We start from the raw sequence: 115,343 nt of genomic DNA, 5'->3' as shown, positions 1-115,343 counted from the left end.
GGAATCGCTAGGAATTGGAAAACCTTCAGACCATGATGTAGTCGCAACTGGAGGGAATTGTTTTGAAGCTGGCTTTATTGACACAACTGACAATTTAAAACTAAAGAAAAATCAATATGCTCTAAATATACCTGAAAAAAATTATTCAATATGGGTAGAGTCAGCAGAATGTAATTAAAGCATTTAAGCAAGGCTACACCTCCATACGGCCATTTTATTTAAAATAAAAGAAGCATTTTTAAAACAAGTAACACCTAAACTATCGGGCCATTGTGAATAGGTTACACTTAGTTGGACAATTAAATTAAGGGCATGTAGAATCATTCAAAAGAAGTGAGGAGATCTACTATGTCCACAAAAAGAAGAACGTTTTCAACAGATTTTAAAAAACAAGTCGTTGCACTCTACGAAAATGGGAAAAGCCGACAAGCAATTACTGAAGAATACGAATTAACGCCGTCTGCATTGGATAGATGGATTAAACAATTTAGAGCGTCTGGTTCTTTCAAAGAGAAAGACAACAGATCTCTAGAAGAACAAGAAGTAATTGAACTCCGCAAGCGAAACAAGCAACTTGAAATGGAAGTTGATATTTTAAAGCAAGCCGCGCTGATCATGGGACGAAAATAGAGGTTATTCAAAAGAATCGCCACAAATATTCGGTATCAGCAATGTGTAAAGTCCTTCAAATTGCACGTAGTACTTTCTATTATGAAACTGAAATAGCTGCTCAAAAAGAACAAGAAAAATTAGCAGAAGAATGCGTATTAAAAGAAAAAATCACAAATGTTTTTAATGACAATCGCAAAGTCTACGGAACTCGAAAAATAAAGATTGAATTAGATAAAGAGGAAGCATTATTTCCGGTCTCCAGACGTCGAATTGGCCGTTTAATGAGCGCGCTAGGCCTCGAATCGAAGTATGCTAAACCATCGTATAAGCCAATGGCGACAAGCCCTAATGAAGAATCTATTCGAAATGTGTTAAACCGAGAATTTGAAGTGGATAAAGAAATGTCCGTGTTAGTTAGCGACTTAACGTATGTAAAAGTTGGACGTCGTTGGAATTATGTTTGTTTTTTAATTGATTTATATAATCGTGAAATTGTCGGGTGGAGCGTCGGCGCACAAAAAGACGCAGCCCTAGTTCAACGTGCGTTCGATTCAGTTAAATACCCACTAGGAACTGTAAACTTGTTTCATACAGACCGTGGTTCAGAATTTAAAAACGTTGGCATCGATGAGCTATTAAGTGATTATAAAATTACGAGATCTCTTAGCCAAAAGGGAAACCCTTATGATAATGCGGTGGCAGAAGCTACATTTAAGATTTTAAAAACAGAATTGATTAACGGCGCGCACTATCAAACGCTTGATCAACTGTCGCTTGAACTTTTTGATTACGTCAATTGGTACAACAATATCCGTTCACACGGTACATTAGGCTACTTAAGTCCAGTTGCTTATAAAGCAATATCCCTTAATAGTTTTGTTTGAATTAGTGTTGACTATCCATTTTGTGAGTAGTTTTTATTGAGATTGAATAACTATATTCAAAATAATTCATGGAGAGGGCAGAGAACATGAGAAAAATAGATATATAAGAATTTAAAGGAAGTTATTATGAAGTTGGTTTAGCAGATGGACGCAGGCTAAACAACTCAGATCATTATCAAAGTATACTTTCAAGTATTAAAGAAAATTTAAATTTAGAACAAAACACGGAAGAAATTAGAAGTACGTTAAATTATTTTTGTCCGAAACTCTTAGATGAATTAAAAGGTCTTCAAGAAGGTATGAATTATCCGGAAAGTGATGTTTTAAGATTGATTGGTGGATATGACATGCCAATTTTAGAAATGGGTTGTACAAGTTTTATAACTGGCGATTATTACGTACGTAATTATGATTTCAGCCCGTTAATATACGACGGAAGCTTCGTTATTCAAAGACATAATGAAAGCCAGTGGACTTGTGGAAATTCGGAGCTTATGGTTGGAAGGTTAGACGGGATGAACCATAATGGCTTAACTTGTGGGATGCATTTTGTAAACAATGATCTACACAAAAAAGGGTTTATCGGAAGTACTATTGTGAGAATTGTATTAGAAATGTGCAAAAACGTGGAAGAAGCTATTGATTTATTAAAAGAATTACCGCATGCAGCTAGCTATAACTATTCATTAGTTGACCGTAATGGTAATTTGGCTGTCTTTGAAGCATCCCCCGAAATGACAAATATTCACCGTGAAAAAGATTCACTTTCTTGTGTTAATATGTTTCAAACAGGCAAGATGAAAACCTATAATCGAGCAAATGTTGACTCTTCTTTAGAAAGGGTGAAAGCATTATCTCATTTATCCAAATCTCTAAAGCCTGTTAGTGAGGTTCATAAATGGTTTAGTGATCAATCATCTCCTGTCTTTTATACGGATTATGAACATTTCTTTGGTACGTTACATACAGTTTCTTATGTCCCTAAGATCAATAAGGTGATATTAACCACTCCCGGAGATGAGCCTCAGGAAATTACATTCTAAATTTTTCATGTAGTCTGTGTATTGTAGTTCTTGTGGACATAGAATAACTATCACAATCCGGTGCTTTAGTTGAACAATGTTCTTAGATTCAAATTCCATTTAAAATTTTACCACCCGTATTCACGAAAAGGTTAAATAAAAGCATATCCATTATAAAAGAATTCGAAAAAACTGTTCTCTAATGTAACAACCTAAAATCATTATATAATTTTTTACATGAAATAACGACTATTCCATTACTGGCTAATATATCTTTATTATAAAGGGGTAATGCATGAATAAAAATTTTGTCATTTTATTGATAATAGCTTTATCTTTGTTTTTTACAGAAAGAAGTTATGCTAATGAACTTACAACACCATCTGGAATTTCATTATCCGATGTAGAGCGTTTCGTAGACGATTATGTAAATGAATATATTGGTGAAACAACTGCGGGTGCAAGCATTGTTATTTTGAAAGATAATGAAATTGTTTTATCAAAAGGATATGGTTATGGAGATATTGAAAACCAAATTAAAATAAATACGAATACTGCTGTTTTTGAATGGGGTTCAGTTAGTAAATTGTTTGTCTGGGTGTCGGTCATGCAATTAGTAGAACAAGGAAAAATCGATTTAGCTGAAGATATAAACAGCTATTTACCGCAAGGATTTTTAACAAAACTAACATATGATGTTCCTATCACTATGTTGGATTTAATGAATCACACTGGTGGATTTGAGGAAAATATCTTTGATTTGGGCTATGCTAACGAAAACCGTGTAAAATCTTTAGAAGAAGGATTGAAAATTGCTGAGCCAAGCCAAGTATATCGTCCAGGTGAAGTCGTTGCTTATTCTAATTACTCAACTTCTCTAGCTGCATATATAGTTCAATTAATTACAGAAAAAGACTTTAATGAATATGTTGATGAACATATATTTCAAAAATTAGGTATTCTAGATTCAACTGCATATCTGTCTTTAGGGAGAAATAAGCAGATAGAAAAAAACAAAGTAAATGGATATGAACTTTTTGAAGAAGGAAATTTCAAACTATCGACACCGTACTATATGTCCATGTATCCTAGCGGTGGAATAAATGGAACAGCACCAGATTTAACTAAGTTTGCAATGGCACTTATGCCACAATCCGATAATGAAAACGTTTTGTTTGAGGATGAGGATACGCTAATTACAATGCTTTCGCAAAGTTATGCCGCTAATGAAAATGTCCCTGGTATCGCACATGGTTTTTGGGAGTATGAAGGGAAGTATAAAGGATTAACACATGGTGGAAATACAGTTTCCTTTTCAAGTAATTTTCATATCGTCCCTGACGAAAACTTTGCAGTAATAATTTTAACGAATCAAGCTGCAGAGCTTGATATTTCCTATGGACTGATGAAGGAATTGGTTGGAGAAAAAGAGATACAAAAAGTAAAATTGGCGGAATTACCAAATTCACAAATACTAGCAGGAAAGTATATTACTACTCGCAGAATGAAAAGTGGCTTCTTAAATTTGTATTACTATTTACTACCACTTACAGTCAAATCACTAAATACGAATGAAATTGAAGTAAGCATGGCAGGTATGAAAGCTAATTATGTCCAAACTTATCCAAATGTTTATATTATGAAAAATGGTAGTAATATGTTTATTCTTACAAATGTTCTTTATTTTTCTATAAAGGATGGTAAGGTTAAACAAATTTCTACTTCGATTTCAGATTATCTACCTTTAGATAAAAGTCCATCTTGGCTAACAATAAGTGCTGTATTATTCATTTATTGTTTAGTATATTTTATTGCTTCCCCATTCGTTTTAATCGTGATCAGTATTTTGAATCGGAGAAGAAAAAAGATTTCTATAAAAATCAGGAAATGGGTTTACCTATTAAATGTTGTTGGTACAGCATTTATCGTAAATATTATATTATTAGTAATAAGGATGTTGAGTAATAGTGATCGAGGATATTTTGAAGTATTCCCACAAATAGTTGCTAATTATGTTTTAACTATTTTAAGTGTTGTTTTTATTATTTTCATTTTAGTTCATTGGAAAAAGGAAACTTTAATGAAATTACAGAAGGCTTTTTATCTTCTATCAATCGTTACTATTGTTATATTAATTTTTTTGCTTATAACATGGCAGTTTTATTCTTAATGAAAAGGCACTGTTAAATTATACTGTTGATATTAGATTATTTAGATCAATAGGGACCCAATAAGGTTTTCGGGGATATCTATATATTGAGTATCTAAAATGAAAGAAAAAAAGTTACCCTAGTCAAAAAACTTTTATTTTAATATCGCTTTTAATTACTTTTTTTCAAAGGAAGAGAAATATAATGCGGGAATTTATCAGACAAGAAAAATTTTAAGCTATAAGACTGATTAGCTATCAGTAGTGATGTTTTTGATTATTGATATAGACGGAAATATAGTAGAGGTTATTTTTGATAATGTTTCACAAACAATGGGAGATTTTATTTGGACTTCCCGATATATAAATGAAATTAAAAGATGTGACTTAAATAAATTAATTGATGTAGCAGATAGTACCCATTTAATAAATTCGTCAGCACATTATATTTATGAAATAGAGAACTCAGACTTTATTGAATGGTACGATCAACTATCTTGGTTAGGTAGTGAAGATGGCCCTTCAGTAGAACATCATATATATAACGATGGTATTTTTGAAGTTGTAAGTGACTATGAACTAAGGTTTGTAGAAAAAATAATCGGTAGGTAATGTTGGGGAAATCATATAATTCATTTAGGAATTTTAAATGCATTGCTCCCTATATTGAAGTAAAGGGGGAAATTGGGGAGTAAGTATTGTGTCACATTCCTTAAAAGTGTTGACAATCCAAGAAAGGGAAAATTAATTTGATAAAAACCTTTATAAGGTACTTTCTAATTATTGTCTTATTTATTATATTTTTTTCCGTGTTTAATTTCTTGTGGAATCTCTTAGGAATAGGAGGAATAGGAGGAATTGCAGGAGGTGTTGAAGTTTTTATTGGAAGTGTAATTGTTTTAATTAGTTGCGGAGTACTTTCGATAATAACAAGTGACAAATTAATTGCTGTTATTAGAAGTTAATCAGATCTATATTTGCTTGGCAATTGGGGGCTAATTGTTAAAATAGTACACTTTAGTTGATTGGAGTGTAAGCCGGTGACTCCGAGAGGAATAGCATGAGCCGAAGACCCCGCAGGAACGCAGTGACGAGGAAGCTGAAGCCATGCCCGCGGAAAGCGTCCGATTGAAACGGAAATCAACGGGTTTAACACTATTCCAGATTCGGGCCATTTAACGGACAGTTTTTTGATTAAACAAAGTCATTTTGGCGGTAGTCTTTGATGAAATTTGTACTAATATGTGGGCCGCAAGCAGTTTGCTAAAATAAAGGAGTGTTATTTATTGTCAAAGGGAATACTTCACCACGTTGAGATATATGTTTCTGATTTAAAAAGGACAATTGACTTTTGGGGTTGGTTTCTTGAAGAATTAGGATACAGTCCTTTTCAAGAATGGGAAAGTGGACGAAGTTGGAAAATAGATGATACTTATCTCGTTTTTGTTCAAACAGAAGAACGTTTTCTTGACGTCCCCTATCATAGATGTCGAGTGGGATTAAATCATTTAGCATTTCACGCTGGTTCACGTCAACACGTCAATGACATAACTAAAAAATTAAAAAGTAAGGGGATTTCTATACTTTATACAAATCAGCATCCATTCGCTGGTGGAAATGACTATTACGCTGTTTATTTTGAAGACCCAGATAGAATAAAAGTGGAACTTGTAGCACCTTAACAGTTCTATAAACGGATGCAGTTAATAAATAAAAGTTGTTCTTTATTAGGATCAATTGAAAAGTATTATGATATCTGTGTGAGATGCAATTCTTATAAGGGGTAGGGAATTGTATGGATTTGTTAGCACTTTATTATTAAAAGTATACAGGAACTGTAGTAGCTTGTGATTACGTCGAGTGGGCGTAGCGTAAGTTGCCTATATTATTGTCAAGAAGTCTTCAAGCTTGTCAGTATGACGGAGCCGTTGAATCTATTTAAAATGACGTGTATGTTCAAACGTCTGAAACATTGTATTTACAGTATAATAAATTAAAGAAATCCAAGCTTCTATGTTATACTTTCATAATGAATTAAATAATTTGGAGAGTGAAAACACATGATACGGTTTGAAAATGATTATACAGAAGGTGCACATAAGCGTATTCTAGAACGATTGATAGAGACTAATGAAGAACAAACACCCGGATATGGTATGGACGAACATTGTCAAAATGCTAGAGGTTATATCCGAAAAGAGTGTGATGCTGAGCATGCAGACATACACTTTTTAGTAGGGGGAACTCAAACGAATACTACTATTATTGCTTCAATTTTACGCCCACATCAAGGTGTAGTATCTGCAATTACTGGTCATATTGCATCTCATGAAACTGGAGCAATTGAAGCTACGGGTCATAAAGTGCTCACTGTGGCGAGTGATGATGGTAAAATTCAAGCAGAGCAAGTGAAGGAACTATTTGATGCGCATTGGAATGATGCTAATCCTGAGCATACGGTACAGCCAGGCTTGGTTTACATTACTAATCCAACAGAACATGGAACGACTTATAGTAAAGCCGAATTGGAAGCTTTGAGTAAAGTTTGTCAGGAATGTGAAGTGCCATTAATATTAGATGGCGCTAGATTAGGGTATGGTTTGGCTTCAATCGATAGCGATTTAACATTGGCTGATATTGCAAGGCTTTGTGATGTATTTTACATAGGCGGAACGAAAATTGGTGCGATGTTTGGAGAAGCAGTTGTTATTACAAATGAAGCGCTTAAAACGGATTTTCGTTACTTTATCAAACAAAGAGGAGGTCTACTAGCTAAAGGTAGACTATTAGGGATTCAGTTTGAAACCTTATTTGAAGACGGCTTATACTATGAGATTTCCGAACACGCTGTAGAAATGGCGACCATAATTCGAGAAGCGTTTGTTAAAAATGGATTTATGTTACGTTATGATTCCAAATCAAATCAGCAGTTCCCGATTTTACCGGAAAAAGTAATTTTAGAACTAGGAGAGAAGTATTCGTTTTCTTTCTGGGAGAAATTTGATGCTACACAAAGTACTGTGAGAATCTGTACAAGTTGGGCTACGAAAAGAGAACATGTAGAAATGTTTGTCAACGATTTGAAACGTATATGCGGTTAGATTATAAAATCACTACAAACTTAATTCTTCGATTTAGTTGAAGATACTTTAGTTCAATTTCTTATAATACAGAGATGATCCTGGTAGCTGTAGCATTAATAATCGTATTAATAAATTTATTGGATAATTGTGCGCCAATAATGAAGAAATCCTTGCCCCTTAAATTTACATAAGGGACGTCTCATTGGCAACATACACACATAACTATCTGCTTTCTAGGACGATTTATTTTTTAGATTTGACATTAAAGCTATTTAAATTTATAGTAAAGCTACAAAATAATATATTCAACTTCCGTTAAGGGGAGTAGCTTATACAGTAAAAGTCGTCAACACAGGATTTAAATCCTCGGCCTTATTGGCAACAATCGTTGTTTGCGAGACCTTACCAATTATTTGGTGAGGTCTTTTTTAATTTGAGACACTATGACCAAGAATTGGTTATAGTGTCTCTTTTTTATTTTTTGAAATTTATTGGAGGTTAAGCTTTGAATAATTATCTAGAACTTGTAAATTCAGTCATCATTAACAAGAAGAATCGACTTATTAGCTCCGATAAATCTTTAAAACTTGTTGGAACAGGGAGAAGTGCATTTGTTTTCAGAATTAAGTCATCAAATAAAGCAATTAAAGTTTTCTTTCCAGATTTTACGTACATTGCTAAAGAGGAAGCTGAAATTTATAAATCACTTCAACATATTAATTATTTTCCATCTATTTATGAAACCGGATTGAATTATGTTGTTATGGATTACATCGATGGTTATACACTTTTTGATTGTATGACGCATGGGAAAGTCATTACATTGGATCATATTAAAGAAATTGATCACGCATTATCATTGGCTTCAGATTTGGGATTAAATCCTTCTGACATTCACTTGCGTAATATTTTCATCACTTCTACTAATGAGATAAAGCTCATTGATGTTGCTCGTTATCGACAAATAAAAGACTGCAGGCAATGGAGCAATCTTAAAAAAGCCCATCGGCAATTATACAACAAACGATTCTTTTTGAAGAAAGTTCCTACTCCTTTCTTAAATATCGTGGCTTCCCTTTATAAAAAGGGACTTATGCCATATTATCGATTATGAAGAATTAATCGTGCACTAACACAATTAATATACAGTCCTTAAATACATTACACTCTATAATTTAGAGAGTAAAATATATTTAACTGGGTTTTGATGACAAGTATCCAATGACACCAGCCTATATTAAACGTACTTATAGAGGCTTCCATGCCCCCCGTAAAAGGACCATTTTGTGGAAAGATAATAAGTTTAATTTCTCACTAAAAAAATGAGGGATTAGGCTTTTTTATCTTTTGTTATTTTTCACATTACCCTACTAGTAAATGCGGTTCATTCTTTTGTATTCATTACAATAATTATTTAAAAAACTGATTGCATATGTCGGAATATTGTAATACATTAAGAGGAGCTTTAATAAACAATAATTGAAATATTTTGTTAGATAACAGAGAAATAGGGGGAGAAAAAATGAAAAAAAAGAAATGGGCAATGTTAAGTGCGCTTGGTATTTCGGCAATGTTGTTACTCGCTGCTTGTGGTTCAGATAGCAAACCTGAAAGTACAACAGACGATAAAAAAGGTGATAGTGAGGACAAGTCTTATAAATTAAAAATGTCGGTTACGACGAGTGAATCTTCTACATGGTTTTTAGCAGCAGAAAAGTTTGCTGAAGATGTAAAAGAAGAGACGGATGGCCGAATTAATATTGATGTTTTTGCAAATGAACAATTATCAAGTGGTGACCAAGGAAAAGGCGTAGAACTTGTATCTAAAGGATCAACAGACCTAAGTTTTCACTCAACAATTATTTATTCTATACTTGACCCGAGATTTGGCGTAGCAAGTGCACCGTTCCTTTTTAAAGATTTTGAAGGTGTCGACAAAGTGTTCTCTGGAAAAGGTGGAGAAATGCTTGCAGAAGTACTAGAAGAAAAAGGAGTTAAAGCTTTAGGATTTGGTGAAAATGGTTTCCGTCAAATTACGAATAGTAAAAAGGAAATTAAAACACCAGAAGATATGAAGGGATTGAAAGTACGTATTCCTGGAATTACAATGTATACGGATCTATACCGTGAATTAGGAGCTGATCCAACAACAATGGCATTTTCTGAAGTGTTTACTTCTCTTCAACAAGGAACTATTGAAGGACAGGAAAATCCTATTGATGTAATTCATTCTTCTAAACTTCAAGAAGTTCAAGATTATATTACAATGTGGAATTATTCCTACGATCCACTCGTACTAGGTATTAATAAGAAGTTGTTCGATTCTATGAGTAATGAAGATCAAGAAATGTTTGAAAAGCTTGGAAAAGAAGCTGGAGAATATCAAGTGAAAATCGGACGTGAAAATGAAGTTGCTCAAATTGAAGAACTAAAAGAACTAGGTTTGCAATTTTATGAACCGACAGATGCTGATCTAGAGAAATTCAGTGAAGCGGTTGAACCTGTCTATGAAAAGTATGCAAGTATTTGGGGACAAGATCTTTTAGACGCATTTAGAGATCAGTAATAAAAGGGGGCAATGTGAATGGAAAAAGCAATTAGCAGATTAGAAGAATGGATTGTTATAATTGTTTTCTCTACTATGTCTATCATTGCTTTCTTGAATGTTATATTCAGAGAAGTCGGAAGTTTTTCCCTTTCATTTACGGAGGAAATAACGATTAATTTATTCGTCTTATTAACATTTGTAGGTACTGCCATAGGTGTGCGAGAGCATGCACACCTTGGCTTTACATTAGTATATGATTATGCAAATGGCCTATTTAAAAAACTAATTATATTATTCGTAGGTTTAATTATGGCGCTGTTATTTTTAGTACTTGTTTATTTTGGTATAAAAATGGTTCTTTATCAAATTGACACCGGGCAGAAGACGCCTTCGCTGGGTTGGTCACAGTGGATTTTTACATTAGCTATGCCGATTGGCGCGCTATTGTGTTTAAACCGATCGTTACAGGCCACATTTAAAGAATACAAAGCCTACGGCGCTGGGAAGGAAGAAGCGTTATGATGGCACTTACTTTATTTGGTTTATTTATTGTGCTTGTTATGCTTCGGTTGCCGATTGCTGTTGCACTAGCAGTTTCTTCGATTGTTGTTATCTTTATGGGAAGTGGTCTATTTGGACTTGAACTTGTTGCGGATATTATGTATTCAAGCGTTGCTAAGTTCACATTGCTTGCGATACCTTTTTTTATTTTAGCAGGCGTAATTATGGAACAGGCGGGTATTTCAAAACGACTTATCGACTTTGCTCAAGCACTCGTTGGACATCGTAAAAGTGGTATTATTTTTGTAACGGTAATGACGGCAATTTTCTTTGCGGCAATTTCAGGTTCAGGGCCTGCTACAGTAGCGGCTATTGGTGGAATTCTTATTCCTGCAATGGTGAAAAATGGCTATAAAAAAGAGACAGCTGCTGCACTTGTTGCAAGTTCTGGTGCAATCGGTATTATTATTCCGCCAAGTATTGCTTTTATCGTGTTTGCAGTAGTAGCTGGTGATCAATTACCTGTATCCATTGCGCGGTTATTCATGGCGGGCGTTGTTCCAGGATTATTAATAGGGCTAGGATTAATTATTGCAGCGATTTATATTCGGAGTAAACAAGATAAGAAAGACGGCATGTTGGCTCATATCGTACCACTTGAAAAAGCAACACCGAAAGAACGTTGGAAGGCTTTTGCAGACGCAATTTGGGGAATACTTATTCCCGTTATTATTCTAGGTGGAATTTACGGCGGTATATTTACGCCGACAGAAGCAGCTGTTGTTGCTGTGTTTTACGGGTTATTTGTAGGGTTCTTTATTTATAAAGAATTAACACTAAAAAAAATGTACAGTATTTTGGTAACATCATCTATTCAAACGGCTGTCGTAATGTTTATCGTTAGTGCTGCTTCGGTTTACGCGTATATTATTACAACTGAGCAAGTTGCAAAGCAAATTTCAGTAATTATGTTTGCATTAACGGATAACAAGATAATTATATTACTAATAGTGAATGTTATGCTTCTTATCGCCGGTATGTTTATTGATGCTATTTCAGCTTATTACATATTTATTCCGATTTTACTACCAATAATGATATTTTTGGAAATTGATCCGACTGTCTTTGGGGTATTCATGACAGTAAACTTAGCGATTGGACTTTTTACACCGCCAGTCGGCCTCAACTTATACGTAGCAAGTGGAATTTCAAAATCTTCGCTAGGTGAAATATCAAAGGCCATTATACCTTTTGTTTTTGCTTCAATTATTGTGTTGTTGCTATTAACTTTCATTCCCCAAATTTCAACATTCTTACCGGATTTATTAGGAATTAAATAGTAATGGTGAAAATTATTTCTATTTAATTAATAATAATAGAAGTGTTTAAAAGTTGAGAATGCGCCCTGTCGTTCAAATGTGAACGATAGGGCGCATTTTACAGTTATAGAGGTGAATTCTGATGAAAAATAATCGTTATGAAAATGAAGATAAAAGTATACAACCTTCTACATTCAAGGATTTACTAAGGTGGCGAAAAGAAAGAAGGGGGAAACGAAAAGATTTATCCTATCAAGTTCCTATAATTAAGAAAGCTGAAACAGTCTTCTTAAGATCAAATAGTACAATCCCGACAATCACTTGGATTGGCCATTCAACCTTTTTAATCCAACTAAATGGACTAAATATCATAGTGGATCCAGTGTGGGCAAATTATCTTGGTATGGATAAACGACTCTCGCCACCAGGCCTTCCAATTAATGAGTTGCCGCCAATTGACATCGTCTTAATTTCTCATAGCCATTACGATCATCTGCATTTTTCTTCAATAAAAAGACTGACTGGAGATCCTACTTTTGTCGTTCCTATAGGGCTAGTCAATGCATTTCAGAAAAGGGGCTATCAAAAAGTAGTTGAATGTTCATGGTGGGATGTCTATGAAGTAAACGGGTTATCAATTACTTTTGTACCGGCACAGCACTGGTCAAAAAGAACGCCAATGGATACAAACCGCTCACATTGGGGTGGATATATAATTAAAGATTCGTATCAGACGATTTATTTTGCAGGTGACAGTGGCTACTTTGAAGGGTTTCGTACGATTGGTGAGAAGTTTGAAATTGATTATTGTCTAATGCCGATTGGTGCATATGAGCCGGAGTGGTTCATGGCAGCCCAACATGTTAATCCGGAAGATGCTGTTAGAGCCTTCATTGATACGCAGTCAAAAGTAATGATTCCGATGCATTATGGTGCTTACCGTTTAGCGGATGACACACCGAAAGAAGCGATTGATCGATTATTAACAGAATGGGAAAAGAGAGAATTAGAAGATAAGAATTTAAGGTTTTTGATGATTGGAGAGACCATAAGAATTGATACGATATGTAAGAAATAGATTTAAAAATAAAACACGTTCAGCCGTGAATGTCAGCATTTTTTTCTCGGTCAATATTCAATTAATATGTAGTTGGAACTTTTTTAAAACAACAAAATTCAATCAGCGTGAAATACAGCTGATTGAATTTTAGCTTCAAAAAATATTTAAATGGTTTTTATTAGTTGAATAACTGTGACTGCTATTTTTATTAATTAGTAGCAGGGTCCACCGTGACCTTGATTATTATCATTTCCCATAAAAGAAGCTCCAACGATGATAAGCAAGATAAACAATACAACGATTAACGTAAAACCAGAATTATTACCTGTATTCCCACATTTTTCAGAAGACATTTATTTTCCCCCTTTCCCATTGCTACTTATAGAATATGTCAAAAATTCAAAGTTAATAGGGCTTGTTTAACTTTTAAATTCATAATTACCTTAACTTGCTACAACGAACAACATATTGTTCGAGAACGTTCTAACTCAACTATATGTTGTGGTGGAGTAGCAATAAAACACTATTATGAAATTGATTGATATAGTTGAAAGTTTAATATTCCGTAGTAATTCATAAGGGTTTTACTAATTGAGAAAAGCCACAACTAATTCAATTAGTTGTGGCTTTTTTTGATGAAGGCTTAATTATTCTCGTTGTCTTTGATTTGTACTCAAATGAACAAAATATGATTATTTTTCCAAACCGGTTTTCTGTTCGTAAAGCTTAAGTTTCGTATAAATTGTTTCTAGAATAGGTACTTGAACTTTATGTTCATATGCATACTTCAATAAAAATCCTTGTAAGTGATCCGCTTCTAATGGATAAGATTTTTCAATATCGCGTTGCATAGAAGATTTCATCTTATAAGGCATTTTATTTATTTTTGTTATAAGGTCTTGCGTCATTGTGTCATGTACAGGCATGTTGATTTTCCTCATTATAGCTTCTAGTTCTGAGAAAAGTGCACAAACGGTATTTTGACCAGTTTCTAATTCTAAAATCGTGCCAATTGGGGATTCCATAAGTGAGGTAATACCTGAGAAGACTGTGATGAATAAATATTTAGACCACATTTCTTCATTAATTTGACTACTTAATGTAAACCTCGCATTAGTCCCTTCAAAGACTTTTTGTAATTCATTCATCCGAGACGTAATTTCACCAGATCTCTCGCCGTATATAATTTGGTGGGCAGGGCTTTTTTGTAAAACGGTACCTTGTTCATCCAATGTTGTCTCTATGTAACAAAGTCCACCAATAACCGCATTTTCACCGAAAACTTCTACTAATTTTGCAATATGAGCTACGCCATTCAACAAAGGGAGGATTATTGTGTTCTCTTTCATAAATGGACGAATATCCTCTATTGCTTGAGCAAGATGGTAGGATTTTGTTGAGATAAGTATGACATCGAATTGTTCACCAGTATTTTTTGTTGTAATTAGACGTGGAATAACCTTTGAGTCACCGTTAATACTTTGTATGACCAATCCCGTTTTCTCTAGCTGTTCTTTGCGCTTTTCTCTAACAAGGAATGTAACATTCTCCCCTTTTTCTGCCAACCTACCTCCGAAATAGCCACCAATCGCACCTGCGCCAACTACCAATAGATTCATCACATATTCCCCCTAATTATTGTGTATTTAAATTCAGTATACAATAGACTGCAAACTAATTCTCATTCATTTTCGATAAGTTTAATATGAAGTTTACAATTTCTTAAGTAAAAGAGTGAAGCACTTTTTTGTGCAATAAAATAGATTTGCAAGAATATAATTAGATGCGTTAAATCATAGGATTAAATTGTATTGTTGTGTGGGGAGGCATTTTTTATGAAATGAACTAAATAAATCTTTTTGTGTACTATGTATTAAAATAGCATCCAAATAAATTTTCGAATTTTGAAACTATTATGCGTGTTAAACCGTCTAATAGGTATGTAATTACTTGATTTCAAAAGAATTGATAAAAGGAGGCTAGGTTATGTGGGGAAAGAAGAAAAAAAGATCTGTTATTTCTGTAGTATTTGTACTTGGGCTGGCTATGTCAATGTCAATGCCAACGTATTCATTTGCAGAGGTAGTATCCGCTGAGACAACGGCCCAAATCGGACAAAAATTAAAGGGCACAGTTGTAGATCACTATGGTGAAGAAATTATCGTTAAAACGGAAGATGGTAATCGCTATCATATAGGGTTATATTTATTTAATACAGAAAAAATTGAGTCAATGAATATTTTACCTGGTGATACAGTTGAGGTTGAAGGTGAAGCGCTTGAAAGTTTTGATGATTTATACGACTTTAATTATTTTAAGAGGTCGCTTCCCGAAGGAGTAACGGAAGAGGAAATGGAAAAGTTAGAGATTTTATATAATGAAGTAAAAGTCTTGGAGAAAAGTGAGACCTGGGAAGAAACAGATGAATTATGGCAAAGTATTTACGGGATTATTAACCATTACTACGAGTCAGATTGGGAACCAGAGCCTTTTGAAGATTACATCGGTATGTTCGATTATGACTTTACTAGCGAGGATCTAATTCAATTGGAAGCACTTTATAATGAATGGTCTGTAAATACAGATTACAGTGATGAAGCATCTTATGAAAAAATGGATCTGTTTTATGAGATTATTAACAGCTATTATGTGACGCCAACTTTTGATGAATATATTGAAGATATGGAGTTAACTATTTCTGAGTCGGATTATGCTGTATTAAAGCAGTCCTATGATGCATTTCATCAGTCTTTTGAAGATGAAGATGAAAGTGTTGCTATAGAAAAAATGGCGGCATTTGATAAGCTAATATATCCATATTTCCGTGCTACTTATCAACTACCGACATTTGAAGAATATATAGCTGATTATGATTTTGATATAGTTGAAGATGACATGAATGAGTTGCAAAAAATATATGCGAATATACTAGATGTAGAGAAGAATGGTAATTATGAAGAAGAAGATGGTCTATGGCAATCGTTCTATGAATTGTTAGATACTTATTATGAAATGGAAGAAAGCACTCCGTTTCGTGCTTTTAAAGTAATTGTAAAAGGTGAAACTTTTCAATAAAATGAACACTTAAAAAAATCCCCATTCCTAATTAAATAGGAATGGGGATTTTTTTTTTTGGTTCAAAAGTAGTTTATATTTGGATTATAATGACTAGCACTTAGATTAGAGTACGTTGCAAAAGTCCTTGTAAATTAAAAAATCTGAGTATAAGATAGAGTTATGTATGGATACAATTGGAAGTTGTACTAGAAAACTTTGAACGGGTGTGGAATGTGAAAAAGCGTCAATTTCTTATCTATATATTGTTATTTTTGGTTGTACTAGGAACTACTTATTTTGCAATTAAAAATTATAATGACACGAAAAAGTTTGTATTGGATTCGATTGAAAGGGAAACAGATGAATTATTAAATAGTTTTATAATAGAAGTCAATCGTTTTTCGCTGGAGCGAATCGCTGAAATCCAATTAATGGCTGAACATCTTCCTTATATTATGGAGAATGAAGAGAATGTCGTTTCATTTTTAAGAGGACAAAATGAGGCAATGCCTTATTTTACAGGCCTTGGGTTTATCACTCCAGAAGGTGAAGTTAGGGCAGCGGATGGTACGAGGTTTCCAGTGAAGCAAAAAGAATCCTTTGAACGGGCGATTACGGGTGAAATAATGTTTAGTGATGTTTTTACACTCAATCAAGATTCTACTCAAAAAGTAACATCGATTTCTGTACCAGTAGTTAATAATGACGGCACAATTATTGGTGTGTTATCAGGCGTCATCAATTTGGGTAATATCATTGGTAATTTAGCTGAACAATCGAATCTTCCTGGAGTTATTTATTTATTGAGGGATAGAGAAGTAATTTTTGTATCGAATATGGAAAAGAAGTTTGAAGAGATTATACCTAACAGTTATAATCTTTTAAATGTAATTGATGAAAATGATAATGGTAGTTTAGCCAATAAAGATGATGAAAAGCATTTTATTAAATATGGACATACTTGGAATGACTGGGTTGTCGTCGTAGATTCAAGTTCAAACCCAGATACCGAAGAAATTACTACTACGTTTTGGAATAGTATTATTTTGGTTTTAAGTGCTTTAATTGTAACGGCTAATTGTACAATCAAGTTAGCCACCTAAATTTAGACAAAAAAATGGCCATTATAAAATTTCGTGTATCATTGAAGTTGCGAGACTAACAATGAGAGGAAGTTTTATAATGGCACACACCGAGAATACCATACAAAACCGTAAAAACAAACACCTATCCGCTTTTGAGCGTGGTCAAATTGCTGCTTTACACCAGGCGAAGCACTCCAATCGTGACATCGCTAGACGCTTAGGGCGCGTTCACCAAACGATTGCCAATGAGCTGAAGCGTGGAACAACGACTCAACTTAAGACTGGACGTACGCCATACACGGCTTACTTCCCTGAAACAGGACAAGCTGTATACGAACAGAACAGAATCAATTGTGGTGCTAAAAGTAAGCTGCTTACCGCTGTCGATTTTATTGATTTTGCTTGCGACAGAATCACCAACCATGGTTGGTCTCCAGATGCGGTTGTTGGATTTGCGGACAAACAAAACGACTGGAAAGGCAAGCCAATGGTGTCCACTAAAACCCTTTATAACTACATTGACCTAGGTTTATTAACCGTTCGAAATATTGATTTGCCAATGAAAACTAGGCGTAACACAAAGACCAAGCGCGTCCGAAAACATCGTCGGATTTTGGGTACAAGTATTGCCGAACGTCCTGTCGAAATCGAAAGTAGAGAAGAATTCGGACACTGGGAAATTGATACGGTTGAAGGACAAAAGTCCGATGATAACGCATTACTGACACTCATTGAACGTAAAACAAGAAACTATCACGCCATCAAAATTGATGATCAAGACCATGACTCAGTTGACTACGCGATGACTCAATTACAACAGGATTTCGGTGACCTTTTCCCACAAGTATTCAAGACAATTACTTCTGATAACGGCAGTGAATTTTCCAACCTGTCGTTAGGTTTAAAAGATATCACGGATGTCTATTTCGCTCGGCCTTATGCCTCTTACGAAAGAGGTTCCAACGAGCGCCACAACGGTCTTCTTAGACGCTACATACCGAAAGGTAAAGCGATATCAGATTACTCAAGGCAAGCGATCAAACGCATTTATCAGACGCTCAACAATTTACCAAGAAAAATTCTCGACTACCAACAACCAGCAGTCCTTTTCGAACAAGAATTAGCTAAACTAGCTTAATATTGTATAAACGCAATCGAGATCAAGACTAGTCTTCTAAGCTAGAAGAAAAACCTACACCTTCATAAATACACGGAACTATATTTGAGTGGCTAACTTAATATTGCAATTTAGGCTTTAATTGTAACTATAATAATTTGTATATACCTCTTTCAAATGGATCGACGCGAGAAAATGCAGTCGCGGCGTGATTTGTTGACGGGGCTAGACAATCGTTTAGCTTTAGAGGAAAACTTTGCAAACAATTTACAACAAGAACCAAGTAAAGTAGTTACTTTATATTTTATTAAATTGGATAGGTTTTCTGAGATAAATGAACGAGTTGGTTATCTTATCGGTGATGAAATTTTATTTGCTATCGGTAAGAAATTAAAACAGCTTCCAGGTAAACTGAATTTACATAGAGTAGGGAATGAAGAATTTGTTGTGACAACTAATGCGGACGCAATTCCAGAGCGGTTTGATTATGCAGCTAATATTGTAAAAGTGTTAGAGCAACCAATTCGAGTGGAACAAGAAGGGCAAATTTGGATGACGACAAGTGTTGGTATTCGGGCATCAGTTGATGAGGACGATTTAAATCTTATGATGCAAGATGCGATGTTTGCATGCCATAAAGCAAGTAAATATGGCGGCAATCAATTTGTCTATTTTACGGAGAAACTAGCAAAGGAAAGCGAACAAAATCGACTTGTTGCGAACAATTTGGATCAGGCGCTTGAAAATGGTGAATTTTATTTAGTGTTTCAACCAATTTATAGTATTGCGATGGATCGAATCGTTAGTTTTGAAACGTTACTACGATGGAAATCTCCTGTATTAGGGGAAGTTGGCCCTGTAGATTTAATTCCCTTGTTAGAAGAGAATGATTCAATTGTTGAAGTAGGTAGTTGGCTTATTCAAGAAGTTGCTTTACAAGTAATTCGTTGGGAGCATGAGGGTTATAAGGACTTTACAGTTACTTTAAATATTTCAATTAAACAACTTCAACATGATGGTTTCTTAGAAGATGTTAAAGATATATTAAAAGGTACTGGTGTAAATCCGAAGAAACTCGTTTTTGAAGTAACTGAATCAATTGTTGCTCAAAATATTGAAGCGGCTACAAAAATATTAGCAACCCTTAATTCAATGGGGGTTAAAACGGCAATAGATGATTTTGGTACTGGCTATTCTTCTTTGTCTATATTAAAATTGTTACCTTTTCAATATATGAAAGTCGATCGTGCATTTATAATGGAGGTATTGAGCGATCAAGGAGAGTCCGAATCAATTTTAAATGGTGTCCTTGAAATTGCAAGGGGTTTAAAATTAACGACAATTATGGAAGGCGCAGAAACACTGGAGCAGGTGTTATTATTAAAAAAGATGGGGGCTCACCGTATTCAAGGATACTATTTTAGTAAACCGGTGTTACCTGAAATCGCAGTTGAATTTTTGAAAAAGGAAAAGCTATTGGATTTAATGACAAAAGTATAAAATAAGTCCAGACACTTCTGTAAACAAGTGTCTGGACTTATTTTTATATATTTATAGTTACGCTAATGAATTACTCTTATTGATATGGTATTTAGCAATTAAAATGTGTTTTACCACTTATTGTAGAGAACTTTCATAAATAAACCTTCTATTATAATGCGCTTCATCAAAGAAATAAGTTACTTAAAGTTCCTGCATATATGACAACAAAAGTCCTCTTTCGTGAAGACTAAGTTATTCTAAAATTTTGATGGTCACTGTTTTACGTCCCCAGTTAAGTGCGTCTTGTCGATGCTCCATAAAGACGTCAATAATATTACCTTTAATAGCTCCGCCGATATCTCCAGCGATTGCTTCACCATAGCCTTCAACCCATACACGTGAGCCAAGTGGGATTACATTGGGATCTACTGCAATGACTTTTTGATTTGGATTTGATCTTAAGTCGATGCCGGTGTAAGTTGTTCCAGAACAACCCGTGCAATATGCTGTATAAGCGGTCGCAGTCATAGTCATTTCTTTTGATGATGTACTAGGTGGTGCTGAATTCACAACAGGCGGTGACTTTGTGACGGGTGGTGATTTCACAGTAGGTGGATCGGGTTCATATGATGCAGTGCTGGTTTGCGTTGTTTTACTTATCGACCCTATAGATAATTCGTCCCCAGGATGTATTAAATTACTTGATATTGTATTTTCTTTCATCAAATCCTTCACAGGAATGCTAAAAGTTTCAGCGATTTCTACTAGGGTATCTCCTTTTTCGACTACGTAAGTTTCATCGTCCGATTTAATTACTAGTTGTTGTGAAGGAAAAATCAATGTCGAGTCTAATTTATTCAAAGCTTGTAAGTCTTCAACACTTACATTATTATTATGTGAAATACTCCATAATGTGTCTCCGGCTTTCACCGTATGAACAGATGATGCTGAAGCTTGTCCATTGAATAGACCGATACTTATTATGGTAATAGCTAATAATATCGCAATCTGTTTTTTCATATTATGAACTCCTCCTTTATTATGAAAATAGTGGTTGACCAGATGAAGCCTTGTAATTGTAATTATTCAGATGACTTACTGAACAAATAAACCCCGGCCAGGGTAAATGGCATCATCGGAATTAGTAGTATCCATTTCAGGTAGATTACATACATAGGAGTAGAAAGTTTAACAATTAAATAGCATGATTTTAGTTGAAGTTATTCTTGAGAAATTCTATTAAGTAAATGATAATGTCTAATTGCATGGAAACTTTACTTCAATATATTTAATTCAATCTTGATAAAATGACAAAAAACAGCCAACCCAGATTAATTGAGCGGCTGTTTAATTACTATCTTTTTTAGACATTTAAATAACTAACAAGCTTTAATGTTTAGCAGTTTTTATTGCAGATTTCAAAGTGAATCCAACATATCCATTACTTGCTACTTCTGTACATTTTTCACGATATGGGCCGACACCTCCTAGGTACAATGGGAAACCACGAGGCTTATCCTCAATATTTGCGCCTGTGTACCATGATTCGGTCTTCGTGAAGAGTGTGGCTTCAGCAATTTCACTACAATGCTCGCTCCAGGCATTCTCAGCCTCGACAGAAGCTTCAATCGTATCCATATGTTGTTCGCGAAGATATGCAATACAGTCGGCTGTCCATTCAACATGTTGTTCAATTGAAACAGGCATATTGCTTAGAACAGATGGACTTTCAGGACCAGTAAGCATAAACATGTTCGGGAATCCTGCTGTTGCAATTCCAAGATAAGTCTTAGTTTGTGCACCATCGTCCCATTTATCTTTTAATGTCACGCCGTTTTTTCCGCGAATATCCATTTTAAGAAGTGGACCCGTTACACCATCATATCCAGTAGCAAATACGAGTATATCCAACTGGTGCTCTTCTTCAGAAGTTCGTAAACCATTCATTGTAATTTCTTTAATAGGCGTATTTTTCAAGTCGACTAGAGATACATTATTCCGGTTAAATGTTTCATAATAATTAGAGTCTGAGATAGGGCGCTTTGTACCAAAATAGTAGTTCCCCATAAGTTTCTGTGCGACTTCAGGATCCTCAATAATCTCACGAATTTTAGAACGGATAAATTGAGTAACTGTTTCATTTGCCTCTGCATTAGTAGACAAATCATTGTAAGTCACGCCGAGCGCCCAAATCCCCCCATGTTCCCATGCTTCTTCAAAGATTTTTTGGCGCTCTTCTGGCGTGTCATCCAATGCGGATATATCGCGGGGTTCTTCTGAAACACCTCGCATAGATTCGCGTACTTTTTGTTTTATTTCACTATACTTTTCCTTCGTGTTTTTAATGAACTCTGGGTCATATGAATGGTTATTTGCTGGAACACTATATTGTGGCGTACGTTGAAAAATAGTTAGATGTCCAGCTTCTTTTGCAATAACGGGTATTGACTGGACCCCACTTGAGCCAGTTCCGATAACACCTACACGTTTTCCTTTAAAATCAACCTTGTCATGTGGCCAGTGCCCTGTATGAAACCAATCTCCTTGAAAGTTATCCAAGCCTAAAAACTCTGGAATATTAGCTGCAGAAAGACAACCAACACCTGTAATGAAGTATTTCGCTGATATTAGTGAATCATCATCTAATTGAATTAGCCATCTGCTATTTTCTTCATCGAATCGGGCAGATATGACACGTGTCTTAAACTGTATATCCCGACGGAGGTCAAATTTATCCGCCACAAAGTTGAGGTATTTTAATATTTCGGGTTGCTCAGGGTATTTAGAAGACCATGTCCATTCTTTAAACAGATCTTCAGAGAAAGTATAATTATAATAGATACTTTCTGAATCACAACGAGCGCCAGGGTAGCGATTCCAATACCAAGTGCCACCTACACCATCAGCGGCTTCATAAACACTTGTGGAAAAACCAGCCTTACGTAAACGATGAAGCATATATAGACCAGAAAAACCTGCGCCGACAACCACAGCATCAAGTAAAATTAATTCATTTATTGGTTTCATAGATGTCATATCATTTTATCTCCTTTTTAATTGTAAATATTATGATTTATCTTTTCGAGAAAACTTTCGATTTGACTTATAGAACTTTTAATACGATCAGAGAAAATAGCCATATTGGTAAAATAACCATGAACTAAGCCGGGCTCGCATTTATATTCAACGTAGACATCATTATTCTTGAGCCGTTCTGCATAGGCGAACCCTTCATCACGAAGCACATCATGCTCGGCAGTAATGACAAGCGCGGGTGGTAAATCACTTAAATAGTGTGCCATTAAAGGTGATACGTAGACATTCATCTGATCTTCTTCCTCGTTTAAATAATGATTTCGGAACCATTTCATAAGGACTTTATCTAATCCATAGCCTTTTTCGTACTTTTCATAAGACATTGTATCAAAGGTTAAATTCGTTACAGGGCAAATTAATACTTGGGCCGCTATATCTGGTCCATTATTATTCCTGGCTAAAAGTGTCATAACCGCAGCTAAATTTCCGCCAGCACTATCACCACCAACGACAAGTTTTGATGGGGTTCCATTAATTTTTAATGCATTTTTACTTATCCATTGAAGTGCGGCATACGAATCTTCTACAGGTACGGGAAACTTGTGTTCAGGTGAAAGCCTGTAATCAACAGATACGACCAGGTGATTAGTTTGATTTGCTAACATGCGACACGTTGCATCTGCTGTTTCTAAGTCACCAAGTACCCATCCACCTCCGTGATAATAAACGAATATTGGGAAGGGGCCTTGTCCTTCAGGTGTGTATACTCTAATCTTAATTTCATCATCTTTATTAACTGAAATTGTCCAATCCTCAACTTTTTTGATAAGTTCTAAAGCGATATCTTCCGAATCGACTTGTGCAAATATTTCTCGAACAGAGTGAGGATTCAGCGAGTGAATTTCAGGCAGATTTTTAAACATATCTAAATATACTTCTGATTGTTTGTCCAAATTAGTCAATAACGACCCCTCCAATTTTAATCCAAAATTTTGAAGTGTTACATATTGCTATTCGTTTTACTATATGTAGTGAACCTTAGTTAATATGCAAAACAAATCTATTGAGTTAAACATAAAAAACATTTACTTAACTAACTTCAACTTAGTAATTTACAGTAAATAAACTTTCTAGAAGATTCGACAAGAGTAGTGATTGACCTCAGTGAACTATTAGTTTATTCTGAATAGGTAGGAAGTTTAGGTGTTTAAATAGTTTGTTACAGTATTCTAAAATGGAAGGGTGGAAATTATTGATGCTTAAGAATGATTTTTATTCACAGGAAAATCATGGGCCTTACCAAATTTACGAACTAGGAGACTTTGAATTAGAAAGTGGCGAAATAATTCCTGATTGCAAATTAGCCTACAGTACCTTTGGAGAATTAAACAGTTCAAAGAATAATGTCATAGTAATTCCGACATGGTTTTCTGGGACAAGTAAAAACTATGAACCTTATATTGGTGAAGATAGAGCACTAAATCCAAATGAATATTTCATCATTGCTGTGAATCAAATCGGTAATGGTCTTTCAAGTTCACCGCATAATAGTCCTGCACCAATCGCGATGCGAAATTTCCCTAATGTGAGAATTAGTGATGATGTGCGTGCACAGCATCAACTGATTACCGAATTATTTGAAGTGGAAGAAATTGCACTCGTTGTGGGTGGATCTATGGGTGCTCAGCAAACATATGAATGGGCAGTTAGATATCCAGATATGGTTAAGAGGGCGGCACCAATAGCAGGAACAGCCAAAAATACAGCCCATGATTTCTATTTTACAGAAACCTTAATGGAAGCTATTACTTCAGATCCAGGTTGGAATGATGGACATTACCGTTCCCATACTGATGTGGCTGACGGATTAAAAAGACATGCAAATATTTGGGCAGTTTTAGGATTAAGTACAGAGTTTTATCAACAAGAAAAATGGCGTCTATTTGGGGTAAGTTCCGTTGAAGAATTCACGACTGGCTTTCTCCAACCTTTATTCCAAAGTATGGATCCCAATGCACTTCTAACGATGGGTTGGAAATGGCAACGAGGCGATGTTAGTGGAAATACAAAGGGCAATCTTGAAGAAGCGCTAGGTAGAATCAAAGCAAAAGTTTTTGTTATGCCAATAGATGAAGACATGTTTTTCCCGGTTAGAGATTGTGAGGCAGAACAAAAGCTAATTCCTAATAGTGAACTTAAAGTGATTAATAGTATTTGCGGACACTTCGGATTATTTGGTGCCGAGGGTGACGATTATTATAAGCAAATTGATATGTATTTGAATGAGCTGCTTGCGATTCCTGTATTGGAGACTGTTGGAGAGTAATCGCGTAATAAGTAATTATTTAAATAGTGTTACGTCAACCTCATTTTTAAGGTTGACGTTTTTTAATTTGATAAAAAATCAAACAAATTTTAAGAGAAGATATTGATTGCATTCCATACTATTCCAAAGGCTGTGTATCAAAATATCTAGGTCAGGTATTATTTTTTTATATTTGTTTCAAGTAGGGACTTTATGACTACTGAAATTGTTGTTTTAATTGAATATTATTACCTCTTATTTGATGATTAATCACAAATATTAGTAGCAATAGATTAGTTTTTAAGTTATGATTATAGTTCGATAGTTTAGAATGTTTTATTATCTGTTAGAATAATAGAAGAAGGTGTGTTTGTTGAAGATGAAATCATTATTTACTTTTAAATCATCAATCAAGATGAAGTTAATCGCTATCTCATTTTTACTTTTATCAATTCCATTAATTATTACAGGAACGCTTGCTTATAAGAAAAGTGCAGCCAGTCTTGATGAACTTGGCGCAACGAATCTGAAAAGCGGAGTAGAAATGACGTTAGAATTTATTAATGTTTTAAACGAAGAAGTAGAAAAAGGGAATCTTTCTTTAGAGGATGCCCAAGAAAAAATGAAGGTTATCCTGTTAGATAAAAAAGATAAAGATGGTGTTCGTTCATTAAATCCGAATATTGATTTAGGTGAAAATGGATACATATTTGTGCTAGATGATACTGGCACTTTACTTTTACATCCTAGTGCAGAAGGGAAAAATAATTGGGAATCATTAGATCCGAATGGTTTTCTTTCTACACAAGCAATCATCAAAACAGCGCAAAATGGTGGAGGTTTAACTCATTTTGCGTGGACATTACCAATGGATGATAGTAAAATCGGCTCCAAAGTGGCTTATTCAAACAGAGATCCGCATTGGGGATGGAATGTTGCTGCTGGAACTTATATGATGGATTTTAATAAACCAGCTCAACAAATTTTGAATTTAGTTTTGATTGTAACTGGAATTGCTTTACTCATCGGAACAATCGTTATCTGGTTTTTTGCAAATTATATTTCTAAACCAATTAATTTAGTTACAAAACATATGGATTATTTAGCAAATGGGGACTTAACACAAAGCTCGATTCATTTAAATACAAAAGACGAAGTTGGACAACTTGCAAATGCTATGAATAAAATGCAAGATGCTCTGAAGAATATAATAGAAAACGTTTCTACTGCATCTAACACACTAACAAGCCAAAGCAGTATTTTTAAGCAGACTGCATGGGAAGTTAATGAGGGCGGTGAACAAATTGCGTTAACGATGCAAGAGATGGCATCCGGATCTGAATCACAAGCTTATAATGCGACAGCTTTAACTGGAATGATGAGTAACTTTAATTCGAAGATAATTGAAGCGAATCGAAATGGTGATGAAATTTCTAGCTCATCGAATGAAGTATTATCCATGACGGATGAAGGAAAGTCCTTAATGGATAATTCAGTTATTCAAATGGAGAATATTCATCAAAAAGTAAGTCTCGCAGTTGAAAGTGTGAAAGTGTTAAATGAAGATACAAGAGATATTCCTCAGCTCGTAAAAGTTATTCAAGGCATTGCAGAGCAAACAAATCTGTTATCTTTAAATGCTGCAATTGAGGCTGCAAGAGCAGGGGAACATGGAAAAGGGTTTGCGGTTGTAGCAGCTGAGGTCCGTAAGTTAGCGGAGCAAGTTTCAAGTTCTATAGGAGAAATCACGACAATTGTTGACCGCATATTAAAAGGTTCTGACCAGGCAGTAACTGCACTTCAGTCAAGCTTTGAAGAAGTTGAAGAAGGAACAAACCAGATTCGCGTGACTGGACAAACATTTGAAAGTATTAATCAATCAGTTACTAAGATGGTAGATAAAGTACAAAATATATCATTGAATTTACAAAATCTTACTGAAAACAGTGATGAGATGATTAAGTCATTTGAAGAGATTGCTTCTGTCGCTGAAGAATCCGCTGCAGGTGTAGAAGAAGTAGCCGCTTCGGCACAGCAATCTAGTAGTTCAATGATTGAAATAACACATAGTTCAGAAAAACTTGTAGAACTGGCTGAAAACTTAAATGAACAAGTGAAGAAGTTTAAACTTTAAACATTACTTTTAATGATAGAATTTGAAAATATAATTAGAATTAGAGGAGTGGAGCATATTTTGCTTCACTTCTTTTTTGTTTTGAAATGTTCTAGTAGATGAAGGCATTTGACGGGTTTGAAGAATAGACTGATAAAGAATATGTGTAATTTGAATGAAAGGAGGATGAGGTGTTGAATAGGGTATTTACAAAATCTACGATAGCTTTAATGTTCCTAGTACTAATCTGGGGTATTAGCTGGCCAATCTATAAGTTATCTGTAGTCTATGCACCTCCACTTTTATTTTCAGGTATGCGTGCCTTGTTGGGAGGAGTCTTGGTTACACTTATCATTTTTAAAATGCGTTGCAAATTAAAATGGCGGAAGAATTGGCAGAAATACTGTATTTCAGCATTGTTAAATACAATTCTCTTTTTCGGTTTGCATACTGTTGGATTAAATCATTTACCAGGTGGTCTTTTTTCGGTTTTAGTCTATTTCCAGCCAGTTCTTTTAGGATTATTTGCCTGGATTTGGTTAGACGAAAACATGAACTTTATAAAAGTAGTCGGTCTTATAACTGGATTTATTGGAATTATAGTCGTTAGTTTAGACGGTTTAACTACCCATATATCAATAGTAGGAGTGGTTTTAGGATTATTAACTGCATTTTTCTGGGCTTTAGGCGTAATATACGTCAAGAAAGTTAGTCATGATGTAGATGCATATTGGATGGTTGCAATGCAGTTTACAATTGGTGGTATTGTGCTGCTTATTATGGGCTCAATTACAGAAAGTTGGGCGGCAATTGAATGGCATAGTATGTATTTATTTGGACTAGGCTTTGGCGCAACATTGGGTATTCCAGTTGCATATGTCATTTATTATAGACTGGTTAACGCTGGAGAGGCTGGTAAGGTCGGTGCTTTTACCTTCTTCGTTCCGATCATTTCGGTATTTTTAAGTACTGTTTTTTTGGGTGAGCCTCTTACTTACAAGCTTATCGTAGGGCTATTGTTAGTTGTTGTAAGTATTTGTTTTGTGAACTATAGCAAAAGAATTACAAGTGTTATTGATCATGATAAAGACTTCGACTAGTGTGCTGTAGATTTGGGTGTTATAATATCAAAACGTAATAATAAAAGGAGTGAGCCATATGAAAGCGCAAGAATTGATTAGTCATCTAGAATTAGAACAGCATCCTGAAGGGGGATTCTACAAGTCAACATATCATTCAGATCTTACAACTGAGTGCGCACAAGGAGAGCGACCACTTTATACAAGTATTTACTTTTTACTACGTTCAGAAGATGTGTCGCATTTTCACCGTCTTCAATCAGATGAAATATGGTATTTCCACGGCGGTAGTTCTTTAACCGTACATATGATTACACCAGATGGAAAATATGAAGAAGTAGCATTAGGGCTAGATATCAATAACGGTGAAGTGCCACAATTTATTGTACCAAAGCATACGATTTTTGGGTCGTCAGTAAAAGAAGAGAATACATTTTCATTGGTTGGTTGTATGGTATCACCAGGCTTTGATTTTGCGGACTTTGAATTATTTGAACAGGATGATTTGTTGACACAGTATCCGGAACACCATGAAATTATTAAGAAATTAACTTAACTTATGTGTTTGTTATAGAAGATATTAATACCAAGAGGATTTTATTATCTCTTGGTATTTTTGTCATATTTTTAACTTAAATACTTATCTTGAAACTATTGAACACTTATAGTGAGTCTTGTAATAAGTTATCAATTATTTTTACAGTTAAATATACCTTCGGAAGTATATTGATTGAAGTAATACGTTTTATCATATTAATAGAGATATTTAAAATCTATAGAAGTACCAATGGATTGGAAGTATCATTTGGTACTTTTTTTATTTTATTAAAAAAACTATCGAGAAAGGTATTAAGGCCTATAGTTATTAAACAATAAATACTTAAGGGAATGAGTTCTAAAGTTTGTTATTATATTAACTTATGGATTAGTTTTGTTTGTGCGTATTTTAATAGAAAGACCCATTTAATGATCTTTATTACTTTCAAGGAGGGATTGTATGATTAAGTTTCTAAGAATAGTTTTTATTCTTTAAATCATTTGTTTGTTGCCTTTAATTGATAGGATTGCATTTGCAAAAGAAACGTCTTTTGTAGACGTAACTGCAGATTTTTTGGGTTTTAAATCTAACCAGTGGGCAGTTCAGCAAGGACTAGTGAAAGGATATCCTAATAATACATATAAACCTGTCAATTAGTTAACTAAATCACAATTTTTAGTTGTTTTGACACGCTATTTAAACAGTAAGTTGACATAAAGTGTGGCATTTAAAAGCCAATCTGCTGTTCAATATGATTATTTGAAAAGCGAGGGATAATCCTACCAGGACATAAAAATTCGAAAATAAAAAACCTGCCAATCTCACAAATGGGATGGCAAAAGCCTTATATGCTATGCAAAGTAAAGTTAGAGATGAACGTGATGTAATTGATTGGATGTATTCCAATCAACTAACAACCGGTAAGGGAGTTAGTGAGGATAAGTATGTGGATTTTGGTCCTAAAGATATTTTACGTAAATTTTTTATCAGCCATGATCTTTCGATATAAAATATAACAGCACTAAAAAAAGCGTCTTCACCTACAAAAGATAAGTGTAGTGGAATACGCTTTTTAGTTTTGAAACTTATTACTTAAAAAGAGTTTAACGAACAATAATTTACTATGTTAAATCTTGACAATATTCGCGAATAAGTCTCGATGCCTTTGATTGACTAATGTCAAGATCCTTAGCTACTGCACGAGTAGCTTTATTTTTTTCGTAAGAACCTCTAACTAATGTTCGTGTAAGTTCTTCCAATGCGTTGTCTAAAGAGTTTTGGTGAATAAATTGTGGTGCATCTTCTATCGTTTCAAGGATAACTTGGGGTAAATCATTTACTTGAATGAAGGAACCACTAATAATTACCAAGCGTTCTACTAGATTTTCAAGTTGTCGAATATTACCAGGCCATGAATAGAAAGAAAGTACATTTAAGCACTCTGGAGTATAAAATTTATTCGACTCATATTTTTCGTTGAATTTATTTAAAAAACTGTAGGCAAGTGGAATGATGTCTTCTTGACGGTCCCGTAGAGCTGGCATATTAATATCGATTACGTTTAATCGATAAAATAAATCCTCACGAAAGCTCTTATTTTCAACCATCTTTAGTAGGTTTTGATTCGTGGCGGAAATAATCCTTATATCCACATGTTTACTTTCATTACTTCCGATAGGGATAAACTGCTTATCTTGAATAACTTGCAACACTTTGGCTTGTAGAGGTAATGCTAATTCGCCGATCTCATCTAAAAAAACTGTCCCCCCATCAGCTGTTTCAAATAATCCAACTTTACCAATTTTGTTGGCACCTGTAAAAGCCCCTCCAGTGTATCCGAATAATTCGGACTCCATTAACTCTGCAGGAATAGCAGCACAATTAATTGTTAAGAAAGGCTTGTCTTTTCTATTGCTAATTTGGTGTAAATAATATGCGATTAGACCTTTACCAGTTCCAGATTCACCTTGTATTAATATTGTTGAATTAGTTGGTGCAACTTTTTTACAGAAATTAATGATTTCCTTCACGCTCTGACTATTTGTAACAATATTGCTATGGGCTTCGTCTAGAAAATTGTCATTTTCCTGTGGTTCTTTGTTCTCGATTATTCTCTTAAAGCTTTGGATTTCCGTGGCTGTAATAACGATAAATTCAATTTCCTGATCATCGTTTAAGATGGGGATTGCTGTAGTCAATAATTCAGTTCCAATATATGTTTGTTGTTTCAAATAAACAATTTCTTTTTTCGAAAAAACTTCTGGAACAATGGAAGGTTTCCAATATCCTTTTTCGAATAGTTCATAATTATACTTTCCGACTATTTCATTTTGTTTTAGACCGTAATGCTTTTCACATTTCCGGTTTACATAAACAATACGTTTCTGACCATCCATAACGTAAATTTCGTCGGAAGAGTAATCTAAAATTCTTAAAATCGATTCCAAGGTAATTTCAGTATCTAACTTAATTATATCGTTTTCCAATTGGCAACCTTCCTTTCTTTTAAATAAAAAAATGAGTTTATTTTGAATAAACACTAAAAATAGCGAGTTAATTGTGACTCGAATGTGACGAATTAATGATGCAACCACTTAGAGTATGTATTAAATCCTCAATGTCAGAAAGTTGGCACGGGAATTGCATTAGATAAATTAGACATAAAAATAGTAGAACATGTCTCACTAGCATTTATTCTATCATCAAATAGCTTTCCAGGAAACCTAGTTATTGAGTAATCAATTAGGGGGAATGAATGTCGTTAATAAAATGAAATTGAAGGTTTTAAAAAAGAGTATTAAAAAAAGTGGGACAAATAATGTTCAGGAGGAAAAGTTATGGATAAGAAAATTGAAATATTCGACATAACGGTCATTGGTGGTGGACCGGTTGGATTATTTACTGCATTTTATGCTGGTATGCGGCAAGCCTCAGTAAAGGTTATTGAAAGTCTACCACAATTAGGTGGACAGTTGTCCGCGTTGTATCCTGAGAAACATATTTATGATATCGCTGGATTCCCTAAAATAGGAGCCCAGGAGCTAGTTAATAATTTACTGGAACAAATGAATCAATTTGAAACATCAATCTGTCTTGGGCAATCAGTTGAAACCGTTGAAAAAGATGGGGATGGCGTTTTTAAATTAACGACAAATAAAGAAATGCATTATACGAAAACAATCATAATTACGGCGGGTAATGGTGCATTTCAAGCCCGTAAGATGAATGTCGAAGGTGAGGAACGTTTTGCAGATAAAAACCTTCATTATTTTGTTACTGATTTAAATAAATTTGCAGGTAAGAAAGTTGCTCTATTTGGAGGTGGGGATTCAGCAGTAGATTGGGCATTAATGCTTGAACCGATTGCAGAAAAAGTATCGTTAATTCATAGGCGAGATAAATTCCGTGCACATGAACATAGTGTGGAATTATTAAAAGCATCAAAAGTTGAAGTTTTGACGCCGCATATTCCAATTGAGTTGGTGGGAACGGAAAATATCGAAAAAGTTATTATACAAGAAGCAAAAACGAATGAAATGATTGAAATTGAAGTTGATGATGTTCTTGTGAATTTTGGTTTCGTCTCAACTTTAGGACCAATAAAAGATTGGGAGCTTGCAATAGAGAAAAACTCAATTGTCGTAAATTCCAGAATGGAGACGAATATTGAAGGCATTTATGCTGCTGGTGATATTTGTACGTATGAAGGCAAAGTGAAATTAATTGCCAGTGGATTTGGTGAAGCGCCTGTCGCGGTTAGTAACGCGAAAATGCATGTAGACCCGACTGCAAAATTACAACCGCTTCATAGCACTAGTGTTATGGGTGACAAGTAGGCCAAGCTCATTAACAAAATAAAAATTTGAAGGAGGGTCAGATATGGCTCATTTTACAATGGTGGATCAAAGCACATGTATCGCTTGTGGTGCATGCGGAGCTACAGCGCCAGAAGTATTTGATTATCTTGATGATGGCGTTGCTTATTCGATTCTTGATGACAATAAAGGGATGACAGAAGTTCCTGAAGATTTACTTGAAGATTTTGAAGACGCATTTGACGGTTGTCCAACCGACTCAATTAAGATGGCAGAAGTGCCTTTCTCTTGTAATGAAGAAAAAGTTAGTTAAGTAAAAATAAAGCAATTACCAAAAAACAGTATAGAGGAGAATAAAAAAATGGCTTATAATCAAGTGAAGAATGCAACGAATAGGACTTTTGAAAGAACAATGACTTATGATAAATATACGGATCCGAAAGTATTAGAGAAAGAAATGGACTTAGTATTTTCAAAGTCATGGCAATTAGTAGGGCATACGAGTCAAGTAGAAAAAGCAGGTTCTTTCTTTACAACTGATGTTGCGAACGAGCCAATTATTGTAATCAAAGGAACCGATGATATACTTCGTGCATTTTATAATGTTTGTCCTCACCGTGCGACAAAACTTGAAAAAAATGAAAATGGTAAGAAGAAAATTTTGCAATGTATGTATCATGGTTGGACGTTTAAAACAGATGGTAAATTAAACAAAGCGGCAAATTTCCGTGGTGAAGATGCAGAATGTGTGAAAGATGCTTGTTTGAGACCTGTTAGAATGGAAGTAATGCAATCTTTAATCTTTGTTAATTTAGATGATGATGCAAAACCACTTAGTGAATCATATGGTGATTTCTTTGATAAGTTAGGTGAGTTTCCATTTATTAAAGATTTACAGAGAACGCATAGAAAAACACGTATTATTAAAGCAAACTGGAAAGCATTTATTGATAACTATTTGGAATGTGATCACTGTCATGTAGCGCATCCAAGTTTTGTTGCAACACTTGACATGGAGGATTATCAAATTACTACTTGTGATAATTATTCTGTTCAGGGGTCAGTTGTAAAACCCGATAAGCAATATGGTGAAGTAGATTTAAATGATGCTGAAATGCAAGGCGGTTCATTTTACTGGCTATGGCCGAACTTAATGTTGACAATCTATCCTGGTCCAGGGAATTTGGCTTCTATTGAAATGATTCCAATTGATCACGAAACAACATTAGCTGTTTATACTTATTACTTCCGTGAAGATAGCTTAGATAAACTATCTCAAGAAGAGAAAGACTTAATGACATTTGCTGAGGAAGTTCGTCAAGAAGATGTGGAACTAGTTGAATTAGAACAGATTGGATTCCGCTCACGTGCATTTAAGAAAGGTCATTATTCTATATCAGAACAAGCAATTGTACAATTTCATGAAATGGTATTGGAGGCCCTAAATGAATAATTTAGCAAAAGATAAATTAACAGTTACAAAGCATTTAATGATTAATGGGGAAAATGTAGAGACTGAGAGTTACTCTCCTCTCTACTCTCCATATTCTGACGAATTAATTGCGGAAATTGCCATTGGCGGTAAAGCTGAAACAAAACTAGCAATCACTGCAGCCTTTGAAGCAAAAGCAATCATGGCTAATATGCCTGCTTATCAACGCTCCGAAATTTTAGAAAATGTTGCACGCATTTTAAAAGAGAGAACTGAAGAAGTAGCTAAAGTTATTTCAACTGAATCGGCTAAACCAATTATGTTTGCCAAGGCTGAAGTTGCAAGAACGATAGAAACTTATAAATTTGCTGCTGAAGAAGCTAAAAGAATTCACGGTGAAACGATTCCTTTTGACGCGGCAGTTGGGGGCGTTGGAAGAATTGGCTATACATTGAGAGAACCTCTTGGTGTTATTGGCGCGATTACGCCATTTAATTTTCCGCTGAATTTAGTTGCGCATAAAGTAGGACCTGCGATTGCTGCGGGAAATACAATTGTTTTAAAACCGGCTTCTCAAACACCTCTATCTGCATTATTAATTGCAGAAATTTTTGCAGATGCAGGACTTCCAGCTGGCGTATTAAATGTCATTACAGGTCCCGGTAGCGTAGTAGGGGAAGCAATTATAGAAGATGACCGCGTGAACATGATTACATTTACCGGAAGCCCAAGTGTTGGTATCGGTATTAGTAATAAATCCGGTCTTAAAAAGACAACATTGGAATTAGGATCGAATTCAGCACTAATTATTGATAAAGACGTTGAGATTGATGAGATTATCGATCGTTGTACAATGGGCGCCTTTTCGAATCAAGGACAAGTTTGTATTTCTCTTCAACGTGTATTCATTCACGAAGAAAAGTATGAGGAATTTATTATTAAGTTTGTAGAAGCTACGAATAAGCTGAAATTAGGCAATCCGCTTGATCCGGAAACATATATCTCTTCATTAATTTCAAAAAGAGAACTAGAACGTACATTGAGTTGGATTGAGGAAACGAAGCAAAGCAATGCGGAAATCGTTGCTGGAGGTAAAGCACAAGACAATATTCTTCAGCCGACGATTATTGTGAATGCAAATGAAAGTTTAAAAGTTTCTTGCCAAGAAGTATTTGCACCAATTGTTATTGTAAATAAAGTAAAATCAGTGGAAGAAGCAGTCGATTTAGTAAATGATTCTCGTTTTGGACTTCAAGCTGGTATTTATACAAATAACGTAAAAAATGCTTTTTATGCAACAAAAAATCTTCATGTTGGTGGCGTTATCGTTAATGATGTTCCGACATTTAGGGTTGATCAAATGCCGTATGGTGGTGTAAAGGAAAGTGGAACAGGTCGGGAAGGCATTAAATATGCAATAGAGGAAATGACGGAAATGAAACTCATCATATGGAATCAGGGGTAAAGGAGATTTGTTATGATAAAATATAAAATAGCGGTTATTGCTGGTGACGGAATTGGTCCAGAGGTTATTGACGAAGGAATTAAAGTTTTAAATAGAATTGCTGAAATCGATACGAGCTTTGCTTTTGAATTTACGCATTTTCCATGGGGCTGTGAATATTACTCCATACATGGTCAAATGATGGCAACTGATGGGATGGAACAACTAAAACAGTTTGATGCAATTTATCTAGGTGCTGTTGGTTTCCCTGGTGTACCTGACCATATTTCTCTATGGGATTTGCTGTTAATTATTCGTAAAGAATTTGATCAATATGTAAATATTAGACCAATTAAATTACTTAAAGGTGCGCATTGTCCTTTAACAGACATCAAGCGTGAAGACCTTGATATGCTGTTTATACGTGAAAATACGGAAGGCGAGTATTCAGGTGCGGGAGATTGGTTATTTAAAGGGAAAGAAAATGAAGTTGTCTTGCAAAATGGTGTCTTTTCTCGAAAAGGGACGGAAAGAATCATTCGTTATGCGTTTGAAACAGCGAGAAAGCAAGGACGTAGTTTGACGAGTATTAGTAAAGGTAATGCCTTGAATTATTCAATGGTTTTCTGGGATCAAGTATTTGAAGAAATTAGCGTAGAGTATCCTGATGTGGAAACAGCATCTTATCTTGTTGATGCCGCAGCGATGTTAATGATTACTGATCCAAAACGATTTGAAGTGGTCGTTACTTCAAACTTATTTGGAGATATACTAACAGATGTAGGTGCGGCACTTGCTGGAGGCATAGGTCTTGCAGCAGGCGCGAACGTAAATCCAGAAAAAGAATTCCCATCTATGTTTGAGCCTGTACATGGTTCAGCACCAGATATCGCGGGCAAGGGTATAGGGAATCCATTGGCATCCATCTGGTCAGCTAGTCAAATGCTCGATTATTTTGGATATGAGCAGTATGGTAAGTTAGTAATTGATTCCATTGAACAACTATTAGTAGAAAATGAAATATTGACTCCTGACATGAAAGGGACAGCCTCAACCTCACAAGTAGGTGATCGCATAACAGCTATTATTACTAATACAACAACATTGAAAGCGTAAAAAAATTAATCGGTGTTATTTAAAATAGCACCGATTAAATTTTCACAAAACCTACTCGGCTTTAAATGGCGAAATAGAAATGAGTTTTGCCAACAGTAGAATCGTTAATTGGGAGTGATTAAATGAAGAGCAACAAGACTGTGTTTTATTCCTCATTGGCTGTTAGTTTAGCTTTAATAAGTGTTGGCGTATTTGCTCCAAAACAATTAGAGAATTTTTCTAATTCCTCACTTAGTTTTATCTATAATAATTTGGGTTGGTTTATTCTAGGTAGTGTTTTTATATTCTTTGCTTTTTGCATGTATATCGGAATATCTAAGTTCGGTCATATACGGTTAGGTGATGACGATGATCGTCCGGAATATAAAACTGCTACTTGGATTGGTATGCTATTCAGCGCTTCCATCGGTATTAGTCTAGTGTTTTGGGGTGTAGCTGAACCAGTTTCCTACTATGTTAACCCTCCGTTTGGGAGTGGATCTTCAGAAGAATCAGCGAAATTAGCCATGCAGTTTGTATTTTTACACTGGGGTGTGTCTGCATGGGCATGTTACGCAGTTGTAGGTGTTTCACTTGCATTTTTCCAGTTCCGTAAAAAGTTACCAGCATCATTGAGTTCTGTTTTTTATCCGTTAATTGGCGATAAAATTAGAGGACCTTTTGGAAAATTTATTGATGTTGTTGTAATACTTTCTATTGTAATCGGCATTGCTACTTCACTCGGTTTTGGTACATTGCAAGTGAATAGTGGTTTAAATTACATATGGGGTATACCAGTTGGTATTTCTACACAAGCGATTATTATAATAATCGTCAGTATTATATATGTGGTATCAACTATTTCAGGTTTACAGGGAGCTATCAAACATTTATCTAATTTAAATATGTTATTAGCATTTGCATTATTGGGCTTCGTGTTATTTCTTGGGCCAACACAGGATATTCTGAAAATATTTTTTCAAGGTATTGGTGATTATGCGCAAAACTTTTTAAGTATGTCTTTTAGAACAGAACCATATAATGATGGGTCATGGATTTCAAGTTGGACATTGTTCTACTTTGGATGGTGGATTGCTTGGGCGCCTCTTGTAGGGAGTTTTGTTGCAAGGATTTCAAAGGGTAGAACTATAAAAGAATTTATGATGGGTGCGGTATTTATCCCAGCGTTAGGGTCTTTCTTATGGTTTTCCGTAATGGGAGGTTCAGCATTATCACTTATTCAAAATGCAGGTGAAACAGCAATTGCAACAGCTGTAACAACCGACGTTACTTCAGCGTTGTTTAAGTTTTTTGAGTACTTTCCAATGAGTGTGTTTTTATCTATTTTGGCAATGGTACTCGTACTAGTATTCTTTATAACGTCTGCCAATTCAGCAGTATTTGTTTTGGGAATGATTAGTGAAAATGGTAACCAAAATCCAAGGCATTTTACAAAAATTGTTTGGGGGGGCGTAATAGCTGTTATCTCTATTGTTTTAATAATGACAGGAGGTTTAAGCGGTCTACAATCTATCCTCGTAGCAACTGCAATTCCAATTGCCATATTAATGCTTGTAATGTGTTATTCCACTTTAAAAGGATTGAAACAGGAGCTAGAAATTAATCCAGTGAAGAAGGAAAAGGTGAAGGAAGTACTTTCTCCGTTGAAGAAAGTAAAAGAGGGTTCGGTCCTTTCTCCGTTGAAGAAATTAAAAGAGGATCCAGTTCTATCTGTAATTAAGGATCCAAAAGATGAAATAATTATTGATAAATAAACTTAATCAATTAACGATTTTACGTTTATAAATATCAGAAAAATCTATAAAGTGTAAACGTTATCATTTATGGTGAATCTGTATAGAATATGTAAAGACTAGCTTAAAAAATAAGTTAAATAAATTAAAACTGCCCTCAAAGTTTGTAATTAACTTTGGGGGCGGTTCATTTTTTGTTTTTATAACGGTAAACAAGGTTCCACAATATCGAGTAAAGAGATAAGTTTTTTAGTTTAGTCTATTTTATTAATTATTCTCCCATCCATTGTTCCACTTTTTTGTCCATTTGATTTTGTAAATCTTCTATATTCCCACCATCTAAGTAAACCAGTTTCAAGTACTTTTCTGGGAACATCTTTTTAATAGAAGAATGATATAAATTGCCATCTTTTGGTTCAGTATATTTAATGACTGAGTAGTGATTTGCCTTTTTCTTCAGTTGAATTACAGCAGGAAGAGAATGGCCCGTGACATTTTCTGTTCCTGTGGATTTATTAAATCCTCCAAAATAAGACCAAAAATAGACTGTTAGTAAATCATTTTTCTCGCTTGTACCATATACTTTATGGACTTCAAATTGTTTTTCTGTCGGATAGGCTGAAGATGTATAATGTTGGATGATATAATTTGAAATCTCATCATCAATTTCTTTTGTAATCTGTTTATCAGCATCATGATATATTGTGGCATTCCCATTACAACTTGATGATAGTAAAATCAGGCAGAATAAAATAGTGGCGTTAATTTTTGACATAATTGTGAAGTTCCTCATGTTTAACCTTCCTCTCTTCTTTATAAAGACTATTATCGGTTAGAAAAGTTTTCGTTGCTAACTAATGATTAATCAGTTTTTAGAGAATTCAATACTAGATGAGGTTACATCGTTATAATTTTATTATAAATCTATTAAGTTAATAAAGTTGAGTAATATTTTATGTAATTGAATCAATTTCATAATGTGTACTTTTAAAAAATCATATAGAAACAGAATTAAAAATGATTTCTTAAAAAAACGAATGAAGTAGCTGATTATGCTGTTTCAGATAATTGAAGTTGAAGGAGTCGATCAACAGCAAGTTTACTAGCGTTGTACGCGATTTGAACTAAATCAAAATGAACCTTGGCTTTTTCACCAGTACAATGATAAATCTGATCTAATAGAAAATATCCTTTGAGGTATGCATTTACACGTTCAACGGAACTTCGTTCCTTATAAATTTCATCCCATTTTACTGAGCCACGTGCTGGCGCAGTGTAACGTCTCAGGTCATCAGTGATTTTCTTTTTATAAACCTTCTGACATAAAGTATCAGTAGCGAGTGGACAATTCTTACATTCCAATGGACGTGTGTATTTCAGTGTTTGATACTTACTGTCGAAGCTATCATAACGATACGAATGTTCTCGAACACATGTCGGTGTGAAATATTTATCAAAGCCTATAGGCTCAGGTTCATTCTTCTTATTATAAGCAATGATAGATTGCGATCCGTTACGATAAATTTGTTCGTAAATTGGGTTGTAATCGTAACCTGCATCCATTGTTACGTAGTTTATTTTTAATAAAGGTAGACGTTCTTTAGTACCTTTTAATAATGAGATTGCAGCTTTTCCATCATTAAGACTGCCTGAAGAAAATAGAGATTGAAGAATATATTGACTTTTCGTCCCAACCGCTAGATGACATTTAAATCCATACCAAAAGATGTTCTTCCCTTCACTGTTTTTCTTTATTCCCCATTTGGGTTCAATAGGCACAGAGGAACGAAGTTCCAATAGGGATGCATCAAGTTGATTTTCAATTTTCTTTTCATAGAGCGGAAGGTTCGCTTCCTTTTCAGCTTTTTCAACTAGCCATTGTTCATGTTCTTCTTTCTTTTTTCGGCCACGCTTTTTGGGTTCTTTTTTAACTTTATCCGATTTAAATGGAGCACGATCACGCGCTTCAACATGTGTTGCATCAATAGCTATCGTTTCATCTGATACGAAACCTTCTGTTATCGCTTGGAGAAGAAGACGTTCTTGAACGATTTCTAAAGTATCAGATTCGCTAATGGATGCAATCATACGGGAATAGGAAGCTTCCGATGGAATCTCATCAGATACTAAGAATCCACAATCAACCTTAAACCGTAAATCTGTAGTGAGACGCTTTACAAGGTCCTTAATAAATGGAATGCGTTCGGTGATTCGAATAACCAACGAATAGATCATAGCAGAATAATTAAGTGATTGTTTAGGTCCAAAACGAGACTTTTTCATCATCACGTCAAGGATGGGATGTATGTCAATAACCGACAAAATCGAATTAAATCGATGGGTAGGTTCCAAGTCGAATAAAACTTGCATGTCAAACAGGCTTTCTTGTCGTATAATAGGCATAGAGCATTTCTCCAGTCTGTTAATGTGTGTGTGGTAACTCTCATTATACAGGATTTGGGGAGGTGCTCTATTTTTTTGTGATTTAACACCTAGAGCCCCAAGGGCTCAGAAATATGAAATTGATTCAATTATAAAAAATAGATTTAATTAATCCACTAGCCTTGAACTGTGTGAAACTGTTATGATTAGTCAGTCTGAGATACATTTTGAATTAATGTTATAAAAACTATTATGGTAAAGGTTAATACTCTTTGTCCATATAAAAAAGTAAAGAGGGCATACTAATTGAATCCCTCAAAACAGTTTCAATATGGAAAATAGCAAGAGATGCCTTTGATAACCGAAGGGGAATACTATGAAAGCAACACTTACTATTTTAGGGGATACAGCTTCTCTAAAAGTTCAACAATTACATACGAGTAAAAGAAGATATCTAATTCTAACTATGATGGGGGGATTTTTCGTAGGTCTGGGTATTATCCTAATTTTTTCAATAGGTGGTTTACTTGGACCTACTGGCTTTGCTGGAACAAAAGTTATTATGGGAGCAGCATTTGGTATTGCATTAAGTTTGGTTTTGATGGCTGGGGCTGATCTTTTTACTAGCAATAATATGATTATGACAATCGGTACTTTATCCAAGAAAACAACCTGGTATGAGACAATACAAATTTGGGTATTTAGCTATATCGGCAACTTCATCGGGTCTGTTCTCGTTTCGGTACTCTTTTTCTATTCTGGGCTAGGTTTTGGAGAATTTGCTGACTATATTAGTACTGTGGCAAGTGATAAAATGACGACGCCGTTCGTAGAATTAATTTTTCGGGGGATTCTTTGTAATATTCTTGTTTGCCTAGCAGTTTGGTGTGCTTATAAACTTAAAGATGAGACTGCAAAATTAATCATAATTTTTTGGTGTTTATTTGCCTTTATTACATCAGGTTTTGAACATAGTGTTGCGAATATGACTTTGTTATCAATCTCGTTAATGGTTCCACATCCTGAAACAGTATCCTTGGTAGGAATGGCGGCAAATTTAGTACCAGTTACAATCGGCAATATCATTGGTGGAGCTATCTTCGTTGGTGCAGTTTACTGGTTCGCTAATTCCGGAAAACAAACTTGACGTCTGTAGGGGGAGTATAAGTTTATAATTTGGTTAACGGTAATGGGTCTTGCTTTCTACTCAAATAAATTACAGTCCTTATTTGTAGCGCAAGATCCATTACGTTATCCATTTCCTAATAAATGGAGCTATTATTATTTAAATTTAATTCATTACCAATCCGCCGTCAACGACTAAGTTTTGACCGGTTACTGAACGGCTCCAAGGAGAAGCAAAGAATAAAATAGCATCTGCTACATCTTCTGGTGTCGTGATTCGACCAAGTGGCGTACTTTCTTTAATTATATCAAACACGAAATCAGGAGTTGCAGCACTGGCGTCTGTTTTTAATAGCAGTCCACCTGAAACCATATTCGTCGTAATCCCGTTAGCCCCAAGTTCCTTTGCCATATTACGTGTCATCCCAAGTAGTGCGGCTTTACTCGTATTATAGTCATGGTAGGGTACTACAGGGTTTTGAAATAGGTTTGTTCCGATATTGATAATTCGGCCGAAGTTAGCGTTTGCCATATCCTCACGTCCAGCTTGCAATGTGTTTAATGTAGCTTTAACACTGCCTTCAAATTGACTATTGAAATCTTCCCAGCCAATTTTATCTAATTGTTTACGTGCATCGCCATTAAATGAAAAATTTATTAGCGCATTATTTATGATTGTCGTAATAGATTGTCCAAAATGGTTTTTAGCTTCCTCGAACATCGCCTTAACTTCATCTGTATTCCTGACATCTGCTCGAATTGCCAAAGCCTGATTTCCGCCAATTTCATCTACAACTCCATTGGCTTTATCCTCACTATTAAAATAGTTTACAATAACCTTTGCACCTTGTTTCCCGAATGCCTTCGCTACTGCGGCGCCAAGTCCTCTACTTCCACCTGTTACTAATACAACTTGATCATTAATTTCCAATTATTCCAGCTCCCTTTTTTTAGACACAAAAAAAGACCACTAGAAAGTGATCAGCATATACAAATTACGTATCTGCCACTTTCCTCCGCCGGTATCACCCGGATCAGGTTCAAAGGGTCAGAGTTTCCTCTTCTCAGCCATATGGCTCCCCTAGTGATCTAACATATTTTGTTTCATTATAAGTATATCATAATCTTTTGAAAGTCATGAATGAATAATATATTTACCTAATCTATGATATTCAATACAAATTAAGTAAATTCAATTGTATAATAGATATGTAAAGGCTATTAATAAAAAGATTACTAAATAATTGTGTGAATAATCGTAATTAACTCGTCTTTATAAATATATTTATTTTACTTTCTAATAAATGGTCGAAGGAGATATTCATAATAATGAAGTTGTCACTTAAACATCTAATATTGATGGTCGCATTGCTTTCGGTAATATTAACACTTTTTAGTAGCATTACCGCCGGATATCGTGTGAACCAAGAAAATTTAATTGAAAATACTTTAGAGAAAAACCGTGTTTATTCTCAGAAATTAGCAAAAACAACAGATGATTACTTGGGAACTACACTGCAAACATTGGGTTTCAGTTCAAAAGAGATTGCAAGATATTTAGAAAAAGAGGATAGCGATATCCTATTGGAAAATGAGGCTGAGCGTTTATTAAATCAAACAAATTCATTTAATTCCGTTGTCATTACTTCAAATGAAGGAGAAGTTATTGCGGCATCTCCTGAGTCCCTTGGTATAGTTGGTAAGCAATTAAGTTCAGTTGGTGGACTACAGGCATTAGCTGAAAGGAAGCCTTTAATTTCAAAACCCTATATTTCAATTACAAATCGTTTAATTGTATTTATATCACAACCAATTTATGATAATGAAGGGAATTACTTTGGTTTCGTAGGTGGTACGATCTATTTATTAGAAGATAATATTTTAAATATCTTGTTGGGAGAACATTTCTATCAAGATGGATCCTATGTGTATGTGGTCGATATAAATGGGCGTATATTATATCATCCGAAAAAGGAGCGCATAAATGATATAGTGAAAGAAAACCCTGTTATTGATGATTTAGCAAATGGAATTAGTGGTTCCAAAAGAGTCGTTAATTCTGAGAATACAGATATGTTAGCTGGCTATACTTATATGCCTCATGCAAAATGGGGTGTCGTTTCCCAAACACCTACAGTAGTCGCTTTACTTCCATCAAATGATATGAGAAACGAAATGATTATAAAAACATTACCTTTTTTACTGATTTCTTTTATTATCATTATCTTTATTTCAAATAAAATCGCTTTTCCATTGAATAAACTGGCGCATTACGCCAGGGGAAGCATGAAAAAAGATAGACTTGAAGAAGTTAAAAATGTGAATGCGTGGTATTACGAAGCTATTCAATTAGAGCATGCGCTCGTCAATAGTCTTATGTTCTTTAGAGATAAGGTTAATTACTTTATTCATGAGTCAACTACAGATCCTTTAACTGGTTTAGTGAATAGGCGAATGATAGATGAACTAACGAAAAAGTGGTTGTTAGAAGAAACACCTTTTGCGGTCATATTATTTGATATTGATAGATTTAAGCGGGTTAATGATACGTATGGGCATAATGTTGGCGACGAAGTATTGAAATACCTTGCTGAAGAAATGCAGAAAGTAGCTAGTGAGAAAGATGTGTGCTGTCGTTACGGTGGAGAAGAGTTTATTCTTTTGTTGCCAAATAAGACAAATAAAGAAGCGTATGAAACTGCTGAAAGACTCCGCAAAAAGCTTGAGAATACGATTAGTCCTTGCGGAGAAATTATAACGATATCCTCAGGAATTGCAGGGTTTCCGGTTAACGCAGCCCATATCATAGATTTAATTGAGCAAGCGGATAAGTGTTTGTATGAAGCTAAAGAGAGTGGTCGAAATAAAAGTATAGTGTTTGAGAACTAGGAATTACCGATGTAACATAATTTTATAAGCAGTCGTAAATAACCCATCTTTGAGCTACACTCCACGATGGGTTATTTAAATTTAAGGTATTCAAAGATAAGGATTTAAATTGCTAGATAAATAGTTGTAATCCAATTACTTTGAGACTTAATTGATTAAGAACACTTGTATGGTATAATTACGTTTCTACGGAATGGGTAATCTCCGTATAGTAAACTCAAGCTATGTGAATACTTAATATTGTATAGCGGCCCAATAATTAATTAAAACTAATAACTTTTTACGTTACGATAACATAGTAGCGAAAGGAAGACATTTTATGAATAGTAAATCAAAACCAATACCATGCAGATTAGAAATTACAAATAATGCAAGCAACGGTATAAAGAAATGGTCAAAGGACGAGAAAGCCTTTTTTTCATTACAAGATGCCTTTGATGTATACATAGAAAAACGTTCGCCAAATAGACAAGGTAATATGACGTTTTTAATATATTTTGATAATAAAAAGAACAATGCTTTAGCTAAAAAGTTAAACAATCGTGTAGCGGTGATGGAATGTATCTATAAAAATGAAGGGTTTTTAGCAACTGGTTTTCAAGTCAAAGGCAGAAATGAGCCGGTAATGACAAATAGACGCTTTGCTACAAAACTTAAATTTAATGTAGGCAGAAGTACAGGTATTGCAACGCCGATTGAATTGTATACAAGTCTTCGGGAGTTACCGATTGCAGATGAGCGTTCTGAATATGTTAAGAAAAGAATCTCGAGTTGGGAAGGTTATTTACGTATTCAAGAAAGAAATGCAGATGTAGCTGATTTAAGCGTATCCTATTCCAAAGCTAGTTTTAATAAAGACTTTAGTAAATTAAGTCTTGTTTGCAACGGCTTGAATAGTAAAGACTGCCAGACGATTGCTGGTTTCAGTGTGAAAATGAAAGGTCAATCTGATGATGTTGGTACTGTAACTCAAGTATTACGATCAAAAAAAATTGTTGAAATTGAACTTAATCGTAAGTATCAAGAAAGAGCTAGACAAAATGGCTGGTTTCCAACACCTAATAAAGAAGTTGTCTTCAGCAATTTTGCAGAGCTTAGTCAAGTTAGAAGATTAAGAAAAGGATTTAAAGATCTTCAAGATGGACTTGCGGCTAATGCGAATTTAGAAAGAATACTATTTGAAGAACGACCGACTGTTCAAATTTCAAAGAAAAAGCTAGAGTTGGACTTCCATAACGAGTTAAATGAGTTTCAAAAAGAAGCGGTAATAGGGGCTATGACATGTAATGATCTATATGTGATTCAAGGGCCACCGGGAACTGGGAAAACAACTGTTATCTCTGAAATATGCCATCAGAATGTCAAAGCGGGCTTAAAAACTTTAGTTGCTTCACAGGCAAATTTAGCTGTAGACAATGCACTTAGCCGATTATTATCACATCAGGATATTCGAATTTTACGTTATGGACGGACAGATAGTATTGAAGAAGAAGGGAAAAGATTTATCGAGGAAAATGTAGCTTCTCATTGGAAAAATCAAACTTATAATACTGTTAATGAACAAATTCAGCAACATCCAGTTCGCTTGGAGCAGATTGTTAAAGAATCCGATGATGTTCGATTAAGCATTCAAAAATTACAAGAAGAATTGGATTTATTAGATGAAAAAATACGTTTAAAAGAAATAGCTCAGTTAGAGCATCTTAAGCATGAAGAAGAGATTTCCACACTTAGAAATAAATTGAATCTATTAAAACAACAACAAGCAAAATCCTTAAATGATGAAATGATTTCAAAAAAGGTAACAGTAGAATTAAAGGAAGAAATAGTGCGAATTGAAGAAAAAGTTAACAATTTGCATATAAATATTGAAACTGAATTGCAGATGCAAGAGCTAGAAAAAACATTAGAGAAAAAACGTCAATACATAAATCACCGTGAAGCCTTGCAATTGATGCAACAGATTGAAGGTTCACATGAATTAATGCAAAAGGAAATTGAAAGAATAACATTTGAGACGAATCATTTAAATGATTTTATTACAGAAATCAAATCATTAATGAAGATAGAATTATTAATTTCCCGAATGAAGCAAATTGGAATAGTCCCGACTTTTAAAACGAATAAAAAAATGGGAGAGTTATTACAGCTTATTACATTAATTAAATCAAGTCGCTCTTCAAACACATATAGTGAGTGGAAGAAAGTAGAAGAAAGACTTGGTATTGCAATAAAAACTGTAGAGAAAATCTTAAATAACAATGGTTTTTTAAAACAATTAGTTACAGAAGAAAGAATACAAAAATCTAATACAGTTAAGGAAATAGATGAATTCATTACTCGTGTTGGTCGTTACCTAATTAATCCATCAAATAAAATGGCTCTTGAATCTAGGCATTACTCTGCGCAAAAATATGAAAATCTAGAAAAGTTGTCTGAAGTTTTGCATACGCTTATCAGTCAAAAAAAATATATTGAACGCCAATGTAGAAATATGGATAATTCCAAACTATTATATACAGAGATAAGGACAGAAGTTACACAACAATTGACCAATACTATATCTGAATTAGAACAAAAAAAGACCGAGATACATCTAGAATTCGAAAATAGCCAAATTGAATTGGCTTCTTTAAGTGAAAAAACAGATAATATTTCAGGTCACATTGGTTATGTTGATGAGGATCTTACAATGAATCAATTGCATGAAGATCTTGAGACTATTGAGACTAAATATAACGCGCTTATAAATAAGAAGGCACTACACATGCAAAACTTACAAGACTTAGAAAATAAAAGGGATGCTCTTGAAGTTTCTACCAAAGAGTTAATGGAACTATCATTAACAAGTGAGCATTTATTAACGGAATTAGATTTGTTAACTTTAGGGGTCCTTAATCAAGAAGAAAAGTTACTTGTTTTATCGGAGGCTCTTAAAGAAAATCCTGAAGAAAAACGTCAACAAACACTCGATACTTTTTATGCTATGTCGAAAAAAATGGAAGATCTAAATATTGAAAAAGAAAGGTTACCAGTTACACACTCGCTTCAGAAAAAATGGTTAACAATGCTTTCAGAGGCAAATGAGTATGACTTAGATGAAATTAGGAAAATGTATGTAAGCCATGCAAATGTCATTGGGACGACTTGCGTTGCTTCAGCAAGTCGAAATTTTATAGAGGAATATCCAACTTTTGATGTAGTTATTATAGATGAGGTATCAAAAGCAACACCCCCGGAATTACTTTTACCGATGCTGAAAGGGAAAAAAGTCATTTTAGTTGGTGATCATCATCAGTTGCCGCCACTTATGGGGCAAGAAACACTCGAAGAATTACTGGAAGAAAACGATAGCAGTGAAGTAAAAGAAGAGTTGAAAAAACTGTTGCAAGAATCACTATTTGAACGCCTTTTCAGAACATTACCTAAAGAAAATAAGACAATGCTCGGAATTCAGTACCGCATGCATGAAAGTATTATGGAGACGATTGCACCTTTTTATAAAGAAGGAAATTACAGCCTCCAGTGTGGTTTAAAGGATTCTGACAAAATGCGGGATCACTTGATTAGTTCGAAATATGTGAAAAGAAATGACCATCTTCTTTGGTTTGACATGCCAAATGAGCATAATTATTTTGAGGAACAAGTTAAAGGTGGTACAAGTCGTTTCAATCAATCAGAATTAACTATGATTCGTAAAATACTTATTGATTTGGATTCAGCTACTGGTGAATTAAAACAAAGCGGTAAGATGAATGAAGAAGATAAAAAAAGTGTTGGTATTATTAGTTTTTACGGGGAGCAAGTGAAAAAAGTAAATCGATTAATTGACCAAGAAATAATACCTAAGCATTTGAATTGTAGAACAGGATCTGTTGATAAGTTTCAAGGAATGGAAATGGATATCATTATATTAAGTTTCGTTCGGAATCATAATCATAAAGGTGGAGACATTGGATTTGCCAAAGATTATAGACGTTTAAATGTTGCTTTATCACGTGCACGTGAGCTGTTAATTATTGTTGGAAGTTCTGATATGTTTACAAAACGTCCCAAAAATAAAAGTACGAAAGAAATGTATAGTCGGCTTTTAGATAATGTTCGCTTGAAAAATGGGTTAAGGAATTATGACGAGATTAATAATTGATTATTTAGAAGGAGTATATGCATGGATGAGTTAAAAGAAAAATTAAGTAAAGAATTACTTGGTGATCTTGATGTGAAAATAATGGATTCATCCGTGTGGCGTTTACCTGTTCATGTTGCTGAAATAACCTATCAAACAGTTCTTAGAACAAAAATGGACATTTTAATGAAGATGATATTAATCTCTATCCAAGAAACGGTGGTTAGAACCGTAGAAGAACTGAGCGATATATTGTTAGTTGAACAGCTATTTATTAATGATTTATTTAGGGAGCTGGAAAAAGGTGGTTTAATTAAACAAATAGGAAATACTTTTAAATTAACAAATGCAGGGGATGAACAATTAAGTACTGGAATTTTTGTGCATGAACCAGAGAAAAGTAAAAAAAAATTACTCTTTAGTCCGTGTCATCAGAACTTTTTGCTGAATGAAATTAGTAATCAGGCTGATGAAACAGTAGAAATTTATCGTTATCTAAAAGATTTTAGTAGTTGGAAAGTTACGTCGCTTGAAAATGAGAAAATAATAAATGCGTTAAAAAAAGCAGGGGCTGAATCAATTACAGAAAAAGTTCAAACTGTCCTTACTAATATTTTGACCACTGAAGCACTTCAAATTCACTGGATAGCTTGTATAGAATATCATCTCTATAATAAAAAGGAGGACATATACTATGTGCATGTCTGGAATACATTGACTGCAGGCTGGGATAAATTGATGGAATTACAATTAACTGAATACGAAACAAAAACATGGAGAGAAACTTATGGACACAAAGTCGATTAAATTTGTTGGCTTTAATTTTTATCATCATATGTACTGATTGTATTTTATATAGAACATCTTTCTTAACATAAGGCGGCTATTCGAAATTCTAATTGAAAATGAATTGATTTAAGTTAATTGTATTAAAGAAATGCGGAAGGGGCTAACATTACCTTTCCACATTTTTGTTTGGAGTAAGATTACTTTAATTCAATATCGAATAAAAATTTTAATTTTAATAGAAGTAATTTTGATGGTATTAAAGGAAATAAAAAATTCCTCGCTGCTGCCAGTGGACGGTTTGAAAGTTGTGCTGCCCAGCCGATTTGACGTGAGAGTGAAATGACTTTGCTTGTACGCGCTACCCTTTTTAGTTCGTAGTAATGCATTGCCTCATCAAACAAAGTATATTTAACTAGCATATTACCTAGTACAAGTGCATCCTCAATAGCTTGTCCGGCTCCCTGACCCATATTCGGGGTTGTGGCGTGTGCAGCATCGCCAAGTAAAACTACTCGACCGAAAACAAATTTTTTCAGTGGCTTGATGTCATAAATATCATGATGAAGAACTTTTTCTTGTGCTGTTTCACGAATAAGTGCAGGAATAATATCAGGAAATTGATTGAATAGGTTAGCAACTTCGTTCGTTCCTATGTGTTTGTAAAAAGCATCCCGTTCCTTTGCATTAATACAAGCAAACCAGTAAATACTTCCTTCTTTTAACGGTGCGTACCCAAAACGACCCGATGTTGACCAAATTTCAACAGAAGTATGCGGGGAAACACGCCCTTTATTTTTAACAATACCACGCCAACATGTATACCCTGAAAATCTAGGTAATGAATTCGGAATATATTGTTGTCGAATGGGTGATTGAATTCCATCAGCCGCAATTAATAAGTCTCCTTCGATACAAGTTGAATCTTCAAAGTAAGCAGTGACTTTGTTATTTTTATTTACAGAGTGAATGCAGCTTTTATTATAATTAATAGTACCTGGTTTTAAAGCATCTAATAATGTCTGGTGTAATTCAGCACGCTGTATTGTTATGTTTTCCTGTCCATATAACTTTTTTATTGAAATAAAATCAATCTTATTTAATGTTTTACCCTGTTCATTTTGAAAAAGTTGTAAGTTTAATGTATTTCCATTATCATAAATCTTTCTTCCTACACCCATATCTACTAAAGCTTGCATCGCATTTGATCCTATGCCGATACCGGCACCTATAGGTTTAAATGTTGCTGCTGCTTCGTAAACTAGTACGTCATAACCTTGTCTTTGTAAGGTGACGGCGGCAAAAAGCCCACCAATACCTCCTCCAATAATGATTATTTTCATTAATATCAAATCCCTCAGTAGTTGTACTAGTATTGTACACAACAAAATCGATTATGATAAATGATGAACCTATAATATTATTAATAATTAATAGATTAATAAGGGAATTGAAAAGATGGAATTAAAACCAATGCATTCCTTAACAACATTCAAATTTATTTTTAGATGGTTTATCTAAATCACATAGAGAACTGTTAGTTAGACAAAGCACACAAAAAAATGGATTTAAAAGCAGTCCTTTTTGTATTGATTGAATAAAGATATATATAAATATTAGAACTATAATTAAGGATATAAGGTACTGTAAGCGCTCACATTTAAGGAGGAGAATACAATTAAAATTATAATAGCGCCAGATTCATTTAAAGGCAGTGTAACAGCGATAGAAGCGGCAAGCTCAATTGAAAAAGGAGTAAAAAAAGCATTTCCAAATGCTGAGACGGTATTAATCCCATTAGGTGATGGTGGGGAAGGAACGATGGAGAATTTAGTCACGGCAACGAACGGTATAAAAGTAGAGCATATTGTAGCTGATCCTTTGGGGCGACCAATTGAGGCTGAATACGGCATTCTTGGCAATAGTAAGACGTGTATTATTGAAATGGCTTGTGCATCGGGACTGAACTTAATTAGTAGAGAAGAACATAATCCATTAAAGACCACAACATATGGAACGGGTGAATTAATTAAATTAGCTCTTGATGACGGTTATCGAAACTTTATTCTTGCGATCGGGGGATCAGCCACTAACGATGGTGGTGCAGGAATGTTGCAAGCATTGGGTATGAAGCTTTTAGATTGCAACGGCAATGAACTCGGATTTGGCGGCGGCGAATTAGAACGTTTATCGTCTATTATAGTAGAAGATTTTGATTCGAGAATAAATGAAAGTCAATTTCTCATTGCTTCAGATGTAGATAACCCATTAATAGGAATTAACGGGGCAACACATATCTTTGGACCACAAAAAGGTGCTACAGTGGAGATGGTGAAGCAGTTGGATATGAACCTACTACACTGGGCCAATCAGGTGGAAAAGGTAACGAGTGTAAGACTGCATGATTTACCTGGGGCTGGAGCAGCAGGTGGAATCGGTGGCGCGTTCCAAGCATTCTTTCCTTCAAGTACTAGAAGAGGAATCGATGTAGCTGTAAAATATTCTAAACTAGAGGAAGTAATGGATAATGCTGATTTGGTCATAACAGGTGAAGGTCAAGTTGATCACCAGACCGCATTTGGGAAAACGCCGATGGGGGTTGCTCAAATAGCTTTGAAATATAATGTACCCACAATCATTCTAGCGGGGTCTGTTGGCGATAATATTGAAACGCTGTATGATTATGGGGTTATAGGTGCTTACAGTATTATCAATCGGCCAATGGATCTTGAATCAGCAATGGAAGAAGCTGAAAGTTTATTGACAAATGCAGCTGAACAAGTTTGCAGAACTTACTTTTCTAAGTGTTAGTCATACAACAAACAAGTATTTTACGATAGAATTAAAGAATATACATTATTTAAGGTAATTTGTACTGAAAGGAGAACATCATGAAAACGACTTTACTATATGGACAAGATAATTTAACGATAGAAGTACAAGATGATGCTTTAGTTTTAGAACCAAAAAACATTCCAGGTGTTCCTGATGAATTAATGGCACTTAAAGAAGCACTGCAAAATCCAATCGGCTCTCCGCCTTTAAAAGACATGGTTAAAAAAACGGACAAAGTTGCAATTGTCATTAGTGATATTACGCGTCCTACACCCAATGAGTTACTTGTTCCTGCTTTAATCGAACAAATGAAGCACGTGCCTTTAGAAAACATTGTCATTATTAATGGTACAGGAACACATCGTGACCAAACGAGAGAAGAATTTGTAGGAATGCTTGGTGAATGGATTGTAGATAACGTAAGAATTATTAATAACAGTTGTCACGATAAAGATACACTCGTTAATTTAGGTCGTAGTGAATTCGGCTGTGACGTTTATTTAAATAAAGAGTATGTTGAAGCTGATTTTAGAATTGTAACAGGCTTTATTGAACCACATTTCTTTGCTGGTTTTTCCGGTGGACCAAAAGGAATTATGCCGGGAATTGCAGGAATTGAAACGATTATGACATTCCATAATGCGCGTATGATTGGCGATCCATTGTCTACTTGGGGGAATATGGTTAATAATCCGCTACAAGATATGACCCGTGAAATTAATATGATGTGTAAACCTCATTTCATGCTGAACGTGACATTGAACGGTGAAAAGAAAATTACAAATGTATTTGCAGGCGAATTAATTGCAGCACATGATTTAGGATGTGCTTATGTAAAGGAACACGCAATGATTAAATGCGACAAGTTTTTTGATGTTGTCATTACATCAAATTCTGGTTATCCACTTGATCAAAACTTGTACCAAGCAGTTAAAGGTATGAGTGCAGCTCAAAAGATTGTGAAAAAGGGCGGTACAATTATTGTTGCTTCCGAATGCTCTGACGGATTACCAAGTCATGGGAATTACGCAGACTTATTTAAGCTCGCTAATTCACCACAAGAAATTCTCGATTTAATCAGTGATCCTTCGTTTAAGAAATTCGATCAATGGCAAGTACAAAAGCAAGCCGTTATTCAAGTTTGGTCTGATGTTTATGTTTATTCAACGTTAACTGAAGAACAAGTTACACAAGCAATGTTGAAATCGACAAGAAATATTGAAAAGACGTTAGAGGAATTAAGAGGCAAATACGGAGAGAATATGTCGATTGCTGTTTTACCATTAGGGCCCTTGACGATACCGTATGTCGATACAGAAAAGTAAATTAAGTTCGGCCCGTCCACGTGCTAAATACTGATTTAAATAGAATAGATGTTGGGGGTGTACGAGATGAATGAGCAATTAAAAATAAAGAAAGACCGACTCATAGCTATTTTACGCGAAATGGATAATGTCCTAGTTGCATTTTCAGGCGGAGTTGACAGTACATTTCTGCTCGCAATCGCAAAAGAAGCACTTGGTGATAAATTACTTTCTGTGACAGCCGCATCAGATACTTTTCCAGATCGAGAGTTTCAGTTGGCTAAAAGTCTTGCAAAAGAACTAGACGTCAAACATATTGAAACAAGGGTTAGTGAATTTTCAAATCCAGATTTAGTTAAAAATGATTCAAATCGTTGTTTTCATTGTAAAAATGGCTTATATAATCATTTACTAGAACTAATAACAAAGTACGGTGGAGACTATACAATTGTGGATGGATCGATTATGGATGATCTTGGTGAACATAGGCCTGGTATGAAAGCGGCGCGTGCACTTGGTGTTCGTAGTCCTCTACAAGAAGCTGAATTTTATAAAGATGAGATAAGAGAATTATCTAAGGAGATGGGCCTGCGAACTTGGGATAAAGCTTCGTTTGCATGTTTATCATCACGCGTACCTTATGGGACACTCATTACTAAAGAGAATATAACTCAACTCGATTTATCTGAAGACTTCCTAATTGGTCTCGGTCTATATCAAGTAAGGGTACGTCATCACGGTGATGTCGCGAGAATCGAAGTTGATCAGAATGAAATGATGAAAGTAGTCGAACAACATGAAGTCATTACACATGCACTTAAAGCATTTGGTTATGCGTATGTGTCACTCGATTTACAAGGATATCGTTCAGGTAGTATGAATGAAGTGTTAAAAGAAGGAATGACAGTATGAAAATAGATTTAAAAGAAGTATTGAATTCAGTAGGAAATGGTTTAATGTCCGTGGATGAAGCGATGATAAAGTTGAATTCTGAAGTAGTGCTCGATTATGCGACACTTGATTTGCAGAGAGAAAAGCGGACAGGATTTTCTGAAGTCATTTATGGTGAAGGTAAAACCCAGGAACAAATTCTTGGTATTTTCTCTTCTTTAATGAATCACCATGAGAAAGTGCTTGCGACTAGAGTTGAAGAAGGCAAAGCATTTTATGTCCTTAAGCAACTTCAAATTTTACATCCAAGTCAAGTCTTTCATTATCAGAAGGATGCTAAAACTTTACATTGGATTGCTTCAGATTATGAAGAGAATTGGAAAGACGGTTATATTGCAGTAGTCTGTGCAGGTACATCTGATTTACCGGTAGCTGAAGAGGCGGCGATTACTGCTGAGCTAATGGGAAACAAAGTGGAAAGAATATGCGATGTAGGAGTCGCGGGATTGCATAGATTATTGACTAGAGTTGAGCTCATTGAAGCAGCTAATGTTGTTATCGTTGTTGCGGGGATGGAAGGTGCACTCGTGAGTGTAATTGGGGGACTCGTTTCAAAACCAGTCGTCGCTGTTCCAACAAGTGTAGGATACGGTGTAAGTAGTAATGGCATTACAGCTCTTCACGGCATGCTTGCTAGCTGTGCAAGTGGGGTTTCTGTTGTAAATATCGATAACGGTTTTGGCGCGGGCTATTTTGCAGCAACCTTAACTCATACGATTGATAAAGCCGTGAAAACCGCACTTAGTAGGAAGGAGCAAAACGAGTGAAAGTATTATACATAGATTGCTTTTCAGGTATTAGTGGGGATATGATGGTCGGGGCTTTAATAGATACTGGTGCATCTCCAGAACATATTGAATCAGAATTAAAAAAACTAGATGTATCTGGCTATAGACTTGAATGGTTAACAGTAATGAAAGAAGGCATAAGTGCAACAAAATTTAATGTGATTATCACGGATGACTTAACACCGAATCACCATCATCATCGGCACTACTCAGATATTGTTAAATTGATCGATCGTTCCAATTTGGCAGACGGCGTCAAAGAGCGTAGTAAGCAAATCTTTGCACCTATTGCAAAATCTGAAGCTAAAATTCATAATAAGTCAATTGAAGATGTCCATTTCCACGAAGTAGGTGCCGTGGATTCTATTGTAGATATTGTAGCTACAGCGATTGCGCTGGAAGAGCTTGGAATTGAAAAAGTCATTACATCGCCTGTTCCATTAGGTTCAGGGTCGGTTTGGTGTGCACATGGTATTTATCCAGTTCCAGCCCCTGCAACATTAGACATTATGAAAAATGTGCCGATTGCTCAAAGTGATTTAGCTTATGAACTGACAACACCAACAGGCGCGGGTATTGTTGTAAGCCAGTCTGATGCTTATGGAACGATACCAGCGATGAAAATATCGTCTATAGGCTACGGGGCGGGGACACGTGATATTCCTAAAAGGCCAAATGTTTTACGTGTAATAATTGGCGAAGAATTAGCAGCAGGAAATCATAGTAAAGAGAAGCAAGAAATGATTAGTGTGTTGGAATGCCAACTCGACGATATGACGGGAGAAGCTTTTGGTTTTGTCATGAGTAAGTTATTAAATGAAGGTGCACTGGATGTGTATTATACGCCTATTTATATGAAAAAAAATCGTCCTGGGATTTTAATTACTGTACTTTCATCTGAAAATCATGAAGAGAGATTGACAAATGTTTTGCTACAGGACACTACTACACTTGGTGTTAGAAAAAGTACATGGTCTAGAAAGATATTGGACCGTAAGATTGTAACAGTGGAAACGCCTTATGGTGAGATTAGGCTAAAGCAGGCCTTTAAGAATGGACTTTTAATTAGAGAAATACCTGAATATGAAGATGTGATAGATGCAGCACTTAAACACAATAAGTCTTTTCATGATGTTTATCATGCTGCATTGCAAACTAGTTCAAAACTTAACAGAGAATAATTGAAGTGCATATTTCAAACAAGTAAAGGGAGTTTTCATTTCTCTTTACTTGTTTTTTATTTTGTTTGAGTTCATTTATAAAACATCCAAAATCTTTACTACAAAGATTAATGTATACTTAAGATAATCTAATGGAGCACCATAAAGGGGTTTTACGCAATGATTATCACTGAAGAACTTGCACAACCGATTGTCGATAAAATGATGGCCGTTATTGATTATAATATTAATATTATGAACCATGAAGGCATTATAATTGGAAGTGGAGATAAGGACAGACTATATAAAGAACATCACGGAGGTCTCGATGCAATTTTATTAAAACAAGAAAATATTATTCATGCTTCACATAATCTTGGAGAAAATAAAATTAAACCGGGTGTGAATCTTCCAATTGAATTTAATGAAGTTGTGATTGGTGCAGTAGGAATTACAGGGGATCCAGCCGTTGTTTATAAACTATCTCAACTTGTAAAAATTTCTGTCGAAGCTTTAATAAAACAACAATATTTAAATGAAAAACTACTATATAAAAAGAAAAGTATCGAAAAATGGGTATTTGATCTGATAAGCAATGAACTTAAACAACAGGAACTAGAAGAACGTGCATTGCAATTAAATATAAATATAAATAAAACAGCATTTCTTATGTTAATTCGAGTTAAAGAGTTAGTTCATCCTAAAGAACAAAGTATGGAAACATATGAAGAATTTAAATTGCAAGAAACCCGCTTCCTACAAACAATTAATTACCATCAATCAGATTTAATATTAAAAGCAAATGTAAGTGATGGCGATTATCTACTTATTGTACAGTCTAAATCCAATACCGAAGAAAATAGTAACGATCTTTTAAAAACGTTAGTGCAATCGTTGACACAAAAGAATTGGACAGTTAAAATCGGCGCTAGTAAGTTACAAACTGGTATCTTAGGATTTAGAAATGGTTATCATGAAGCATTACAAAGCCTTGAACTAATGACGGCTCTTGAACCTTCACGCTCTACTTCTACGATTCTGGATTGGGGAGTAATTCAATATATTGATAGAATACCCGAACAAGTTAGATCAGAATTTCAAAAAAACGTAATAAAAGATAAAAAGCCAATCGATTCGGAACTGCTCCGAACAGTGGAAGTCTTTTTAGAAAATAACTTAAAGATTGGTTTAACAGCAGATAAATTATTTATCCATAGAAATACGTTACTCTATCGATTGGAAAAACTAGATAAGATATGGAATTTGGATGCAAGAAAATTTAATGATGCCTTTATTTTACAATTACTTTGTTTTTGTATTAAGCTTGAAAAGCATGATTGATTTAAAATGTTAAAACAAAAATAGATACAATCTTTATTGTATAACCCGTACAGTTGAATGTTACAAAAGCTGAAATACCAAGCGAATTAACATCGATTGAGAAAATCAAATGGCATTGGAATTAACGGTGCCATTTGATTTTTAAAACAGACTTTTGGAATAACGCTACTATATAAATGGTAAAGTAAGCTGAGGCTCACAGTTCAACAATCGGGTCACTATGCTACATAAAACAGTTGCTTTCCGTTCCGGCACACGCTTTCCGGAGGGCGTGGCTTGAGCCAAGTGAACAGCGAAGGGTTCGCTTTGCCGTATTTCTGTGGTTTTGCAGAAATTAAGGCAGCTCTAACCTTCCTACGCTACGCTCCGTCCAGGGTCTCAAGGCTCACGCTGATCCTCCTGGAGTCGGCGCCTGCACTACTAGCACCGGAGCGTATAATATTAGCTATCTACTTCCTCAATAGGGCCAATTTATATTTGAACAAGGAGATTTTAAATCGCTAAGAGAAATAGATAGAATAGAAGGGGATGAAATCATAAAAAGAAAGTTTAGTAAGTTTTCCATTTTATTAATTGTTGTTGGAATGTTTGTTGCATATATGGGATTTATACCGAAGAATATTTTGGGTTGGTGGGTAATATCCATTGGGATTGGAATTTATCTAACAGGCATAGTACTTGGTATCTGTGCTTTCTTTAAGAAAGAGAAAGGGCTTATGAAGTATATCTCGTTACTTTCCATTTTATACATTATTTATTTTATTGCATTTATTTATGGAATTATCGGCGGGGTTTAACGGAATTTTAGTGATCTTCTTCAATCATCGGGTGCAATTCTTTAACAAGGAATTGCACCCTTTTTTAGTAATGGGCCACATTGTGAAGGTGGGGGAAATCTGAGCCTCTTTCTTTTGTGCAGTTTCCGTATTCAGAGGATCAGTACTTCTGATAGTGGGATTGGTCTTTGATTTAAATAAAAATACTTTCCATAATTTCATTTATTCGAATAGGATAGACTTGAATCTTCGGTGGAGTAGTTTTCTAGATATCTATTTAGCAGTACATCCAATTCTTGACTGTACGAGACAACAAGAGGATGCGTATACCCAAAAACTTTTGCTCTTCTATACATGACTTTTCTTTTAATTCCAATCTGAAACAATAACTTTTTTTCATCAAATAGCCTTTTCACAGATCTTCCTCCATATAATATATTCAGCTTCAAATTATGCGGTATATATCTAGTAGATTCAGAAGCAATGAGTACATCGTACAAGATACTGTTTAAAAAGAATGTCGTATTATGTTGAAAATATAATAAGTCATAAATTTGTCAAAATTTGAAGGAATACACACCGAGATATTTGACTTTCAAAGTTTCCGATGGAAAAACTTTTTCAACTAGTTTAAGAAAATTAAAGCATTCGTTAGTAAAGTTATCTATTGTACAAGTTCGATAGTTATTGCTATTCCCTCTAGTTTTTCCCATAAATTGCACAAGGGGTTGCCTGTCAGAATCAACAGCCGAGAATTGTTGTTATGTCAACCTGTGTTGCATATTGGATGAATAGGAAGGTACAGTCAAACTAGTTTGTATTAAGTATCAATTTTTGAGGTGTTGTTGTGCCACATTCGGGGGGCATTAACAGTAGAAGGTTAGTGCCTTAATCGGGCCACTTTGTTGAAAAATTGCCCTGAGTTTATTTCCCATTTCCAGTATTCAGGCTACAAGTAATGAAAAGGAGGTAAATCATGTTCGATATAAAAAGTTACACAACATTTGAAAAAATAAAACCGGTAAATAAAGGCTGGTCTAGCGACAAAAAACACTACATTGAAACCATTACGAATGAAAAAATGCTTCTTCGGATAGCCGATATTTCAGAGTATGATAAAAAGAACAATGAATTTGAAATGATGAAACTAGTAGCTGAATCCGGTGTTCCTATGTCGCAGCCTCTTGATTTTGGTATTTGTGACAATGGCAAAAGTGTATATTCGCTTTTTACATGGTGTGACGGAGAAGATGCAGATATTGTGTTACCAAAGATGACTAAAACGGAGCAATATGAACTCGGCGTGAAATCGGGACAATTATTAAGAAAGATCCACACTATTCCTGCACCAGATGAACAAGAACCTTGGGAAACACGTTTTAATCGCAAAACAGACAACAAAATAAAGAAATACAATGAGTGTAGCTTGAAAATAGATGGTGGAAATAAAATCATCAAATATATTCAGGCAAACAGACATCTCCTTGAAGAAAGAACACAATGTTTTCAACACGGTGATTATCATGTTGGAAATATGATTATTTCACCAGAAGGAGAACTAAGTATTATCGACTTCAACCGTAATGATTACGGTGACCCATGGGAAGAATTTAATCGTATTGTGTGGAGTGCTTCGGTCAGCCCACACTTTGCGACAGGACAACTTAATGGATATTTCAATGGAAGACCGCCGGTACAGTTTTTTAATCTTTTAGCTTTTTATATTAGTAGCAATACACTGTCCTCAATATATTGGGCAATTCCTTTCGGTGAAGATCAAATTACTATAATGAAAAATCAAGCAAACGATGTTCTAACTTGGTTTGACGGTATGAAAAACCCTACACCTACTTGGTATCTGGCTGATTTTTAATATTCAACATTCGAATGCATTAACAGCAGAAGGTTAGTGCCTTAATCGGGCCATTTTGTTAAATAGTAAGGGGAGATAGTAATGTATACAATTTACGATTTAGCTTTTATCTGTCTATTGATTTTTATTGTGTTTTTGTATATTACCATTGACTTTAAACGGAACGGAAAAAGTAATCTTGTAAGAAGATTATTCTTTTATAGCTTTATCATTTATTCACTGATTGTTGTCAAACTTATAATTGGGGGACTTACAATCCCTCTGTGGAAAGATAATGAACTAGACGTTCAGCTTGTTCCATTCTATTTCTTGGATGAGTTAATTTTAATGCATCGCTATGTTGGAATTGATTGGTCTTTCTGGAACTCACTAAAATTAACTTTTTTTAATTTTATTATGTTAATGCCTTTAGGGGTTTATCTGTCCTTTTTGTTTAAGCTGGAAAGTAAAATTAAAGCCTTTCTAATTATATTTCTCGTTAGCTTTATGATTGAAACTGTTCAATTTTCCTTTACCTACATTGGACTGATAAGACCCCGTTCCTTTAATGTAGATGACCTAATAATGAATTCAATTGGTGGATTTACAGCATTTTTATTATGCGTGTTACTGAAGAAAATTGTCTACAGACAAACGTTTAGGAAACAAGAAGCAATTTAACTCAATTCACCAATCGGGTGCGATTGTTGCACAAATTTTATGCCATTAACGGGCCAGATAACTTATTAAGGCTTATTAAATCGGAATAGATAAAAAATTAAGGAAGTAATTGTAACTTCCGTTAAGTAATCACGTCTGTATAAAAAGGGGCGATGTAGACTGCCATAGCGATATGAGACACACATAAAACACCTTCATTAGGCTGCCTCCACACCATATTCCTTGGGTGTAAGGTAGCCTAATTTTGCTTGGATACGTTCATCATTATAATAATTTAAATAGGTAGTGACTTGCTCAATTACGTCTTGATTACGTAATGAATTAAATTTAACATATTGAAATTCCTCGGACTTCAAGTTCGAATGAAAAGATTCAATCACCGCATTGTCCCAACAGTTTCCTCTACGTGACATACTGCTGACAAGGTCGTTATCTTTAATGCAAGCTTGATACGCATACGATGTGTAAACACTTCCTTGATCTGAATGCACAATTACACCCTCCGGGTGATTTCGTACGGCCAGTGCCTCCTTTAGCGTGTCAATTACAAGAGGTGTCTCCTGGTGGTCGTATAACTTGTAAGCCACAATTTCATTGTTAAATAAATCCATAATGGTCGAAAGATATTTTGTAGTACTGCCATACTGAATATATGTAATATCCGTTACCCATTTCTTGTTCGGTTCACTAGCCGTAAAATTACGTTTCAGGATATTAGGAGCAATGACAATGCTTTCACCTTGGGATTTCCACTTCCGTTTCGGCTTGATCCGACACTGCAAGTGATGCTTTTGCATGATGTCCTGAACTGTATTCCGGTTTAATTCTATTTTATACTTTTTCTTTAGCAAAGCCTTTATTTTCCTGTGACCATTCCGATACTTAGTAATTTTACACAGCTCTATAACGGATTCTTCTTCTACTGAAAGTGGCTGATTGACACCTTGAATACGCCATCTATAATAGTTCGCCCGCGGTACTTCTAATGCAGACAAGATAGCTGTAATCGTATACTTTTTTTTAAGTTTTTCAACAATTTGTAGAACTACTTCTTTTTCAACCCTCTTTCTATCTCCATGTACTTTTTTAGAATTTCATTCTCCATCTTTAAGTGAGATAATTGACGTTCTTTTTTGTCTTCATCACTTTTAAAATCAGGACCGTGACCGTACGTGTATTGTTTACCGATTGGTTGATCAAATCTATATATTTCATTATTGCGATACCATGTCATCCAAGTCTGAATCTGTGAATCATTTTTAATTCCGTGTTTCTCCATAATCTCCTTGTTTGTCAACTCACCACTTAATTTATCTTTTACAACAGCCCATTTAACTTCACTTGAATATACGTTTTTGCCCATGCAAAAACACCTCCGATGTAAGTACTTTTTACAAGTGTACCACGCCGAAGGTGTTTTATATTGTCTCATTAATTTAGGTTAGCCCAATGTTATGAAAAGATTAATTATGTTATTTATTGTTATTGCACTTGTATTAGTTGGGTGTAGTAAAAATTCAACAACACAAAAACATTTACCTTCAAACGAAACTGATTCTACGATTCAAGCTATGTCAGACGATATGCCGAATGACCTTGGATTTTCTGTTTCATTTGGTGTTGGAAAGAAAAACGAAATCAACACATTCAATGATACAGTGACCAAGGATTTAATAGAAGATGGAACAGCAACAGCAGATGTAGCCTTAACAGATGAGGAAATGAATGAGATTTATGCAAGAATGAAAGAAATTAATATAAAAGAAACAAAAAAACTTGTACCTGAATCTATAAACGGAAGCACTTGCGAACAAGAACCATACGAAGAGGATGAATGGAAAATCACGTTCAATGGTGAAACCGTAACCCATTCTGTTTCAGGGACATACTGTGAACCTACCGATGATGCAAAACAATTACTTGAGTTGCGAAACTTCGTATATAGTAAAATTAAAAGTAAGGAAGAATTTATTGGACTTCCAGATTCTAAAGGTGGGTATGAATAAGTATTAAGCAATCGGGTGCGTTAACTGAACAACTATTGCGCACTAAACGGGTCAGATTATTAAGTTATGGGAGGGTGTTTTTTGAATACAATAGTGTTATTTACAGTGCTTGTTTCTCTGCTAGTCTCCACCATAACTTGCATATGGGTATTTAAACTAAAAAGTAATAAATGGCTGAGTGTTCTAACAGCATTGGTTGTAAATGCTGTAATATTAATAATAGCGACCGTCCTTTTTTATAAATTAGATGTTCAAGCATTTCATAAACAAACAAATGGAGTCTTTAGTAGTTTGGGAATACTAGTATTTGCGTTTTCTATTCCAGTGCTAACACTATTAAATTTCTACACTCTAGAATTTATAAGATACCAACGTAAAAAAATATCTTACTAATGATTTATTTAATTTCATTAACGGGGGCAATTGCTTTATAAGCGATTTTGTCTATATCGCAATCAGGCATTTACTTGAATAAGCATTGTTGTAATTTAACTGGATATACTAAACCCAATTATAATTAGGGGTGATGAAATTGAACAAAAGTCGTCTTCTTCTTCTGGTTTTATTAGGTATATTAATTTGTGGGTTGAATTATGGAACAGTAATTGCAAATCCAAAAGATACTTCTCCTTCTATTAGGAAAAGCTTCACTGAAGTTGGATATAAATCCGCAATTGAAGTAATGGAGGGCTATTTTAATGATATAAATGAAGGTCGATGGACAAACGTAGATAAGTGGTTTGTTAAGGATGAATCAAAGGTAATAAAAGGTTTTTTGGATGATAAAGAAAACCAGGAAAAGAAGTTAGGCTTACTCAATATTAGAAAAGCTCGATTAGTAGATTCGAAAGAGTTACCGTATGATTATGCTAGGAATTATGTGCCAAGTCATAATATTGAACAATATCGTGATAAAAAAGTATTTTATGTTGCGGTTGATTATAAGGTTTACAACGAAAATGAGTATAACATAAATGGGATTAACTATTTCCTTGTGGTTCTTGTATTAGAAGATAATAAGTGGAAAATAGCATCAATTCCACTCGTTCCAGTAAAATCAATTATTTTTGATGGTTACGGATTTGGAACTGAGGATGAAAAAACCTTCGATGTAAGAAGACTGAAATTTCATATTAAGTAATTGAAACGAGTAACCCTTATGCCACATTCGGGTGCGATTGTGGCATAAGAAATTTGAAAGGACCTTAATAGGTCCTGTTATTTATGAGATGAAAATATATTAATGTGTTTTCAACCTACAAATTAGCAGTGGATTTAACACATATAACAGCAGAGCTACAATAGTTATTGTAAGCCTGTTGATTGGTCTGCCAATAACGTGTCTAAAGCTGTTTCTTTTCAATCTTAAAGGTTGGTACTTAGGCAAAAAGAAGATACCTAATTCATATTCGAATTAGGTATCTTCTTTGCGGTTAATTTCGCTTTTATACCAGTGAACTGAACGGTTTACAGGAACGTAATTGCTTTTTTTAAAATTGTATTATTTATGGGATAGCAACATTTTTTTATTCTTATCTTGCAGTATTAAACTAATTTCAGATGCAGGCAAAGGTTTACTATAAAAATATCCTTGTCCGAATTCACATCCATATTTTGTTAAAGCAATAGCTTGTTCTTCGGATTCTATTCCTTCAGCTTTGATTTCTAAACGTAAATTATGACCCATATCTATAATGGTCTTTACAATAGAAGCAACACTGCAGTGATTCATCATATCTTTTGTGAAAGACTGATCAATTTTCAAATAATTAATTGATAAAAATGCTAAAACACTTAAAGAAGAAAAGCCTGTTCCAAAATCATCAATTGCAATTTTAACGCCTAATCCTTTTAATTTCTCAAAAATAATAATAGATTGGTCATTGTCTTGCATCATACTCTCAGTAATTTCAATTTCCAGATGTTCTGGTTTTAATTGTGTGCTTTGTAATATTGATGAGACTATTTCAAGAAAGTTATCTTCCATTAATTGTCGAATTGATACATTTACTGCTACGGTTAAGTCAGGCGATTGAGTTGTTTGCCATTCTTTTAATTGATGGCAGGCTGTATCCATTACCCATTTACCAATTGGAATAATCATTCCTGTACTTTCCGCTATTGGAATGAATTCCATAGGAGGAATATAACCTAATTCTGGATGATCCCATCTTAAGAGTGCTTCAAACCCAGTTATTTGATTTGTTTCTAAGTGAATTATCGGTTGATAGTGAAGACTGAGTTGATTACATTCAACAGCTGTTTTTAATCCCTTTTCTAACTTTGTTTTTCGGGCTTTTTTCGAATCCATCTCAAAAGTAAAGAAATTAAATTTATTTCCACCTAGCTTCTTTATGCCATAAATTGCTTTATTTGCATTATTAATAAGCGTTTCAGAGTTGTTTCCATGATTCGGATACACAGAAATACCTATACTTGCTGTTATAGATATCTTTTCATTTCCGACGTTAAATGGATTTGAAAAGACGTTAATAAATTTTGAAGCAATATCAGAACCGCATTTTTCATCTGTATCATCGAGTAAAATTACGAATTCATCTCCACCATGTCTAAACAGTAAACTTCCTTCAGGAATAGTTTCTTTTAGTTTTTTAGCTATTTCGATAATGAAATTGTCACCTGAGAGATGACCCATTGTATCGTTAATTAATTTAAAACGATCTAAATCAATATACAAAACAGCAACTCGTTTATTTTTTTGAATGAGTGAATTGAGTATTTTATAAAGAGAGAGCCTATTTGGTAACTTTGTCAAGTAATCATTATATGCACTTTGTTCAAGTTCCATATTTTTTAATCTAAGTGTTTTGGTTATTTTTTTATTTTCATGTAACTGAGAATGCAGAAGTACTGAATACTCATCTGTTTTCTTTGTAATATAATAAAAAAAGGGAGTAGCAAATATTAAAAATAAAGTAGTATCAACTACTTCATACCAAATAACATTCTCGAATTTTAAATTAAATATTCTACTAATAATCTCTTCGAATATATTAGGTAATAGAACGACGAAGAAAATAAAAATCCATAAACGCCTACTCTTGTTTTCATTTTCGTTAAAACTCATACTCCTATTAACACCTTTCGAAATGGTTTATATTTGCACGTATGGAAGTATTCCAGATAGAAAAAAATTGGAATTTCAATGGCATTGCATGCAACTATATTAGTACTATTATTATCGGCAAAGTAATCCATAACTTAATGACTACAACAAAAATAAAGTAATGGAAAAAATACCCAGAGTAAACAAAAACATTGATTTAGTTAATTTTAGAGTTTCATACTACTTCATTTAATTTATTTTTTCATTTCAAGAATAAAATATATGAGGCTAATTGTACAATCAAGTTAGCCACCTAAATTTAGACAAAAAAATGGCCATTATAAAATTTCGTGTATCATTGAAGTTGCGAGACTAACAATGAGAGGAAGTTTTATAATGGCACACACCGAGAATACCATACAAAACCGTAAAAACAAACACCTATCCGCTTTTGAGCGTGGTCAAATTGCTGCTTTACACCAGGCGAAGCACTCCAATCGTGACATCGCTAGACGCTTAGGGCGCGTTCACCAAACGATTGCCAATGAGCTGAAGCGTGGAACAACGACTCAACTTAAGACTGGACGTACGCCATACACGGCTTACTTCCCTGAAACAGGACAAGCTGTATACGAACAGAACAGAATCAATTGTGGTGCTAAAAGTAAGCTGCTTACCGCTGTCGATTTTATTGATTTTGCTTGCGACAGAATCACCAACCATGGTTGGTCTCCAGATGCGGTTGTTGGATTTGCGGACAAACAAAACGACTGGAAAGGCAAGCCAATGGTGTCCACTAAAACCCTTTATAACTACATTGACCTAGGTTTATTAACCGTTCGAAATATTGATTTGCCAATGAAAACTAGGCGTAACACAAAGACCAAGCGCGTCCGAAAACATCGTCGGATTTTGGGTACAAGTATTGCCGAACGTCCTGTCGAAATCGAAAGTAGAGAAGAATTCGGACACTGGGAAATTGATACGGTTGAAGGACAAAAGTCCGATGATAACGCATTACTGACACTCATTGAACGTAAAACAAGAAACTATCACGCCATCAAAATTGATGATCAAGACCATGACTCAGTTGACTACGCGATGACTCAATTACAACAGGATTTCGGTGACCTTTTCCCACAAGTATTCAAGACAATTACTTCTGATAACGGCAGTGAATTTTCCAACCTGTCGTTAGGTTTAAAAGATATCACGGATGTCTATTTCGCTCGGCCTTATGCCTCTTACGAAAGAGGTTCCAACGAGCGCCACAACGGTCTTCTTAGACGCTACATACCGAAAGGTAAAGCGATATCAGATTACTCAAGGCAAGCGATCAAACGCATTTATCAGACGCTCAACAATTTACCAAGAAAAATTCTCGACTACCAACAACCAGCAGTCCTTTTCGAACAAGAATTAGCTAAACTAGCTTAATATTGTATAAACGCAATCGAGATCAAGACTAGTCTTCTAAGCTAGAAGAAAAACCTACACCTTCATAAATACACGGAACTATATTTGAGTGGCTAACTTAATATTGCAATTTAGGATAAAATATATGATTGTTAATTTATTGTAGAAAGTTAGATGGATCCGTTAAACTAATGATATGATAAATAGAGTTGCAAAATATAATTCAAAGGGTGATATTTGATGAGTAATTGTAAGATTGATCATTCATTAGAAGATGTGAATAATAAGTTGATGGATCAAAAATTATTTTTGCCAGAAGACTTGTTTGAGGGCAGCAGTAAAAAGTTAGAAGAAAACCCGAATCAAGAGACATTAAATGAATTATTTCATCTGTTAAAAAAGTATGATTTGGCAACAGAAGAAGTTAAAATAGAACGTAATGAAAGTTTGAAGCAGTTAGTCTTTAATTAATCACAGAGATAGACCTAATTACTTATTCATCATTTGACTGGGTGTACTGCACTCAGTCTTTTAATTTCCTAATTTTAAAAATTAATTTGAAAAAGGTGCATATATGAAGCAAATTATAATCATAGGCGCAGGAATTTTAGGCGCATCAACTGCTTATCATCTTTCGAAAACAGGCGCACAAATAATTGTTGTGGATCGTCATGATGCAGGGCAAGCCACTGACGCTGCAGCGGGTATAATATGTCCTTGGCTATCTCAACGACGAAACAAGGCATGGTATGAACTTGCCAAAAGTGGTGCTAAGTATTATACAACTCTTATCGAGGACCTTAAAGCAGATGGAGAAACTGAGACTGGATACAAACGTGTAGGCGCAATTAGTTTAAATACTGACGAGGAAAAATTGAATAAAATGGCTGAACGTGCGATTAAAAGACGTGAAGACGCTCCCGAAATAGGCGATATATCAAGAGTTACCTCAGTTGAGACATCAGCACTTTTCCCTCCAATAGATAAAGACTTTGAAGCCATTCATATTAGCGGGGCAGCACGGGTAAATGGTCGCGCGTTGCGTAATGCTTTGGTGAATGCTTCTAAGAAGAATGGAGTTCTATTTATTGAAGGTTCGGCTGAACTAGTTCAAGTAGAAAATACTATTTCAGGGGTTCTTGTTGATGGAGAATTATATACAGCGGATTGTGTGCTTGTTACAGCAGGGGCTTGGGCTTCTGAATTATTAGTACCACTTAATGTGAACTTCCAAGTAAGAGGACAGAAAGCGCAAATTATTCATCTTCAGTTGGAAGAAACCATAACGGATGATTGGCCAGTTGTCATACCTGCAAATGATCAATATATCTTGGCTTTTGATGATGGAAAAATAGTTATTGGGGCAACTCATGAGGATGATGAGGAGTATAATTGTCACATTACAGCAGGTGGGTTGCATGAAGTACTCGACAAAGCGATTGCAGTAGCACCGGGTTTATCTGAATCAAACTTTGTTGAAGCACGCGTTGGTTTTAGACCCGTAACGCCAAACTTTTTGCCGGTTATTGGAGAAGTACCGGGTGTTAAGGGACTTTTTCTTGCGAATGGTTTAGGCGCATCTGGATTAACAGTTGGACCCTATTTGGGTAAACAATTAGCCCAACTTGCCTTATATCAGCAAACAGATATTGATCTTGACTTATATGAAGTTTCTAATGCAATTTTAAGTTAATTATTGGTAGCTTTTTAATACATGTTAAGCACATGCGGAACTGTTCGTTCTGCATGTGCTTACTTATTTATTTATGGGATTAAAAACTCAATACCACTTGTCTCGTTCTTTTATTTCCCTACGGTCACGTGTCATTTTTTCAGCCATGGCTTTCATATTTCCTAATTCAGCTAACTCCATAGAAATTTCTTCTTTCATTTGACTCGATTTTATTTTCTGGTTTTTCGGTGTTTGTGGTAAGGAAGCTGAATTATTACTGGAACCTTTATGATCATCCCTGCCCAATTAAAAACCTCCCTTCTAATAAGTTACTGGATCTTTCTTAATATGTCCTAGACCAGCCAATTCATGTAAGGTTTTAATTGGGCTTATTTGTTCAATTCTCATTTTGTTTTTCAATAATTCTTTTTTCACTCATAATATCAGATACAGTTCCAATATGAAGACCTTTACTTTCAGCATCTACAATTAATCTTTCCAAACCTTCAGCTGTAGGCTTAGTTGGGTGCATCAAAATCATGGAGCCGCTTTCGACCTTTGAAATTACACGATTTATCATTTCATCAGTAGCAGGTTTTTTCCAATCAACAGTATCGACAGTCCATAGTATGGTTAACATATCTAGGCTGCGCGCAATATCTATGGTTTCTTGTTTGAAACTTCCACTAGGCGGTGCAAACCATTTTGGCGTGACGTCAATTGTTGATTCAATGATTTCGTTTGTCTTTTTTAATTCATCCAACGTTTCAGCACTTGATTTAAGTTTTAAGTCGGGATGACTATATGCATGGTTGCCTATCTCATGTCCTTCTTTATAAATCATGACTGCAAGTGCTGGATTCTTTTTTACCCAACTACCATCGAAGAAAAAGGTTGCTTTTACTTGTTTATCATTTAATGTATCAAGTATTTTAGGAATGAATTCATCACCCCAAGCGACATTAATTAGCAAAGCGACCATCGGTTTTTCTGAATTACCTTTATAAATAGGGGAAGGTGGTAAATCTTCTAAGCTGACCTCAGGAGAAGTTTCTTTAACGATAAGTAATTCTTTTTCAAATACATTTTTTTTCATCATCTTTTGAATACTTGCCTCAACATCAACAGATATTCCGTTATAACCAGGTATTGCCTTCCATACCTGATCAACTTTTGCATCAATCGGTTTAATGTCATATTCATCTGCATAAGCTTGAACCTCTTTTTGCATGTCTTTAGGGTTATTGTTTGCCATTGTTTGTACCGTTTTTTGTGGTGAATCAGTGGCTGGTTTTATGAGACTAGAAATAGATAATAAAACAACGCAAATTAATATTGCGTAGGGCATATGAGCAATTTTTTTCACGTTAACCTCCTGCATTAAATTTTTATCCTTATATGTAATTTTCCCCAATTTTTGTTTTCAATACATATTAAAATTGGAATCTTTAAAAATAAATTGAATTATAGAACAGTTTATACTTTTTAAGCATACATATATAAGAGAAAAGGAGCGGATTAAATGGTTGCTTTAGAACCTATTTTGATTAATGGTCACCCATTTACTGCGGTAACTGTACGTTTGCCTAAAACTACGTTATTAACAATTTCTAATGGCTTTGGTTATATAATGTGTGGTGCACTTGATGTTGGACTTTTGAATAATGTGTTAAGTGATCGGAAAATTATTGCGGGCAGGGCTGTTGGTGTGAAGACAATTGAACAGTTGTTAAATGCACCTTTAGAATCTATTACAATTGAAGCTGAAGAAATGGGCATTCGAAAAGGGATGATTGGAAAAGATGCATTATTAAAAATGGTTGTGTAAACAAAAAATATCTATAAACAAAGTTGTTAATCGTGTGAAGATTAAATTTATCCTGCATTAACGAGCGGTAAAACCTCCATTGACGAAGATTACCTATATCATAACCTTAGCGAATAACTGGGAAATCCCAATGAAAAATGGGGTTTCTTTTTTAATTTTAAAAAACTATTCTCAATTAGGTTAGAAAAGATTGAAAGTTGCATATGAAAGGTAGTAATCTAAGGTATGATGAAGTGAGAAGAGAAAGGGAATACATAATGACTAAAATGTTATATTTTATAATCATGGTTTCATTTTTAGATACATTTATACAATTGCCAATTATTACACCTTATGCACTTGAATTAGGTGCGTCAAATTTATTAGCGGGTGGAATTGTTGCGATATATTCTTTGACGAATATGATTGGGAATATTATAGGTGGGCATTGGATTGACAGGTTTGGGCGTAAAAGGATGTTGTTTACCGGCATGCTATCTGTATCGGTCATTTTATTATTCTATCCTTATGCACAGTCAGGAGAACAACTATTTGTCATTAGGTTCATTCACGGGTTGGCGGGTGGTGTTTTAATACCTGCAGCTTTTGCATATGTAGGTGACCAAACGAGTAAGCGTACTCGAGGTAAAGCGATGGCATTGACGGGCGCATGTATTGGAACAGCAGCTATAATTGGACCTGCGATTGGTGGGATTATGGCCGCAAGATCAAAGGTAGATTATGTTTTCATCTTCATTGCGATTTTATTTTTTATGACTAATTTATTATTATTAAAATTTGTAAAAGAATCATTTTCGAAAGCAGACAGAAATAGTGTATCAATCAAACACTTTTTGCCATTATTGAAAGATTCATTACTATTACAAGCTTCATTAGCAGCATTTGCGCTTATGATTAGTAATGGAACGCTGGCATTTGCTTTGCCTTTGAAAGTAGCTGAAATGGGCTTGACGTCCGAAACAACGGGACTTTTACTAAGTACATTTGGTATTGTGGCATTGATCGTTTTTCTAACACCATTAAATAGGATGTACGATCACTTTGAACCAATTTCTTTGGTAGTTATTGGACTATGTCTGATCGCATCCGTGCACCTTATGTTAAACTTTACAACTAATATTACAATTGGCTATTTATTAATGACGGTCTACGGAATTGGTTTCGCACTTGTCTTTCCTTCAATGAATAAAATTGTTGCGGATGCTTCATCAAAAATTGATCGTGGAAAAGCTTATGGGATATTTTATGCATTCTTTTCTTTAGGCGCTGTCGTAGGGTCGTTTCTTTCAGGGCTTGCGGCTGAAGTTATTGGTCTTCCTTTTTCTTCAAGTGCGACGATTATGTTTTCTATAGGAATCTTTTTACTGTACAAGTCTAAGAAAAATCAAAAAATTACTAATTAAATCTTCCTGCATCTATTTTTCTCTGTCCAATAACATAGTATCTACTAGTTACTGAATATCAGAGAGGTGGAGGGACATGTACTACTATTATCCCCAACAGATGAGTAATCAACAAAAGCCAAGGATAATGACTATCACAGGTGTCGGGGAGCTAAGTCTAGAACCAGATATCGTAGAGATTCAGTTTGAGGTCGTATCTGAGAACGAACAACTGAGTCTTGCGCAGCGCGAGAATAACGAGTTTATGAATAATGTTATTAATGCATTAGGGCAATTAGGAATTGATCGACCTAATATTAAAACGATTTCATATCGTATTTTCCCACAATATGATTATATTGATGGGAAACAAATTTTTAAAGATTATAAAGTTACAAATGCAATTTCTGTTAAAATTAAGGATATAGCAAATGCTGGAAATGTAATTGATGTGGCTGTCGAAAATGGCGTGACCGACGTTTCAAATATTCAGTTCAAAGTTGAGAATGAACGAAAGTTTTATCTAGATGCATTGAGTTTGTCTTTAGAAAATTCTTTAGTTAAAGCTGAAAGACTCGCAAAGACAATGGGGTTACGGCTGGATCCTCATCCTATTAAAATTAATGAAGAGTATAGGGGAACAGGGCCGGTTGCTATCGCAAGATTATCTTCAGAATACACTTCCACACCAATTGAACAAGGACAATTTATTATTCGAGCGAATGTTGAAGTACAATATCGATATTAAGCAATAAAAAGACCGCAAATTCGTAATTGAATTTGCGGTTTTTTAAATACAAATTTGTAAATGCTTACAAATAAATCGCAGTTAGTTTTAACATATTAATAATAACTTTAAAGTTATCATATAAGATACTGCTTTTATAAGTAGTCGTATTATAGTAGAGTTAAATTGTGAGTTTATTTAAGATTGGCTTTAATATTCATTTGATTTTACATACATAATAATCGTATTTACTAGAATGGAGTGCAGATGAAGCTATCGAAACTAATTTAGAACATCTAATCGTTTTTAATAATGGATTACATTATCGTGAACATGGAAAATCAAATGATAGGATGATTCTCTTTATACACGGCGGGGGTGTTGGCGGATGGATGTGGGACAGGCAAATTAAATATTTTAATGATTATTATTGTCTAGTTCCTGAACTCTTTGGACGACAGCTCGATGGGAATGACGAATTATTTTCTATTACTTCCTGTGCCGCAAAGATGCTTGAACTTATACAAGATAAAGCGAAGAATAGGGAAGTCATAGTTGTTGGATTTTCAATAGGTGCACAAATAGCGATTGAAATGGTAAGTCAAAGACCTGACCTGATTAGCTATACGATGATCAATAGTGCATTAGTGCGCCCAATACCGTTTATGGCAAAAATGATTCGACCGATTATTGCTATGACCTTTCCGTTAGTTCAAATTCGGGCGTTTGCTAAACTACAAGCAAAATCTCTAGCAATTGGACCAGATTATTTTGAACAATACTATGAAGAAAGTTGTCGTGTAGAAAAAGAGGAGCTTACTTATATTTTAGTGGAGAATTTGTCATTTCGTATTCCTGCTTCTTTTCCGTCTGTTCAAAGTAAAATTCTTGTTACAGTTGGTGCTAATGAAAACCGTGCCATGCGTGAATCCGCTAAAGACTTGAAACGTATCAATCAAAATTCTAAGGGTATTGAGATTCCGAACATTGGCCACGGGTTACCTTTCACTGATCCAGATTTGTTTAATCGCTTACTTGAAGCATTTATAGTGGAAAATGATTTAATACTTATATTGAATAGGGCTGTAGGTATAGATTGAAAGTAAAATTGAATTCACAAAGTAGAGGCTTGACTTATAAAGTTAAACTTCAAATAAAAAAACATTCGATATGCATTAGAGGCCACTGAAAAACTTACGTTTTTAAATTTGTAGTAAATCTCATAGAAAAAAGAGCCGATTCGTTCGATTTTGAACGAATTAGCTCTTTTTTCTTTGCTGTTTCTTACTCTGTATCTTTCATTAACGTTATAATCCGTTTAAGATTGACCGCAAAAATGGTCATGGCACCTTGCATTCGCATGCCAAATAGACCCGCTGATTTGGCTACATCATACCCGTGTCTATGTTTTAATTCACTATTCTTCGCTTCGATTTTATAACGAGATTTGGCTTTGACTTTAAATTCATCGCTATTTTGAAACGCTTCTTGATCTTTATGTTCTGTCGATTTAATCGTTACCGAGTAAGTTTTACTTTTCGCACCTTCTTTATAACAACCTTGACGAAACGGGCAGCTTTTACATTTATTAATATCAAAATAATAGGTTTGACATTGATTTCTCTCTACATTTTTCTTTTGAGTACGCGCTTTTCTAATCGCCATGTGACCGGCCTTACAAACATACATCCCTGCATCTTTATTAAATTCAAATTCCTCTTCCTTCGTACGACTCCCTTGTGTAATTTGAGGGTGTAATTTTGACACCAGTTCAAGTTCATTTTCCTTGGCATAAAGAATATTATCTTTTCCAGAATAAGCTGTATCCCCAAGCACTGCTTCAATTTCCATGCCTGTTTCCTGACTTTTTTCAATTAAATCTTGAAGGTATTTCCCATCACTTTTTTCTCCAGTTGTCACAATCACAGCTGTAATCAATCGTTCATCATTTATTGCAATATGTGTTTTGTAGCCAAAGAAAGAGGAGTCTGCTGTTTTATGACCTACGCGTGCATCTAGATCCGTTGAGAAATCGAGCCGTTCTGTATAATCTTCTACAACTTCCTTTAATACATTTAACTTCTCTTTGACGGTTGGAATGTTTACAAGGTGAACCTCTTTTTCAATTACTGAAATCACTTTTTCACAATAAGCCAATTCATCTTCAACTTCGTTGGAAGTTGTTTTCGTTGGGAACTTTTCTTTCATGGTTTCATCGAATTAATACACAGTTTTACGTACATTTTTGGATTTTTCCATTAAAAATTATTTCGGTGATTTTTGGTTATATCGCGCTTTTGTATGCGTGGCGTCTACAATAGTCGATTTACTTTTGATAAGCTCTTTTTCAAGTGCAATTTCAACTGTCTTTTGAATGAGTAAGTCTAATAAATCCAAGTCATTTAGACGTAGCTTGCGAAATTTCGTTAAGGAACTGGGATCAATGACTGAAGCCTCTGGTGCCATATCAAGAAAGTATTTGAAAGACATATCGTACTTAGAGCGTTCGACAACATCAACATCTGATAAATCAAAGATTGATTTAAGTAATAAATATTTAAACATGCGAATCGGCGGGACTGCATTGCGACCGTTATCGTGACAATATTTACTTTTCAATTCCTCTAAAACAAAGGAGTAATCTACAAGTTCATTTATTTGACGCAGCATATTATCTTTTGGTACAACGATATCGTAGATGGCTATATATGGGCTAAGATTGAAGGTTTCTTGAGTAGGGATCATGGGACCACCGCCTGGAATTAGTCCTTTTATTATACAATAAAACAGCGATTCATTTTCGATTTAATCGAAAATGAATCGCTGTTTAGTGTTTTATAGTCTGGTTTTTAGCATACTCCGTTGATTGTAGCGGAAGATGGCGACTCCTACGGGATGAAGCGGGACAGGCGAGACCCCACAGGAGCGCAGCACAGGTTTTCGCGACGAGGAGGCTCACCGCCCGCCCCGTGGAAAGCGTCCATCTGTAGCGGAAATCAACAAATTCTAGAAAATCTCAGGTGAAGAGGACTTTTTCAGTGACCTCTATGCATTATCGAATGTTTTTTGTCATTAATTTTTAATAATAGAGTAGGTGAAAGGTCATGACTTGCCGATATATTGGTGAAACGCGCTCATATATGCGGCAGAAGCGACGATATATGCACAAATTAACTTGATAAAAGTGTGAAACTGTCTGATATAATCACTAAGTAGTCTGATATATTTCTATATAATCAGAAAATCACGTCCCTCTATCTATTTTTCGATTCATTAAAAATATTTATCGGAATTCCATCACCATTATCAATTAATTGTTGTGAAGCAATTTCATTTTCTGAAGCTTGCTTTTGAATGTGTATTTGTTCAGGAGTTAACTCTAAAGTAGTATCTGAGACTTCATCATCTGCAACATAATCACCTATATGCATCTCAGCAGATAGGGTATGATTATTATCTAACTCATTTATTGATTCTAGATATGCTTGCGTATTATTGTTGTTTTCAATAACCACATTATCAACAATTAAGTTTGAACCGATATTTGGGTCTACATTATCATTATGAAAAAAAGTTTGTGTTTCAGGAAATAGATCACCATATTCGCGGTCTACGTAAAGTAAAATACCTCCATCCATTACTTCTGAATAATAAATAGAAGCTTCATCTTCACTAAAGCCCATATTCGTAAAAGCGCCCATTACTGGCTCATCTCCACTTAAAAACGACTTAAAACGATCCAACCAATTACCTTCTGGGGGTCTAACGTCTACATCGGTTAATCCTCTTAGTAATGAAATAGTACCCTCATTCTGGGTTACGATATAAATATCATTGTCCGTGAAACCATGAACCTTCAACTCTACAATTCTATTCAATACTTGATCCTCTGATTGAAAAGTTCCTACAAAGTTTTTATCCGCCATTATTATTGCCTCCTAATAGTTTTTGTTATAACAACTTAGTGATGGAATACCCCACTTTTAAGAAATCAAACAGTGGCGTCGAACTTGAATCGTTTATTATCAAATATATGAGTTGGTAATTTATAAAAATCTGAAAACGCTTTTAAATGACGAAAGTACTCGTTTCATGAGATAATGCACTAAGAATGTGAGGATGATTACAAATGAGTTTTCAAGATTATCAATTAAGTAAAGAAATTATAAGAGCACTTGATGGGCTTGGTTATACTGCGCCTACCGAGGTTCAACAAAAAGTGTTATCTCCTGCTTTAAAGAAAAAAGACCTTGTCGTTAAATCTCAAACTGGGAGTGGTAAGACAGCAGTATTTGGTATCCCAATATGTGAAATGGTAGATTGGGATGAGAATAAACCGCAAGCACTTATATTAACGCCTACACGTGAACTTGCCGATCAAGTGAAGGAAGACATCACGAATATAGGTAGATTTAAGCGTATTAAAGCTGCAGCTGTATACGGAAAGCAGCCATTTAATTATCAAAAGGCTGAACTTAAGCAAAAGTGTCATGTTGTTGTGGGAACACCAGGACGTGTAATAGATCATATAGAACGCGGAACATTTGTACTAGATGCTATTCAATATGTTGTACTTGATGAAGCTGATGAAATGCTAAATATGGGATTCATCGATCAAGTGGAAGCCATTATTAATCAATTACCAAAAGAGAGAATGACGATGTTATTTTCAGCAACATTACCGAGCAATGTTGAAAAGCTTTGTTTGAAATATATGCATGATCCACTTCATATTGAAATTGCTTCCACAGAAACGTTGACGAATCAAATCGAGCATTCCCTATTCGTTGTTGCGGAGCAACAGAAATTTAAATTGCTACGTGATGTAACAATTGTAGAAAACCCGGATAGTTGTATTATCTTTTGTCGTACAAAAGATAATGTGGACAGTGTAACAGAACAGCTTGAAAAGCAATTTTACACATGTGATAAATTACATGGGGGAATGCTACAGGAAGATAGATTCTCTGTCATGAACGAATTTAAACGAGGTGAGTTCCGTTATTTAGTTGCAACTGATGTGGCGGCACGTGGGATAGATATTGATAGTATTACGCATGTTATTAATTATGATGTACCTTTAGAAAAAGAAAGTTATGTGCATCGTACTGGGCGTACAGGGCGAGCAGGGAAGACAGGAAAAGCAATTACTTTTGTTACACCTTATGAAGACAAGTTCCTAGATGAAATTGAGTCATTTATAGGCTTTCAAATAGACAGAAAAAATGCACCGACTTCACAATATGTAGCTATAATGAAGGATGCATTTACTGAGAAGATGGAAAAAATACCGAAAATTAAAAAAGATAAGAGCGAGAGTCTAAACAAAGATATCTTAAAATTATACTTTAATGGTGGGAAGAAAAAGAAGTTACGTGCTTTCGATTTTGTAGGTACAATTACAAGCATATCAGGTATAACTGCTGAGGATATAGGGATTATTAAAATCCAAGACACAGTTACTTATATTGATATTTTAAACGGTAAAGGACCTATTGTTTTAAAGGAAATGAAAGAAAAAACAATAAAAGGTAAGTTATTAAAAGTTCATATAGCTAAAAAATAATCTTGAAAAAGTATCAAATTGTTGATTGATTATCTGTTCAATTGATTGGTGGAAAATAAAATAAGGCACGAAAAAGACCGCTAATTTATTTAGCGGTCTTTTAAATATTCATCTAAGAGCATAATTAATTGTTATAAACAAAATAAAAACAACAATTACTTACTATTAACTTTCATATATTCTTTATTATTGCTATAATGCAAATAAATAGTCTGAAAAGAGTGATAATATGATAGAATCATTAACAAGAGTTGGATTTGACGAAATAGACAGAAAACTACTAGACATTCTTCAAAAAGAAGCGAATATCAGCAATGTTGAACTGGCACGAAGAGTGAATCTTTCTCCACCAGCAACACATACGAGAATTAAGCGGCTTGAAAGTGAAGGGGTAATTGATCAATATGTAACATTGCTGAGTAAAGAGAAACTTGGCTTTGATCTAGTATGTTTTATTTTAGTCAAAACAACTTCTCATCAAAAAAAAGAAAATGAACAGATTCAAAAATTGATTTGTGAAATGCCAGAAATACTGGAATGCCACACAATTACAGGCGAATATGATTATATGATCAAGGCGGTGATTAAAAACAGTAAGGATCTAAAAAACTTTGTGGCAACGAAGTTAAGCTCACTTCCAGGTGTAATCGGTATTAACACAACTTTATCGTATGAAGAAATTAAGTCTACTACTGTTTTACCAATTATGGAACAAAATAATTAGTATAGCTAAAGGAGTGACTACTAGATGAATAATTCTACGAAGTCTGTATGGGGCGGAGAAGAAAAATCTTTAATCGCTGGAGCTACACAAGTGCCAATTGTTTCAAGTGTCGTTTTCGCTTATGATGATGTGGAAAAATGGTCAAATGTAATCTTAGGTAAAGAAGATGGATATATTTATGGACGGTATAAAAATCCTACTGTCGAGGTCTTTGAAGAAAAAGTCCGAATACTGGAAGGCGCAGATGCATCTGTAAGTTTTGCAACAGGGATGGCAGCAATTAGCAATGCTTTATTTGCTCTATTATCACCCGGCGATCGAATAGTCTCTGTAAAAGATACGTATGGAGGAACAAATAAACTTTTTATTGATCATTTGCCGAGGTTTGGTATTGATGTGACTTTATGTGATACGACTGACCATGAAGCCTTAGAAGTAGAAATTAAAAAAGGTTGTAAAGTTCTATATTTAGAGACACCAACAAATCCAACGATGAAACTAGTTGATATTGGTAGATTGTCCAAGGTGGCGCGTCAGGTTGGGGCAATTGTTATTACAGATAATACGATGGCTACACCGATTAATCAAAATCCATTACAATTGGGCTCAGATTTAGTTCTCCATAGTGCTACGAAATATTTGGGAGGACATGGCGACGCTCTTGGCGGAGTCATTTGCGGCAATGAAGAGTTACTTAAAAAAATATATGAGTACCGCATGATCAATGGAGCACCGCTGGATCCGAATGCAGCTTACTCTTTAATCCGCGGTATGAAAACGCTTCAAATCAGAATCGAACGACAAAATGAAAGTGCAATGGAAATTGCGCGCTTTTTAAAGAAACAGCCGCTCGTAGAGAAAGTATTTTATCCAGGGTTAACAGACGACCCTTCACATGAGCTGGCAAAAAAACAGATGAATGGATTTGGCGGTATGTTGAGCTTTTCATTAAAAGGTGGATTGGAAGCTGTCTATGAGTTTTTGCCACGCCTACGCTTTGCTCATTTAGCTGCCAATCTGGGGGCCGTGGAAACGACAGTCGGTCCCGTTCATACAACAAGTCATGCTGAATGTACTCTTGAAGAACGGGAAGCGATGGGGATACCAGAAGGGTTAATCCGTTATTCAGTTGGAATTGAAAACGCTTCTGATTTAATAACAGATCTCGAAGAGGCTTTTAAATATATTGAAAATAATATAACTGTTAAGTAATAGTTTGGTAGCCCAGTAACGTCATCCTCTTTAATTTGGATGGCGTTATAATTACACTCTCTTAATAAATATTCCTAGCATTATTTCATATTCTAACGCAGTTTTGCATTATTAATTCCCTGAATAATTGAAAAACTGGAGGGGTTTTATGTTGGATATTATAAATGGAATAAATGATTTGTTATGGAGTTCATCCTTAGTATATGTCATCTTATTTGCTGGAGCAATGTTCACAATTTTAACTCGCTTTTCTCAAGTACGTCATTTCAAAAATATGTTAAAAATAATGTTTCGCGGCAAAAGTTCAAAAACGGGTATTTCTCCCTTTCAAGCATTTACCCTAGCTTTGTCCGGCCGTATTGGAACGGGTAATATTGCAGGGGTGGCTACAGCAATTGCGCTAGGGGGTCCTGGAGCTGTCTTTTGGATGTGGGTTACTGCCATAATGGGGGCGGCAGTTGTTTTTGCTGAATCAACACTTGCTCAAATATTTAAAGTGAAAAAAGATGGCCAATTTCGAGGCGGACCTGCCTATTATATAGAAAAAGGTACAGGAATGAGATGGCTTGGAATCCTTTTCGCTATCTTACTAATTATCTCTTTATCTATTTTTGATGCAGGATTGCAAGCAAATACAATTGCATTAAGTCTTGAAAACGCTTTCGGGATGAATCGCATCGTGACAGGATTGCTCATCGTTGTATTACTGGGTTTTATAATCGCGGGTGGTGTTAGACGCATTGCTAGCTTTGCACAAGTCGTTGTTCCATTTATGGCCTTAGCTTATATAATAGTTGCGATTGTAATAATGATTCTCAATATAGATGCAGTTCCAGGCGTTTTTGCACTTATTGTTAATAGTGCGTTTGCCTTAGACTCTACATTTGGAGGTTTAATTGGTGCTGCCGTAGCCTGGGGAGTAAGAAGAGGTATTTATTCCAACGAAGCCGGTATGGGGACAGGAGCACATGCTGCAGCATCAGCTGAAGTTGACCACCCTGTTGAACAAGGATTAGTACAAGCTTTCTCTGTTTATATAGATACTCTTGTAGTTTGCTCAATTACTGCATTTATTATCTTAATATCTGGCATGTACAGTGTTGAGGATTCTGATGGGAACTTTATCATGAATAATGTTGGGCAAGCAGAGAATTCCGCATTCGCACAACTTTCGGTTGAACATGCTTTGCCAGGTTTCGGATCTCCGTTTATTGCTATTGCATTATTTTTCTTTGCATTTACAACTATAATGGCATTTTATTTCATGGCGGAGATCAATATTACCTATTTAATGAAGGAAAGAAACCCTAAATGGGCATTAAGGATTGTCAAATTAATGTTTCTAATATCTGTGTTTGTTACTAGTTTATGGACATCTGATACTGCTTGGATAATGGTTGATTTTGGACTTGGAATTATGACCTGGATAAATATTATTGTCCTTATCTTTTTAATTAAACCAGTATTAGCCGCTTTAAGAGACTATGAACAACAATTAAAAACAGGGAATAAACTGTCATTTGATCCTATAAAATTAGGTATTAAAAATGCGGAGTATTGGGAAAACAATAATGATAAGTCCGAGGATTAGGACATGAAGAGAATCATATAAAACTGAAATGTTTTTAATGTTACTTTACTGTGACGACCCGCACGCACGGACCTGTGAGAGGCGCATGAATTCATTCATGCGCCTACTCTATTTTCGTTGTTCGGTTTGGTGGCCAATTCGACATACTAATCCGATAACAATAGTATTTCTGTTAGTTGAAAAATCGGGTTTATTCAAACTAACATAAAAATTTTACCTATATGCACTAATTCTGTTAAATTGATAATAGATGTTTTTTTTTTCGCTTTAGTATGGTATTCTTCGTTAGTGCCATTATAAAACTTCCTCTCATTATTAGTCTGATAACCTCAATGAGAAGCGAAACTTTATAATGTCATTTTATTGCCTGAACTTTTTAGTCCTAAAATTTTTTGTCCAATTACGCTTAAATAATTAATGATCGCAGGTTTATTGTAAGTAATTTATGGAGTAACTAATTAGGATAGGATGGTCTTATCATTCCCACACATTATAGTGGGATTCATTACAAGAAAACATGTTTTTTGTACATATGTTTCGAGAGGAAATTGTTTTTTATGGTATCAAAAGAAAAAAGATTCCGTCTAGAAATAGAGGGAGTAAGAGGAATTGCAGCTATACTCGTTGCAGTCTATCATATTTGGCTAAATCGAGTTTCTGGCGGAGTAGACGTTTTTTTCATCATTTCGGGATTTTTAATTACAACTTCTATATTCTCTATGTATCGACGGACGGGTAGAATTCAAGTTTTTGAATACATAATTAAACTACTAAAACGGCTTATGCCTACTGCTTGGTTCATTGCGTGTAGTACGTTTATTATTAGTTTTATATTAGTTCCTCCACATACAAGGCCCCAATTTTTTAATGAGTTCATTGCGTCTCTTTTTTATTTTGAAAACTGGCGACTAGCTTTTGACTCAGTTGATTATTTAGCACAAAATAACGAGGCTTCTCCCTATCAACATTACTGGGCACTTGGTATTCAATTTCAATTTTATCTAATTTGGCTAATTCTATTTAAAATTGGACTTCTTATAAAATGGCTATTTAAAAAGGTTGATTTTTATAAGATTATTTTTACGTCTCTCATACTAGTTGTAATCACTTCATTGACGTATTCAATTTATTTGACTAACGTTAATCAACCTATTGCTTATTATCAAACATTTACACGTGTTTGGGAGTTTGGACTAGGTGGAATTTTAGCGATGACCATTCATCTTGTTAAATTGCCTAAAGTTGTCGCTTGGGTATTCGGGTGGCTTGGATTAATTGGAATATTAATCGGTGGAATCATTTTTCAAGTATCGACGGTCTTCCCGGGTTACGCAGCGTTATGGCCAACAATGTCGGCTGTACTAATTTTGCTTGCTGGCAACACAAGTACTCGCTTTAGTGCATACAATATTCTTGCTTCAAAGCCACTTGTGTCTTTTGGTAAAGTATCTTATGCCTTTTATTTATGGCACTGGCCGGTTTTAGTTATATTTTTATCCTATTTTGAACGTGGAACAGTTTCTATAAAAGCAGGACTTATTATTATAGCGTTGTCTATCGCTTTGGCTTACTTTACCATCTACTTTGTTGAAACACCTATTGTTAAATTGAAATCAACTACTAAACAAACTGCTTTGGCTATTATAAGTGTCACCGTATTGGCAAGCGGAGTACTTACGGTCTATTACCAAAAAGTTATTCCGAATCAAAAAATAGTTAGTGATTATGGTGTTCATCCGGGAGTTCTTGCTAATCAAGTTAATGATTTTCCATATTATTATGATTCTGAAACTGTTTTACCTGATTTAAATGACGGAAGACTTGATATGTCAGATGTATATGAAAAAAGTTGTTTTCAATCGAATGGTAGAATCGCTATTTTAGAATGTGAATCTGGTTCGATTGATAAATATGACTATACAATTGCACTCGTTGGCGGATCACATTCTGCCCATTGGGAGCCGATGTTGACAGAATTTGGAGAGAAAAATAATGTTCGTATTCAGACGATATTAAAAGCAAGTTGTCGCTTTTCAACAACAGATACTATTAATAATCCTGAGTGTGTTGATTGGTTTGAACTTGTATCGGAACGTCTTCTTGAAGATCCCCCAGATTTAATTGTTACAATTGGGGATATTTCAGGAGCAGAATGGAAAGTAGTTCCTGATGGTTTTATAGAAGCTTGGAAGATTTATGAAGAAGCAAATATTCCTTTATTTCTTATTCGAGATACGCCTCGTTTTCCAAAAATGATTCCGAAATGTCTTCGGGAATCAGAAGGTAATGGAATTGAGGCCTGCAAATTTCGACGCGATGAAATTATTCTAGAGCCTAGTGCACTTGAAAGTGCTCCTTATCTTCCAGAGGGTGTAAATACAATTGACGTTACAGATTCTATTTGTGATGATGATTATTGTTATCCAGTTGTTGGAAATGTAGTTGTTTCCTTCGATAACAATCACATTTCAGCAACACTTTCACGTACTTTTGCTTCTGTATTCGAGAAACCATTACTGAAAGCTTTAAAAGAAAGCGAATCATTTAAAATGAAAAGAGATAAGTGAGTGGAATCTGTTATTAAATATAAAATTTTTATACACAGACGCTGATACACTAAATAACTCATCCGAGCCACTAGCTCACGGATGGGTTATTTTGGTTTATCGTTAAATAACAATATAGATACGACTAGCGCAGCAAAAATATAGCTGATATCTACTTTCAAATCAAATACACTCTTCTTAGTAGAACTTTAGCTTGAAAAAATATCTGATGAAATTATGCGGAAATGTAATTGATTAAAGGATTAAAAACAACATATGACGAAAGGTTAATAATAGAGAAAATAGTAAACTCGATTTTCTAAAACAAAGCATTATTTTAAAAGGTAATATAGGGTCTGTCAATTACTATAAAACTTAAAGGGGGTTGAAATAATGAAAGGGATTTATGAGTTACTTATGCCAAGCACGGTCCTCTATGGGAATGGTTCTGTAAAAGAAATAGGGAAACAAGCAATGAAATTAGGGAAGAATGCTTTAATTATAAGTGATTCTATTATGAATAAATTAGGATATGTTGATATGTGTCAGCAGCAACTAAATGATTGTGGACTATCATCCGCATCTTATCTGAATGTTGATTCTGAACCAACAAATATTCATGTGAAAGAAGCGCTAGCTATTTTTTTAGAAGAACAATGTGATTCTATTATTGCGATTGGTGGCGGAAGTTGTATTGATACTGCGAAAGCGGTTTCTGTTCTTATGACGAATGGTGGTACGATGTCTGATTATTTTGGAACAGATAGGAAAATAACGGAAAAGCCTATACCCGTCATTGCGATACCAACGACTGCAGGAACTGGTTCTGAAGTAACAAAAATTACTGTCATTACTGATACGGAAACAAATGTGAAAATGATGTTAGCTGATCCTAGCCTTTTACCAGCCGTTGCAATTGTTGACCCGGAACTAACTGTTTCCTGTCCGAAAAGTGTGACTGCTGCTACAGGTATTGATGCATTGTGTCATGCAGTAGAAGCTTATATATCTAGAAAAGCGCATCCTGTAACCGATGCATTGGCATTAACAGCGATTGATCATATTATGGGAAGCATTCGAACAGCTTATGAAGATGGTGGAAATATTGATGCACGTGCAGAAATGGCGGTAGGTTCGATGTTGGCTGGTGCTGCTTTCTCTAATGCATCCGTAACGCTCGTCCATGGTATGTCACGCCCGGTTGGAGCATTGTTTCATACACCACATGGCATTTCTAATGCAATGCTACTTCCAGCAGTGTTGGAATTTACTATGGAAGCTTCCATTGATAGACTTGCGCAGATTGGTGGACGATTGATTAAAAATGCAAACACTTTTTCAGATAGAGAGTTAGCGATAGGGCTAATTAATGAAATAAAGCAACTCTGTTTTGATTTAAACATACCTAATATGAAAGGGTATGGTATTGAAGAGAAATCATTTGAAAAGTCATTGCCAAAAATGGCAGCTGATGCAATTGAAAGTGGCAGTCCTTATAATACACCTAGAATACCAACGATAGATGAGATAATAGAATTGTATAGAAAGTGCTATGACTATGATTTTAGTGCGAAAATGCAATTAGCTTAATTGATAAACTGAGGAGGTTTTTATATTGATAGTAAAAACAAGTGTAGAAAAAGTGAAAAACTTTATTAACGGAAACTGGGTTGAAGCAGAAACTAAACAATATGAAGAGGTACCTAATCCGGCGACTGGTGAAATTATTGCAACTGTGCCAATATCTTCAAAAAAAGATGTAGAAAAAGCAGTAGCAGTTGCTAAAGAAACTTTTAAAACGTGGAGCAAAACAGCAGTACCTAGGCGGGCGCGTATCTTATTTCGATATCAACAACTTTTGGTTGATAACTGGGGAGAGCTAGCGAAAATTATTACAATTGAAAATGGTAAAAGTTACACTGAGGCATATGGAGAAGTTCAACGAGGAATCGAATGTGTAGAATTCGCTGCAGGTGCCCCAACACTTATGATGGGTGAGCAATTACCAGATATCGCCACAGGAGTAGAGTCGGGTATGTATCGCTATCCTCTAGGAGTTGTTGGAGGTATCACGCCGTTCAACTTTCCAATGATGGTTCCTTGTTGGATGTTCCCGCTCGCAATTGCTCTTGGAAATACATTTGTTTTAAAACCATCTGAACGCACACCACTGCTAGCTAATCGATTGGCAGAGTTATTTAAAGAAGCGGGTCTACCGGACGGAGTATTGAATATTGTGCATGGTGCCCATGATGTAGTAAATGGATTAATCGAGAATAAAGGAGTTAATGCTATTTCATTTGTCGGCTCACAACCGGTTGCCGAATATGTCTATCAAACTTCAGCGGCAAATAATAAGCGTGTACAAGCATTAGCAGGTGCAAAAAATCATTCAATCGTTATGCCGGATGCAGATCTTGATAATGCAGTCACCAATATTATTGGCGCGGCATTCGGTTCAGCTGGTGAACGCTGTATGGCATGTGCCGTTGTAGTTGCAGTGGGTGATGTTGCTGATGAATTAGTTGAAAGACTTGTACAAGCTTCAAATGAGATAATAATTGGTAATGGGCTAGATGATGATGTATTTTTAGGCCCTGTTATTCGTGATTCTCATAAAGAGAAAACAGAAGGTTATATCCGTATTGGAGAAGAAGAGGGTGCTACTCTTATACGTGATGGTCGTAATGATGAAGTTAAAGAAAACGGCTATTATGTAGGACCTACTATATTCGATCACGTCAATATCGATATGAAAATATGGAAAGAAGAAATCTTTGCCCCTGTGTTATCAATCGTGCGGGTAAACAGTTTAGATGAAGCGATTGCAATATCTAACGAATCAGAATTTGCAAACGGTGCATGTCTTTATACAGACAGTGCTAAAGCGGTTAGACAGTTTAGAGAGGAAATGGATGCTGGTATGCTAGGTGTAAATTTAGGTGTACCCGCACCAATGGCTTTCTTCCCGTTTTCAGGACATAAAAATTCATTTTACGGTGATTTGCATGCGAATGGAAAAGACGGCGTTAATTTCTATACGAGAAGAAAAATGCTTACAGCAAGGTATTAAAATTGAACGCCAATTTACATTGCGAAGTAACTCATAAATGATGTTAAAATAAATAATGCCAAGTCACGGAACAACTTGTAGTTGTTTCCCTACTTGGCATTTTACTATTTCGATTAAGATTTGAACATATTAAACCATCCTTTATGCTTAAACCAAATCATCATAGTAAATCCAGAGCCCATCATAGCGAGGAGCACGAATAAATAACCGTATTTCCAATGAAGTTCAGGCATATAATCGAAATTCATGCCGTAAACGCCGGCGATAAACGTTAGTGGAATGAAGATAGAAGAAATAATGGTTAAGGTCATCATGATGCTATTCATTCGATTGGAGTTAATCGATAATTGGCTGTCTCTAATATCAGCAGTCAGTTCACGATTTTCTTCTATAATTTCACCAAGTCTTAATAAGTTGTCATGGATGTCTTTAAAATAGAGATGTTCACTAGCAGAAAGACTAAGTTGTTCTGAACCAAGCATTCTATACAATAAGTCCCTCATAGGGAAAATGGTTCGGCGTAGACGTAATAGGTCACTACGCACTTCGAAAACAAAATCCATCGATAAGTGAACAGTCTTTGGCGATAATTTATCTTCAATTTCATTTAATTGGTCGTCAATTTTATAAGCAATTGGAAAATAGTTATCCACGACTTTATCTATGATTTGATAAGCAGTAAAAATGGCGCCATTATCCCATTTTTGTGGGTTCTGTATAACTTTTTCACGAGATAGTGATAATGCCTCAATATCATCGTAATGGAAAGTGACAACAAAGTTTTTACCAAGAAATAAATTAAGTTCTTCAGGGCATAACGTTGCATGTCGTATCGAGTGCAGTACAAAAAATACATAATCCTCATAGTAATCAAGTTTTGGACGTTGTAATCCTACAAGACAATCTTCAATTGCGAGTGGATGGAATTTGAAAAATGTATGTAATAGTAATTCTTCATCTTTCGTTGGTTGGTCAAAATCAACCCAATACCATTTAAGTGCTTTTTTTTCGATTTCGTCCAAGGGGAAATCAAAGATTAGTTCATTATTAGTAGTAAACCCCATCGTACGAATCATCTTTCAACCTTCTTTCGTATTGGAAATCGTCCTTGCTTATTTACTGAAATCCTACAGGGATAAATTAATAATGTCTATAAAATTGATTTATTAAATAATTGTAAATGAATAAACAATTGTTGCAAAGATTAAATTAGTCATCTTTTGTTGGGATACTAATATTGTGGTAGAGTAGTTTTGATTAGTACTTTTAAGGAGATGAGAAAAATAGATACAAAACTTGGAAAACCAAAAGGGTTTGGAGAGATTCTGGATCTTACATTCAGCTTAACTAAAAATAATTTTAAAACGTTTTTTAAAATACTTCTAATTTTTATGGGGCCGCTTTTTATACTCCAAGCTTTAATTATGCTCGTTTCAGGTGTCAGTTTTTTTAGAGAAATAGGAACTGGTGGTGTATGGTTTGAAAACATTATTATGAGTTTTGATACGGAAGAGTCACTAAATTTAGGCGCCGATTTGGGAAGTGTCTTTATTGGGTTTATTGGCTTATTCTTTTACCCAATTGGAATGGCCGCTATCTTTATAGCAATTAACAAGATTAAGAATAATGAAGAATATACAACGGGTTCAGTTATTAAGGAAGCATTTTCAAAGTATTGGCCTATTATTGGTAGTAGTTTATTATTTGGTATAATTGTATTTGGTTTAATTTTTTTACCAGTTTTTATCATTATAATCCTAAGCGTAATTGGCGCGGTTGCTTTTCCACTTGTTGGTATTATTGTTGCCATCCTTTTGTTTTTGGGATTCGCTGTAGGCATTTGTTATTTATTAACTCGTTTAAGTTTTTATTTTGGATCAGTAGTACTTGGAGAAGGTGCCCCGGGTTTATCTAGAAGTTGGCGACTCACTAGAAAACGTACATGGATATCAATAGGGCTATATATTGTATTCTTTGTCATTTTTACAGTAATTAGTACATCAATTGAAATTACATTTGGGTTGTTTTTAGGGAATAGTGTATTACTTACATTAATAGTATCCTTAGCTACTATCCTGACGACTTTAATATATTCAGTAGGGTACGCTGTCATGTTCTTGGATTTAAAAGCGAGACATGATGCCGATGATTTAAAAGATATGATTGCTGACTATAATGTAAGTCAATAAAATGATTCGAAGGTGATAATCATTGACAAATGTTAATAAAACTAAAGATGAGCTAGAAAGAATTTTAAATGGTCCTGAGTATTTGATTTACCAGGATGAAAAAGTGAATATCCTGACTATCTGGTGGGATAAAATTAAAACCTGGTTAGCGGATTTATTAGTAAACTTATTTCCTTCATTAGAAAAAACGACGTTATTGGCTGGACCTATATTAACTATAATTATTATCGTTTTGTTAATTCTAGTTGGAGCAACTGTATTTTTCATTATACTTAATAAACGAAGGAAAAGTAAATTCAGTGAAAAGACACCATTGCATTCTCAGAAGGAGATTGATTGGTCTTCAACGCGACATATAAGTGAAGCAAATCAGTATGAAATAGAAGGGAAATATTCACTAGCTACACGGCATCTGTTTTTAGCTTTGTTAATTTATTATAACGAGAAAGAATGGCTGGAAGCTAGGGTTTGGAAAACAAACTGGGAATATTATGAAGAACTAAAGAAAGTCAATCAAGTATCGGCAAATGGATTTTTTGATTTAGCCAACTTTTTTGAAGAAGCAACTTATGGAGAAAAAGAAGTTCAACAAAAAGGATATAATCAATTTCGGGTAATAATAATGAAAATAGTAGGCATTTTAGATGAATGAGCAAAAAGAAATCGGTGGAGGTGAATAGGCGTATTGAATAAGAGACTTAGGGGTAAAAAAACCTTGATTTGGGTTGTATTACTTTTACTATTAATTTTAGGGGCACAGTATTTATTAGCGCAGGCTCAACCTAAAGAATATCCAATATATGCGTCTAATTCACCTTCACCAACAGGTGTGAAAGCATTTTATACGTACTTAAGCAATAATTATGTGTCTGTAGAAAGATGGACAGAATCACCAAGCAATTTAACGGATCAATCAAAAGTGCAAACGCTTATAATGGTTGAGCCTTATTTTGTTCCGAATAGTATTGATATAAAAAACTATGAAAAGTTTATGGAATCAGGCAATACCATTCTATTATTTAAAAGTAATCCAAAAGGTATGTTTGGTTTAGGAACTGAAATTGTGGAGGCAAAAGAATTACCAGTAGTTGACCAAAATGACTCAAAGCACCAGGTTGAGCATCCAATATCCGTTAGACTCCAAATGCTAGATAAAGATGAAGTTTTGTTGTCTGATGAAATGGGTCCGATTGCACTTAAACGTTCATTTGGAAAAGGACAATTATTTGTAGCGAATGCACCTCAATGGATTACGAATAAAGAAATTTTAACAAAAGATCATCTAGATTTAATTCTAGATTTATTTAATGAAGTTGAAGGAGAAGCGTTCTTATTTGATGAATACATACACAGTAAAAAAAATGCGGCAACTATTTTAACTGTTTATCCTCAATGGTTTCTGTTGTTTATTTTACAAGCTATTCTTATAGCTTCACTTTGGTTATGGTCCCGCGGAAAACGTTTTGGTACAGTCTTCATTCCTAGAGAAGAGTCCGTCCGCTTTAGTGATGAAGCGATTAACGCATTAGCAGCATGGTATATGAGAGGTAAACGTTATAATGATGCTTTGGTTATACAAGCTGATTATGTAAGAACTTTAATACAGGAGCGATGGGCAGTTCCGGCTAATCAAGAATGGCCTGACCTTTTCGTTTATTTTGAACGAAAAGGTCTTAAAATGCCTAAAGCGAAACTTGTTTCATGGCTAACAGAATTAAATGCTATTTTAAATAAAGAACAACTTAGTAAACAAGAATTTTTGTTGTGGTCGAAGCGATTAGAGGAAATCAGGAAAGAGGTGGAAGGTAAATGAGAACAGAAGTCTTATCTTTATTGGAAAGTTATGAACAGAGAATTCTTGGTCAAAGCAACACGTTGAGGTTATTATTAGCAGCGATTTTAGCTGGTGGCCATGTACTTCTTGAGGGTGTTCCAGGTACAGGGAAAACGCAAATGGTCAGAACACTCGCTACTTTACTGGGCGGTGATTTCCGTAGAATTCAATTTACGCCTGATTTACTACCAAGTGACATCACAGGAAGCATGATTTACAACATGCAGGAAGGTTCTTTCGAAACACTTAAAGGGCCAGTATTCACAAATATTCTTTTAGCCGATGAAATTAACCGCACGCCCGCAAAAACACAAGCGGCGCTTTTAGAAGCAATGGAAGAACAACAAGTAACAATACAAGGCACAACATATGAACTGCCAGATGTGTTTTTTGTTGCTGCTACACAAAACCCGATTGAATTTGAGGGTACTTATCCATTACCAGAAGCGCAACAAGACCGGTTTTTGTTTAAACTTATTATTGAATTTCCTTCATTTGATGAAGAGAAAAACGTTCTGAAACAAGTTATTGAAAAAGGTTTTGACACAAAAATTACTTCGCCTGTTCTTGATATGAATGCTTTTATGGCAATTAGAAAACAGATTGAAAAAGTTACTTTAGGCGAAGGTGTACTAGATTATATTATGAAGATTGTTAGGAAGACTAGAGAAACAGAATCAATTCGTTTCGGGGCAAGTACAAGAGCGGGGATTTCAATTGGAAAAGCGGCACAATCATGGGCTTATTTAGCAGGCCGTGATTATGTAACGCCTGATGATGTTAAAATCGTTACTAAACCATCATTGAGGCATCGTATTCAATTATCACCGTATGTAGAATTGGAGGGAGCGGCCGTTGACCAGATCATTGAAGAACTTGTGGGGTCGATTCCTGTTCCAAGGTAAGGGGATTTTACCGACAAAACGATTACTAATAATTATGCTTCTTTTATCGTTTGTATTGATATTAATTGGCAGTATATCTAATCTTGCTTGGGGATTTGTAATAGCGGTTAATATTTTATTTATACTAGCAAGCTTAATGGATTTACTAAATTCGCCGAAGAAAAATGACCTTTCTTATGAAAGGACAATTGCAAATGAGTTAGAGCGTAATCTTAATTATAAGGTAGATATTAAGATGAAGAATCGTTCTCAGCTTCCTTATAAATTTACTTTAGTAGACGGACTACCCCAGTCATTCAAGCAACCATTTCTACTGCAGGGGTATTCAATGGAAGAAACGACGATAGTATCTTATGAGACGAATGCTCCTGTTAGGGGTGATTATGAGATTAAACGACTTTTTATCCGTTATACAAGTCGCTTTGGATTATGGGAAAAGCAGCAGACTATTGAATTACAAGATTCAGTAAAAGTTATACCTGATTTATCTGAAGCGAAACAGTTTTTGGAAAACGCGCAAAAGTATTTATTGCATGAAGGTGCCAAGATTAGAAAGCAACAACGTGGTGTTGGAGATTTCGCACAAATTCGAAACTACGTTGTGGGTGATGATCCTCGTATGATTAACTGGAGGCAGACTGCAAAACTTCAAACTGTTATGACGAATCAATATGAACCAGAACGGGGCAAGTATGTAACCATTTTAATTGATTGTGGCAGAATGATGGGCGCTGAGTTAACAAATGGGAATAGACTTGAAAAAGTTCTGGAAGCCGCACTAACTGTTACCGTAGCAGCTTTACAAAAAGGTGACTATGTATCGGTGCTAGCTTTTTCTAAAGAAGTGAAAGTTTTTGTACCACCGGCTAAAGGTATGGCCCATTTACAGACTATTCTTCAAGCTGTTTATCATTTACAAGTTGACGCTGCTGAATCAAATTATGCTGCCGTTCTTACGTATATGGAAACAATGCAAAAGAAGCGCAGTTTACTTTTATTATTTAGTGATATACGAACATTCCTTCATGAGGAAAGTGCTTTAAGCTATTTATTACGCTTAAGACAAAGGCATCAGTTTTTAATGATTGGGATAGAAGATGTAGCGATATTAAAGAGGATTACTGAAGAACCGTCAGATGTAAAAACTGCTTTGGTAAAGAGTATTGCGCAACAGCAAGTTTTAATAAAGAAAAGGGGAAAAGTCAAATGGGAAAAGCAGGGCCTCCAAATGATAGAGGTGCGTGAGGAAAAACTCGCAACAGCCGCAGTTTCCCATTATATTGATATTATGAATCGGAATTTAATTTAAGTTGTTTTTTTATTAACAAGTTTTTACCAATGAGTATATATAACAGTAAACCAAATACGGTTATTATTGCAACGCTGTATTTTTCTTCTAATGGTATGGCAGATGGCGTAATGAAACCTTCAATTAGTCCTGCAATAACAAATAACGGAATTGTCCCGAGTAATAACTGTACAGATCGTTTGGCTTGAACTTTAAGTTGATAGCCTCTTGAGAAATGCCCAGGGACAAACAGCTTATAGCCCATTAAAAGTCCTGCGCCGCCCGCGATGAAAATAGCTGTAAGCTCGATAATACCATGGGGAACGATATATGCCCAAAAATCATACGACTTTCCCTGTTGCCAAAAGAGTGCGGCAAGAGCGCCAACCAAAACTCCGTTGTAAACTAGTACATAAACTGTTAACAAACCAAATGTGACGCCGCCTGCAAATGCCAGGATAGCCACTTTAATATTATTTGTCATAATACTTGCCGACATTACTGAAGAATAAACTTGGCCATCTGAACTGCCGAGCCGTTCAGGGGCAACACTTTGCGCAATTTCAGTAGGTAAAATTGAATAAACAGATTGTGAATCATTTATTACTGCAAAGAAACTGCCTAAAGCGCCTAGCGTAAATAATGCAGTTGCAACAAGTATGAACCGCCATTGTTCAATAAACAAGTTAACAAATGTTGTGCTTAAAAAATGACTAATTTGCTTTATGCTGGATACTTGGTCTTTGTATAATAAATTATGTGATTTTGAAACAAGTCCGTTTAAATAAGGTGTAACATCTTCATGGGGAAAGTATGTTTGTACATAAGATAGATGTTGAGCTGCCTTTTGATATAGTAGATAAAACTGATCAATTGCAGGGCCATTTATATTGGATTTTTTTTTATGTAAAATTGTAATAAGCTCTTCAAGTTGCTGCCACTCATTACGATGTTGCTTCACAAAGTGATTTATCTTCATTGAGTTATCTACCTCACTTTATTAATATTTAAAACTATCTATCATTAAAGATTTGCGATTTAACCAATGTATTCATACTATTATAGCTGATGTGTAAGTACAACTTTTTGAAAACCAATCTGAAAATGAGGGATTATCATGGAACAAGAGAGAATAGGGATTAAAACACCGGAATACGTTTCACTTCAATTTCAGCTTGCGGGTCTAGGAAGTAGAGCCGCGGCTTTTATGGTTGATCAATTTATTATTACGGCCGCGAATATACTGGTTTTGGTAACTCTAATCATTGTATTAACTGGGGGGCCAGATGCATTGGCGTTAATAGGTGCTGACTCGATTTTACTCGGTCTTGCTATTGTATTAATTTTCATCGTAAATTTTGGCTATTTTATCGTACTTGAATATTTTTGGGGTGGTCAAACAATTGGAAAAAGAATCGTAGGGATTCGTGCAATGCAAGAAAATGGTCATAGTTTGACGTTGCTTTCCAGTTTTATTCGTAATTTACTAAGGATTGTTGACTCTTTGCCGGGCGGTTATTTTGTGGGGATTATTATGATTTTCTTTCATTCTAAACATCAACGAGTAGGGGATCTGGTTGCGGGTACAATTGTCATTCATGAGCGAAAAGCGAAAAATAATAAGCGTAAAACACCTCTAGAAAAAGAAATAACGAAGCGGGGGATTAAGAAGGAAGACCTTGCAGTTGACGAATGGGCATTAAAATCAATTGGACAGAAAGAATGGCAGCTTATTAGAACTTATAGTGAGCGTTTCGTTCAGTTATCACAATACGAGCGGTCTGAATTTACGCAAAGAATGGCTCATATATTATTTCCGACACTAAATATTGAATTTGCAGGGAAGACTGAATATGATTTAGAGAATACGCTATTAATCATCTATTTATATGTTCGAGATGAATGGGAATATGAATTATAACAACTTAAATAACTTAAATAAATGGAATTACCTTAGGGTTAGTAAGAGAAGTTACTTATTAACCGTTAGATAATTCTGTTATAATATGTATACCAAATTGTGGATAAAAGAAGAGGTGGTCAAATGGATAACAATCGCGTTTTTACTGATGCAGAGTTTGATCAAATATTTGATAAAGAAACTGCGGAAATAAATGAACAACTTGATCGAGAAGTTCTAATTGCGATGATAGGCGATATCAATGCCGGTAAGTCATCTACTATTAATCAATTAATGGAAGCGAATGTAGCAGAGGTAGGCGCTAAACCTGGGGAAACGACTGAGATTAAAAAGTATGTATATAAAGACAAAATAATATTCGTTGATACACCAGGTTTGGATGATATTAAAAGTGAACATTCTAAAGAAACTTTAGGTTTTTATAAAGAAGCGGATGTAGTTTTGTTTTTCTTAAATGCCGCGGGAACTGTACTTTCTGAAACAGAATTAGCATCACTAAATAAGATTAGTGAAATTAACGAAGATATTATACTTGTATTGAATAAAATTGACGCTGCAGAAGATATAGCAAGTCTTGTTAAATATGTTCAAGATCATACCTATTATCGTTTTCCTGTTACACCAATTTCATCTAGAACAGGAGAAAATATGAGTATATTGCAAAATGAAATACTTAAACTTTTACAAACAAAAAAAAAGGATATCTTAATGGCCACTAATATGAAAAATAAATCTGCTACGGCCAATAAGTGGATATTAGCTGCAGGAGCTTCTGCTGCTGGAATAGGTGCATTACCTATTCCTGGGACAGATTTTATTCCATTAACAACATTGCAAGTAGGGCTTATGTTAAGGTTATCTACTTTATATGGAAAGCCGATTTCTAAGGATAATGCAAAAGAGCTAATTATTGCTACAGTTATTGGGAATATAGGTAAAACAATTTTCCGACAAATTGTGAAATTAGTTCCAGGTGCGGGTATGGTAGCCGGGGCAAGTGTTGCAGCAGGAATGACGATTGCACTTGGACATGCTATTAAATATGCGCATGAACACGATATTGCTATTACAGAAAAATCGCTAATGCCGATATATAAAAGGTTTTTAAACAATAATAAAGGATAATTACTTATAAGTTTTCTTAATTCTGTCATAAGTTTGCAACAAGACATTGAATTCTGATGCGAATTAAACTTGAAAGAAACAAATTGTGATAAAATAGTTAAGTAGCGTTATACAAAACTATTTATGGAGTGTTTACTTATATGACAAACAACACAGGAAAACCTTTTACAAAACGAAATTATAGACCTTTAATTATTACGTTATCAGTAATTTTGATTGGTGCAATTGCAGTGCTATCCGGAATGTCTGGTGTAGAAGACTTTGATGCCTTTGACATTACAATTTTACCAATGATGAACGCAATTTTTAATAGTTTTACATTTGTGTTTTTAGTCTGTGCGCTAGTCGCAATACTAAAGGGTAATGTTAAGGTTCATAGCCGTTTTATTTATGGAGCATTCATTACGACATTTCTATTTCTTATCACTTACGTTTCCTATCATTATCTAGCAACTTCAACACCTTATGGTGGTACAGGATTTATGGCTGGTTTTTATTACTTCATATTAATCACCCATATTATACTTGCCGCGGTAATTGTTCCTTTAGCGCTAACCAGTGTGGCACGTGCTTGGAATATGGAAAATGAACGCCATAAGAAAATTGCGCGTTGGACAATGCCGCTTTGGTTATATGTCAGTTTCACAGGTGTGCTAGTGTACATCTTAATTAGACCCTATTATTAAAAAAATGCCATATGCATATACGATTTTATATCGTACAAGCATATGGCATTAGTTTTTTATTTAATAATGTCGTTATATATTAAACCATCATTATTATTTAAGTCGATGATTTTCAGTCGTTTATCATGTTTAACAAATATACTTTTAAAATTTTTCTTATTGTTACTGTCACCATATAAAATGACACGGTTACCTTCATTATCAGTCTCAATAACAGCAGACTGTGTAGTTAAATCAATTTTTTCTTTTAAAATATCGTACTCTGGTAAATCCACAAGTTCTTCATTTTCGTTTGTCTCTACTTGAACTTCATCTTTATCTATCTCTACTACACCATCTTTACCATTTTCAGGTAAAGTGCTTTCTTCAATTGCGCCTGTTTCATCTTTTTCTATTACTGTGTTGTCTACTTTATCATCAGCACAGCCAGCTAATAACATAATACCCAGACAAGCAAATAAAAACTTCTTCATAACAAAGGAACTCCTTTTAATATTGTTTTTTGTTACTGAAAATAAAATAGAATAGTGTACAGTTTCAACCTATAAACCAAAATATCTAATTGTACAAAGGTTAAAATCATCATACTTTATAAATAAGTCGGTTCGTAGAGGCTTTATATTAAATCAAATTTAGTAGGATGTCAAAAACTAAGTTTTAATCTTTGCTTGAGGATTAAGCTAATTGATCTATTTTCTTGGATATTTAATAAATGGATCTATAGTAAAAGTTGTAGAAAAGCGAAACCAGAGTTCATAATCAATATGGTACTATTAACCTTTTTCATCATAAATCTCTTTGGGGTTTTAAAAAATAATCATTTATATTTTACAGTTTTAGATAAAGCTATAACTAAATTGAATACCGTAAAAAAAGGTCTTTTATAGCCCAAAGCCATTCTTGGGTATCTTTATTTCACACTATAATGGATTTAAATTAGATAGGAAATTAGAAATAAAAGTAATTTCAGTATATATTAAAATAGCATTATTACTTGTGGACTTCGGGTATTTAATATTTAGAACTTGATTTATTTTTTGAAGCTCTTTTGGTTTATGAGGGAGTGGAATATAGTTTAGATTGAAAGTGTACTGAATTGTTTGACAGGTGTCCAGGCTGGTGATAATCTTAATTTAGAAGTTTCCTGTTATGATACAAGGATTTCTATTTCCAATGAAAGTCATCAGATGACCTTATCCTAGGGGAGAGTTGTAGTTAGCTTTGACCTGAAAGAATCAGCTCAAAAAAAATATTCATACAACTATTCTTTCAAAATAGTCTATTATCTATTAGAGTTGAAGCAAGACTAACTATGCAAGGGGAGAGTTGTATGAAAAATAGACGTATTCAAACTAAAAAGATATATGAAGAAGTAGCAGATTCGTTAATTATGATGATAAAAACAAAAGAATTAAAACCTGGTGACCAATTGGAATCTGTCGAACAACTTGCTGAAATTTTTGCTGTCAGTCGTTCGGCTGTTAGGGAAGCATTAAGTGGAATGCGTGCTATGGGCTTAGTTGAGATGCGTCAAGGTGAGGGTACATTTGTTACGAAATTTGACTCGTCCAATTTTTCTTTACCTGTAACTGCAGGTTTATTAATGAAAATAGATGATGTAAAAGCATTGTATGAGGTCCGTAAATTTCTTGAAGTAGGTGCTGCAAGTTCAGCTGCTATTCATCATGAAGAAAGAGATTTGATTCCACTTAAAGAAGCAATAGATGAAATGGTAAGTGCTAAAAAAGACGGTGAGATTGTGGAAGATGCAGATATGCGGTTTCATTTAGCCATAGCAAAAGCTACGCATAATCAGATTCTCATTAGTTTGATGCGTTCTGTTTCTAAGATAACGATAAATGTTTTACGTGATGCACGTGAAATATTAATTGAATCAGATAAATCAAAAAGGTCATTAGTCGATGAACATCTACTAATATATGAAGCCATTAAAAATAGACAACCTGAAGAGGCACAAAAATATATGTTGGAACATCTTAGTAACGTTGAAAAGTCTTTGGAAGATTATTTAGATTTTAGAAACTAGTGGGGGTGAAAGAAGATGAAAGTCTCTTTATTTATAACGTGTATGTGTGATATTTTTTCTTCAAATGTTGGTAAGGATACAGTTGAATTATTAGAACATCTTGGTTGTGAAGTTGAATTTCCAGAAGCTCAGACCTGCTGTGGACAACCAGCTTATAACAGTGGTTATATAACAAAAACAAAAGAAACAATGAAACATATGATGAAAGTGTTCAAACACTCTGAGTATGTTGTTGGGCCTTCGGGTTCTTGTGTTGCAATGATACGTGAATACGAAGAAATATTTCACGGTGATCTTGAATGGGAAGAAGAAGCAAAAAAATTGGCTGCAAAGACTTTTGAGCTAACGCAATTCATTGTGGATGTATTAGGCGTTGTAGATGTTGGGTCTTCATTTAAAGGTAAGGTAACCTATCACCCATCATGTCATATGACCAGATTACTAGGTGTTAAAGAAGCGCCAGTACAACTTTTAAATCATGCGCCAGGTGTCGAATTAATCGAACTTCCGATTAGTGAAGATTGCTGTGGATTCGGTGGAACTTTTGCGATTAAAAATGCTGCCATCTCTGGACAAATGGTTCAAGAGAAAGCAGACCATGTTGTTGAAACAGAAGCAGAGTATTTAGTTGGTGGAGACATGGCTTGTTTGATGAATATCGGCGGGCGTTTATCAAGAGAAGGTAGAAATGTGAAAGTTGTTCATCTTGCAGAAATATTGAACCAACGCTAAAAAAGGAGGAAACTAGATGAGTATTCAGATAAAAACTGGAACTTTTGATGAGCGCGTTCAAAAGGGCATTGAAAACGATTTCATGCGAGATTCAGTAGCCTCTGCACAAGGACGTTTTAGAAGTGGGCGCAAAAATGCTGCTGAAGAATTGGGCAATTGGGAAGACTTTCGTTCATTAGGAGAAGAAATACGTACCCATACTTTGCAAAATATAGATTACTATTTACAACAATTAAGTGATCAGGTTTCCAAACGTGGTGGGCATGTATTTTTTGCCGAAACTGCAGAGGACGCCAATGAATATATTCAAGAAGTTGTGAAGCGAAAAAACGGTAAGAAAATAGTGAAATCGAAATCAATGGTTAGTGAAGAAATAGGATTAAATAAAGCGCTTGAAGCAGTTGGTGCCGAGGTAGTCGAAACAGATTTAGGGGAATGGATATTACAACTAGATGGTGATGTTCCTTCTCATATCGTTACGCCTGCATTACATTTAAATAGAGAACAAATCAGACAAACTTTTGCGGATAAAAAAGGGTATGACAAAACGAATACGCCAGAAGAACTGGCATTATTTGCCCGCGAGCAATTAAGAAAAGACTTCTTATCAGCTGATATCGGTATTAACGGATGTAATTTTGCCGTTGCGGAGTCAGGTGCAATTACTTTTGTTACTAATGAAGGAAACGCGCGACTTTGTACTTCTTTACCAGATACTCAAATTACGATAATGGGAATGGAAAGAATTGTTCCTACATGGGAAGAACTTGATGTTTTGGTTAGTTTATTGACACGTGCTGCAGTTGGAGCGAAATTAACGAGCTATATTACTTCTATAACAGGCACGCGATTAGAAGATGAAGTAGATGGTCCTGAAGAATATCATTTAGTTATCGTAGATAATGGGCGTTCTAAAATTTTAGGTACTGAATTCCAATCAGCACTACATTGTATTCGTTGTGCGGCTTGTATAAATGTTTGTCCTGTATATAGACATATTGGGGGCCATGCTTACGGTTCTATATATCCTGGTCCGATTGGCGCTGTTCTAACACCTTTACTCGATGGTTACGAAAAACATAAAGAACTTCCGTATGCATCAACCTTATGTGCTGCCTGCACAGATGTATGCCCTGTGAAGATACCACTTCATAAGCAACTAATACGTCATCGTCAAATCATGGTTGAAAGAGAAAATATGTCACCTCCAAGTGAGAATTTAGCAATGGGTGGCTTCGTTAAGTGGTCATCGAACCCCGCAGCTTATAAATTTAGTACAAAGTTAGCACGCATAGCTTTAAAACCATGGTCTAAAGATGAAAAGATTACTTCTGGACCGGGGCCTTTAAAAAGTTGGACTGTAAAACGGGACTTTCCTGCACCAAGTAAACAAACATTTCGTGCTTGGTTTAAAGAAAACCGAAAAGGGGGTCTCTCGTAATGACAATTAAAAATCGTGATAAGTTCCTTGATAATTTAGCGGAACAACTAGGTAGACCTCGCATCACGGAAGGCGTAGAGCGACCGAAATGGAGTTTGAGTCCGCAGTGGGATGTGTATAAAGGTTATTCAATTGACGACTTAGTCGATGTTTTAGAAACACAGTGTGAAAAGTTGTTAATTGGTTTTAATAGAACATCTAGTGCTGATTTAAAACAGACACTTAAAGAAGTTATAGACTTTCACGAAGGTAAATCAGTCTTAGCGGCAAATGATTCTAGAAATGAAGATTTTGATTTATTATCAACATATGAAAATTATAAAAATGCTGGTCTTGAAGTCAATCTCTGGGATCCAGCTAAAAAGAAAGAAAATCAGGTTCTAGCAGAAAGAGCGGATATCGGAATTACATTTAGTGATATAACGCTTGCAGAATCTGGAACTGTCACTTTATTTAATGATAAAAACAATGGCCGTTCCATTAGTTTATTACCAAAAGTGCATATTGCTATAATACCAAAGAGTACTATTGTGCCTAGAATGACACAAGCAACAAAACAAATCCATGATGCACATATGGCTGGGCATGAAGTTTCATCTGCTGTTAGTTTTATTTCAGGACCTAGTAAAAGCGCGGATATAGAAATGATAAATATAGTAGGCGTACATGGTCCTATTCATGTAAATTATATTGTTGTAGAAGATAAATAGAATGGTAAAAGGTGAGTGTCTATGATTACAGAGATTATCAAAACTGAATTGGAAAATATTGTTGGCGCGAATAATGTGGATAATAATATTGCATCACTTCATGCGTATTCATATGATGCAACACCGGGTTTCCAGGCAATGCCAAACTGTATTGTGTCGCCTAGAAATGCAAAAGAAGTTGCGGAAGTTGTAAAGCTTTGTAATAAATACCTAATCCCAATTGTTCCACGCGGTTCAGGCACTAATCTTAGCGCAGGGACAACACCATTAAAAGGTGGGATTGTCTTACTATTTAGATATATGGACCAAATTATTGAAATTGATGAAGAAAATTTGACGATGACTGTTCAACCAGGCGTGATAACTGGTCATATTATAGCGGCAGCGGAGGAGAAGGGGTTGTTTTATCCACCAGATCCAGGCTCAATGCATATATCTCAAATCGGTGGAAATATTAGTGAAAATTCTGGTGGACTACGTGGTCTGAAGTATGGCGTAACACGAGATTATGTTATGGGTTTAGAAATCGTTTTGCCAAACGGAGAGATTATTAGAACGGGTGGTAAGCTTGCAAAGGATGTAGCTGGTTATGATTTAACGAGGTTGATAGTCGGCGCTGAAGGTACATTGGGAGTTGTAACTGAAGCTATTTTAAAACTCATACCTAAACCAGAAACAAAGAAAACGATGTTGGCAATGTTTGATGATTTAGAAACTTCTGCAGAAGCAGTATCGGCAATTATTGCAAACCGTATAATTCCAGCTACTTTGGAATTTTTAGACCAGCAAACCGTTCAAGTAGTTGAAGATTTTGCTAAAATAGGCCTTCCTACAGATGTAGGCGCAGTTTTATTAATAGAACAAGACGGACCACCTGAAGTAGTTGAGCGCGATATGATTAAAATTGCAGCAATTTGTAGAGAGAAAAATGCTGTTGACGTTAAGATTGCTCAATCAGTAGCTGAGGCAGAAGCGCTAACAAGCGCAAGGAGAACTGCTTTGTCTGCGCTTTCTAGAGTAATGCCAACTACAATACTAGAAGATGCTACTGTACCACGTTCGGAAATCGCAAAAATGGTACGTGCAATTGAAGAAATTGCCGAAAAATATCAACTTAGAATATGTACTTTTGGTCATGCTGGGGATGGAAATTTACATCCTACTTGCTTAACAGATGCTCGGAATAAAGATGAAATGATCCTCGTTGAGCAAGCATTTGAAGAAATATTTCATAAGGCAATTGAACTTGGTGGAACAATTACAGGAGAGCACGGTGTGGGTGCTATGAAACTACCTTATTTACATTTAAAAGTAGGAAAAGCTGGTGTTGAAGCAATGCAAAGTATTAAGCATGCACTAGATCCCAATAATATTATGAATCCAGGTAAAATATTTGCGAAATCTGAACGCAATCGTGTGGTGATTTAAAATGATGAGTACACAAGAGAAAGAAAGAATTCAGAAAGACTTTAAAGAGAAAATGGATTATGACGAACTAATGAACTGCACACGCTGTGGATTTTGTTTGCCTACTTGTCCTACGTATATTGAGACTGGAAAAGATGAAGTACATTCTCCTCGTGGCCGAATTGCGTTAATGAAGGGCGTTGTAGATGGTCTTATAGAGCCAGATGAAAATGTTAAGCGGTCTATAGACATGTGCTTAGGGTGTAGAGCTTGCGAACCAGTCTGTCCATCTGGAGTGAAGTTTGGTCATTTGCTTGAGCAAGCCCGTGATGCAATTTATCAGACGAATAAGCAGTCATTTATTGAAAAAGCTGCAAGAACAATGTTTTTAGGTAATATGTTTCCTTATCAAAATCGAATGATTGGTGCAGTAAGCCTTTTAGGTTTTTATCAAAGGTCTGGCATAAGAACAATCGCGCGCAAATCTGGAATCATGAATATTTTACCCGAAACTATGAGGACGATGGAAAAAGTGTTACCAGATGTTCCGAAGAAGAAAGAGATGAAGGATAGGCCGCGACATTTTCAATCTCTTATACCACAAAAGAAGAAAGTTGCATTTTTCTCAGGTTGTTTAATGGATACTATTTTTATGTCAACCAATGATTCTACGACAAAGCTTTTACAATATGCAGGTTGCGAAATTATAGTACCTGATTCTCAAAGTTGTTGTGGTGCACTCCATGGCCATAGTGGTGAAATTGATAGAGCTAAAGAAATGGCAAAACGTAATATTGAAGCATTTGAAATAGCAAAAGTCGATTATATTATTACCAACGCAGGAGGCTGTGGAGCATTTTTGGTTGATTATGGTCATTTATTAAAAGATGACTTAGCGTGGAGTGAGCGTGCTACTGAATTTTCAACTAAAATTAAAGATATTACAAGTATTTTAGTTGAGCTTGAATTTGATAAAGTAACGCTTCGTCTCGATGATCAAATAGTAACTTATCAAGACTCATGCCACTTGAAAAATGGTCAGAAAACATTTAATGAACCTAGAATACTTTTACAATCAATAGAAGGCGTGAAGTATGTTGAAATGAAGGATGCAGGCCGATGCTGTGGGTCAGCAGGCATATATAATATTGTCGAATCTGAAATGTCTATGCAAATTTTGGACTATAAGATGGAACAAACTAAAAAAACAAATGCCAAAACAATAGTGACAACAAATCCAGGGTGTTTACTCCAAATGAAACTTGGAATTGAACGTGAGGAACTTTCTGATAACATGGAAGCCGTTCATATCGTTGACTTATTAATTCGCGCTTATGAAAAGGGTAATTGTTTATAAGTTGTTCATAATTGTATAATTATTCTGTATTGATTGTAAATAACTATTGAATTTTACAACCTACGACATTATAATCGTTATAGGAAACATGTAATATAAATTAATGTTTAGTTGCATGAATAAATTTTCGCAAAGACTTAGGGGGAAATATTGAGATGAAAAAGAATTTTTTGGTAGCATTTTTAGCAGTTGTAATGCTCGTACTAGCTGCATGTAGTTCGGATAGTGCAGATGGCGAGAAAGATAGCGGAGATAAAGTCGAAAAAGATGATGGAAAAGTATATACACTTCAAGCGGGTCATTCATTACCAAATGACCATCCATATCAACTAGGACTAGAAGAAATGGCGAAAAATGTTGAAGAACGTACTAATGGCCGTGTTATTATTGAAGTGTTCCCTAATAGTGAAATTGGTGCTGAGCGCGAACTTACTGAAGGTTTGACACTTGGTACGGTTGACCTGGTTGTATCGTCTACTGCTCCTGTAACAAACTTTGTTCCTGAATTAGGTGTTCTAGATGTACCTTTCTTATTTAAAGACCGGGATTCAGCTGTAAAAGTTCTTGAAGGCGATATCGGTAACGAACTATTTGATAAATTAAAAGAGAATGGTATTATCGGCTTATCTTGGGGCGAAAATGGATATCGTCATATTACAAATAGTAAGCATCCAGTAGAAAAACCAGAAGATTTAAAAGGACTTAAGATTAGAACACAGGAAAATGAAATCCATATTGCAGCATTTAAAGCATTGGGTGCTCAACCAACACCAATGGCTTGGACTGAAGCTATAACAGGTTTACAACAAGGTGTTGTTGATGCGCAAGAAAATCCTGCAATTGTTGCAGATCAGTTTAAATTATATGAATCTAAACAAAAATACATGTCATTGACAGGCCATGTATATTCAGTTGCGATGTTTATGATGAGTCAAAAAACGTATGATAAATTACCAGAAGATCTAAGAGATATCGTTGTCGAAGAAGGCCAAAAAGCTGGTGCACAAGAACGTGACCTAATTGTAGAGATGGAAAAAGAATCACTTGCAAAATTAAAAGAAAATGGTGTCGAAATTATTGAAGATATCGATACTGCTCCATTTAGAGAAATTGTAAAACCTGTTTATGATACAGTTGAATATCAAGATTTATTGAAAAGAATTTTAGACGCTCAATAATTAATAAAATAGTTGAAATAGGGGGAGAGAACTTTCTCTCCCTATTTTTATTCGTAAAGGGGGGAAAGCAGTGAGCAAGGTTGTCGGTTATATTAATTTTGCAATGAAGTACTTTTTAGTTTTATTAATGGTTGTACTAACTTCTTCAGTATTTTTACAAGTAATTTTTCGTTTCGTATTAGAGCAGCCATTAGCTTGGTCAGAAGAGTTGGCACGCTATTGCTTAGTTTGGTTAACCTTTTTAGGTGCGGCTTATGCTATGTCCCTAAAAGCGCATATAGGTGTGACATTCTTCACAGATTTATTTCCGCTGATGATGCGAAAAATACTTTTTGTGATTGCCACACTCGCAAGTATCGCATTTTTTGCGTTAATGATTTTTCAAGGCTATAATTTAGTCGGACAATCGATGGAACAACTTTCTCCTGTGTTAAGAATTCCAATGGGATTGGTATACTTTGTAATTCCACTCAGCGGCTTTCTTTTGATTGTTAATTTGTTAGCTACATTTGCTCAAGACTTTAAAACAGGAGGTAAGATTGAATGACAATACTCTTATTTGTTTTATTACTCTTACTATTCCTTATTAATGTTCCAATAGCGGTTGCATTAGCACTTGCTTCATCTGCGATCTTCTTGTTAAATGGTGATGTTTCTTTAATAGTCATTATGCAAAGAATGTTTAACTCTGTCGATTCTTTTCCTTTATTAGCAATTCCGTTTTTCATTTTAGCTGGTAAGTTAATGGAAACCGGTGGAATATCAAAGCGTCTGATCCATTTAGCGAATGTAATATTTGGTAGGATATCTGGTGGATTAGCAATTGTTTCTATTGTTGCTTGTGCATTTTTTGCAGCAATCTCAGGTTCAGCAGCTGCTACAACAGCTGCTGTAGGGTCATTATTAATTCCTGCCATGGTTAAAAAGGGATATGATAAAGGTTTCTCTACGGCTGTTCAGGCTGCAGGTGGAACTATAGGCGTAATGATTCCACCGAGTGTTCCGCTTGTGTTATACGGAGTAACAGCGGGGGTATCAATTAGTTCGTTATTTATTGCAGGAATTCTACCGGGAATTCTAGTCGTACTTTCGCTTGTGATTTTAGTTTATGTTATTTCACTGAGAAAAGGCTATGGCGGTGGAGAAAAATTTGGCTTTATGGACTTTATAAAAGCACTTGCTGATGCGTTTCTAGCAATGCTGATGCCTGTAATAATACTAGGTGGAATTTACGGAGGTATATTTACGCCAACCGAAGCCGCTGTAGTCGCAGTAGTTTACGGCCTTATAGTGGGTGTCTTTATATACAAAGAAATTAAGATAGCTGATTTAGCTGAGATTTTCGCTTCTTCAGTAGTCGTTTCTGCCGTCATTATGTTTATTATCGCAGGTGCTTCAGTATTTGGTTATTATTTAACAAGGGCACGCATTCCAAGAGAGTTAACTGATTTAATGTTAGGTGTTACAGATAATTGGATAATTGCACTTCTAATTATTAATGTATTATTACTATTTGTCGGTACATTTTTGGAGACATCAGCAGCGATTATCATTTTAACACCAATTCTTGTTCCAATTGTTAGCGCACTTGGAATTGATCTTGTGCATTTTGGTATTATTATGATCTTTAACTTGGCAATTGGTTTCATCACACCGCCAGTAGGCATTAATTTATTTGTTGCAGCTAATATAGCAGGCACAAAATTTGAAAGTGTAGTTAAGGCGATCATTCCTTTTATCATCATTATGATTCTTGATATTATTGTTATTTCATTCATCCCGATGATTAGTTTATTATTGGTGAAATAAAAAATCACAAAAGGTTCTAATTTGTGAATATATATATACCAAAGTAAAGTTTACAAATTTACTTTGGTATTTTTCTATGTAAAAAGTAGTATACTTTTCTTTTGTTTAGATAATAATTATGTTGTATTGTGATAAATAAAAATAATTTGAGGTACAATTTAGTGATATAGGCGTTCTGAGTTAATATGATAAAATTAATGTTATAGTTTGGGGAGAATACTTTATTGTTTTACAGGGACTATTGAACGTGTTTTTAATAAATTATTAAAGTCAATTTATAAAAAAAGTAGAAAGAGGTGAATAATATGTACGAACAAAAAACGATAGAAACTAATAGTAGTGTTAACGAGTTTATAGAATGTATAGAAAGTCCTAAGAAGCGAGAAGATGCTTACAGATTACTTGAAATATTTACTGAGACTACAGGATTTGAAGCGAAGATGTGGGGCCCTAGTATTATTGGATTTGGAACTTATCATTACGTATATAAAACGGGTCATGAAGGAGATGCACCGCTTGCAGGTTTCTCGCCGCGTAAAGCGAAAATTAGTTTGTATTTCGCGACGGGTGATACGAAGCGTGAGGTGCTGTTGGCGGACTTGGGTAAGCATAAAGCAGGGAAATCTTGTGTATATGTTAATAAAGTGGATGATATAGATATAGATGTATTAAAAAAGTTGATTGTCCAATCTGTTTCATTTTTACGAGGTCTATATCCTGACAAGTAGATAATTTTAGGCAATTGTTTAATTGCGCTGAATCTTAAAAAAAGATGGTGAGCGGTGTTTTTCTGTTTGCTATTTTATCAACTAAATTGATAGTAAAACAAATATATTTCACAATTCAGTTGATTAATAATGACATTAAAGTTATGCTTAATAGGACAGTTCTACCGCATGGTAGAGCCATTTATTAGCTCCAGTATATTGATTTACTAAACGGTGAAATAAAGTCATTTAAGCTACCATTTAGGTTCAGAAATTGTTTGATTTAGTTTTTTAGGAGTAAAGGAGTGCTTTTATTAAACAAAATGATTTAAGTGTTCAACCCCTATTTTTATTATAAAGGTAGGGAAATAAAAAAACATGTTTGGGGTGTATTAATATTATGTCGAATTATGTGAAAAGTGGTAATATCCAAGTAGCACAGGTACTTTATGATTTTGTGAATTCTGAGGTTCTTTCGGGAATGGATTTAAACGGTGAGAAGTTTTGGTCTGATTTTGATATATTGATTCATGACCTAGCCCCAGAAAACAAAGAATTATTAGCTGAACGTGATCGTATACAAGAAAAATTGAATACATGGCATAAAGAGAACAAAGAAAATAATGATTTTGAAGCTTATAAAACGTTTTTAACAGAAATTGGCTATTTGGAACCAAAAGTTGAAGACTTTAAAGTGACGACTTCGAATGTTGATAACGAAGTTGCGAATCAAGCAGGACCGCAATTAGTAGTACCGGTTGATAATGCACGTTACGCGCTGAATGCAGCAAATGCTCGTTGGGGAAGCCTTTACGACGCGCTTTACGGCACGGATGTAATTGGTGATGAAGACGATGCAGCTGCAGGTAAAGGATATAACCCATTACGTGGGGAAAAAGTAATTGCATTTGCTAAAAACTTCTTGGACGAGTCTGCACCTTTGGCTGATGCATCACATACTGAAGTAGAAAAGTATGAAGTTGTTGATGGTCATTTATTAGCTAATCTTAGCAATGGTAAAACTACAGGGTTGAAGAATACTTCTCAATTCTCAGGATATCTAGGGAAACCTGATGACCTGACAGCTGTATTACTTGTTAACAATGGCTTGCATATTGAAGTACAAATTGATGCAAATCATGCGATTGGTAAAGATGATTCCGCTAATGTTAAAGATGTTTATTTAGAATCTGCATTATCTACTCTTATGGACTGTGAGGATTCGATTGCGGCAGTAGATGCGGAAGATAAAGTTGGTGTTTATCGTAACTGGTTAGGTTTAATGAAGGGCGACTTAAATGCTTCATTTGAAAGAGGAAGTAAAACAGTTACTCGTACTTTAAATCCAGATCGTTCATATACTACACCAAATGGCGAAACGCTTACATTGCCGGGTCGTTCTTTAATGTTCGTCCGTAACGTAGGTCATTTAATGACAAATAGTGCGATTCTGGATAAAGACGGACAAGAAGTACCAGAAGGTATTTTAGATGGTGTATTTACAACGTTAATCGCAAAACATAACTTAGGTGAAAATGTAGCGTTTAAAAACTCTAAAAAAGGTTCAGTTTATATCGTTAAACCTAAAATGCACGGTTCTAAAGAAGTGGCATTTGCAAACAAATTATTCAACCGTATTGAGGATTTGCTTGGATTAGAACGCCACACGCTTAAAATTGGTTTAATGGACGAAGAGCGTCGTACTTCACTCAACCTAAAAGCATGTATTAATGAAATAAAAGAAAGAATCGCATTTATTAACACGGGCTTCCTTGACCGTACTGGTGATGAAATCCACACGTCTATGGAAGCGGGTATTATGACACGTAAAAATGAAATGAAAGCAACTGAATGGCTTGCAGCTTATGAAGGATCAAACGTTGCAGTTGGAATAGATTGCGGACTACCTGGACACGCTCAAATCGGTAAAGGTATGTGGGCAATGCCGGATTTAATGGCAGATATGTTAGAGCAAAAAGTTGTTCATCCTAAAACAGGTGCAAATACAGCTTGGGTACCTTCACCAACTGCGGCAACTATTCATGCACTTCATTATCATCAAGTAGACGTAAAAGCAGTACAAAAAACTGTTGAAAGCTCAAAAGATTTTAATGATGGTATTTTACAGATTCCACTTGCCGAGAATACGAACTGGTCTGCGGAAGAGATACAGTCAGAACTTGATAACAATGCACAAAGTATTCTAGGTTATGTTGTTCGTTGGATTGATCAAGGAGTCGGTTGTTCAAAAGTTCCTGATATTAATGATGTAGGATTAATGGAAGATCGTGCAACTTTGCGTATTTCTAGTCAACATCTTGCGAACTGGTTACACCATGGTGTTTGTTCAGAAGAGCAAATGGTAGAAACTATGAAGCGCATGGCAGTTGTTGTTGATAAGCAAAATGCTGATGATGAACTATATCGTCCAATGGCGCCTAACTATGATGACTCAGTTGCATTCGCGGCAGCATGTGATCTAGTATTCCTTGGTTATGAACAGCCAAGTGGTTATACTGAACCAATCTTGCATCGCAGACGTGTAGAAGCGAAAGCTAAATTTGCGTCAACTGTTACAAAATAATTAAATGATGATAGAGGGTACTCCTGTTTTATTAGGAGTCCCTCTTTTTAAAATTAATTAAAAGCTTTGTAAAGTACAATATGAAAATCTCGCTTTAAACGTTAACTTGAAATATATTGAAAAAACAAGTAATTCAAGTTACAATTAATTTGAATAATGAGCTTGAATCTTTTAATTTATTTATATAGTTTTATCCGGAATGGGGAGTAGCTATGAAAACAAGAGTAGGTATTGTTGGCACGAAAGATTCCGTATATTTAATGAGCGAAGTTGCACAAGAGTTTGAAGAGCGATTAACTCCTGTTTATTTTACTTATAATCATGCAGCGGAAACGACTAGTATCGTTGAGGATAATCAAGAATTAGTTGATGTATGGATTTTTTCAGGACGTTCCCAATATTTATTAGCTAAAAAAAGTTCTTCAACGCAGCTATTTTTCTATTTAAAATTAAATGGATCTAGTTTGATAAAAACATTGTTGGAAGTTTCTTATAATACGCAAAAAAAAGTAGATAATATTAGTATTGATATGCTAGAAGAAAGAGATGTATATGATACCTATAGAGATTTAGATATAATAAATGAAAATATTCATTGGATTGAATGTTCGGATACTACAAAAGTAGAAGAGATTTATGACTTTCATATTAATTTATTTGAAAATAAAAGAGTTTTGTTTTGTATTACTGGTTCAAGTGATGTTTATAGACAACTTCTTCAAAAAGAAATTCCTGCTTACCAAATATGTCCTACACGTTCCAATATACGATCAACTTTTAATATTGCACTCCAACAGTGGGAATCTCTAAACTTTAAACACTCCCAAATAGCAGTTATGCTTATTGCTGTTGTAAATATTGAAAAAGCAGAAAAAAAACACTCCCGTACATATGAATTACATAGACTTAATTTAGAATTACAGTCAGCTATATTAGATTTTACAGAATCAGTATCAGGTTCTTATATAGCAATCGGTATAGATGTTTTTAGTATTTTTTCGACTAGAGGTGCTTTGCAAGATGCTGAAGAACAAAGTATTCGTCTTTTAGAAAGGCTTTCAATTATTTCTAACTTACATTCAAACATAGGGATTGGCTATGGAGACACCGCTTACACCGCCGATGAAAACTCTAGACTAGCATTTCTTCACGCGCAAAATTATAGCTCAAATTGCGCATTTTTAGTTGAAGATAATGGGACTGTAAAAGGTCCGCTTCAAGAAAAAGAAAGTATTTCATTTGAATTTAGAAATGTAAACGAAGAACTAGGAAAAAAACTCAAAGAGAGCGGTTTATCTATCACTACATTTAATAAAATAATGTCAGTGCAAAAAAGTTTAGGAAAAAAAACGATTACTGCCTTAGAGATAGCCGAATGGCTAAAAATTACAGAGCGATATGCACGTCGGATTTTGAATGATTTAATGATTGCCGGAATAGCTGAGATTATTGGTCAGGAAGCACCATTATCAAAAGGACGGCCAAGAAACATATATCAAGTAGGAATAGAATTTATGACAGAGAATACGGTTTTAGAATAGTTACTTAGGCTTTAATTTATTAAAAAGCTCAGACAAACACTCGTATTGTTATTATCTACATAAGAAATGGGCCTTGAAATTGTAGTCTAACTTGATCACGATTTTTGCGTGGCTACAGGTGCTATCATTAGTTAAACTCCTTTTAGGGAGTAGACACTTGCTTTGTCGATTGTGTATTAACTATTGTTTCAATTTTTAGGCCTTTGGTTTTATTTAGGGAACAATAGTTTTGGGTAATTGAATAATTATAGTTTTAATTTCTATGTCTAGAGTTTAGCGCTGGAATATACTTTTGATTTAAGCAATCTGTTCGTTGTGTCCCCGAAAAATGGTATATAATTTAATTTTTTATATGAGTAGCCTTTATTGTGAATTAAATATTTTTTTGCTTTAAAAAGTTTTGCGTATATTCAAAAAAAGTATTGACGATAGCTTAACTAGTCTGTATATTAATAAGTAGGAATTAACCCAAGGCTTGCAATACTTAAATAATTCAGATATTGGATTATTTTAAAAGAAAAATAAAAAAAGGCTTTTCATTTTTTTTATACATTAAAGGTCTATATTCGGTTAAAGACCCTTAATGGTTATGAAACTCAATAAAATATATCAATTATAATAATTAACGGAGGAATGAATGATGAAAACAGGATACATATATGATGAGAGTTATTTTTGGCATGATAATGGAAGTGGAACATTATTTCTACCGTCTGGCGGATATATGGAAAGAGATGTGTTCGTTGAAGATCCTTTAACAAAAAGGAGAGTCAATAACTTATTGGAAAGATGTGGCATTATGTGGGATTTAGAACGTATTCGTCCACGTGCTGCTACAAGGAATGAAATCGAATTATTTCATACACCAAAATATGTAGATAAAGTAAAAAATCTAAGTGATACAACAGGGGGAGATGCCGGTGAACATGCGATAGTTGGAAGGGGTTCTTATGAAATAGCATTACTTTCAACAGGTGGAGCATTGACAGCAGTTGATTCAGTAATGGAAGGAACTGTGGATAATGTGTATGCGCTTACACGTCCACCTGGCCATCATGCCGAAGCAGACCTAGGAATTGGTTTTTGTATATTTAACAATGTTGCTATAGCGGCAAAATATGCAAGAGAAAAATATAATCTGGATAGAATTTTAGTACTTGATTGGGATGTGCACCACGGAAACGGAACTGAAAAGGCATTTTACGATGATCCCGGTGTATTATTTATTTCTGTTCATCAGGACTTAAGTTTTCCTGATAATACAGGTTATGCAACTGATGTAGGTGAAGGTAAGGGTCTAGGCTTTAACGTTAATATCCCTTTACCACCGGGTACAGGAGATGCTGGTTATTTAGAGGTTTTTGAAACAATCATTCGTCCTTTGGCTGAGGAATTTAAACCGCAATTAGTCATCGTATCAGCTGGACAAGATCCAAGTATGTTTGATCCACTTGGTAGAATGAACGTTACAGCAGAAGCATTTGGAAAAATGACTAAAGTAATGAAAGAAATTAGCTCGAAACATTGTGATGGAAAATTGGTTTTG

94 protein-coding genes, 2 pseudogenes and 1 riboswitch (2 of these 97 only partly in view) are annotated in these 115,343 nt (G+C 34.9%); of the genes and pseudogenes, 76 read left to right on the top strand and 20 right to left on the bottom strand.

All coding sequences use genetic code 11. The features are described 5' to 3' along the window. From AC3RV6_RS13265 to AC3RV6_RS13210, 12 genes and pseudogenes are all read left to right on the top strand, one after another. Positions 1 to 36 carry the end of a hypothetical protein gene (locus tag AC3RV6_RS13265; RefSeq protein ID WP_489746508.1) on the top strand. The gene continues 276 nt to the left of window position 1, outside the view, so only the last 36 of its 312 coding nucleotides appear in the window; the start codon falls outside the window, past its left edge; its stop codon occupies positions 34 to 36. 312 nt (positions 37 to 348) lie between these two features. Continuing rightward, positions 349 to 1,496 (top strand): IS3 family transposase gene (locus tag AC3RV6_RS13260; protein WP_489746139.1). Its coding sequence is split into 2 segments (ribosomal slippage): positions 349 to 595 and positions 595 to 1,496, totalling 1,149 coding nucleotides; the frame shifts between segments, so codons are not numbered across the junction. 125 nt (positions 1,497 to 1,621) lie between these two features. After that, a pseudogene (locus AC3RV6_RS13255) lies at positions 1,622 to 2,539 on the top strand (C45 family autoproteolytic acyltransferase/hydrolase); the annotation flags it as partial. Positions 2,540 to 2,813: 274 nt separating this feature from the next. Then, complete coding sequence (locus tag AC3RV6_RS13250; RefSeq protein WP_489746507.1) at positions 2,814 to 4,688, top strand: serine hydrolase domain-containing protein; 1,875 nt, start codon at positions 2,814 to 2,816, stop codon at positions 4,686 to 4,688. Between the two features lie 252 nt (positions 4,689 to 4,940). Then, positions 4,941 to 5,279, top strand: coding sequence for a hypothetical protein (locus AC3RV6_RS13245; RefSeq protein ID WP_489746506.1), 339 nt, complete (start codon positions 4,941 to 4,943; stop codon positions 5,277 to 5,279). A 674-nt stretch (positions 5,280 to 5,953) separates the two neighbouring features. After that, positions 5,954 to 6,349 (top strand): VOC family protein, encoded by a 396-nt coding sequence (locus tag AC3RV6_RS13240; RefSeq protein ID WP_489746505.1) that lies wholly within the window; start codon positions 5,954 to 5,956, stop codon positions 6,347 to 6,349. A 378-nt stretch (positions 6,350 to 6,727) separates the two neighbouring features. After that, complete coding sequence (locus AC3RV6_RS13235; protein ID WP_489746504.1) at positions 6,728 to 7,768, top strand: threonine aldolase family protein; 1,041 nt, start codon at positions 6,728 to 6,730, stop codon at positions 7,766 to 7,768. A 487-nt stretch (positions 7,769 to 8,255) separates the two neighbouring features. Further along, complete coding sequence (locus tag AC3RV6_RS13230) at positions 8,256 to 8,864, top strand: AarF/UbiB family protein (protein ID WP_489746503.1); 609 nt, start codon at positions 8,256 to 8,258, stop codon at positions 8,862 to 8,864. A 408-nt stretch (positions 8,865 to 9,272) separates the two neighbouring features. Beyond that, complete coding sequence (locus AC3RV6_RS13225; RefSeq protein WP_489746502.1) at positions 9,273 to 10,316, top strand: DctP family TRAP transporter solute-binding subunit; 1,044 nt, start codon at positions 9,273 to 9,275, stop codon at positions 10,314 to 10,316. A gap of 18 nt (positions 10,317 to 10,334) precedes the next feature. Next, entirely contained in the window at positions 10,335 to 10,820 is a 486-nt protein-coding gene (locus AC3RV6_RS13220; protein ID WP_489746501.1) for a TRAP transporter small permease, read from the top strand. Continuing rightward, a complete protein-coding gene (locus AC3RV6_RS13215; protein ID WP_489746500.1) occupies positions 10,817 to 12,139 on the top strand; it encodes a TRAP transporter large permease in 1,323 nt (440 codons plus the stop codon). The genes AC3RV6_RS13220 and AC3RV6_RS13215 overlap by 4 nt, the downstream gene beginning before the upstream one ends. 121 nt (positions 12,140 to 12,260) lie before the next feature. Further along, positions 12,261 to 13,196, top strand: a complete 936-nt coding sequence (locus AC3RV6_RS13210; protein WP_489746499.1) for an MBL fold metallo-hydrolase — start codon at positions 12,261 to 12,263, stop codon at positions 13,194 to 13,196. A 194-nt stretch (positions 13,197 to 13,390) separates the two neighbouring features. Here AC3RV6_RS13210 and AC3RV6_RS13205 read toward each other — a convergent pair whose 3' ends face one another. Both AC3RV6_RS13205 and AC3RV6_RS13200 read right to left on the bottom strand, forming a co-directional pair. Further along, entirely contained in the window at positions 13,391 to 13,531 is a 141-nt protein-coding gene (locus AC3RV6_RS13205) for a YjcZ family sporulation protein (protein ID WP_489746498.1), read from the bottom strand. Between the two features lie 339 nt (positions 13,532 to 13,870). Then, entirely contained in the window at positions 13,871 to 14,797 is a 927-nt protein-coding gene (locus tag AC3RV6_RS13200) for a ketopantoate reductase family protein (RefSeq protein ID WP_489746497.1), read from the bottom strand. 367 nt (positions 14,798 to 15,164) lie between these two features. Between AC3RV6_RS13200 and AC3RV6_RS13195 the strand changes: the two genes are divergently transcribed. The 4 genes from AC3RV6_RS13195 (at position 15,165) to AC3RV6_RS13180 (ending at position 19,937) form a co-directional block, all read left to right on the top strand. Next, positions 15,165 to 16,253, top strand: coding sequence for a hypothetical protein (locus tag AC3RV6_RS13195; protein WP_489746496.1), 1,089 nt, complete (start codon positions 15,165 to 15,167; stop codon positions 16,251 to 16,253). Between the two features lie 215 nt (positions 16,254 to 16,468). Beyond that, positions 16,469 to 17,338: a PDC sensor domain-containing protein gene (locus AC3RV6_RS13190; protein WP_489746495.1), complete on the top strand. Its 870-nt coding sequence runs from the start codon at positions 16,469 to 16,471 to the stop codon at positions 17,336 to 17,338. A gap of 76 nt (positions 17,339 to 17,414) precedes the next feature. Further along, positions 17,415 to 18,458 (top strand): IS30 family transposase, encoded by a 1,044-nt coding sequence (locus tag AC3RV6_RS13185; RefSeq protein ID WP_489749252.1) that lies wholly within the window; start codon positions 17,415 to 17,417, stop codon positions 18,456 to 18,458. A 174-nt stretch (positions 18,459 to 18,632) separates the two neighbouring features. Next, positions 18,633 to 19,937, top strand: coding sequence for a putative bifunctional diguanylate cyclase/phosphodiesterase (locus AC3RV6_RS13180; protein ID WP_489746494.1), 1,305 nt, complete (start codon positions 18,633 to 18,635; stop codon positions 19,935 to 19,937). Between the two features lie 234 nt (positions 19,938 to 20,171). Here the strand turns inward: AC3RV6_RS13180 and AC3RV6_RS13175 are convergent, their stop codons facing one another. The 3 genes from AC3RV6_RS13175 to AC3RV6_RS13165 form a co-directional block, all read right to left on the bottom strand. Beyond that, entirely contained in the window at positions 20,172 to 20,939 is a 768-nt protein-coding gene (locus AC3RV6_RS13175; protein ID WP_489746493.1) for a 3D domain-containing protein, read from the bottom strand. A 369-nt stretch (positions 20,940 to 21,308) separates the two neighbouring features. Beyond that, positions 21,309 to 22,955, bottom strand: a complete 1,647-nt coding sequence (locus AC3RV6_RS13170) for a flavin-containing monooxygenase (RefSeq protein WP_489746492.1) — start codon at positions 22,953 to 22,955, stop codon at positions 21,309 to 21,311. Between the two features lie 17 nt (positions 22,956 to 22,972). Beyond that, on the bottom strand, positions 22,973 to 23,917 hold the full coding sequence (locus AC3RV6_RS13165; RefSeq protein ID WP_489746491.1) for an alpha/beta hydrolase: 945 nt from the start codon (positions 23,915 to 23,917) through the stop codon (positions 22,973 to 22,975). Between the two features lie 293 nt (positions 23,918 to 24,210). On the opposite strand from AC3RV6_RS13165, the gene AC3RV6_RS13160 reads away from it, so the two are divergent. The 5 genes from AC3RV6_RS13160 to AC3RV6_RS13140 all read left to right on the top strand — a co-directional run bounded on the left by AC3RV6_RS13160 (position 24,211) and on the right by AC3RV6_RS13140 (position 29,999). Beyond that, positions 24,211 to 25,281, top strand: a complete 1,071-nt coding sequence (locus AC3RV6_RS13160) for an alpha/beta fold hydrolase (RefSeq protein WP_489749255.1) — start codon at positions 24,211 to 24,213, stop codon at positions 25,279 to 25,281. Between the two features lie 358 nt (positions 25,282 to 25,639). Next, positions 25,640 to 27,394: a methyl-accepting chemotaxis protein gene (locus AC3RV6_RS13155; protein WP_489749254.1), complete on the top strand. Its 1,755-nt coding sequence runs from the start codon at positions 25,640 to 25,642 to the stop codon at positions 27,392 to 27,394. A 173-nt stretch (positions 27,395 to 27,567) separates the two neighbouring features. Continuing rightward, positions 27,568 to 28,473: a DMT family transporter gene (locus tag AC3RV6_RS13150; protein WP_489746490.1), complete on the top strand. Its 906-nt coding sequence runs from the start codon at positions 27,568 to 27,570 to the stop codon at positions 28,471 to 28,473. Positions 28,474 to 28,531: 58 nt separating this feature from the next. After that, positions 28,532 to 29,008: a cupin domain-containing protein gene (locus tag AC3RV6_RS13145; RefSeq protein ID WP_489746489.1), complete on the top strand. Its 477-nt coding sequence runs from the start codon at positions 28,532 to 28,534 to the stop codon at positions 29,006 to 29,008. Between the two features lie 814 nt (positions 29,009 to 29,822). Then, the gene (locus AC3RV6_RS13140; RefSeq protein WP_489746488.1) at positions 29,823 to 29,999 is read left to right on the top strand and encodes a hypothetical protein; all 177 of its coding nucleotides are present in this window, start codon (positions 29,823 to 29,825) and stop codon (positions 29,997 to 29,999) included. Positions 30,000 to 30,111: 112 nt separating this feature from the next. Here AC3RV6_RS13140 and AC3RV6_RS13135 read toward each other — a convergent pair whose 3' ends face one another. After that, the gene (locus tag AC3RV6_RS13135) at positions 30,112 to 31,476 is read right to left on the bottom strand and encodes a sigma-54 interaction domain-containing protein (RefSeq protein WP_489746487.1); all 1,365 of its coding nucleotides are present in this window, start codon (positions 31,474 to 31,476) and stop codon (positions 30,112 to 30,114) included. Between the two features lie 351 nt (positions 31,477 to 31,827). Between AC3RV6_RS13135 and AC3RV6_RS13130 the strand changes: the two genes are divergently transcribed. The 6 genes from AC3RV6_RS13130 (at position 31,828) to AC3RV6_RS13105 (ending at position 38,551) form a co-directional block, all read left to right on the top strand. Next, a complete protein-coding gene (locus AC3RV6_RS13130) occupies positions 31,828 to 32,826 on the top strand; it encodes an NAD(P)/FAD-dependent oxidoreductase (RefSeq protein WP_489746486.1) in 999 nt (332 codons plus the stop codon). A gap of 43 nt (positions 32,827 to 32,869) precedes the next feature. Then, positions 32,870 to 33,118, top strand: coding sequence for a ferredoxin (locus tag AC3RV6_RS13125; protein ID WP_489746485.1), 249 nt, complete (start codon positions 32,870 to 32,872; stop codon positions 33,116 to 33,118). 48 nt (positions 33,119 to 33,166) lie between these two features. Continuing rightward, positions 33,167 to 34,258, top strand: coding sequence for an aromatic ring-hydroxylating oxygenase subunit alpha (locus tag AC3RV6_RS13120; protein ID WP_489746484.1), 1,092 nt, complete (start codon positions 33,167 to 33,169; stop codon positions 34,256 to 34,258). After that, a complete protein-coding gene (locus tag AC3RV6_RS13115) occupies positions 34,251 to 35,702 on the top strand; it encodes an aldehyde dehydrogenase family protein (RefSeq protein WP_489746483.1) in 1,452 nt (483 codons plus the stop codon). The genes AC3RV6_RS13120 and AC3RV6_RS13115 overlap by 8 nt, the downstream gene beginning before the upstream one ends. A gap of 12 nt (positions 35,703 to 35,714) precedes the next feature. After that, positions 35,715 to 36,797, top strand: a complete 1,083-nt coding sequence (locus AC3RV6_RS13110; RefSeq protein ID WP_489746482.1) for a tartrate dehydrogenase — start codon at positions 35,715 to 35,717, stop codon at positions 36,795 to 36,797. A 122-nt stretch (positions 36,798 to 36,919) separates the two neighbouring features. After that, entirely contained in the window at positions 36,920 to 38,551 is a 1,632-nt protein-coding gene (locus AC3RV6_RS13105) for a BCCT family transporter (protein ID WP_489746481.1), read from the top strand. 250 nt (positions 38,552 to 38,801) lie between these two features. On the opposite strand, the gene AC3RV6_RS13100 is transcribed toward AC3RV6_RS13105, so the two are convergent. Then, entirely contained in the window at positions 38,802 to 39,323 is a 522-nt protein-coding gene (locus AC3RV6_RS13100) for a hypothetical protein (protein WP_489746480.1), read from the bottom strand. A 257-nt stretch (positions 39,324 to 39,580) separates the two neighbouring features. Beyond that, complete coding sequence (locus AC3RV6_RS13095) at positions 39,581 to 40,933, bottom strand: transposase (RefSeq protein WP_489746479.1); 1,353 nt, start codon at positions 40,931 to 40,933, stop codon at positions 39,581 to 39,583. A gap of 355 nt (positions 40,934 to 41,288) precedes the next feature. On the opposite strand from AC3RV6_RS13095, the gene AC3RV6_RS13090 reads away from it, so the two are divergent. After that, positions 41,289 to 42,059 (top strand): formate/nitrite transporter family protein, encoded by a 771-nt coding sequence (locus AC3RV6_RS13090; protein ID WP_489746478.1) that lies wholly within the window; start codon positions 41,289 to 41,291, stop codon positions 42,057 to 42,059. A gap of 144 nt (positions 42,060 to 42,203) precedes the next feature. Here the strand turns inward: AC3RV6_RS13090 and AC3RV6_RS13085 are convergent, their stop codons facing one another. Continuing rightward, on the bottom strand, positions 42,204 to 42,968 hold the full coding sequence (locus tag AC3RV6_RS13085) for a 3-oxoacyl-ACP reductase (protein WP_489746477.1): 765 nt from the start codon (positions 42,966 to 42,968) through the stop codon (positions 42,204 to 42,206). 63 nt (positions 42,969 to 43,031) lie between these two features. Then, positions 43,032 to 43,130: riboswitch (TPP riboswitch) on the bottom strand. Positions 43,131 to 43,366: 236 nt separating this feature from the next. Here AC3RV6_RS13085 and AC3RV6_RS13080 point away from each other — a divergent pair. The 3 genes from AC3RV6_RS13080 (at position 43,367) to AC3RV6_RS13070 (ending at position 49,859) form a co-directional block, all read left to right on the top strand. Next, complete coding sequence (locus tag AC3RV6_RS13080) at positions 43,367 to 44,926, top strand: sensor domain-containing diguanylate cyclase (RefSeq protein WP_489746476.1); 1,560 nt, start codon at positions 43,367 to 43,369, stop codon at positions 44,924 to 44,926. Between the two features lie 319 nt (positions 44,927 to 45,245). Next, positions 45,246 to 49,073 (top strand): DEAD/DEAH box helicase, encoded by a 3,828-nt coding sequence (locus AC3RV6_RS13075; RefSeq protein ID WP_489746475.1) that lies wholly within the window; start codon positions 45,246 to 45,248, stop codon positions 49,071 to 49,073. Between the two features lie 21 nt (positions 49,074 to 49,094). Next, complete coding sequence (locus tag AC3RV6_RS13070) at positions 49,095 to 49,859, top strand: hypothetical protein (protein WP_489746474.1); 765 nt, start codon at positions 49,095 to 49,097, stop codon at positions 49,857 to 49,859. Between the two features lie 179 nt (positions 49,860 to 50,038). Here the strand turns inward: AC3RV6_RS13070 and AC3RV6_RS13065 are convergent, their stop codons facing one another. Next, a complete protein-coding gene (locus tag AC3RV6_RS13065) occupies positions 50,039 to 51,181 on the bottom strand; it encodes an FAD-dependent monooxygenase (RefSeq protein ID WP_489746473.1) in 1,143 nt (380 codons plus the stop codon). 334 nt (positions 51,182 to 51,515) lie between these two features. Here AC3RV6_RS13065 and AC3RV6_RS13060 point away from each other — a divergent pair, with 334 nt between their 5' ends. The 6 genes from AC3RV6_RS13060 (at position 51,516) to AC3RV6_RS13035 (ending at position 58,217) form a co-directional block, all read left to right on the top strand. Beyond that, positions 51,516 to 52,649, top strand: coding sequence for a glycerate kinase family protein (locus AC3RV6_RS13060; protein ID WP_489749253.1), 1,134 nt, complete (start codon positions 51,516 to 51,518; stop codon positions 52,647 to 52,649). A gap of 80 nt (positions 52,650 to 52,729) precedes the next feature. Further along, positions 52,730 to 53,998, top strand: a complete 1,269-nt coding sequence (gene larA / locus AC3RV6_RS13055; protein ID WP_489746472.1) for a nickel-dependent lactate racemase — start codon at positions 52,730 to 52,732, stop codon at positions 53,996 to 53,998. A 66-nt stretch (positions 53,999 to 54,064) separates the two neighbouring features. After that, positions 54,065 to 54,889, top strand: a complete 825-nt coding sequence (larE, locus tag AC3RV6_RS13050) for an ATP-dependent sacrificial sulfur transferase LarE (protein ID WP_489746471.1) — start codon at positions 54,065 to 54,067, stop codon at positions 54,887 to 54,889. Further along, a complete protein-coding gene (gene larB / locus AC3RV6_RS13045; protein WP_489746470.1) occupies positions 54,886 to 55,695 on the top strand; it encodes a nickel pincer cofactor biosynthesis protein LarB in 810 nt (269 codons plus the stop codon). Before larE ends, larB begins: the two co-directional genes overlap by 4 nt. Then, positions 55,692 to 56,897 (top strand): nickel pincer cofactor biosynthesis protein LarC, encoded by a 1,206-nt coding sequence (larC, locus tag AC3RV6_RS13040; RefSeq protein ID WP_489746469.1) that lies wholly within the window; start codon positions 55,692 to 55,694, stop codon positions 56,895 to 56,897. The genes larB and larC overlap by 4 nt, the downstream gene beginning before the upstream one ends. Before the next feature lie 159 nt (positions 56,898 to 57,056). Further along, positions 57,057 to 58,217: a CdaR family transcriptional regulator gene (locus tag AC3RV6_RS13035; protein ID WP_489746468.1), complete on the top strand. Its 1,161-nt coding sequence runs from the start codon at positions 57,057 to 57,059 to the stop codon at positions 58,215 to 58,217. A gap of 994 nt (positions 58,218 to 59,211) precedes the next feature. On the opposite strand, the gene AC3RV6_RS13030 is transcribed toward AC3RV6_RS13035, so the two are convergent. After that, positions 59,212 to 59,409 carry a Spo0E family sporulation regulatory protein-aspartic acid phosphatase gene (locus tag AC3RV6_RS13030; RefSeq protein WP_489745755.1) on the bottom strand — a complete coding sequence of 66 codons (198 nt, stop codon included), beginning with the start codon at positions 59,407 to 59,409 and terminating at the stop codon, positions 59,212 to 59,214. Between the two features lie 560 nt (positions 59,410 to 59,969). On the opposite strand from AC3RV6_RS13030, the gene AC3RV6_RS13025 reads away from it, so the two are divergent. Continuing rightward, positions 59,970 to 60,866, top strand: coding sequence for an aminoglycoside phosphotransferase family protein (locus AC3RV6_RS13025; protein WP_489746467.1), 897 nt, complete (start codon positions 59,970 to 59,972; stop codon positions 60,864 to 60,866). 81 nt (positions 60,867 to 60,947) lie between these two features. After that, positions 60,948 to 61,526 (top strand): VanZ family protein, encoded by a 579-nt coding sequence (locus AC3RV6_RS13020; RefSeq protein ID WP_489746466.1) that lies wholly within the window; start codon positions 60,948 to 60,950, stop codon positions 61,524 to 61,526. A gap of 197 nt (positions 61,527 to 61,723) precedes the next feature. Here the strand turns inward: AC3RV6_RS13020 and AC3RV6_RS13015 are convergent. Further along, a protein-coding gene (locus tag AC3RV6_RS13015; protein ID WP_489746465.1) for an IS3 family transposase occupies positions 61,724 to 62,889 on the bottom strand; the annotation gives its coding sequence in 2 pieces (ribosomal slippage) (positions 61,724 to 62,613 and positions 62,613 to 62,889; 1,167 coding nt in all). Positions 62,890 to 62,980: 91 nt separating this feature from the next. Between AC3RV6_RS13015 and AC3RV6_RS13010 the strand changes: the two genes are divergently transcribed. Both AC3RV6_RS13010 and AC3RV6_RS13005 read left to right on the top strand, forming a co-directional pair. After that, a complete protein-coding gene (locus AC3RV6_RS13010) occupies positions 62,981 to 63,532 on the top strand; it encodes a hypothetical protein (RefSeq protein ID WP_489746464.1) in 552 nt (183 codons plus the stop codon). Positions 63,533 to 64,064: 532 nt separating this feature from the next. Then, on the top strand, positions 64,065 to 64,673 hold the full coding sequence (locus AC3RV6_RS13005) for a hypothetical protein (protein ID WP_489746463.1): 609 nt from the start codon (positions 64,065 to 64,067) through the stop codon (positions 64,671 to 64,673). 360 nt (positions 64,674 to 65,033) lie between these two features. Here the strand turns inward: AC3RV6_RS13005 and AC3RV6_RS13000 are convergent, their stop codons facing one another. After that, positions 65,034 to 66,620, bottom strand: coding sequence for a putative bifunctional diguanylate cyclase/phosphodiesterase (locus AC3RV6_RS13000; RefSeq protein ID WP_489746462.1), 1,587 nt, complete (start codon positions 66,618 to 66,620; stop codon positions 65,034 to 65,036). A gap of 372 nt (positions 66,621 to 66,992) precedes the next feature. Between AC3RV6_RS13000 and AC3RV6_RS12995 the strand changes: the two genes are divergently transcribed. From AC3RV6_RS12995 to AC3RV6_RS12985, 3 genes are all read left to right on the top strand, one after another. After that, entirely contained in the window at positions 66,993 to 68,036 is a 1,044-nt protein-coding gene (locus tag AC3RV6_RS12995; protein WP_489749252.1) for an IS30 family transposase, read from the top strand. Between the two features lie 219 nt (positions 68,037 to 68,255). Then, positions 68,256 to 68,486 carry a hypothetical protein gene (locus AC3RV6_RS12990; RefSeq protein ID WP_489746461.1) on the top strand — a complete coding sequence of 77 codons (231 nt, stop codon included), beginning with the start codon at positions 68,256 to 68,258 and terminating at the stop codon, positions 68,484 to 68,486. A 103-nt stretch (positions 68,487 to 68,589) separates the two neighbouring features. After that, positions 68,590 to 69,708: an NAD(P)/FAD-dependent oxidoreductase gene (locus tag AC3RV6_RS12985; RefSeq protein WP_489746460.1), complete on the top strand. Its 1,119-nt coding sequence runs from the start codon at positions 68,590 to 68,592 to the stop codon at positions 69,706 to 69,708. A gap of 87 nt (positions 69,709 to 69,795) precedes the next feature. On the opposite strand, the gene AC3RV6_RS12980 is transcribed toward AC3RV6_RS12985, so the two are convergent. Both AC3RV6_RS12980 and AC3RV6_RS12975 read right to left on the bottom strand, forming a co-directional pair. Continuing rightward, complete coding sequence (locus AC3RV6_RS12980) at positions 69,796 to 69,993, bottom strand: YfhD family protein (RefSeq protein ID WP_489746459.1); 198 nt, start codon at positions 69,991 to 69,993, stop codon at positions 69,796 to 69,798. 91 nt (positions 69,994 to 70,084) lie between these two features. Next, entirely contained in the window at positions 70,085 to 71,053 is a 969-nt protein-coding gene (locus AC3RV6_RS12975; RefSeq protein ID WP_489746458.1) for a polysaccharide deacetylase family protein, read from the bottom strand. A 156-nt stretch (positions 71,054 to 71,209) separates the two neighbouring features. Between AC3RV6_RS12975 and AC3RV6_RS12970 the strand changes: the two genes are divergently transcribed. The 4 genes from AC3RV6_RS12970 to AC3RV6_RS12955 all read left to right on the top strand — a co-directional run bounded on the left by AC3RV6_RS12970 (position 71,210) and on the right by AC3RV6_RS12955 (position 74,724). Further along, positions 71,210 to 71,515, top strand: coding sequence for a YunC family protein (locus AC3RV6_RS12970; protein ID WP_489746457.1), 306 nt, complete (start codon positions 71,210 to 71,212; stop codon positions 71,513 to 71,515). Between the two features lie 257 nt (positions 71,516 to 71,772). Continuing rightward, the gene (locus AC3RV6_RS12965; RefSeq protein WP_489746456.1) at positions 71,773 to 72,918 is read left to right on the top strand and encodes an MFS transporter; all 1,146 of its coding nucleotides are present in this window, start codon (positions 71,773 to 71,775) and stop codon (positions 72,916 to 72,918) included. A gap of 76 nt (positions 72,919 to 72,994) precedes the next feature. Then, the gene (locus AC3RV6_RS12960) at positions 72,995 to 73,645 is read left to right on the top strand and encodes an SIMPL domain-containing protein (RefSeq protein ID WP_489746455.1); all 651 of its coding nucleotides are present in this window, start codon (positions 72,995 to 72,997) and stop codon (positions 73,643 to 73,645) included. A 332-nt stretch (positions 73,646 to 73,977) separates the two neighbouring features. Beyond that, positions 73,978 to 74,724: an alpha/beta fold hydrolase gene (locus AC3RV6_RS12955; RefSeq protein WP_489746454.1), complete on the top strand. Its 747-nt coding sequence runs from the start codon at positions 73,978 to 73,980 to the stop codon at positions 74,722 to 74,724. A 184-nt stretch (positions 74,725 to 74,908) separates the two neighbouring features. Here AC3RV6_RS12955 and AC3RV6_RS12950 read toward each other — a convergent pair. Together AC3RV6_RS12950 and AC3RV6_RS12945 are read right to left on the bottom strand one after the other, a co-directional pair. Beyond that, positions 74,909 to 76,369, bottom strand: a pseudogene (locus AC3RV6_RS12950) (IS1182 family transposase). Between the two features lie 509 nt (positions 76,370 to 76,878). Continuing rightward, positions 76,879 to 77,550: a YflT domain-containing protein gene (locus AC3RV6_RS12945; protein WP_489746453.1), complete on the bottom strand. Its 672-nt coding sequence runs from the start codon at positions 77,548 to 77,550 to the stop codon at positions 76,879 to 76,881. A gap of 203 nt (positions 77,551 to 77,753) precedes the next feature. Here AC3RV6_RS12945 and AC3RV6_RS12940 point away from each other — a divergent pair, with 203 nt between their 5' ends. The 7 genes from AC3RV6_RS12940 to AC3RV6_RS12910 all read left to right on the top strand — a co-directional run bounded on the left by AC3RV6_RS12940 (position 77,754) and on the right by AC3RV6_RS12910 (position 88,336). Next, positions 77,754 to 79,190: a DEAD/DEAH box helicase gene (locus tag AC3RV6_RS12940; protein ID WP_489746452.1), complete on the top strand. Its 1,437-nt coding sequence runs from the start codon at positions 77,754 to 77,756 to the stop codon at positions 79,188 to 79,190. Between the two features lie 232 nt (positions 79,191 to 79,422). Beyond that, positions 79,423 to 79,914, top strand: a complete 492-nt coding sequence (locus tag AC3RV6_RS12935; protein WP_489749251.1) for an Lrp/AsnC family transcriptional regulator — start codon at positions 79,423 to 79,425, stop codon at positions 79,912 to 79,914. Between the two features lie 24 nt (positions 79,915 to 79,938). Continuing rightward, positions 79,939 to 81,126, top strand: a complete 1,188-nt coding sequence (locus tag AC3RV6_RS12930) for a cystathionine gamma-synthase family protein (protein WP_489746451.1) — start codon at positions 79,939 to 79,941, stop codon at positions 81,124 to 81,126. Between the two features lie 148 nt (positions 81,127 to 81,274). Further along, the gene (locus tag AC3RV6_RS12925) at positions 81,275 to 82,717 is read left to right on the top strand and encodes an alanine/glycine:cation symporter family protein (RefSeq protein WP_489746450.1); all 1,443 of its coding nucleotides are present in this window, start codon (positions 81,275 to 81,277) and stop codon (positions 82,715 to 82,717) included. Positions 82,718 to 83,274: 557 nt separating this feature from the next. Next, positions 83,275 to 85,284 carry an acyltransferase family protein gene (locus tag AC3RV6_RS12920; protein WP_489746449.1) on the top strand — a complete coding sequence of 670 codons (2,010 nt, stop codon included), beginning with the start codon at positions 83,275 to 83,277 and terminating at the stop codon, positions 85,282 to 85,284. 372 nt (positions 85,285 to 85,656) lie between these two features. Further along, positions 85,657 to 86,853: an iron-containing alcohol dehydrogenase gene (locus AC3RV6_RS12915; protein ID WP_489746448.1), complete on the top strand. Its 1,197-nt coding sequence runs from the start codon at positions 85,657 to 85,659 to the stop codon at positions 86,851 to 86,853. A gap of 25 nt (positions 86,854 to 86,878) precedes the next feature. After that, positions 86,879 to 88,336, top strand: a complete 1,458-nt coding sequence (locus AC3RV6_RS12910; protein WP_489746447.1) for a CoA-acylating methylmalonate-semialdehyde dehydrogenase — start codon at positions 86,879 to 86,881, stop codon at positions 88,334 to 88,336. Positions 88,337 to 88,449: 113 nt separating this feature from the next. Here AC3RV6_RS12910 and corA read toward each other — a convergent pair whose 3' ends face one another. Then, positions 88,450 to 89,412 carry a magnesium/cobalt transporter CorA gene (corA, locus tag AC3RV6_RS12905; RefSeq protein WP_489746446.1) on the bottom strand — a complete coding sequence of 321 codons (963 nt, stop codon included), beginning with the start codon at positions 89,410 to 89,412 and terminating at the stop codon, positions 88,450 to 88,452. A gap of 198 nt (positions 89,413 to 89,610) precedes the next feature. On the opposite strand from corA, the gene AC3RV6_RS12900 reads away from it, so the two are divergent. From AC3RV6_RS12900 to AC3RV6_RS12880, 5 genes are all read left to right on the top strand, one after another. Beyond that, positions 89,611 to 90,525, top strand: coding sequence for a hypothetical protein (locus AC3RV6_RS12900; RefSeq protein WP_489746445.1), 915 nt, complete (start codon positions 89,611 to 89,613; stop codon positions 90,523 to 90,525). Between the two features lie 22 nt (positions 90,526 to 90,547). After that, entirely contained in the window at positions 90,548 to 91,177 is a 630-nt protein-coding gene (locus tag AC3RV6_RS12895) for a DUF4129 domain-containing protein (protein WP_489746444.1), read from the top strand. A gap of 63 nt (positions 91,178 to 91,240) precedes the next feature. Beyond that, entirely contained in the window at positions 91,241 to 92,338 is a 1,098-nt protein-coding gene (locus tag AC3RV6_RS12890; RefSeq protein ID WP_489746443.1) for a DUF4350 domain-containing protein, read from the top strand. Beyond that, positions 92,335 to 93,264, top strand: coding sequence for an AAA family ATPase (locus AC3RV6_RS12885; protein ID WP_489746442.1), 930 nt, complete (start codon positions 92,335 to 92,337; stop codon positions 93,262 to 93,264). The genes AC3RV6_RS12890 and AC3RV6_RS12885 overlap by 4 nt, the downstream gene beginning before the upstream one ends. Then, the gene (locus tag AC3RV6_RS12880; RefSeq protein WP_489746441.1) at positions 93,215 to 94,573 is read left to right on the top strand and encodes a DUF58 domain-containing protein; all 1,359 of its coding nucleotides are present in this window, start codon (positions 93,215 to 93,217) and stop codon (positions 94,571 to 94,573) included. Before AC3RV6_RS12885 ends, AC3RV6_RS12880 begins: the two co-directional genes overlap by 50 nt. On the opposite strand, the gene AC3RV6_RS12875 is transcribed toward AC3RV6_RS12880, so the two are convergent. Continuing rightward, complete coding sequence (locus AC3RV6_RS12875; RefSeq protein ID WP_489746440.1) at positions 94,551 to 95,531, bottom strand: stage II sporulation protein M; 981 nt, start codon at positions 95,529 to 95,531, stop codon at positions 94,551 to 94,553. The two genes, AC3RV6_RS12880 and AC3RV6_RS12875, sit on opposite strands and share 23 nt — an antisense overlap. Positions 95,532 to 95,669: 138 nt before the next feature. Between AC3RV6_RS12875 and AC3RV6_RS12870 the strand changes: the two genes are divergently transcribed. From AC3RV6_RS12870 to AC3RV6_RS12860, 3 genes are all read left to right on the top strand, one after another. Next, on the top strand, positions 95,670 to 96,473 hold the full coding sequence (locus AC3RV6_RS12870) for an RDD family protein (RefSeq protein WP_489746439.1): 804 nt from the start codon (positions 95,670 to 95,672) through the stop codon (positions 96,471 to 96,473). A gap of 123 nt (positions 96,474 to 96,596) precedes the next feature. After that, positions 96,597 to 97,598: a YcjF family protein gene (locus AC3RV6_RS12865; RefSeq protein ID WP_489746438.1), complete on the top strand. Its 1,002-nt coding sequence runs from the start codon at positions 96,597 to 96,599 to the stop codon at positions 97,596 to 97,598. Positions 97,599 to 97,738: 140 nt separating this feature from the next. After that, positions 97,739 to 98,284, top strand: coding sequence for a DUF420 domain-containing protein (locus AC3RV6_RS12860; protein ID WP_489746437.1), 546 nt, complete (start codon positions 97,739 to 97,741; stop codon positions 98,282 to 98,284). A gap of 56 nt (positions 98,285 to 98,340) precedes the next feature. Here AC3RV6_RS12860 and AC3RV6_RS12855 read toward each other — a convergent pair whose 3' ends face one another. Further along, entirely contained in the window at positions 98,341 to 98,757 is a 417-nt protein-coding gene (locus tag AC3RV6_RS12855; RefSeq protein WP_489746436.1) for a hypothetical protein, read from the bottom strand. A gap of 857 nt (positions 98,758 to 99,614) precedes the next feature. Between AC3RV6_RS12855 and AC3RV6_RS12850 the strand changes: the two genes are divergently transcribed. The 13 genes from AC3RV6_RS12850 to AC3RV6_RS12790 form a co-directional block, all read left to right on the top strand. Further along, the gene (locus AC3RV6_RS12850; RefSeq protein WP_489746435.1) at positions 99,615 to 100,331 is read left to right on the top strand and encodes a FadR/GntR family transcriptional regulator; all 717 of its coding nucleotides are present in this window, start codon (positions 99,615 to 99,617) and stop codon (positions 100,329 to 100,331) included. 15 nt (positions 100,332 to 100,346) lie between these two features. Continuing rightward, positions 100,347 to 101,063, top strand: a complete 717-nt coding sequence (locus AC3RV6_RS12845) for a (Fe-S)-binding protein (protein ID WP_489746434.1) — start codon at positions 100,347 to 100,349, stop codon at positions 101,061 to 101,063. A 16-nt stretch (positions 101,064 to 101,079) separates the two neighbouring features. Further along, complete coding sequence (locus tag AC3RV6_RS12840) at positions 101,080 to 102,504, top strand: LutB/LldF family L-lactate oxidation iron-sulfur protein (RefSeq protein WP_489746433.1); 1,425 nt, start codon at positions 101,080 to 101,082, stop codon at positions 102,502 to 102,504. Further along, positions 102,504 to 103,214 carry a LutC/YkgG family protein gene (locus AC3RV6_RS12835; RefSeq protein ID WP_489746432.1) on the top strand — a complete coding sequence of 237 codons (711 nt, stop codon included), beginning with the start codon at positions 102,504 to 102,506 and terminating at the stop codon, positions 103,212 to 103,214. Before AC3RV6_RS12840 ends, AC3RV6_RS12835 begins: the two co-directional genes overlap by 1 nt. Before the next feature lie 21 nt (positions 103,215 to 103,235). Continuing rightward, the gene (gene glcD / locus AC3RV6_RS12830) at positions 103,236 to 104,642 is read left to right on the top strand and encodes a glycolate oxidase subunit GlcD (protein ID WP_489746431.1); all 1,407 of its coding nucleotides are present in this window, start codon (positions 103,236 to 103,238) and stop codon (positions 104,640 to 104,642) included. A 4-nt stretch (positions 104,643 to 104,646) separates the two neighbouring features. Further along, a complete protein-coding gene (locus AC3RV6_RS12825) occupies positions 104,647 to 105,978 on the top strand; it encodes a (Fe-S)-binding protein (protein ID WP_489749250.1) in 1,332 nt (443 codons plus the stop codon). 155 nt (positions 105,979 to 106,133) lie between these two features. Further along, positions 106,134 to 107,156 (top strand): TRAP transporter substrate-binding protein, encoded by a 1,023-nt coding sequence (locus AC3RV6_RS12820; RefSeq protein WP_489746430.1) that lies wholly within the window; start codon positions 106,134 to 106,136, stop codon positions 107,154 to 107,156. Between the two features lie 70 nt (positions 107,157 to 107,226). Next, entirely contained in the window at positions 107,227 to 107,703 is a 477-nt protein-coding gene (locus AC3RV6_RS12815; RefSeq protein ID WP_489746429.1) for a TRAP transporter small permease, read from the top strand. Continuing rightward, complete coding sequence (locus AC3RV6_RS12810) at positions 107,700 to 108,965, top strand: TRAP transporter large permease (protein ID WP_489746428.1); 1,266 nt, start codon at positions 107,700 to 107,702, stop codon at positions 108,963 to 108,965. Before AC3RV6_RS12815 ends, AC3RV6_RS12810 begins: the two co-directional genes overlap by 4 nt. 305 nt (positions 108,966 to 109,270) lie before the next feature. Continuing rightward, positions 109,271 to 109,693 (top strand): DUF1801 domain-containing protein, encoded by a 423-nt coding sequence (locus AC3RV6_RS12805; RefSeq protein ID WP_489746427.1) that lies wholly within the window; start codon positions 109,271 to 109,273, stop codon positions 109,691 to 109,693. 379 nt (positions 109,694 to 110,072) lie between these two features. Then, positions 110,073 to 112,256, top strand: coding sequence for a malate synthase G (locus AC3RV6_RS12800; RefSeq protein WP_489746426.1), 2,184 nt, complete (start codon positions 110,073 to 110,075; stop codon positions 112,254 to 112,256). Between the two features lie 212 nt (positions 112,257 to 112,468). Further along, positions 112,469 to 113,797, top strand: coding sequence for a helix-turn-helix domain-containing protein (locus AC3RV6_RS12795; protein ID WP_489746425.1), 1,329 nt, complete (start codon positions 112,469 to 112,471; stop codon positions 113,795 to 113,797). Between the two features lie 637 nt (positions 113,798 to 114,434). Further along, positions 114,435 to 115,343 carry the 5' portion of a class II histone deacetylase gene (locus AC3RV6_RS12790; protein WP_489746424.1) on the top strand. 213 nt of this gene lie beyond the right edge of the window, so the window shows 909 of its 1,122 coding nt (coding positions 1-909); it begins with the start codon at positions 114,435 to 114,437; its stop codon lies beyond the right edge, outside the window.

The sequence above is a fragment of the Sporosarcina sp. So3-204 genome, from assembly GCF_058068165.1.
This window is presented reverse-complemented; position numbering and strand designations above follow the sequence as displayed.

Bases quoted from the DNA above. Each gene is read 5' to 3' on its own strand.
- AC3RV6_RS13250 (WP_489746507.1), top strand. From the start codon at position 2,814: ATGAATAAAAATTTTGTCATTTTATTGATAATAGCTTTATCTTTGTTT.
- AC3RV6_RS13235 (WP_489746504.1), top strand. From the start codon at position 6,728: ATGATACGGTTTGAAAATGATTATACAGAAGGTGCACATAAGCGTATT.
- AC3RV6_RS13225 (WP_489746502.1), top strand. From the start codon at position 9,273: ATGAAAAAAAAGAAATGGGCAATGTTAAGTGCGCTTGGTATTTCGGCA.
- AC3RV6_RS13220 (WP_489746501.1), top strand. From the start codon at position 10,335: ATGGAAAAAGCAATTAGCAGATTAGAAGAATGGATTGTTATAATTGTT.
- AC3RV6_RS13215 (WP_489746500.1), top strand. From the start codon at position 10,817: ATGATGGCACTTACTTTATTTGGTTTATTTATTGTGCTTGTTATGCTT.
- AC3RV6_RS13210 (WP_489746499.1), top strand. From the start codon at position 12,261: ATGAAAAATAATCGTTATGAAAATGAAGATAAAAGTATACAACCTTCT.
- AC3RV6_RS13205 (WP_489746498.1), bottom strand. From the start codon at position 13,531: ATGTCTTCTGAAAAATGTGGGAATACAGGTAATAATTCTGGTTTTACG.
- AC3RV6_RS13200 (WP_489746497.1), bottom strand. From the start codon at position 14,797: ATGAATCTATTGGTAGTTGGCGCAGGTGCGATTGGTGGCTATTTCGGA.
- AC3RV6_RS13195 (WP_489746496.1), top strand. From the start codon at position 15,165: ATGTGGGGAAAGAAGAAAAAAAGATCTGTTATTTCTGTAGTATTTGTA.
- AC3RV6_RS13180 (WP_489746494.1), top strand. From the start codon at position 18,633: ATGCAGTCGCGGCGTGATTTGTTGACGGGGCTAGACAATCGTTTAGCT.
- AC3RV6_RS13175 (WP_489746493.1), bottom strand. From the start codon at position 20,939: ATGAAAAAACAGATTGCGATATTATTAGCTATTACCATAATAAGTATC.
- AC3RV6_RS13170 (WP_489746492.1), bottom strand. From the start codon at position 22,955: ATGACATCTATGAAACCAATAAATGAATTAATTTTACTTGATGCTGTG.
- AC3RV6_RS13160 (WP_489749255.1), top strand. From the start codon at position 24,211: ATGCTTAAGAATGATTTTTATTCACAGGAAAATCATGGGCCTTACCAA.
- AC3RV6_RS13155 (WP_489749254.1), top strand. From the start codon at position 25,640: ATGAAATCATTATTTACTTTTAAATCATCAATCAAGATGAAGTTAATC.
- AC3RV6_RS13145 (WP_489746489.1), top strand. From the start codon at position 28,532: ATGAAAGCGCAAGAATTGATTAGTCATCTAGAATTAGAACAGCATCCT.
- AC3RV6_RS13140 (WP_489746488.1), top strand. From the start codon at position 29,823: ATGGCAAAAGCCTTATATGCTATGCAAAGTAAAGTTAGAGATGAACGT.
- AC3RV6_RS13130 (WP_489746486.1), top strand. From the start codon at position 31,828: ATGGATAAGAAAATTGAAATATTCGACATAACGGTCATTGGTGGTGGA.
- AC3RV6_RS13125 (WP_489746485.1), top strand. From the start codon at position 32,870: ATGGCTCATTTTACAATGGTGGATCAAAGCACATGTATCGCTTGTGGT.
- AC3RV6_RS13120 (WP_489746484.1), top strand. From the start codon at position 33,167: ATGGCTTATAATCAAGTGAAGAATGCAACGAATAGGACTTTTGAAAGA.
- AC3RV6_RS13115 (WP_489746483.1), top strand. From the start codon at position 34,251: ATGAATAATTTAGCAAAAGATAAATTAACAGTTACAAAGCATTTAATG.
- AC3RV6_RS13110 (WP_489746482.1), top strand. From the start codon at position 35,715: ATGATAAAATATAAAATAGCGGTTATTGCTGGTGACGGAATTGGTCCA.
- AC3RV6_RS13105 (WP_489746481.1), top strand. From the start codon at position 36,920: ATGAAGAGCAACAAGACTGTGTTTTATTCCTCATTGGCTGTTAGTTTA.
- AC3RV6_RS13100 (WP_489746480.1), bottom strand. From the start codon at position 39,323: ATGAGGAACTTCACAATTATGTCAAAAATTAACGCCACTATTTTATTC.
- AC3RV6_RS13095 (WP_489746479.1), bottom strand. From the start codon at position 40,933: ATGCCTATTATACGACAAGAAAGCCTGTTTGACATGCAAGTTTTATTC.
- AC3RV6_RS13090 (WP_489746478.1), top strand. From the start codon at position 41,289: ATGAAAGCAACACTTACTATTTTAGGGGATACAGCTTCTCTAAAAGTT.
- AC3RV6_RS13080 (WP_489746476.1), top strand. From the start codon at position 43,367: ATGAAGTTGTCACTTAAACATCTAATATTGATGGTCGCATTGCTTTCG.
- AC3RV6_RS13075 (WP_489746475.1), top strand. From the start codon at position 45,246: ATGAATAGTAAATCAAAACCAATACCATGCAGATTAGAAATTACAAAT.
- AC3RV6_RS13070 (WP_489746474.1), top strand. From the start codon at position 49,095: ATGGATGAGTTAAAAGAAAAATTAAGTAAAGAATTACTTGGTGATCTT.
- AC3RV6_RS13065 (WP_489746473.1), bottom strand. From the start codon at position 51,181: ATGAAAATAATCATTATTGGAGGAGGTATTGGTGGGCTTTTTGCCGCC.
- larA (WP_489746472.1), top strand. From the start codon at position 52,730: ATGAAAACGACTTTACTATATGGACAAGATAATTTAACGATAGAAGTA.
- larE (WP_489746471.1), top strand. From the start codon at position 54,065: ATGAATGAGCAATTAAAAATAAAGAAAGACCGACTCATAGCTATTTTA.
- larB (WP_489746470.1), top strand. From the start codon at position 54,886: ATGAAAATAGATTTAAAAGAAGTATTGAATTCAGTAGGAAATGGTTTA.
- AC3RV6_RS13035 (WP_489746468.1), top strand. From the start codon at position 57,057: ATGATTATCACTGAAGAACTTGCACAACCGATTGTCGATAAAATGATG.
- AC3RV6_RS13025 (WP_489746467.1), top strand. From the start codon at position 59,970: ATGTTCGATATAAAAAGTTACACAACATTTGAAAAAATAAAACCGGTA.
- AC3RV6_RS13020 (WP_489746466.1), top strand. From the start codon at position 60,948: ATGTATACAATTTACGATTTAGCTTTTATCTGTCTATTGATTTTTATT.
- AC3RV6_RS13010 (WP_489746464.1), top strand. From the start codon at position 62,981: ATGAAAAGATTAATTATGTTATTTATTGTTATTGCACTTGTATTAGTT.
- AC3RV6_RS13000 (WP_489746462.1), bottom strand. From the start codon at position 66,620: ATGAGTTTTAACGAAAATGAAAACAAGAGTAGGCGTTTATGGATTTTT.
- AC3RV6_RS12990 (WP_489746461.1), top strand. From the start codon at position 68,256: ATGAGTAATTGTAAGATTGATCATTCATTAGAAGATGTGAATAATAAG.
- AC3RV6_RS12985 (WP_489746460.1), top strand. From the start codon at position 68,590: ATGAAGCAAATTATAATCATAGGCGCAGGAATTTTAGGCGCATCAACT.
- AC3RV6_RS12970 (WP_489746457.1), top strand. From the start codon at position 71,210: ATGGTTGCTTTAGAACCTATTTTGATTAATGGTCACCCATTTACTGCG.
- AC3RV6_RS12965 (WP_489746456.1), top strand. From the start codon at position 71,773: ATGACTAAAATGTTATATTTTATAATCATGGTTTCATTTTTAGATACA.
- AC3RV6_RS12960 (WP_489746455.1), top strand. From the start codon at position 72,995: ATGTACTACTATTATCCCCAACAGATGAGTAATCAACAAAAGCCAAGG.
- AC3RV6_RS12955 (WP_489746454.1), top strand. From the start codon at position 73,978: ATGATTCTCTTTATACACGGCGGGGGTGTTGGCGGATGGATGTGGGAC.
- AC3RV6_RS12945 (WP_489746453.1), bottom strand. From the start codon at position 77,550: ATGGCGGATAAAAACTTTGTAGGAACTTTTCAATCAGAGGATCAAGTA.
- AC3RV6_RS12940 (WP_489746452.1), top strand. From the start codon at position 77,754: ATGAGTTTTCAAGATTATCAATTAAGTAAAGAAATTATAAGAGCACTT.
- AC3RV6_RS12930 (WP_489746451.1), top strand. From the start codon at position 79,939: ATGAATAATTCTACGAAGTCTGTATGGGGCGGAGAAGAAAAATCTTTA.
- AC3RV6_RS12925 (WP_489746450.1), top strand. From the start codon at position 81,275: ATGTTGGATATTATAAATGGAATAAATGATTTGTTATGGAGTTCATCC.
- AC3RV6_RS12920 (WP_489746449.1), top strand. From the start codon at position 83,275: ATGGTATCAAAAGAAAAAAGATTCCGTCTAGAAATAGAGGGAGTAAGA.
- AC3RV6_RS12915 (WP_489746448.1), top strand. From the start codon at position 85,657: ATGAAAGGGATTTATGAGTTACTTATGCCAAGCACGGTCCTCTATGGG.
- corA (WP_489746446.1), bottom strand. From the start codon at position 89,412: ATGATTCGTACGATGGGGTTTACTACTAATAATGAACTAATCTTTGAT.
- AC3RV6_RS12900 (WP_489746445.1), top strand. From the start codon at position 89,611: ATGAGAAAAATAGATACAAAACTTGGAAAACCAAAAGGGTTTGGAGAG.
- AC3RV6_RS12885 (WP_489746442.1), top strand. From the start codon at position 92,335: ATGAGAACAGAAGTCTTATCTTTATTGGAAAGTTATGAACAGAGAATT.
- AC3RV6_RS12875 (WP_489746440.1), bottom strand. From the start codon at position 95,531: ATGAAGATAAATCACTTTGTGAAGCAACATCGTAATGAGTGGCAGCAA.
- AC3RV6_RS12870 (WP_489746439.1), top strand. From the start codon at position 95,670: ATGGAACAAGAGAGAATAGGGATTAAAACACCGGAATACGTTTCACTT.
- AC3RV6_RS12865 (WP_489746438.1), top strand. From the start codon at position 96,597: ATGGATAACAATCGCGTTTTTACTGATGCAGAGTTTGATCAAATATTT.
- AC3RV6_RS12860 (WP_489746437.1), top strand. From the start codon at position 97,739: ATGACAAACAACACAGGAAAACCTTTTACAAAACGAAATTATAGACCT.
- AC3RV6_RS12855 (WP_489746436.1), bottom strand. From the start codon at position 98,757: ATGAAGAAGTTTTTATTTGCTTGTCTGGGTATTATGTTATTAGCTGGC.
- AC3RV6_RS12850 (WP_489746435.1), top strand. From the start codon at position 99,615: ATGAAAAATAGACGTATTCAAACTAAAAAGATATATGAAGAAGTAGCA.
- AC3RV6_RS12845 (WP_489746434.1), top strand. From the start codon at position 100,347: ATGAAAGTCTCTTTATTTATAACGTGTATGTGTGATATTTTTTCTTCA.
- AC3RV6_RS12840 (WP_489746433.1), top strand. From the start codon at position 101,080: ATGAGTATTCAGATAAAAACTGGAACTTTTGATGAGCGCGTTCAAAAG.
- AC3RV6_RS12835 (WP_489746432.1), top strand. From the start codon at position 102,504: ATGACAATTAAAAATCGTGATAAGTTCCTTGATAATTTAGCGGAACAA.
- glcD (WP_489746431.1), top strand. From the start codon at position 103,236: ATGATTACAGAGATTATCAAAACTGAATTGGAAAATATTGTTGGCGCG.
- AC3RV6_RS12825 (WP_489749250.1), top strand. From the start codon at position 104,647: ATGAGTACACAAGAGAAAGAAAGAATTCAGAAAGACTTTAAAGAGAAA.
- AC3RV6_RS12820 (WP_489746430.1), top strand. From the start codon at position 106,134: ATGAAAAAGAATTTTTTGGTAGCATTTTTAGCAGTTGTAATGCTCGTA.
- AC3RV6_RS12810 (WP_489746428.1), top strand. From the start codon at position 107,700: ATGACAATACTCTTATTTGTTTTATTACTCTTACTATTCCTTATTAAT.
- AC3RV6_RS12805 (WP_489746427.1), top strand. From the start codon at position 109,271: ATGTACGAACAAAAAACGATAGAAACTAATAGTAGTGTTAACGAGTTT.
- AC3RV6_RS12800 (WP_489746426.1), top strand. From the start codon at position 110,073: ATGTCGAATTATGTGAAAAGTGGTAATATCCAAGTAGCACAGGTACTT.
- AC3RV6_RS12795 (WP_489746425.1), top strand. From the start codon at position 112,469: ATGAAAACAAGAGTAGGTATTGTTGGCACGAAAGATTCCGTATATTTA.